This is a genomic window from Xanthomonas sp. BRIP62415 (assembly GCF_003993515.1).
Classification (GTDB): Bacteria; Pseudomonadota; Gammaproteobacteria; order Xanthomonadales; family Xanthomonadaceae; genus Xanthomonas; species Xanthomonas euroxanthea.
Map to the genome: position 1 here is coordinate 230,108 of NZ_QEZH01000037.1, position 115,343 is coordinate 345,450.

Annotated in this window: 94 protein-coding genes, 1 other RNA gene and 1 pseudogene (2 of these 96 running past the window's edge); 61 read left to right on the plus strand and 35 right to left on the minus strand. The window is 65.8% G+C overall.

Translation table 11 applies throughout. The features are described 5' to 3' along the window. The 10 genes from EO141_RS20345 to EO141_RS20400 all read right to left on the minus strand — a co-directional run. Positions 1-408 carry the beginning of a DUF4175 domain-containing protein gene (locus EO141_RS20345; protein ID WP_164739345.1) on the minus strand. It extends 1,869 nt beyond the left edge of the window, so only the first 408 of its 2,277 coding nucleotides appear in the window; it begins with the start codon at positions 406-408; its stop codon lies off the left edge, out of view. Further along, complete coding sequence (locus tag EO141_RS20350; RefSeq protein ID WP_127170102.1) at positions 405-1,592, minus strand: BatA domain-containing protein; 1,188 nt, start codon at positions 1,590-1,592, stop codon at positions 405-407. Before EO141_RS20350 ends, EO141_RS20345 begins: the two co-directional genes overlap by 4 nt. A 43-nt stretch (positions 1,593-1,635) precedes the next feature. Beyond that, a complete protein-coding gene (locus EO141_RS20355; protein WP_127170103.1) occupies positions 1,636-2,532 on the minus strand; it encodes a DUF58 domain-containing protein in 897 nt (298 codons plus the stop codon). A gap of 13 nt (positions 2,533-2,545) precedes the next feature. Then, positions 2,546-3,538, minus strand: coding sequence for a MoxR family ATPase (locus tag EO141_RS20360; RefSeq protein ID WP_104650120.1), 993 nt, complete (start codon positions 3,536-3,538; stop codon positions 2,546-2,548). Between the two features lie 250 nt (positions 3,539-3,788). Further along, a complete protein-coding gene (locus tag EO141_RS20365) occupies positions 3,789-4,610 on the minus strand; it encodes a DUF4159 domain-containing protein (protein WP_127170104.1) in 822 nt (273 codons plus the stop codon). After that, positions 4,607-5,941, minus strand: a complete 1,335-nt coding sequence (locus EO141_RS20370) for a TldD/PmbA family protein (RefSeq protein ID WP_119127218.1) — start codon at positions 5,939-5,941, stop codon at positions 4,607-4,609. Before EO141_RS20370 ends, EO141_RS20365 begins: the two co-directional genes overlap by 4 nt. Positions 5,942-5,955: 14 nt before the next feature. Next, positions 5,956-7,590 carry a TldD/PmbA family protein gene (locus tag EO141_RS20375; RefSeq protein WP_164739346.1) on the minus strand — a complete coding sequence of 545 codons (1,635 nt, stop codon included), beginning with the start codon at positions 7,588-7,590 and terminating at the stop codon, positions 5,956-5,958. Between the two features lie 772 nt (positions 7,591-8,362). Continuing rightward, positions 8,363-9,991, minus strand: coding sequence for a TldD/PmbA family protein (locus tag EO141_RS20390; RefSeq protein WP_164739347.1), 1,629 nt, complete (start codon positions 9,989-9,991; stop codon positions 8,363-8,365). Positions 9,992-10,186: 195 nt separating this feature from the next. Further along, the gene (locus EO141_RS20395) at positions 10,187-11,341 is read right to left on the minus strand and encodes an epoxide hydrolase family protein (RefSeq protein ID WP_127170105.1); all 1,155 of its coding nucleotides are present in this window, start codon (positions 11,339-11,341) and stop codon (positions 10,187-10,189) included. Between the two features lies 1 nt (position 11,342). Next, complete coding sequence (locus EO141_RS20400) at positions 11,343-12,257, minus strand: NmrA family NAD(P)-binding protein (protein ID WP_127170106.1); 915 nt, start codon at positions 12,255-12,257, stop codon at positions 11,343-11,345. A 177-nt stretch (positions 12,258-12,434) separates the two neighbouring features. Between EO141_RS20400 and EO141_RS20405 the strand changes: the two genes are divergently transcribed. Then, positions 12,435-13,076 carry a TetR/AcrR family transcriptional regulator gene (locus EO141_RS20405; protein WP_127170107.1) on the plus strand — a complete coding sequence of 214 codons (642 nt, stop codon included), beginning with the start codon at positions 12,435-12,437 and terminating at the stop codon, positions 13,074-13,076. A 148-nt stretch (positions 13,077-13,224) separates the two neighbouring features. Here the strand turns inward: EO141_RS20405 and EO141_RS20410 are convergent, their stop codons facing one another. The 4 genes from EO141_RS20410 to EO141_RS20425 form a co-directional block, all read right to left on the minus strand. Further along, the gene (locus EO141_RS20410) at positions 13,225-13,479 is read right to left on the minus strand and encodes a DUF2164 domain-containing protein (RefSeq protein WP_127170108.1); all 255 of its coding nucleotides are present in this window, start codon (positions 13,477-13,479) and stop codon (positions 13,225-13,227) included. Between the two features lie 222 nt (positions 13,480-13,701). Further along, positions 13,702-14,169 (minus strand): LuxR family transcriptional regulator, encoded by a 468-nt coding sequence (locus EO141_RS20415; RefSeq protein WP_127170188.1) that lies wholly within the window; start codon positions 14,167-14,169, stop codon positions 13,702-13,704. Between the two features lie 312 nt (positions 14,170-14,481). After that, complete coding sequence (locus tag EO141_RS20420) at positions 14,482-15,498, minus strand: class 1 fructose-bisphosphatase (protein WP_104584495.1); 1,017 nt, start codon at positions 15,496-15,498, stop codon at positions 14,482-14,484. A gap of 290 nt (positions 15,499-15,788) precedes the next feature. Next, positions 15,789-16,991 carry an amino acid aminotransferase gene (locus EO141_RS20425; protein ID WP_127170109.1) on the minus strand — a complete coding sequence of 401 codons (1,203 nt, stop codon included), beginning with the start codon at positions 16,989-16,991 and terminating at the stop codon, positions 15,789-15,791. 156 nt (positions 16,992-17,147) lie between these two features. Between EO141_RS20425 and EO141_RS20430 the strand changes: the two genes are divergently transcribed. The 4 genes from EO141_RS20430 to EO141_RS20445 all read left to right on the plus strand — a co-directional run bounded on the left by EO141_RS20430 (position 17,148) and on the right by EO141_RS20445 (position 21,074). Beyond that, a complete protein-coding gene (locus EO141_RS20430; protein WP_164739348.1) occupies positions 17,148-19,286 on the plus strand; it encodes a TonB-dependent receptor in 2,139 nt (712 codons plus the stop codon). A gap of 299 nt (positions 19,287-19,585) precedes the next feature. Then, the gene (locus EO141_RS20435; protein ID WP_127170111.1) at positions 19,586-19,885 is read left to right on the plus strand and encodes a hypothetical protein; all 300 of its coding nucleotides are present in this window, start codon (positions 19,586-19,588) and stop codon (positions 19,883-19,885) included. A 126-nt stretch (positions 19,886-20,011) separates the two neighbouring features. Continuing rightward, positions 20,012-20,392 (plus strand): cupin domain-containing protein, encoded by a 381-nt coding sequence (locus EO141_RS20440; RefSeq protein ID WP_127170112.1) that lies wholly within the window; start codon positions 20,012-20,014, stop codon positions 20,390-20,392. 190 nt (positions 20,393-20,582) lie between these two features. Then, on the plus strand, positions 20,583-21,074 hold the full coding sequence (locus tag EO141_RS20445; protein WP_206514836.1) for a hypothetical protein: 492 nt from the start codon (positions 20,583-20,585) through the stop codon (positions 21,072-21,074). 361 nt (positions 21,075-21,435) lie between these two features. Here the strand turns inward: EO141_RS20445 and EO141_RS20450 are convergent, their stop codons facing one another. Further along, positions 21,436-23,313 carry a sigma-54-dependent Fis family transcriptional regulator gene (locus EO141_RS20450; RefSeq protein ID WP_127170113.1) on the minus strand — a complete coding sequence of 626 codons (1,878 nt, stop codon included), beginning with the start codon at positions 23,311-23,313 and terminating at the stop codon, positions 21,436-21,438. Positions 23,314-23,552: 239 nt separating this feature from the next. On the opposite strand from EO141_RS20450, the gene adh reads away from it, so the two are divergent. From adh to EO141_RS20465, 3 genes are all read left to right on the plus strand, one after another. Then, positions 23,553-25,082 (plus strand): aldehyde dehydrogenase, encoded by a 1,530-nt coding sequence (gene adh / locus EO141_RS20455; protein WP_127170114.1) that lies wholly within the window; start codon positions 23,553-23,555, stop codon positions 25,080-25,082. A gap of 135 nt (positions 25,083-25,217) precedes the next feature. Beyond that, positions 25,218-26,246 carry an alcohol dehydrogenase AdhP gene (adhP, locus tag EO141_RS20460; protein WP_104650499.1) on the plus strand — a complete coding sequence of 343 codons (1,029 nt, stop codon included), beginning with the start codon at positions 25,218-25,220 and terminating at the stop codon, positions 26,244-26,246. Positions 26,247-26,267: 21 nt separating this feature from the next. Then, positions 26,268-26,663 carry a DUF779 domain-containing protein gene (locus EO141_RS20465; RefSeq protein ID WP_115046113.1) on the plus strand — a complete coding sequence of 132 codons (396 nt, stop codon included), beginning with the start codon at positions 26,268-26,270 and terminating at the stop codon, positions 26,661-26,663. 51 nt (positions 26,664-26,714) lie between these two features. Here the strand turns inward: EO141_RS20465 and EO141_RS20470 are convergent, their stop codons facing one another. Then, the gene (locus EO141_RS20470; RefSeq protein ID WP_127170115.1) at positions 26,715-26,894 is read right to left on the minus strand and encodes a hypothetical protein; all 180 of its coding nucleotides are present in this window, start codon (positions 26,892-26,894) and stop codon (positions 26,715-26,717) included. A gap of 154 nt (positions 26,895-27,048) precedes the next feature. Between EO141_RS20470 and EO141_RS20475 the strand changes: the two genes are divergently transcribed. Further along, positions 27,049-28,008: a Ku protein gene (locus EO141_RS20475; protein WP_127170116.1), complete on the plus strand. Its 960-nt coding sequence runs from the start codon at positions 27,049-27,051 to the stop codon at positions 28,006-28,008. 9 nt (positions 28,009-28,017) lie between these two features. After that, on the plus strand, positions 28,018-30,792 hold the full coding sequence (gene ligD, locus EO141_RS20480; protein WP_127170117.1) for a non-homologous end-joining DNA ligase: 2,775 nt from the start codon (positions 28,018-28,020) through the stop codon (positions 30,790-30,792). A 373-nt stretch (positions 30,793-31,165) separates the two neighbouring features. Here ligD and lldD read toward each other — a convergent pair whose 3' ends face one another. Continuing rightward, positions 31,166-32,326, minus strand: coding sequence for an FMN-dependent L-lactate dehydrogenase LldD (lldD, locus tag EO141_RS20485; protein WP_127170118.1), 1,161 nt, complete (start codon positions 32,324-32,326; stop codon positions 31,166-31,168). A gap of 126 nt (positions 32,327-32,452) precedes the next feature. On the opposite strand from lldD, the gene EO141_RS20490 reads away from it, so the two are divergent. The 3 genes from EO141_RS20490 (at position 32,453) to EO141_RS20500 (ending at position 35,045) form a co-directional block, all read left to right on the plus strand. Beyond that, complete coding sequence (locus EO141_RS20490) at positions 32,453-33,673, plus strand: sensor histidine kinase (RefSeq protein ID WP_127170190.1); 1,221 nt, start codon at positions 32,453-32,455, stop codon at positions 33,671-33,673. Beyond that, positions 33,670-34,302: a response regulator transcription factor gene (locus EO141_RS20495; protein WP_104584465.1), complete on the plus strand. Its 633-nt coding sequence runs from the start codon at positions 33,670-33,672 to the stop codon at positions 34,300-34,302. Before EO141_RS20490 ends, EO141_RS20495 begins: the two co-directional genes overlap by 4 nt. Positions 34,303-34,595: 293 nt before the next feature. Further along, positions 34,596-35,045, plus strand: a complete 450-nt coding sequence (locus tag EO141_RS20500; protein ID WP_241236706.1) for a hypothetical protein — start codon at positions 34,596-34,598, stop codon at positions 35,043-35,045. A gap of 300 nt (positions 35,046-35,345) precedes the next feature. Here EO141_RS20500 and EO141_RS20505 read toward each other — a convergent pair whose 3' ends face one another. Next, on the minus strand, positions 35,346-35,747 hold the full coding sequence (locus EO141_RS20505; protein WP_127170119.1) for a hypothetical protein: 402 nt from the start codon (positions 35,745-35,747) through the stop codon (positions 35,346-35,348). After that, the gene (locus tag EO141_RS20510) at positions 35,744-39,094 is read right to left on the minus strand and encodes a winged helix-turn-helix domain-containing protein (protein WP_127170120.1); all 3,351 of its coding nucleotides are present in this window, start codon (positions 39,092-39,094) and stop codon (positions 35,744-35,746) included. The genes EO141_RS20505 and EO141_RS20510 overlap by 4 nt, the downstream gene beginning before the upstream one ends. Positions 39,095-39,492: 398 nt before the next feature. On the opposite strand from EO141_RS20510, the gene fabV reads away from it, so the two are divergent. Then, positions 39,493-40,716, plus strand: coding sequence for an enoyl-ACP reductase FabV (gene fabV, locus EO141_RS20515; protein WP_127170121.1), 1,224 nt, complete (start codon positions 39,493-39,495; stop codon positions 40,714-40,716). Positions 40,717-40,992: 276 nt separating this feature from the next. Here the strand turns inward: fabV and EO141_RS20520 are convergent, their stop codons facing one another. Next, entirely contained in the window at positions 40,993-42,015 is a 1,023-nt protein-coding gene (locus tag EO141_RS20520) for a sugar kinase (protein WP_104584457.1), read from the minus strand. A 285-nt stretch (positions 42,016-42,300) separates the two neighbouring features. Here EO141_RS20520 and EO141_RS20525 point away from each other — a divergent pair, with 285 nt between their 5' ends. From EO141_RS20525 to EO141_RS21795, 18 genes and pseudogenes are all read left to right on the plus strand, one after another. Then, positions 42,301-45,069 carry a TonB-dependent receptor gene (locus EO141_RS20525; protein WP_115675567.1) on the plus strand — a complete coding sequence of 923 codons (2,769 nt, stop codon included), beginning with the start codon at positions 42,301-42,303 and terminating at the stop codon, positions 45,067-45,069. Between the two features lie 230 nt (positions 45,070-45,299). Continuing rightward, a complete protein-coding gene (locus tag EO141_RS20530; protein ID WP_127170122.1) occupies positions 45,300-48,497 on the plus strand; it encodes a TonB-dependent receptor in 3,198 nt (1,065 codons plus the stop codon). Between the two features lie 12 nt (positions 48,498-48,509). After that, positions 48,510-49,487 (plus strand): pectinesterase family protein, encoded by a 978-nt coding sequence (locus EO141_RS20535; RefSeq protein ID WP_127170123.1) that lies wholly within the window; start codon positions 48,510-48,512, stop codon positions 49,485-49,487. Further along, positions 49,487-50,530 (plus strand): pectate lyase, encoded by a 1,044-nt coding sequence (gene pelA, locus EO141_RS20540; protein ID WP_127170124.1) that lies wholly within the window; start codon positions 49,487-49,489, stop codon positions 50,528-50,530. The genes EO141_RS20535 and pelA overlap by 1 nt, the downstream gene beginning before the upstream one ends. Before the next feature lie 234 nt (positions 50,531-50,764). Continuing rightward, positions 50,765-54,592 carry a LamG-like jellyroll fold domain-containing protein gene (locus EO141_RS20545; RefSeq protein ID WP_206514844.1) on the plus strand — a complete coding sequence of 1,276 codons (3,828 nt, stop codon included), beginning with the start codon at positions 50,765-50,767 and terminating at the stop codon, positions 54,590-54,592. Positions 54,593-54,794: 202 nt separating this feature from the next. After that, positions 54,795-55,067, plus strand: coding sequence for a hypothetical protein (locus EO141_RS20550; protein WP_127170126.1), 273 nt, complete (start codon positions 54,795-54,797; stop codon positions 55,065-55,067). 70 nt (positions 55,068-55,137) lie between these two features. Next, a complete protein-coding gene (locus EO141_RS20555; RefSeq protein ID WP_127170127.1) occupies positions 55,138-55,662 on the plus strand; it encodes a hypothetical protein in 525 nt (174 codons plus the stop codon). A gap of 971 nt (positions 55,663-56,633) precedes the next feature. Beyond that, positions 56,634-57,161, plus strand: a complete 528-nt coding sequence (locus EO141_RS20565; RefSeq protein WP_127170128.1) for a hypothetical protein — start codon at positions 56,634-56,636, stop codon at positions 57,159-57,161. Positions 57,162-57,165: 4 nt separating this feature from the next. Then, positions 57,166-57,651 (plus strand): hypothetical protein, encoded by a 486-nt coding sequence (locus EO141_RS20570; RefSeq protein ID WP_127170129.1) that lies wholly within the window; start codon positions 57,166-57,168, stop codon positions 57,649-57,651. 332 nt (positions 57,652-57,983) lie between these two features. Beyond that, entirely contained in the window at positions 57,984-58,169 is a 186-nt protein-coding gene (locus tag EO141_RS20575) for a DUF2158 domain-containing protein (protein WP_127170130.1), read from the plus strand. Between the two features lie 11 nt (positions 58,170-58,180). Then, positions 58,181-58,441, plus strand: coding sequence for a hypothetical protein (locus EO141_RS20580; RefSeq protein ID WP_127170131.1), 261 nt, complete (start codon positions 58,181-58,183; stop codon positions 58,439-58,441). 90 nt (positions 58,442-58,531) lie between these two features. Then, positions 58,532-59,341, plus strand: coding sequence for a hypothetical protein (locus EO141_RS20585; protein WP_127170132.1), 810 nt, complete (start codon positions 58,532-58,534; stop codon positions 59,339-59,341). Between the two features lie 303 nt (positions 59,342-59,644). Further along, the gene (locus tag EO141_RS20590; RefSeq protein ID WP_164739349.1) at positions 59,645-60,358 is read left to right on the plus strand and encodes a Cthe_2314 family HEPN domain-containing protein; all 714 of its coding nucleotides are present in this window, start codon (positions 59,645-59,647) and stop codon (positions 60,356-60,358) included. Between the two features lie 133 nt (positions 60,359-60,491). Beyond that, positions 60,492-60,773, plus strand: a complete 282-nt coding sequence (locus EO141_RS20595) for a hypothetical protein (protein WP_127170134.1) — start codon at positions 60,492-60,494, stop codon at positions 60,771-60,773. 349 nt (positions 60,774-61,122) lie between these two features. After that, the gene (locus EO141_RS20600; RefSeq protein ID WP_127170135.1) at positions 61,123-61,506 is read left to right on the plus strand and encodes a SymE family type I addiction module toxin; all 384 of its coding nucleotides are present in this window, start codon (positions 61,123-61,125) and stop codon (positions 61,504-61,506) included. 169 nt (positions 61,507-61,675) lie between these two features. Then, complete coding sequence (locus EO141_RS20605) at positions 61,676-62,185, plus strand: hypothetical protein (protein WP_206514838.1); 510 nt, start codon at positions 61,676-61,678, stop codon at positions 62,183-62,185. A gap of 63 nt (positions 62,186-62,248) precedes the next feature. Beyond that, the gene (locus EO141_RS20610; protein WP_127170136.1) at positions 62,249-62,659 is read left to right on the plus strand and encodes a DUF4279 domain-containing protein; all 411 of its coding nucleotides are present in this window, start codon (positions 62,249-62,251) and stop codon (positions 62,657-62,659) included. Positions 62,660-62,763: 104 nt separating this feature from the next. After that, positions 62,764-62,937: pseudogene (locus EO141_RS21795) on the plus strand (SymE family type I addiction module toxin); the annotation flags it as partial. Between the two features lie 63 nt (positions 62,938-63,000). Here the strand turns inward: EO141_RS21795 and EO141_RS21470 are convergent. Beyond that, on the minus strand, positions 63,001-63,141 hold the full coding sequence (locus EO141_RS21470; RefSeq protein ID WP_164739350.1) for a hypothetical protein: 141 nt from the start codon (positions 63,139-63,141) through the stop codon (positions 63,001-63,003). A gap of 594 nt (positions 63,142-63,735) precedes the next feature. Here EO141_RS21470 and EO141_RS20625 point away from each other — a divergent pair. The 3 genes from EO141_RS20625 (at position 63,736) to EO141_RS20640 (ending at position 65,733) form a co-directional block, all read left to right on the plus strand. Beyond that, positions 63,736-64,245 carry a hypothetical protein gene (locus EO141_RS20625; RefSeq protein WP_127170138.1) on the plus strand — a complete coding sequence of 170 codons (510 nt, stop codon included), beginning with the start codon at positions 63,736-63,738 and terminating at the stop codon, positions 64,243-64,245. Between the two features lie 71 nt (positions 64,246-64,316). Continuing rightward, positions 64,317-64,910: a tetratricopeptide repeat protein gene (locus EO141_RS20630; protein ID WP_127170139.1), complete on the plus strand. Its 594-nt coding sequence runs from the start codon at positions 64,317-64,319 to the stop codon at positions 64,908-64,910. Between the two features lie 433 nt (positions 64,911-65,343). After that, on the plus strand, positions 65,344-65,733 hold the full coding sequence (locus EO141_RS20640) for a DUF6869 domain-containing protein (RefSeq protein WP_127170140.1): 390 nt from the start codon (positions 65,344-65,346) through the stop codon (positions 65,731-65,733). A gap of 245 nt (positions 65,734-65,978) precedes the next feature. Here the strand turns inward: EO141_RS20640 and EO141_RS20645 are convergent, their stop codons facing one another. The 3 genes from EO141_RS20645 to EO141_RS20655 form a co-directional block, all read right to left on the minus strand. Next, on the minus strand, positions 65,979-66,710 hold the full coding sequence (locus tag EO141_RS20645) for a carbon-nitrogen hydrolase family protein (protein WP_206514839.1): 732 nt from the start codon (positions 66,708-66,710) through the stop codon (positions 65,979-65,981). Between the two features lie 234 nt (positions 66,711-66,944). Beyond that, the gene (locus EO141_RS21800) at positions 66,945-68,201 is read right to left on the minus strand and encodes a hypothetical protein (RefSeq protein WP_241236707.1); all 1,257 of its coding nucleotides are present in this window, start codon (positions 68,199-68,201) and stop codon (positions 66,945-66,947) included. Between the two features lie 332 nt (positions 68,202-68,533). Then, entirely contained in the window at positions 68,534-69,202 is a 669-nt protein-coding gene (locus EO141_RS20655) for a hypothetical protein (RefSeq protein ID WP_127170142.1), read from the minus strand. Positions 69,203-69,483: 281 nt separating this feature from the next. Between EO141_RS20655 and EO141_RS20660 the strand changes: the two genes are divergently transcribed. Continuing rightward, positions 69,484-70,104, plus strand: coding sequence for a DUF4142 domain-containing protein (locus EO141_RS20660; RefSeq protein ID WP_119130092.1), 621 nt, complete (start codon positions 69,484-69,486; stop codon positions 70,102-70,104). A gap of 79 nt (positions 70,105-70,183) precedes the next feature. Here EO141_RS20660 and EO141_RS20665 read toward each other — a convergent pair whose 3' ends face one another. Beyond that, positions 70,184-70,483 (minus strand): hypothetical protein, encoded by a 300-nt coding sequence (locus EO141_RS20665; RefSeq protein ID WP_127170143.1) that lies wholly within the window; start codon positions 70,481-70,483, stop codon positions 70,184-70,186. A gap of 337 nt (positions 70,484-70,820) precedes the next feature. Beyond that, positions 70,821-71,711: a hypothetical protein gene (locus EO141_RS20670; RefSeq protein ID WP_127170144.1), complete on the minus strand. Its 891-nt coding sequence runs from the start codon at positions 71,709-71,711 to the stop codon at positions 70,821-70,823. A 350-nt stretch (positions 71,712-72,061) separates the two neighbouring features. Here EO141_RS20670 and EO141_RS20675 point away from each other — a divergent pair, with 350 nt between their 5' ends. From EO141_RS20675 to EO141_RS20715, 9 genes are all read left to right on the plus strand, one after another. Beyond that, entirely contained in the window at positions 72,062-75,178 is a 3,117-nt protein-coding gene (locus EO141_RS20675) for a maltotransferase domain-containing protein (protein ID WP_127170145.1), read from the plus strand. Next, a complete protein-coding gene (gene treS / locus EO141_RS20680) occupies positions 75,175-78,525 on the plus strand; it encodes a maltose alpha-D-glucosyltransferase (RefSeq protein ID WP_127170146.1) in 3,351 nt (1,116 codons plus the stop codon). The genes EO141_RS20675 and treS overlap by 4 nt, the downstream gene beginning before the upstream one ends. Before the next feature lie 11 nt (positions 78,526-78,536). After that, positions 78,537-80,720 carry a 1,4-alpha-glucan branching protein GlgB gene (gene glgB, locus EO141_RS20685; protein WP_119130097.1) on the plus strand — a complete coding sequence of 728 codons (2,184 nt, stop codon included), beginning with the start codon at positions 78,537-78,539 and terminating at the stop codon, positions 80,718-80,720. A 388-nt stretch (positions 80,721-81,108) separates the two neighbouring features. Continuing rightward, entirely contained in the window at positions 81,109-81,408 is a 300-nt protein-coding gene (locus tag EO141_RS20690; protein ID WP_127170147.1) for a hypothetical protein, read from the plus strand. Further along, positions 81,398-81,670, plus strand: coding sequence for a hypothetical protein (locus EO141_RS20695; RefSeq protein WP_127170148.1), 273 nt, complete (start codon positions 81,398-81,400; stop codon positions 81,668-81,670). Before EO141_RS20690 ends, EO141_RS20695 begins: the two co-directional genes overlap by 11 nt. After that, positions 81,667-83,220: a PepSY-associated TM helix domain-containing protein gene (locus EO141_RS20700; RefSeq protein WP_127170149.1), complete on the plus strand. Its 1,554-nt coding sequence runs from the start codon at positions 81,667-81,669 to the stop codon at positions 83,218-83,220. Before EO141_RS20695 ends, EO141_RS20700 begins: the two co-directional genes overlap by 4 nt. A 169-nt stretch (positions 83,221-83,389) precedes the next feature. Then, a complete protein-coding gene (locus EO141_RS20705) occupies positions 83,390-83,857 on the plus strand; it encodes a metallophosphoesterase family protein (protein ID WP_126941647.1) in 468 nt (155 codons plus the stop codon). A gap of 103 nt (positions 83,858-83,960) precedes the next feature. Next, a non-coding RNA gene (locus EO141_RS20710) (sX9 sRNA) lies at positions 83,961-84,037 on the plus strand. Positions 84,038-84,290: 253 nt separating this feature from the next. Continuing rightward, positions 84,291-85,439: an aldo/keto reductase gene (locus EO141_RS20715; protein WP_127170150.1), complete on the plus strand. Its 1,149-nt coding sequence runs from the start codon at positions 84,291-84,293 to the stop codon at positions 85,437-85,439. 619 nt (positions 85,440-86,058) lie between these two features. Here the strand turns inward: EO141_RS20715 and EO141_RS20725 are convergent. From EO141_RS20725 to EO141_RS20735, 3 genes are all read right to left on the minus strand, one after another. Beyond that, positions 86,059-86,883, minus strand: coding sequence for a rhamnogalacturonan acetylesterase (locus tag EO141_RS20725; RefSeq protein WP_241236708.1), 825 nt, complete (start codon positions 86,881-86,883; stop codon positions 86,059-86,061). Between the two features lie 333 nt (positions 86,884-87,216). Then, positions 87,217-88,836, minus strand: a complete 1,620-nt coding sequence (locus EO141_RS20730; RefSeq protein ID WP_164739351.1) for a carboxylesterase/lipase family protein — start codon at positions 88,834-88,836, stop codon at positions 87,217-87,219. Continuing rightward, on the minus strand, positions 88,833-89,858 hold the full coding sequence (locus tag EO141_RS20735; RefSeq protein ID WP_127170195.1) for an alpha/beta hydrolase: 1,026 nt from the start codon (positions 89,856-89,858) through the stop codon (positions 88,833-88,835). The genes EO141_RS20730 and EO141_RS20735 overlap by 4 nt, the downstream gene beginning before the upstream one ends. 199 nt (positions 89,859-90,057) lie before the next feature. On the opposite strand from EO141_RS20735, the gene EO141_RS20740 reads away from it, so the two are divergent. The 10 genes from EO141_RS20740 (at position 90,058) to EO141_RS20785 (ending at position 101,268) form a co-directional block, all read left to right on the plus strand. Next, on the plus strand, positions 90,058-90,879 hold the full coding sequence (locus EO141_RS20740) for a 2-keto-4-pentenoate hydratase (protein WP_127170153.1): 822 nt from the start codon (positions 90,058-90,060) through the stop codon (positions 90,877-90,879). Positions 90,880-90,916: 37 nt separating this feature from the next. Continuing rightward, a complete protein-coding gene (locus EO141_RS20745; protein WP_104586361.1) occupies positions 90,917-91,915 on the plus strand; it encodes a TRAP transporter substrate-binding protein in 999 nt (332 codons plus the stop codon). A 10-nt stretch (positions 91,916-91,925) separates the two neighbouring features. Further along, entirely contained in the window at positions 91,926-92,447 is a 522-nt protein-coding gene (locus EO141_RS20750; RefSeq protein WP_164739353.1) for a TRAP transporter small permease, read from the plus strand. Further along, positions 92,447-93,730 carry a TRAP transporter large permease gene (locus tag EO141_RS20755; protein WP_104586363.1) on the plus strand — a complete coding sequence of 428 codons (1,284 nt, stop codon included), beginning with the start codon at positions 92,447-92,449 and terminating at the stop codon, positions 93,728-93,730. Before EO141_RS20750 ends, EO141_RS20755 begins: the two co-directional genes overlap by 1 nt. A gap of 216 nt (positions 93,731-93,946) precedes the next feature. After that, positions 93,947-95,530, plus strand: coding sequence for a family 43 glycosylhydrolase (locus EO141_RS20760; RefSeq protein WP_104650413.1), 1,584 nt, complete (start codon positions 93,947-93,949; stop codon positions 95,528-95,530). Positions 95,531-95,670: 140 nt separating this feature from the next. Then, positions 95,671-96,729: a LacI family DNA-binding transcriptional regulator gene (locus EO141_RS20765; protein WP_024939515.1), complete on the plus strand. Its 1,059-nt coding sequence runs from the start codon at positions 95,671-95,673 to the stop codon at positions 96,727-96,729. A 621-nt stretch (positions 96,730-97,350) separates the two neighbouring features. Further along, the gene (gene kduI / locus EO141_RS20770) at positions 97,351-98,205 is read left to right on the plus strand and encodes a 5-dehydro-4-deoxy-D-glucuronate isomerase (protein ID WP_104585805.1); all 855 of its coding nucleotides are present in this window, start codon (positions 97,351-97,353) and stop codon (positions 98,203-98,205) included. A gap of 181 nt (positions 98,206-98,386) precedes the next feature. Further along, a complete protein-coding gene (gene kduD / locus EO141_RS20775; protein ID WP_127170154.1) occupies positions 98,387-99,142 on the plus strand; it encodes a 2-dehydro-3-deoxy-D-gluconate 5-dehydrogenase KduD in 756 nt (251 codons plus the stop codon). Positions 99,143-99,265: 123 nt separating this feature from the next. Continuing rightward, positions 99,266-99,928 (plus strand): RpiB/LacA/LacB family sugar-phosphate isomerase, encoded by a 663-nt coding sequence (locus tag EO141_RS20780; RefSeq protein ID WP_127170155.1) that lies wholly within the window; start codon positions 99,266-99,268, stop codon positions 99,926-99,928. Positions 99,929-100,149: 221 nt separating this feature from the next. Then, positions 100,150-101,268: a GDSL-type esterase/lipase family protein gene (locus EO141_RS20785; RefSeq protein ID WP_164739354.1), complete on the plus strand. Its 1,119-nt coding sequence runs from the start codon at positions 100,150-100,152 to the stop codon at positions 101,266-101,268. 205 nt (positions 101,269-101,473) lie between these two features. Here the strand turns inward: EO141_RS20785 and EO141_RS20790 are convergent, their stop codons facing one another. Together EO141_RS20790 and phhA are read right to left on the minus strand one after the other, a co-directional pair. After that, positions 101,474-102,118 carry a DUF4375 domain-containing protein gene (locus tag EO141_RS20790; RefSeq protein WP_104650416.1) on the minus strand — a complete coding sequence of 215 codons (645 nt, stop codon included), beginning with the start codon at positions 102,116-102,118 and terminating at the stop codon, positions 101,474-101,476. 68 nt (positions 102,119-102,186) lie between these two features. Then, positions 102,187-103,077, minus strand: a complete 891-nt coding sequence (gene phhA / locus EO141_RS20795; RefSeq protein ID WP_126947692.1) for a phenylalanine 4-monooxygenase — start codon at positions 103,075-103,077, stop codon at positions 102,187-102,189. 127 nt (positions 103,078-103,204) lie between these two features. Between phhA and EO141_RS20800 the strand changes: the two genes are divergently transcribed. After that, positions 103,205-103,687: an Lrp/AsnC family transcriptional regulator gene (locus EO141_RS20800; RefSeq protein ID WP_126941707.1), complete on the plus strand. Its 483-nt coding sequence runs from the start codon at positions 103,205-103,207 to the stop codon at positions 103,685-103,687. A 224-nt stretch (positions 103,688-103,911) separates the two neighbouring features. Beyond that, positions 103,912-106,110 (plus strand): TonB-dependent siderophore receptor, encoded by a 2,199-nt coding sequence (locus EO141_RS20805; RefSeq protein ID WP_127170156.1) that lies wholly within the window; start codon positions 103,912-103,914, stop codon positions 106,108-106,110. A 538-nt stretch (positions 106,111-106,648) separates the two neighbouring features. Here EO141_RS20805 and EO141_RS20810 read toward each other — a convergent pair. From EO141_RS20810 to EO141_RS20820, 3 genes are all read right to left on the minus strand, one after another. After that, complete coding sequence (locus EO141_RS20810; protein ID WP_104585789.1) at positions 106,649-107,686, minus strand: patatin-like phospholipase family protein; 1,038 nt, start codon at positions 107,684-107,686, stop codon at positions 106,649-106,651. Positions 107,687-108,097: 411 nt separating this feature from the next. After that, complete coding sequence (locus EO141_RS20815) at positions 108,098-109,108, minus strand: TIGR00266 family protein (RefSeq protein WP_104585787.1); 1,011 nt, start codon at positions 109,106-109,108, stop codon at positions 108,098-108,100. Between the two features lie 249 nt (positions 109,109-109,357). Next, positions 109,358-110,203: an ATP-binding cassette domain-containing protein gene (locus EO141_RS20820; protein ID WP_164739355.1), complete on the minus strand. Its 846-nt coding sequence runs from the start codon at positions 110,201-110,203 to the stop codon at positions 109,358-109,360. 153 nt (positions 110,204-110,356) lie between these two features. On the opposite strand from EO141_RS20820, the gene EO141_RS20825 reads away from it, so the two are divergent. From EO141_RS20825 to EO141_RS20840, 4 genes are read left to right on the plus strand one after another with little or no spacing between them, the layout of a single operon-like run. Continuing rightward, complete coding sequence (locus tag EO141_RS20825; RefSeq protein WP_104650437.1) at positions 110,357-111,562, plus strand: fatty acid desaturase; 1,206 nt, start codon at positions 110,357-110,359, stop codon at positions 111,560-111,562. 52 nt (positions 111,563-111,614) lie between these two features. After that, positions 111,615-111,947, plus strand: a complete 333-nt coding sequence (locus EO141_RS20830) for a calcium-dependent protein kinase 21 (protein WP_127170158.1) — start codon at positions 111,615-111,617, stop codon at positions 111,945-111,947. Between the two features lie 48 nt (positions 111,948-111,995). Continuing rightward, positions 111,996-112,733, plus strand: coding sequence for an ATP-binding cassette domain-containing protein (locus EO141_RS20835; RefSeq protein ID WP_127170159.1), 738 nt, complete (start codon positions 111,996-111,998; stop codon positions 112,731-112,733). Next, positions 112,730-114,202, plus strand: a complete 1,473-nt coding sequence (locus EO141_RS20840) for a glycine betaine ABC transporter substrate-binding protein (RefSeq protein WP_127170160.1) — start codon at positions 112,730-112,732, stop codon at positions 114,200-114,202. Before EO141_RS20835 ends, EO141_RS20840 begins: the two co-directional genes overlap by 4 nt. A gap of 120 nt (positions 114,203-114,322) precedes the next feature. On the opposite strand, the gene EO141_RS20845 is transcribed toward EO141_RS20840, so the two are convergent. Beyond that, on the minus strand, positions 114,323-115,343 hold the 3' portion of the coding sequence (locus EO141_RS20845) for an aminotransferase class V-fold PLP-dependent enzyme (RefSeq protein ID WP_127170161.1). 161 nt of this gene lie beyond the right edge of the window; the window shows 1,021 of its 1,182 coding nt (coding positions 162-1,182); its start codon lies off the right edge, out of view; its stop codon occupies positions 114,323-114,325.

Here is a 115,343-nt window from a genome sequence, read left to right on the forward strand (position 1 = left end):
GCCGAGCAGGCTCCACGGCCAGCCGCGCCGCCAGGGCCAGGCCGGGCGCAGGTCGCGCGGCGTGCTGCGCAGGCGCTGTTCCAGGCGCTGGCGTTGCAGGGCCTGCAATGGGCCGAGCTGCCCGGGCGGGGCGAACAGCAGGTCGCTGCTGTCTTCCAGATCCGCATCGCGATCCAGCCGGCGGACCAGCCAGGCCTGGTCGAGCCGGCGTGCCGCCAGCACTGCCACGCCGAGCAGCACCAGCAGGCCCAGCAGGCCCAGCAACATCGGCAGGAGCGCCGGCTGCGCACCGGCGCGCCAGGCCAGCAGCGCCGGCAGCACGGCCAGCGGCAGCCCGCACAGCAGCACGCCTGCGGCCTGCCGCCGTCGCGCGGCCTGCCATGCGCGGTGCAGGGCAGGCGTGCTCATGCCGCGGTGCCCCGGCGCGGCGCGGTGGCCAGCCAGCGTTCGACCGCAAACAGCAGTAGCACCAGGCCGATCAGCCACGGCGCCAGCGGCCGGGGGGCATTGGCCAGGCGGATGGCGGGGCCGCGTTGCGGCTGCTGGGTCTGCGCCAGCGCGCGCTGTGGTGCGGGTACCGACTGCAGGGCGTCGTGCAGGCGGGTGGGGAAATCGGCCTCCAGCAGCGCCGGCAGCTGCTGCGGCTGCAGTGGCGCGGCCCAGCGCAGCAGGCGGCCGCGGCCGACGGCGCTGGCGTCGATCAGCGGGGCGCCGTGTGCATCCTGCAGCAGCGGTTGCAGCGGGTTGGCGAGTGCGGGCGGGGCCGGCGTCTGCGCCGCGAGCAGCAGTTGCCCGCCGGCGGCGACCCAGGCGATGACCGGTGCCGGCGGTGGCCGCTGCGACAGCCAGGCCACCACCGTGCCGGCCGGCCAGCGTGCCGGCGCTGCGTCCGCGGGCCTGCCCACCGGCAGTGCGCCGGGCAGTGCCCAGGCGGCATGGACGGCGCGCAGATAACGCAGGGCCGGGTCGGCGGGAGCGTCGGCGATGGCCTGCAGCCGCAACGGTGGAACGGCCGCCACGGCGGCCGCCGGCGACTGGCCGGGCAACACCTGCCACTGCACGTTGCGCGACAGCTGCAGGCGTTGCGCATCCAGCGGCCCCCACTGGCTGGGCACGATCACGCTGAGCGCGGTCTCCGGCGGCAGGCTGGCATCGAGTTCGCGCAGCAGGCTGCCGACCGGCGGCGCGGTGCCGGCGGGCGTGGCGGGTGGGCGTGCCGCATCGGCAGCGATCGGCGGGAAGCCTGGCGCCAGCCAGACCCACTGCGCGTTGGCCGCGTGGGTGAGTGCCCGGGCGGCGGCCAGATCCACGCCGGGGCTGACCGCGATGCGCGGGCGCGCCTGCCGGTGCTCGCGCAACGCCGGCTCGGCCAGCAGCAGGGCCATGGCGGCCAGCAACAGCAGGCGCACCAGCAACAGTGGCCATTCGTCGAACCGCACGCGGTGCCGGGGGCGCGGCAGCGCGCGCAGCCAGCGCAGTGCGGCAAAGTCGGTGGGGCGGTGTTCGCTGCGTCGGGCCAGATGGATCAGCATCGGCAGCAGCAACGCGGCCAACGCGGCCAGGCCGGCGGGGAACAGCAGAAGCAGGTTCACCGCTGCGCCCCCTCAGCTGCGGCGGTCGCGCCGGTGCGCCGGCTCATCGCCGCGCACCGTGCGCAAACAACGCGCGCAATGCCGCATCCGGTGGCGCATCCAGATAATGCACCGCGTGCGCAATGCCGGCGGCCTGCCAGCGCGCCTGCAGCGCGCGCTGGGCCGCGCCGAAGCGTTGCAGATACGCCGCGCGCATCGCGGCGCCATCGCCAAGCAGTTCTTCGCCGGTTTCCGGGTCGCGGAAGCGATGCCCGCCGTTGAAAGGGAAATCGCGTTCGTCGCAGGTCAGCACCTGCAGCTGCATCACCTCGCGGCGTGCGGCGGCGAGTTTTTCCAGGGCGCCGAGCAGTTCTTCGTCGAAGCCGTCGCCAATCGACAGCACCAGGGTGTGTGCGGCAATGCGTTCCCATAGCGGACGCACTGCGTCCATGCCCGGCCAGCGCCCACCGGCGCGCAGCCCGTGCAGGGCCAGCCACAGCCGGTCGCGCTGGCGCGGCCCGCCAGCGGCTGGCACGGCGACCAGGCCGCCGCCATGCACGGCGAACAGGCCGACCTGGTCGCCCTGGCGCAGCGCGACGTCGGCAGCGCACGCGGCCAGGGTCGCCATCGCCTGCAGGCGCGTGACCTGCGGGCGCGCCTGATCGGCCTGGCCGGCGGAGGCGGTGGCATCGAGCAACACCCACAGCGTCAGCGGACTCTCGCGCTCTGCTTCGCGCACGAAGAAGCGGTCCGAGCGGGCGTAGAGCTTCCAGTCGATCTGGCGCAGTGCATCGCCGGGTTCGTACGCGCGGTATTGCGAGAATTCCAGCCCGGCGCCGCGGCTGCGGCTGGCGTGCTGGCCGATGCCCTGCGCGCCCTGCGCATGCCGCGCGCGCAGCTGCAGGCCACGCAAGCGGCTGCGCAGCTCGGCAGGAAGCAGTGCCGGCACGTCCTCGCTCACGTTGCCGCGCGCCTCACGCCGGGAACGGCACGGCGCGCAGCAGCGCGGCGACCACATCGTCGGCGCTGCGTTGTTCGGCCTCGGCCGCGAACGACAGCAACAGGCGATGGCGCATCACCGGCGCGGCCAGCGCGGTGACGTCCTCGCGGGTGGCGGCAAGGCGGCCGTGCAACAACGCACGCGCCTTGGCCGCCAGCACCAGCGATTGCCCGGCGCGCGGGCCTGCGCCCCATTTGATCCACTGGCGCACCTCCTCGCTGGCCTGCGGGCCGGGGCGGCTGGCCCGCACCAGGCGATTGATCCAGGTCAGCAGGTCCGCGCCCACATGCACGTGCCGCACCTGTTGCTGCAGCGCCAGCACGCTGTCGGCATCCATCACCCTGGGCACCTGCGCACTGGTGGTGCCGGTGGTCTGGGTGAGGATGTCGCGCTCTTCCTGCTCGCTGGGGTAATCCACCCGCACATGCAGCAGGAAGCGGTCCAGCTGCGCTTCCGGCAATGGATAGGTGCCGGCCTGTTCGATCGGGTTCTGCGTGGCCAGCACGAAGAACGGCGCCGGCAACGCATAGGTGGTGCCGGCATAACTCACCGTGCGCTCGCTCATCGCCTCCAGCAGCGCGGCCTGGGTCTTGGGCGGGGTGCGATTGAGCTCGTCGGCCAGCAGCAGGTTGGTGAAGATCGGGCCCTGCTGGAACCGGAACTGCCGATGCCCGGTGCCGTGATCCTCTTCCAGCAACTCGGTGCCGAGGATGTCGCTGGGCATCAGGTCGGGGGTGAACTGCACGCGGCGGAACTGCAGCTCCAGCGCCTGCCCCAGCGAGCGCACCAGCAGCGTCTTGCCCAGGCCGGGCGCGCCTTCCAGCAGGCAGTGGCCGCCGGCCAGCAGGCCGATCAGCAATTGCTCCACCACCGCGTCCTGGCCCACCACCGCCTGGGCCAGGGCCGCACGCAGCGCGCCGAGTTGGGAGAGCTGTGCGGTGAGGATGTCGTCGCTGGGGGAAGTCATGGGGGATGTCTCGTTGTCTGGCTGCTGGCGTAGGAGCGCGCCTGCGCGCGATGCGTTACCGGTCAGTCTTCATCGCGCGCAAGCGCGCTCCTAAAAAGGCGTGCGCGGCTTGGGTATGCGACGGCGGGCGGTTGGCGGTGGTGTCGTGCCTGGGAAAATCTCGCGTGATTCCTGTAGGAGCGCGCCTGCGCGCGATGTGGCGTTACCGATAAAGCCTCATCGCGCGCAAGCGCGCTCCTGCGGATCGATTTCAGTTGGTCAATGCATACATCACGATGTTCACTGCGAACTTGGTGTTGTCTTCGGCCAGAAACCGCTTGTTGCGCCAGTCGTAATCCCATTCGCAGCCGTAGTCCTTGTTGCTGTACAACACGCCGAGCCGGCCATCGATGCTGATGCCCCTGAGATAATCGTGCACCAGATCGTCGCCCCAGCCATTGAGCTCGAAACTGGTGGCCGGCGGGCCGTCGGGGAACTTGAAGAATGCGCTGTACAGACGGTGGCTTTTGGGCAGCTTCTGCAATGCGCTCTTGCCGAAGATCGTTGCCATCTGCGCCTCGAACGAGGTGGCGAACAGGCCGTCGATATCGTGGTTGCAATCGTCCACGAACACGAACCCGCCATTGCGCACATAGCGTTCGAAGTTGCGCCGCTCGGCCGGATTGAACTCCACCAGCTTGTGCCCGGACAGGTAGCAGAACGGTGCCTGCAGCATGCGCGGATCGGCCAGGTCCAGCACGTGCTCCTGCGGGTCCACGCGCAGCTGGGTGTAGTCGATCAGCGAGGTGATCAGGTTGGACGGCATGCGCGCATCCACATCCCAATCGCCCGAATCGTAACGCAGCCGCGTAAACCAGAAATCGTAGTTGCCCGCCGCCCGCGCCTGCAGCGGCAGTGCCAGCGTTGCGGCACTACCGAGCAGCAGACCGAGGAAATGGCGTCGCGAAAGGGGAGCCGTGAGACCGTGAACGGGAGCCGCAAGCGCGAGCGCCTGCAAAGTATCAGTCTGCAAAGAGCGGCTTCTGCTTTCCGATTCCCGAATCCCCACTCCCGATTCCCGGCTCCGACTCACACCGCATCCGACAACGAGGTAAACGTAAAGTCGCGCAGCCGCATCGGCGGAATCATCATCACGTAGCTGGATTCATCGCCGGCCACGCGCACCGGCCTGCCCAGCTCGTCGATGTTGTTGAGCATGATGATCGGCGATTCGTTGAAGCGGAAATTCTTCACCGGGTACTTGATCTGCCCGTTCTCGATGTAGAAGGTGCCGTCGCGGGTCAGCCCGGTCAGCAGCACGGTCTGCGGGTCGACCATGCGGATGTACCAGGTGCGCGTGACCAGGATGCCCTTCTCGGTGCCGCGCACCAGTTCGGCGATGTTCTTGTCGCCACCGGCCATCAGCAGGTTGCCCGGCTCGCCGACGGCGCGCTTGCCGTTCTTCTGCGCCCAGAACCGCGAATACTGCAGATTGGCGATCTTGCCGTTTTCCACGATGGCCATCTTCTCGCGCGGCAGGCCTTCCTCGTCCCACGGCAGCACGGCGGCACGCGCATCCCACGGGTCGGCGGTGATGTTCACCCGCGGGTCGTAGACCTGCTCGCCCAGCTTGTTGCCGCCGCCCTTCTTGGACAGGAAGCTGCGGCCTTCGTCGGCCATGCGCGCATCGAAGTAGCGCATCATGAAGGAGATCAATCCTGCTGCCGCTGCCGGCTCCAGGATCACCGTGTACTTGCCCGGCTCCAGCGCCTTGGCTTCGGACGAATCGCTGGCCTTGCGCATGGCGATGCGGATGTCCTGCTCGGCCTTGAAGTCGGCGGCATCCTTCAGGTTGCGCCCCACCCAGCCCGAGCCGCGGCCGTCTTCGGTGCGCACGGTGCAGGTGTAGTCGAAACGCGCGCCGCGCTGGTAGCCGAAGTTGCCCTTGCTGTTGGCGAACGCGGTAAAGCTCTGGCCATCTTCCAGGAAACCGGCCGCGATCAGGCCCTTGCCCTTGCACGGCGCGATCGAATCGGCAGCCACCTGCGCGCGAAACGCCGGGTCGATGGCGGCGGTGGAGTCGCTGAAGGTGGGGCTGGGCCGGTAGGTCTGCTTGTCCACCGCCGGCATGAATTCCGGGTTTTCCGGCGCCAGTCGTGCCAGGTCTTCGGCGCGCCGCACCACGCGCTCCAGCGCGGCGTCGTCGAACTCGTTGATGGTGGCGACGCCCACGCGCTTGCCGAACGCCACCTGCACCTGCAGGTCGGTGTTGTCGACGATGCCGCTGGTGGACACGTTATTCAGTGCGAAACGGATGTTGCCGTCGATCGAGCCGCTGAGCGTGGCGGTGCACTCGTCGGCCTTGGACAGCTTGATGACCTTGTCCAGGATGGCCTTGGCCTGCGCTTCGGTAAGGATGCTCATATGGGTTTCTCCTGTCAGCCGAGCGAGCGGGCGGTATTGATGACGTTGATGCCGTCGAAACGGGCGGTGGACGAGCCATGCGAGACTGCCGAGGACTGGCTCGGCTGGCCCTTGCCGTCGAAGAACGAGCCGCCCAGGCGGTAGTCGCGTTGATCGGCCACGGCGCTGCAGGCATTCCAGAATTCCGGCGTGCGGATCTGGTAGGCCACGTCCTCGAGCATGCGGGTGATGGCGCCGTTCTTGATCTCGTAGAACAGCTGGCCGCCGAACTGCGCGTTGTAGCGCTGCTGGTCGATGGAGAACGAGCCGTCGCCGATGATGTAGATGCCGTTTTCCACGTCCTTGATCAACTCGCTCACGCTCAGCGGTGTCTTGCCGGCGGCCAGCGACACATTGGCCATGCGCTGGAACTGCACGCTGGACCACGAGTCGGCATAGCAGCAGCCGTCGGAGGCGGTCTTGCCGAGGATATGCGCCTGGTCGCGGATGGCTTGATAGTCCACCAGCTTGCCGTCGCGGATCAGGTCCCACTGCTTGGTCTTGACGCCCTCATCGTCGTAGCCCACCGCGCCCAGGCTGCCGGGCTGGAGCTTGTCGGCCAGGATATGCACCTTGTCGCTGCCGTACTGGAAGCCGGCCTTGAGCTTGTCCAGCGTGGCGAAGCTGGTGCCGGCGTAGTTGGCCTCGTAGCCGAGCACGCGGTCCAGCTCCAGCGGATGGCCGACCGACTCGTGGATGGTCAGCCAGGTGTGCGAGGGGTCCAGCACCAGGTCGTACTTGCCCGGCTTGACCGAGGGCGCCTTGAGCTTTTCCTGCGCCTGTTTGGCCGCGGCAATCGCGTCTTCCTTCATGTCGTAGGACAGGCCGTAATTGACCACGCCGTTGGGCGAGACGAACTTGCCCGAGGCGGCGCCATCCAGATACTCGTAGCCCAGCCCCATCGGCGCGGACAAGCCGTCGCGGGTGCGGAACTTGCCGCTGGCCTTGTCGATGGCGGTCACGCTCAGCGGCGCCCAGATGCGGTGCACGTCCTGGTCGATGTACGAGCCATCGGTGCTGGCAAAGTACTTCTGTTCGTTGACCACGAACAGCATCGAGTTGACGAAGCTGGCGCCGGCCGCGGTGGCGGCAGCGTTGACGCCCAGCAGCAGGTCCACCTTGTCCTTGATCGGCACTTCCATCGCGTTCTTGCTGATCGGCGTCTTCCAGCTGACCTCGCCCACGCCCGGCGTCGGCGCCAGCTGCACCGGCGTGCCCTGCACCTTGGCATTGGCCTTGGCGATCGCGGCGGCTTGCGACGCGGCCTTGGCCACGCCCTGCTCGGTGAGCACGTTGGTGGCGGCAAAGCCCCAGGCGCCGGCCACCAGAACGCGCACGCCGGCACCGATGGATTCGGTGTTGACCACGTTCTGCACCTTGTCCTCGCGGGTGATGACGAACTGGCGCAGATAGCGGCCGATGCGCACATCGCAATAGCTCGCACCGGCCTGGCGCGCGGCGTTGAGGCCGGCATCGGCCAGGCGCTTCTTGCGGCCCACATCCAGTTGCGTCACCAACTGCTCGGCGGCGATCGCCTTGCCGAAGTAGGCCGGCACCACCAGCCCGCCCATGGTCAGCCCGGTCAGGGCCAGGAAATCACGTCGCTGCACGGCAACTCCCCAATGATCCCGCGCGGCGCGCAGGTAGTGTGGTGACGCACAGATCGCTATCTGCACGGTATCGCCGATTCTTGCCGGGCGATGAACGCTGCGTCAAATGACTTTCGGCAGGGGTAGGTCTGCAAACGCAACACGTGCCTGAACCCGGTGGCGCAGCAGGCCTGCACATGTGGCGAGCGCGGCTGGCTGCGTGTGGTGCTGCCTCATCGCGTTGCCCTCGGTGCGATCGATACCACGCGTGCCTTTCTCGCTGGCGATCGTGGCATGCACGCGCGCATGCCATCACGCGCAGTCGCTGTTCACATGGGCCACGGCGGCTGAAAACGAAACGATGGTCTGCGGGGTTGCTGCTGGGCCCTTGCCCGCCCACCATCGCAGGACACGCCGCAAGTACGTCCGTGTAGGCTCTTACGCGGCATCCATGCCGCGTAAGGTCCCGCGACGGTGAGCGGGCAAGGACCAGTCGAGAGGGTCGGTACGCATAGTGAGAGCAAAGCATGACGTGCGTTGTTGAATAACGCCGCGGATCATCTTCGCAACGCGAGGCGATCAACCTGAGGCTTCAAAAAAAGCAACCGAATCACTCTCTGGTGCGGTGTCCTTGCCGATTGCGGGACCGTGTGGCGGCATGGATGCCGCCACCGAGCCTACATGGACGTACTTGCGGCGTGTCCCGCGAGCGGCGAGGGCACCGCGCACTCGACTAACCAAGCTTTTGATCGCACCCAACAACGCTAAGAATCGACATCACTATTAGCCGCTCTCAACCCAACGCACGCGCGGTGTTGATCACGTTGATGCCATCGAAGCGCGCCGTGGACGACCCGTGCGAGACCGCTGATACCTGGCTGGGTTGGCCCTTGCCATCGAAGAACGAGCCGCCCAGGCGGAAGTCGCGTTGGTCGCAGACCGCGCTGCAGGCGTTCCAGAACTCCGGCGTGCGGATCTGGTAGGCGCCGTCTTCCACCAGCCGCGTGACCTGGCCGTTTTCGATTTCGTAGAACAACTGCCCGCCGAACTGCGCGTTGTAGCGCTGCTGATCGATCGAATACGAGCCACGCCCGTGGATGTACAACCCGCGCTCGACGCTCTTGATCATGTCGGCAACCGCCAGCGGCGTCTTGCCTGCCGCCAGCGAGACGTTGGGCATGCGCTGGAACTGCACGCTGGACCACGAGTCGGCATAGCTGCAGCCATCGGAGGCGGTCTTGCCGAGCAGATGCGCCTGATCGCGCGTGCACTGGTAGTCGACCAGGATGCCGTCCTTCACCAGCTCCCATTGCTTGCTCTTGACGCCCTCGTCGTCGTACCCCACCGCGCCCAGGCTGCCGGGCTGGGTGCGGTCGGCGACGAAGGTCACCGCATCGCTGCCCCAGCGATAGCCGGCATCGCGCTTGTCCAGCGTGGCGAAGCTGGTACCGGCGTAGTTGGCCTCGTAGCCGAGCACGCGATCGAGCTCTAGCGGGTGGCCCACCGACTCGTGGATGGTGAGGAACAGGTTGCTCGGGTCGATCACCAGATCGTACTTGCCGGCCTTCACCGATGGTGCGGTGAGTTTGGCGCGCGCCTGCTTGGCGGCGGCGATCGCATCCTCGCGCGCATCGTAGCTGTGGCCGTAGCCGATCAGCCCGCCTGGCAGCTGGTGCTTCTGGCTGGCATCGCCGTCGAGATATTCGTAGCCCATGCCCATCGGCGCCGACAGCCCGTCGCGGGTGCGGAACTTGCCGCTGGCCTTGTCCACCGCAGTAACGGTGAACGGCAGCCATAACCGGTGCACGTCCTGGTCGATGTAGGAGCCGTCGGTGCTGGCGAAATACTTTTGCTCGTTGATCGCGAACATGCGCGAGGCCACGAAGGTCGCACCGGCATTCAACGCCGCCGCGTTGACGTCCATCAGCAGCGCCACCTTGTCGCCCAGCGGCACTTCCATCGCGTTCTTCTTGATCGGCGTGCGCCATTGCACCTGCCCGGCCGGCGTCACCGGCGCCAGCTGCACCGGCGCACCGCCCAGCCGCGCGTTGGCCTTGGCGATCGCCACCGCCTGGCGCGTGGCGGTGGCCACGCCATCGCTGGTCAGCGTATTGGTGGCCGCAAACCCCCAGGCGCCATCGGCCAGCACGCGCACGCCAACGCCACTGGATTCGGCATTGACCACGTTCTCCACCTGCGCCTCGCGGGTGATCACGAACTGGCGCAGATAACGGCCCACGCGCACATCGCAATAACTGGCACCAGCCGCCTTGGCGGTGCTGAGCGCGGTATCGGACAAGCGACGGCTGCGCGCGGCATCGTTGGGTGTGAGCAACTGCTCGGCCGCGATCAGGCGCGTGTTCGGCAGCAGCAGTCCTGCAGCACCGATGCCTGACAGGGTGAGGAAGGTACGACGGTCCACGGCGGTTCTCCGTTGAAGGCCAGCGGCACGACTCCCCGCCGCGCCAGTCCCCGAGACTGGCCCGTGCAGGCGACGCCGGTCAAGGGGGCAGTGCCGGCATGGCGTCAGGCAGCGCCAACTGCAAAGCGGAGACGCCGGCGCAGCCGGCAGGGCCGTGGCGCGAAGGCAATGCGGGCATGCCAGACTCGGCCGCCGTCACCGCAGCGACCGAAACGTCGTTCGCAGATGATCGACAAACACCGGCGGATTCTCCATCGCCGCAAAATGTCCGCCCCGCTGCGCTTGCCCAAAAAAACGGAGATCCGCAAAGCGGCGCTCTGCCCAGCGCCGGGAAAGGCGCACCTGCTCGCCGGGAAACATGCTGATGCCAGTTGGCGTGGGCATTGGATGCGAAGGCATCTGCGCCCTGGCTTCCTGCGCGGCTTCCCAATACAGACGCACCGAGCTGGGCCCTGCGTTCGGGAGCCAATACAGCATGATGTCATCGATGAGGTGGTCCAACGCGAACACCTTCTCCGGTTCAAAGCCGCTCTGGGAGACGTCCTGGAAGAGTGCATAGATCCATGCAGCCAGGCCCACCGGAGAGTCCGCCAAGCTGAAGCCCACCGATTGCGGCCGGGTGCTTTGCAGCTTCATGTAGCCGGAAAATTCCGTGTAGTAGCGTTGGGCGTCCTCCAGCATCTTCTGCTCGGCCGGTGTGGCTTCGGCGATTTCCTGCGTGCTGGGTTCGAACATCACCATGTTCAGATGGATGCCCACCAGGCCCGGTGGCTGCATGAATCCAAGCGCGGTGGTGATCGCACTGCCCCAATCGCCGCCCTGTGCGGCCCAGCGCTCGCCATACCCCAAGCGGCGCATCAGTTCGACCCATGCCGCAGCCGTGCGCCCGATTCCCCAGCCACGGGCGGTCGGCTTTGCAGAGAACCCAAAGCCAGGCAAGGATGGAATGATGAGATGAAAGGCATCCGACGCCTGCCCGCCATGGGCCACCGGGTCACTCAAGGGGCCGATCACCTCGCGGAATTCGAGCACCGAACCGGGCCACCCGTGCGTCAGCAGTAAAGCAAGCGCATCGGGCTCGGGCGAGCGTACATGCAGGAACTGGATCTCCAGTCCATCGATCGTCGTACGACTGCTGTTCCAGCCGTTCAACAACTGTTCTGTCGCACGCCAGTCGTAACCGGACTGCCAGCGGTCCACCAGGCGCCGGATGCGCTCGCTCTGTGGGCCCTGGCTGTGGTCCGCCACGGTTTCCCTACTCGGCCAACGCGTTTGCCTCAGCCGGTGTGCAAGGTCATCCAGCTCTGCTTGTGCAACCTGGATATGGAACGGTGCAATGCCATCGCGCATCTCAAGACTCCCGTACATAGGTGTTGGCCAGTGTCTGGCGGGCTGTTTGCCAGGAGCGCGCACCGTAGCGATCGTTATCCAGCGGGACCAACTTGCCGCGCCCGCTCATCATGTCGCGCAGATATTGCATGCCCTGCCAGGGAGGGAAGGGATCATCGCTGGCGGGTGTGAGTGCACGCACCGCACGGATGATTGCCGACATGGTCCCGAGCCCGCCGGGCCTGAGCGTGCGATAGCGCTGCCCGATGAGTTCGGTGAGCAGTTGCGCGATGTCGTTGGGCGAAATGCTGTTGCCGGCAATGCGCAGGTCCCGCGGGGCCGTGGCATCCTGTGCGGCCGCGGCCGTGTAGCTGGCGACGTCATCTTTGGCGGTGAAATCGAGCTGCTGGTGCGCGTCGCCAAAATGCATGACGCGACGGCCCGGGACCACCAGGCGCGCACTGCCCTCAAGCAGCTCCAGAAAGCCGCCGCACAACACCGAGGTGGCCGCGATCGGCGCGGCATCCAGCCGGTCTCTGAACCGGCGCCGCAGATCCAGGTTTCGATTGTCGCCCGGCCGTGTCTTCGTATAGTCCAGCGAGAAATCAGACGGGATGAAGCGAGGCACGCCGGCGCTGACCGCTGCATGCAACAGCTTTCCCTGCTGATCCAGCATGACGTCTTCCAAACCGTTGAGCGCGGACACGACACAGGCCGCATTCCCGACCGCCTCACGCAACGATTTGGCGTCTTCCATCTCGACGTAGCGGACCTCGATGTTCCTGCGTTGCAGGGCCGCAACACGGTCCTTCCCGGCACCTTGGCGAACAAGGGCAACGACAGCGGCTCCCTGGTCCTTCAGCGCAAAGGCGATCCGGCCACCCAGGTCGCCGGTGGCGCCTGCAACAACGATTCGGGATGTCGCATCTGTCTCCACAATTGCCTCGTGCCTGGGTCTTTTTGCGCCAACAATGGCAATGAGAACTGCAACAGCGCAGCAAGCTCTGCGTCACTCAGCAGCTCCGCCATTCGCCGGCCTGGAAGACCATGCAGCGAACAACTGAACGATATCGTTCAGTTGATGGGAATGCAAGCGACGTGTAACTTTTCGTCGATGAAAGCAGTCAAGCAAAAGTCAAAAGGCGGAAGGCCGCCACTCGATAAAGCGGGCGATGTGGAACGGCGCTTACTCGATGCGGCACTGCACCTCTTCCTGGAGCGCGGATTCGAGGACACCTCGTGTGAGGACATCGCGCGGCTGGCCGGTGCAGGCAAGGCAAGCTTTTACGCGCGCTATGCCAATAAGGACACCATTTTTGAAGCGGTGGTCCGTCGCGATGTCGACACCCAGCCCCTGCCTGCCGCAGCCAGCGTCCCCATGGATCTGGAGGGGCGCCTGAGACACGCAGGGCAAGGGATGCTTGCGCATGCATTACAGCCCCAGACGGTGGCCATGATGCGCCTGGTCGTCGGCACCTCCATTCGCGCGCCAGCGCTTGCCGCTGAAGTCAACCGCATCGGCTGGGAAGGCGGGCTGCGGCGCGTGCAGGCGGCGATCCAGGACGGCCCGGATCAACCGGCCAATCCGGCTGCGTTGGCAAGCCACTTCGTCGACCTGGTCTTCGCGCCGCATCAACTGCGCGCCCTGCTGGGCGAGGATCCAGGCAGCCTGGTCGCCACCGCATCGGACCGTGTGGAGTGGGCGCTTGCACTTCTCAAGGATGCTGGCCAGCTGAAGACTGGAATGGCGCAGTGACGCCCTTGCGTTGCAGGGATCACTGAACAACGTGACGGAACGACGCGACTTGATGGCGTATTCGGCGGTGTTCTCGGGCACGCGCATGTTGCCCTGCTTGCAGCAGAGAAATGGAACTTCTCAATGCTGCGGCATGTGAGGTGGCTGATTACGTCTTGAAGTCGGTAGGACGTTCCAGCTGATAGATCGCCTCACCCAGGTCATCGAGCTTGCTGGCAACGATGGCCTGCGCATCGTAGACGCCCCGATTGTAGAAATAGGCTCCCACCTCGTCGGCGAAGAAATCCAGCAGAAACTCCGCATCGAAGCGTCCGATCTGTTGTTTCAGCTCCTCGGTGAAATACAGCTGGATCTTGCGGGTGATCGCCGCCCGCTCGCCTTCGGTGAATTTGATTTCGGTCATGGATGCTCTGGTCGGCTCATACGGTATCGGGGCGATGTGCGTTGCGACACAGGCAGCTTGGGGCGATTTTTTTCCGAGAACTACGCGACCGACCTGCTGCGCCGTAATGTGGCTGCAAGATCGATCGATGAAAGATGTCGCATACAGGCTCCCTGCCTTCAAGCTGCCGCTGCTCCTCAAATAAACGAGCCGCGCCGCGATGCGGCGTCGGCTCGCCAGGGTTCACCTGGGCTGAGTTGCCGCGCGTTTGAAATACGCCGTGCGCATCACCGGGTTGCCGTCCTTGAAGTACGCTTCAATCTCGGTCATGACCTTGCCGTCGGCACTGACCGTATAGGTGCGTGTGGATGCCGGGACACCTTGATACATCAACTGCATCACCAGCACGCCGGGCTCGGGCATTTTGACTGCGGCGCGATCGACCAGGTAGGTGCCCGAGGCCTTGCCCGGCGTGCCGTCCAGCAACAGCGTGGATTGCGCCTGCAGCGTCTTGTTGTCGTGTTCGATGATCTCGGCGCTGGTGGCCCACTTGTTGCCTGGAACCTGTTTGAACTCCAGGACGACACGTTTGGGTCGTACCGCTGCCGGCATCGGGAGGCTGCTGGTGTCCAGCAGCCAGGTTCCGACCAGTGGCGATGGCGCGGTTGGCGCGGAGAAGGCGGGTGTGGCCTGCAACATGACGGCAGCCACCAGTGCAACACATGCGGTCTTCATGTGAACTCCCTGATCGTTATGTGATCCCTGCGGGCAGTCAGGCGACTGCTTGCAAGGCATTGCGCGTAGAGATCGACTTCCCGTAGACCGCCCCACTCCGGCCCGAGGGCGATACTCACCGCTGCCCGGTGGTGAGTCAACCGACGGCAGGATGTGGCTGCTGGCGCAGTTCTCGTCGCTCTGCAGACCATCATTGACTGCGTCATCAGCCGTCGTCACACACAAAGACACCCGCACGGGGCGGGTGTCTGGCAGGCGTCAGCGCGGCGTGTGGCTTGCGCCGAAAGTTCAGCCCTGCGCCTTGTCGAACTCCACGTGATAGCGCGTGGCCTCATTCACTTCGTTCTTCGAACCCAGGAACACCGGCACGCGCTGATGCAGCTGCGTCGGCTGGAGGTCCAGGATGCGCTCGCGCCCGGTGGTGGCCGCGCCGCCGGCCTGTTCCACCAGCATGCTCATCGGGTTGGCTTCGTACATCAGGCGCAGCTTGCCGGGCTTGGAGGCGTCCTTCTTGTCCCAGGGGTAGATGAAGATGCCGCCGCGGGTGAGGATGCGGTGCACGTCGGCGACCATGCTGGCGATCCAGCGCATGTTGAAGTCCTTGCCGCGGCTGCCGTCCTTGCCGGCCAGCAGGTCGCTGACATAGGACTGCATGGCCGGCTCCCAGTGGCGCTGGTTGGACATGTTGATGGCGTATTCGGCGGTGTCGTCGGGTACGCGCATGTTGGCCTGGGTCAGCAGGAAGCTGCCTTCCTCGCGCTCCAGGGTGAAGGCGTGGGTGCCATGGCCGAGCGTGAGCACCAGCATCGTGCTGGGGCCGTAGATGCAGTAGCCGGCGGCGACCTGCTGGGTGCCCGGCTGCAGGAAGTGCTCATCGCCGGGCTTTTCGGTGCCCTTGGGCGCGCGCAGCACCGAGAAGATGGTGCCGACCGAGACGTTGACGTCGATGTTGGAGCTGCCGTCCAGCGGATCGAACAGCAGCAGGAAATCGCCGCTGGGGTACTGGTCGGGCACCGGCTGGCTGTGATCCATTTCTTCCGACGCGCACGCGGCCAGGTGGCCGCCCCAGGCGTTGGCTTCGAGCAGGATGTCGTTGCTGAGCACGTCGAGCTTCTTCTGCGCCTCGCCCTGCACGTTGCCGGTGCCGGCATCGCCGAGCACGCCGCCCAGGGCGCCCTTGCTCACGGCGATGGAAATGCGCTTGCAGGCGCGCGAGACGATGGTGATCAGCTGGCGCAATTCCGGGTCGATACGGCCGGCGTGTTGCTCTTCGATCAGGAAGCGGGTCAGCGAGGGACGCGACATGGGGGCGGGCAGCCTGTGTAGGAAGTGGTCCGCCATTGTCGCCATTGCGCCGTTAGATTTCGATCACTGCATGCGCGTTTTGCCGCGTTGTTGATCGAACATGCGCGAATGGGGGAGCGATGGTCGCGCTGCGCTTGCCCCCGTCCGCCCTTCGGGCACCTTCGCCCGCCGGCGGGGAAGGACGCGGCGAGGGCTGGGAAGGGGGCGTTTGCGGGCATAAAAAAACCGGGAGGCTGGCGCGCTCCCGGTTTGCAGGCGTCGGCCGCGGTGGCCGATCGCGATGCGCTCGCTTACATCCGGCTGACGGTGGCCACGGCCTGTGCCACGTAGTCCAGGTTGCGCTGGCTCAGCGCGGCCACGCAGATACGGCCAGTGCCGACGGCGTAGATCGCGAATTCCTCGCGCAGGCGGTCCACCTGGGTCCTGGTCAGGCCCGAGTACGAGAACATGCCGGCCTGGCGCTGGATGAACGCAAACTCCGGCGCGCCCAATGTGTCCAGCTTGGCCACCAGGCCCGCGCGCAGGGCGTGGATGCGCTCGCGCATCTCGGTCAGCTCCTGCTCCCACAGATCGCGCAGCTCCGGGCTGGTCAGCACGCCGGCCACCAATGCGGCGCCATGCGTGGACGGGCTGGAGTAGATCGTGCGGATGATGCGCTTGACCTGCGACTGCACCGCCTTGGCTTCGGCCGCTGTGGCCGAGACCACCGACAGCGCGCCCACGCGCTCGCCATACAGCGAGAACGACTTAGAGTACGAGCTGGCGACCACGTAGCTGTCGATGCCTTCGGCAGCGAGCAGGCGCACCGCGTAGGCATCGGCCTCGATGCCCTTGTCGAAGCCCTGGTAGGCGATGTCGACGAACGGGAACAGCTTGCGTTCCTTCAACAGCCCGGCGACCTGCTTCCATTGCTCCTTGCTCAGGTCCGCGCCGGTCGGGTTGTGGCAGCAGGCGTGCAGCAGCACCACCGTGCCCGGCTCCAGCTTTGCCAGGTCGGCGAGCATGCCGTCGAAGTTCAGCCCATGGCTGGCAGCATCGAAATAGGTGTAGTCCACGACCTCGAAGCCGGCCGCGCCGAACACCGCGCGATGGTTTTCCCAGCTCGGGTTGCTGATGGCGATGGTGGCCGTGGGCAGCAGCTTCTTGAGCAGGTCCGCGCCCACGCGCAGGGCGCCGCTGCCGCCGACGGTCTGCGAGGTCGCCACGCGGCCGGAGGCCAGCAGCGCCGACTCGGTGCCGAACAGCAGCTCCTGGGTGGCCTTGTCGTAGGCGGCCAGGCCGTCGATGGGCAGGTAGCCGCGCGGTTTGGCATCCAGAGCAAGCTGCTGCTCGATCTTGTGCACGGCGCGCAACAGCGGGATGCGCCCGTTCTCGTCGTAATAGATGCCCACGCCCAGGTTGACCTTGTTGGGGCGGCTGTCGGCGTTGTAGGCCTCGGTCAGGCCCAGGATGGGGTCGCCTGGAACCTGTTCCACGTTTGCAAAGAAGGACACGGCATGACTCGCTGAAGGACGAAAGAGTGAGGGACTTCCGGATGCTCGGCCGCGGCTGGGCCAAACCACTTCATCGTAGCAGCCCATGGCCGGCGTAGCATGCTTCGTTCCGTACGCAACGATGCGCCCACAGTACGGATGAGGGACACTACGCCCATGCCCAGACTGACCTTGTTGGCCGCCGCCTGCGGCCTGTTCGCCACGGGCGCCGCGTCGCCCGTCCTGGCCGCCGATCCGGCGCTGCCCGCCTCCCCACCGATCCAGAGCTTGCCCACCGTGCAGGTGGACGCCGCGCGCGTGCACGGCGTGGACGACTTCGACCTGCCGGCCTCGTTCACCGTGGTGGCAGCCGATGCCGACAACCGCCGCGGCGCGCAGGTGTCCGAGCTGCTGGACGGCATCCCCGGGCTGGTGGCGCGCGATCGGCAGAACTACGCGCAGGACACCCAGCTGTCGATCCGCGGCTTCGGTGCGCGCTCCACCTTCGGTGTACGCGGCGTACGCCTGCTGGTCGACGGCATCCCGGCCAGCATGCCCGACGGCCAGGGCCAGCTGTCGCACTTCAACGTGCTGGGCGCGCAGCGGGTGGAAGTGCTGCGCGGGCCGTTCTCGGCGCTGTACGGCAACTCCTCCGGCGGCGTGCTGCAGCTGTGGAGCGCCGACGGCGCCCCAAATGACCCGTGGCGGCTGCGCGCCACCTACGGCAGCAATGCCACCGTCAACGTGGGTGCGCAGTTGCTCGGCCAACAGGGCGCGGTGCACTACAACCTGGCCGCCAATCATTTCGAAACCGACGGCTTCCGCGCCCATAGCCGCGCCAGGCGCGAGTCGGTCAACGCCAAGCTCGGTTTCGATCTGGCCGAGGGCCGCCGGCTGGACCTGGTGCTCAACTACCTGGACGCACCCGACGCGCAGGACCCGCTCGGCCTGACCCGCGCGCAGTTCAGGGCCGACCCGGCGCAGGCCACGGCGGTGGCCACCCAGTTCAACACCCGCAAATCGGTGCGGCAGTCGCAGGCCGGGGCCATCTTCACCCAGCAGCTGGACAGCCAGACGCTGCGGCTGATGGCCTACGGCGGGCAGCGCAGCGTGGAGCAGTTCCTGGCGATCCCGGTGGCGGTGCAGCGCAATCCGCTGCACTCGGGCGGGGTGATCGATCTGGACAGCAATTACGAAGGTGCCGACGCACGTTGGGCCTGGCAGGGGCAGGCTCTGGGCCGGCCCTTGCAGCTGACCGTGGGCGCAAACGTGGATCGTCAACGCCAGCACCGCACCGGTTACGAGAATTTCGTCGGCGACACGCTGGGCGTGCAGGGCGCGCTGCGCCGCAACCAGCGCGACCAGGTCGAGAACGTGGACCAGTTTGCGCAGGCGTGGTGGCAGTGGAGCGACCGCTGGTCGGCCTTGCTGGGCGTGCGGCATAGCCAGGTGCGCTTCGACTCGGACGACCACTACATTCTCGGGCGCAATCCCGACGACAGCGGCCAGCGCGATTATTCGGCAACCACGCCGGTGGCCGGCATCGTGTTCCGCGCCGCCGAGGATCTGCGTTTCTACGCCTCGGTCGGGCGCGGGTTCGAAACGCCCACCTTCAACGAGCTGGGCTATCGCAGCGACGGCGGCGCCGGGCTGGCGCTGGATCTGGGCGCGGCGACCAGCCGCAATTATGAAATCGGCAGCAAGTGGCGCGCGCAGAGCGGCGCAGCGGTGGAAGTGGCGCTGTTCCGCGCCGACACCGACGACGAACTGGCCGTGGCCAGCAACACCAACGGCCGCAGCACCTACCGCAACATCGGTGCCACCCGCCGCCAGGGTGCGGAGCTGAGCTGGAATCAACCGGTGGGCACCACCCAGCAGCTGCAGCTGGCCTACACCTTTGTCGATGCCACCGTGCGCGATGGCTACCTCACCTGCGCCAGCAGCGGCTGCGCCACGCCCACTGCGCCGGTGGCCAGCGGCGCGCGCCTGCCGGGCGTGCCGCGCCAGCAACTGTTCGCGCGCTGGCAGTGGCAGCCGTTGCAATGGCAGTTCGCCGCCGAAACGGTGGCCTCCGACGCCACCGTGGTCAACGACCTGGCGACCGAGCGCGCGCCCGGCTACGCGCTGGTCAACCTGGAAGCCTCCCGGCGCTGGACCACCACGCTGGGCGGGCTGCGCACCTTCGCCCGCATCGACAATGCGCTGGACCGGCACTACGTCGGCTCGGTCATCGTCAACGACGGCAACGGGCGCTATTACGAACCAGGCCCGGACCGCACCTACACGGTCGGCCTGCAATGGGATTTCGGCGGCTGAGCTACTGCAGGCGGCGCGCGCTCAACAACGCGCCCGCCACCCGTAGGAGCGCACCCGGGCGCGACAAAGCCGTCCCGCCAATGCACGTGCCGCCACGCGGCGGCACAACAGCATGCGGATGTCTCTCCAACAACCGGTCGGCCTGCAATGAGCGTTGGGCAGCCAATCCGGCCGCAGGCGGCGCGCGCTCAACAACACGCCCGTCACCGTAGGAGCGCACCCGGGCGCGACGAGCCGTCCCGCTGACCCACGGTGTGCCATCGACACTCCACACCTGTGCTCACCACCCAAGGCCCGCCATGGTCGTCATCGATCACGCCCCCGCAGACTGGTTTCTCCTGCGCGAGGACAACCGCGACTGGCTGGACATCAACTGCGCGATCTCGGCCACCGGCTTTTCGCTGCTGCTGGCGTTGGACGCAACCGAGCAGGCCGACGTGCTGGCAGACGGGCATGCCGCCTGCGCACGGCTGGCTGCGCAGGTGCAATGGCGGCCGCACGCCTTTGCCGCGCGCGATGTCAGCGCCAGCCACGGGGCGCAGGTGAGCGCAGCCGTGCAAGCGTGGCGTGCGGCAGACACCCGCACCGCTGGTACCTAAGCGCGCACTGCGTTCGGCAAGCCGCTCGCATTGCTTGCCGGGCGTCACGGCAGGGCGTCGCGTTTCTGCAGCAGTGACTGCGTGCAATGCGATGCACTAAGCTTGCACGCGCATTCCGCCACAAGGATGTCTCCGTTGAACACGCGCTACGCCCCGATCGATTTCAGCGACAAGCTCGCCCTGCTGTCGCAGCACTGGTCCCCGCGTGTCGTGGCGGAAATGAACGACTACCAGTTCAAACTGGTCAAGCTGCAAGGTGCGTTCGTGTGGCACCAGCATGCGGACACGGACGAGGTGTTCATCGTGCTGGACGGCAGCATGACCATCGAATTTCGCGATGGCGTGGTGGCGCTGTCGGCCGGGCAGATGCACGTGGTGCCCAAGGGTGTCGAACACCGGCCGGCGGCGGAGCACGAATGCAGCGTGCTGCTGGTCGAGCCGCGCGGCGTGGTCAATACCGGCGATGCGGGCGGCGCCTACACCGCAGACAACGACGTCTGGATCTGATCGCTGCGCTCGGTGCGCGGGTGCCGGCGGCATCGGTTTGCATCCACGCAGCCACCCCTGCGTGGCAGGTTATTTCAGTCGCTGAAATGGCGCACCTGGTCCTGCACGGCATCGCTGCAGCCCCTGCGGCCAGCCGGTCGTGGGGTGCGTGCTAGGCTCGGTGTTCCGCACACAGCGCATGGAGCATGGGATGACATTCCTGCAAGTGGTGTCGGTTGCGGCGCTCGGCGCGACCAGTCTGTTGAGCGGCACCATCGCCAGTGCCGCTGCACCCTCGGAACCAGGCACGCTGCAGGTAACGCGGACCTATCCGGCCGATAGCCCAGCCGTGGCGCAGGTGCATCGCTGGTTGCTGGCGCAGCCGTCCAGGCAACAGCGGCCGGCAAGCGCCGCCGAGCTAGGCCAGCTACGCACCAGTTACCGCACGCACGCGCCAGCTGCCGGCGGGCGTGCAGACCTGACCAGTCCCGAGGTGGCCTTCCCGAAGCATGGTCAGCCTGGGGATGCGGTCGCCATCGACGCATGTGGCGCGGGGATGCGCTACCACTGGACGTATCGGTGGACTGCGGCATCGGCCACAGCGGGTTGGCAGTTGCAGTCCTATCACCTGAGGAAGGTGCAGGATTGCGCTGCTGCCATGGCCGATCCCGACGTCTTCAAGCCGACTGCAGCGCGCGGCTGAGGTGCGTGCGCACGGTGTGCGAGTCACCCGTGGCGATCCACGGCGGCACTGCGGTCGCCGTCTGCAGCGATCGCGATGCGGGCGGAAGTCCAGGCACGTTGAGAGGCATGGTGGAGTAAGGTTTCGTACCCGCAGACTCCCCCTTGATGCGCAACGTGAGAGGGCGTTGGTCAGCGGCGATAATGCGCCGAGCTGGCTCGCGTCGGCGTTTCCCGTTGCCCGCACGCCGCCGTTTGCGTCGAGGAATACAGCATGACGCATGCCGGCATTGATGGCGGCGGCGGGGGGTTCTTGGCGGTGGGCATGTGCATCCGCGCGCTCCCGGGCCGCATCGGTGGGCGATGCGCTTGCGCGCCCGGTGTCAGGCCCGTTGCGGGCCGAGCCGGCGATACAGCGTGCTGCGGCTGATGCCGAGCCGGCGTGCCGCCTGCGCGACATTGCCGCCGCAGGCGTCCAGCGCCTGCCGCATCGCCGCCTGTGCCAGCTGCTCCAGGCTATCGGCCGGTGCCGGTGCCGCAGCGGCGACCGCCGACCCTGCGGTCCGGGCGGCGAGGTAGCCCGGCAGCGCGTCGCGGTCGATGCGCTCGCCGGGTTCGCTCAGCGCCACCAGCGTGCGCAGGCAGGCCGAGAGCTGGCGCAGGTTGCCCGGCCAGTCGTAGTCGGCCAGGACCTGCAGCGCGTCGCTGCTGAGCCGGCGGCCCTGGCCCAGGCGCTGCCACAGCTCTTGCACCAGCAGCGGGCGGTCGGCGTGCGCGCGCAGCGCCGGCAGCGCCACGACATGATGGGCGATGCGGTAGTACAGGTCGGCGCGGAAGCGGCCGTCGGCAATTGCCGCTTGCAGGTCCTGGTGGGTGGCGCAGACCAGCGCGAAATCCAGCCGCACCGGCTTGCCGCCACCCAGCGGCGACAGTTCGCGCTCCTGCAGCACGCGCAGCAGCCGCGGTTGCAGCGCCAGCGGCATGTCGCCGATCTCGTCGAGAAACAGCACCCCGCCCTCGGCCTGGCGCAGCAGCCCCGGGCTGCCGTGCTTGCGCGCTCCGGTGAAGGCGCCGTCCTCGTAGCCGAACAGCTCGGCCTCGATCAGACCCTCGGGCAGCGCGGCGCAGTTCACCGCGACGAACGGGCGGGCGGCGCGCGTGCAGCGGCGGTGCAGCTCGCGCGCGAACACCTCCTTGCCGGTGCCGGTCTCGCCCTGCACCAGCACTGGGAGCTCGGCATCCAGCACCCGGCAGGCGCGCCCGAGCAGGCGCTCGATCTCGGCCTCGAACAGCGGTGCGTCGCGGTCACCGTCCTGGCGGGCGGCCGAGACCGTGATCGGTGGCTGCGTGGCGCGCCGGCGCGGCCGCGCGTCGCCGCGCTCGTCCACGCGCCCGTACAGGGCGCGGCCCTGGCGATCGAACAGGGCGCCGTCGTGGCGCAGCCGGGTCAGCGGCTCCTCGAACAGCGCGTCGTAGCGCGCGCGCCCCAGTTCGTGGCGCTCCAGCCCGAACAGCTGCAGGCCGGCGCGGTTGGCTGCCACCAGGCGCCCGCCGCGGAATGCCAGCAGGCCCTCGTGCGCGGTGCCGAGCAGGGCCGGGTCGTGGTGTACGCGCAGCAGTTCGCAATCGGCGATGCCGTCGTCGAAGTAGCGGTGCTCGATGCTGGCGACCGCGCGCCGTGCCAGTCCCAGCGCGTGGATGTGCTGCAGACGCGCGTCGCCGGAGATGTCGAGCACGCCCACCAACTGCCCGTAAGGGTCGAAGATCGGCGCCGCGGCACAGCTGAGGATGCCGTGCGGGGCGAGGTAGTGCTCGCCGCCGCGGACCTCGATCGAGCGGCTCTCCACGATCGCGGTGCCGATGGCATTGGTGCCGAGCACGCTCTCGCTCCAACAGGCGCCGGGCATCAGCGCCACCCGCCCGGCGCGCTCAAGGAAGCCGGTGCTGCCCTCGGCATCGAGTATCCAGCCAGCCTCGTCGGTGAGCAGCACGACGCTGCCGGTGGCCGCTGCGTCGGCCGACAGCCCTTCCAGCTCGGCGCGCGCGCGCCGCCACAGGGTCTCGTGGCGTTCGCGCATCTCGCGCAGGCGTGCGGCGCTGACCGGTTCGATCGCCGGTGTCGCCTCGGCGGCCAGGCCCTGGCGCTGGCAGCGTCGCCACGACTGCAGGATCGCGTCCGGTACCTGCCCGGCCGGCATCGCGCCGTGCTCGAAGAACGAGCGCCGCGCGCGGCCCAGCTGCTGCTCCGTCGACATCGCCATCCGCCACCTCGTGTCGCAATTTGCGACAGTCCAGAAGATCACTGTCGCGATAAACACCATGTTTGCGGACACAGCGCAAGCGCTGCGCGTGATGCGCCGCAGCGAAGACCTCCACTATCGGCCGCACCCGCGGCGCGATCGGGCGTGACGCAATGCAGCAGGAAAAACCTGGCATCACCCTTGCGTGACAGCGGGGACGCCCGTCACGGGCTTCTTCCCATGTACCGCAGGAGACACCGATGAACGCCGTCACATCCGCCAAGCCGCTGAACACCGACCCGCAGTCCATCTTCAAGCCGCGCTACGACAACTTCATCGGCGGCAAGTGGGTGGCGCCGCACAGTGGCCAGTACTTCGACAACACCACGCCGATCAACGGCAAGGTGTTCACCTCGATCGCGCGCTCCAACGCGCAGGACATCGAAGCGGCGCTGGATGCGGCGCATGCGGCCAAGGACGCCTGGGGCAAGACCTCCACCACCGACCGCGCCAACGTGCTGCTCAGGATCGCCGACCGCATCGAGCAGAATCTGGAACTGCTCGCCCATGCCGAGACCTGGGACAACGGCAAGCCGGTGCGCGAGACGCTCAATGCCGACGTGCCGCTGTGCGTGGACCACTTCCGCTATTTTGCCGGCGCCATCCGCGCGCAGGAAGGCGGCATCTCCGAGATCGACAGCGACACCATTGCCTATCACTTCCACGAACCGCTCGGCGTGGTCGGGCAGATCATCCCGTGGAATTTTCCGCTGCTGATGGCGTGCTGGAAACTCGCACCGGCGCTGGCCGCCGGCAACTGCGTGGTGATGAAGCCGGCCGAGCAGACCCCGGCCTCGATCCTGGTGCTGATGGACGTCATCGGCGACCTGCTGCCGCCGGGCGTGCTCAACGTGGTCAACGGCTTTGGCCTGGAGGCGGGCAAGCCGCTGGCCAGCAACCCGCGCATCGCCAAGATCGCCTTCACCGGCGAAACCACCACCGGCCGGCTGATCATGCAGTACGCCAGCCAGAACCTGATCCCGGTGACGCTGGAGCTGGGCGGCAAATCGCCGAACATCTTCTTTGCCGATGTCATGGCCGAAGACGACGACTTCCTCGACAAGGCGGTGGAAGGCTTCGTGCTGTTCGCCTTCAACCAGGGCGAGGTGTGCACCTGCCCCTCGCGCGCGCTGATCCAGGAATCGATCTACGACAAATTCATGGAGAAGGCGCTGGCGCGCGTGGCCGCGATCAAGCAGGGCAACCCGCTGGATCCCAACACCATGGTCGGCGCGCAGGCCTCCAGCGAGCAGCTGGAAAAGATCCTGTCCTACATCGACATCGGCAAGCAGGAGGGTGCGCAGGTGCTGATCGGTGGCGAGCGCAACACGCTCGACGGCGAGCTGGCCGGGGGCTTCTACGTCAAGCCGACGGTGTTCAAGGGCCACAACAAGATGCGCGTGTTCCAGGAGGAGATCTTCGGGCCGGTGGTGTCGGTGACCACCTTCAAGGACGAGGCCGAGGCCCTGGCGATCGCCAACGACACGCTGTACGGCCTGGGTGCCGGCGTGTGGAGCCGCGATGCCTCCCGGCTGTACCGCATGGGCCGCGCGATCCAGGCCGGGCGCGTGTGGACCAACTGCTACCACGCCTATCCGGCGCATGCTGCGTTCGGCGGTTACAAGCAGTCCGGCATCGGCCGCGAGAATCACAAGATGATGCTCGACCATTACCAGCAGACCAAGAACCTGCTGGTGAGCTATTCGCCCAAGGCGCTGGGCTTCTTCTGACACCCATGCCGGTCGCGCGCGTGCGCGGCGACGATCGGCTGGCGCCGCGCGTCCGCACCGCGGCGTTGACCTCGATCAAGGCCCCGGTTGCGGCCCGGGGCTAAGGTTCCTCAACGACAGCGACAGGAGTGCAATGTGGACAAGACGATGAAAGCTGCAGTGGTACGCGAGTTCGGCAAGCCTCTGGTGATCGAGGAGGTGCAGGTGCCGCGTCCGGCCGCCGGCGACATCCTGGTCAAGATCGAAGCCTGTGGCGTCTGCCACACCGACCTGCACGCCGCCGAAGGCGACTGGCCGGTCAAGCCGAACCCGCCCTTCATTCCCGGCCACGAAGGTGTTGGCAACGTGGTGGCGGTCGGCGAAGGCGTCAAGCACATCAAGGAAGGCGACCGTGTCGGCATCCCGTGGCTGTACTCGGCTTGCGGGCATTGCGAGCACTGCCTGGGTGGCTGGGAAACCCTGTGCGAGGCGCAGCAGAACAGCGGCTACTCGGTCAACGGCGGCTTCGCGCAGTACGCGCTGGCCAATGCCGACTACGTCGGCCTCCTGCCCAAGGGCATCGGCTTCGTCGAGGTCGCGCCGATCCTTTGCGCGGGCGTCACCGTCTACAAGGGCCTGAAGGTCACCGAGACCAAGCCGGGTCAGTGGGTCGTGATTTCCGGCATCGGCGGGCTCGGCCACATGGCAGTGCAATATGCCAAGGCGATGGGAATGAACGTGGCCGCAGTGGATGTGGACGACACCAAGCTGGCACTGGCCAGGCGCCTGGGCGCAACGGTGACGGTCAATGCGCGCACCACCGATCCGGTGGCGTACCTCAAGAAGGAAATCGGCGGCGCACACGGCGCGTTGGTCACCGCGGTATCGCCCAAGGCGTTCGAGCAGGCGATCGGCATGGTGCGGCGTGGCGGCACGGTGTCGCTCAACGGCCTGCCACCGGGCCAGTTCCCGCTGGACATCTTCGGCATGGTGCTCAATGGCGTGACCGTGCGCGGCTCGATCGTCGGAACCCGGCTGGACCTGCAGGAGTCGCTTGCCTTTGCCGAGCAGGGCAAGGTTGCGGCGACCGTGGCCACCGACACCCTGGACAACATCAACGACGTGTTCGCGCGCATGCACGCCGGAACGATCGAGGGGCGTATCGTGCTCGACATGGCGGCCTGACCGCGCCGCAGGAGGCAGACGATGCAGGGCACCACCACGCAGACAGACCCACCGTTGCAGGTGATGGCCACGCTGGCGGCGTTGCAGCTGATCGACACGCTGCGCGCGCGCCACGGCGATGTGCTGTTCCATCAATCCGGCGGCTGCTGCGATGGCTCCTCGCCGATGTGTTTTCCGGTGGGCGATTTCATCGTCGGCGACCGCGACGTGCTGCTGGGCGAGATCGGCGGCGCGCCGTTCTATATCAGCCCCTCGCAGTTCGAATACTGGAAGCACACCCAGCTGATCATCGACGTGGTGCCGGGGCGCGGCGGCATGTTCTCGCTGGAAAACGGCGAGGGCGTGCGCTTTCTGGTGCGCTCGCGCCTGTTTGCCGATGAGGAATTTGCCCGGCTGCAGCAGGCAGGGCGGGCGTGACCCGCACCCGCCCGGCTGCTGTGGCCGGGCGGGTATTTCGGCTGGCGGTCGTCAGCGGTCTGCCACGGTCGACGGCGCGGTGCCCGGCTTCTTGGCCGGGGTGTCGCCATTGGCCGGAATCAGCGTGTCGGGCGCATCGCCGGCACCGCGGTCTTCGTAGTGCTCGGCATCGCGCTTGCCGTGCTGTTCGCCCGGCTGGGCCGGTTGCTCGCGTAGCGGGTCACGGGGCATGCGGTTCTCCTGGAAGTCGAGAGGGATGCGCAGTTCACCGCGTACCGGGTGAAGGGGGCGCAGTGGCAGCGGCAGACACATGGCTCACGCATGGATCACGGTGGCCGCGCTACAGCTATGGGCTACCCCAAACAGCACCCGGAGTCACACGCCGATGGCACGACCGATCTGGACCGGAACCCTGTCGTTCGGCTTGCTCAATGTGCCGGTGTCGTTGATGTCGGGCGAGCGCAAGGTGGACCTGCATTTCCGCATGCTCGATTCGCGCGACAAGAAGCCGATCCGCTTCGAGCGCGTCAACGCCGACACCGGCGATGAAGTGCCGTGGAAGGAGATCGTCAAGGCGTTCGAGTACGACAAGGGCAGCTATGTCATCGTCGAGGAGCAGGACATCCGCTCGGCCTCGCCGGAGAGCCACGAGACGGTGGAGGTGGAAACCTTCGTCGATGCCGCCGACATCGACCCGCGCTATTTCGAAAAGCCCTACATCCTGGTGCCCGGCAAGAAGGCCGAAAAGGGCTACGTGCTGTTGCGCGAGACGCTGCGCGACACCGGCAAGGTGGGCATTGCCAAGGTGGTGATCCGCACGCGCGAATACCTGGCCGCGGTGATGCCGCAGGGCGATGCCTTGATCCTGCTGCTGCTGCGCTACCAGCAGGAAGTGGTGGACCCGCAGGACTTCAAGCTGCCGGCCGGCGCGGTGGGCGAGTACCGCATCACGCCCAAGGAACAGGAGATGGCCAGACAGCTGATCGAGTCGATGTCCGGCACCTGGCAGCCGGAGGACTACCACGACGAATTCCGCGGCAAGCTCGAGCAGATCCTGCGCAAGCGCATCCAGGCCAAGGGTGGCACCACCACCGTGGATGTCGAGCCGCCGCAGCACGAGGACGCCACCACCAACGTGGTCGATTTCATGTCGCTGCTGCAAAAGAGCCTGCATGCCAACACGCGCACGCCGGCCAAGAAGAGCAGCGCGCCGGCAACCGCGCCAGCCAAGAAGACCGCCAAGACCGCCGCCAAGAAAGTGGCCAAGAAGGCCACCAAGAAGACTGCGGGCAAGGCCACCAAGGCCACGGCCAGCAAGGCAGCGCCGCGCCGCAAGGCCGGGTAGGCCCAGTCCATGTCACTGCGCGACTACAACGCCAAACGCCGCTTCGACCAGACCCCGGAGCCGGCCGGCGACACGCCCGCACGCGCCAGCAAGCAGCCGATCTTCGTGGTGCAACTGCATCACGCCAGCTCGCGTCATTACGACTTCCGTCTGGAACTCGACGGCGTGCTCAAGAGCTGGGCCGTGCCCAAGGGACCCTCGTTGCGTGTGGGCGAAAAACGCCTGGCGGTAGAGGTGGAAGACCACCCGCTGTCGTATGCCAGCTTCGCGGGCGATATCCCGCAAGGCCATTACGGCGCCGGGCATGTGGAGGTGTTCGACCACGGGCATTGGCAGTGCGAGGGCGACGCGTTGGCGGCACTGGACGCCGGCAAGCTGGAATTCGAACTGCAGGGCTCATTGCTGCGCGGTGGCTTCGCCTTGGTGCGCACGCAGATGCGTGGCGGCAAACCGCAGTGGCTGTTGTTCAAGCGCAGTGATGCGTCTGCGGCCGACCTGGATGCCGATGCGCTGGTGGCGCAGCAGGCGGCCGGCGCATCGGCAGCGGCCGCCCCAGCGACGCGTGCCAAGACCAGCCGGGCGCGGCGTGCGCCAGCGGCAAAAACGAGCGCCGCGACGTCGCCTGCGGCCAGCAAGCGCGCACGCCCAGCGCGTGCACGTTCCGCGCAATGGCATACCCGCGCCCTGGCGCTGGACGGCGCCCGCGATGCGCCATGCCCCACCGAGCTGCGCGCGCAACTGACCTTGCTGCGCGAGCAGGCACCCGATGGCGAGCGCTGGTTGCACGAGATCAAGTGGGACGGCTACCGCCTGCTGGCCGATCTGGTCGATGGCCAGGTGCAGCTGCGCTCGCGCAACGACCAGGCCTGGACGCAGCGCTTCCCGGAGGTGGTGCGCGCAGTGCAGGCCTTGCCGGTGCGCGATGCGCGCCTGGATGGCGAGCTGGTGGTGCTGGATGCCAAGGGGCGCACCGATTTCTCGGCGCTGCAGCGTGCGCTCGATGGCAGCGCCGTGCAGCCGCTGCGCTACATCGTGTTCGACCTGCTGGGCGTGGCCGGGGTGGACCTGCGCGATACCCCGTTGCTGCAACGCAAGCAGTTGCTGCGCGAATTGCTGGGCGATGCGCCGGGCACACTGGCGTTTAGCGACCATGTGATCGGCCATGGCCCGGAGGTCTTCGCGGCCAGCGCCGGCACCGGCTGGGAAGGCATCGTCAGCAAGCTCGCCGCTGCGCCCTACCGTGCAGGACGCAGCGCCGATTGGGTCAAGACCAAGCACGAGGACAGCGACGAGTTCGTGGTGGTGGGCTACACCGATCCCAAGGGCGCACGCAGCGGCTTTGGCGCCTTGCTGATGGCGCAGCGCGACGGCAAGACGCTGCGTTATGTCGGACGTGTGGGCACCGGATTCGACGATGCCTTGCTCGGCAAGATCACCGCGCTGCTGCAGGCGCTGCACAGCGACACCGCCACGCTGGAATTGCCCACGCACATCCCGGGGCGGCCACGCGATGTGCATTGGGTCCGGCCGGTGCTGATCGCCGAGGTCGCCTTCCGCGGCTGGGCGAAGGAAGGCCTGTTGCGGCAGGCCGCGTTCAAGCGTCTACGCGAGGACAAACCCATGAGCGAGTTGGGCGGCGACCGCGCCACGCCGGGCAAGGCGCGTGCTGCGGGCAAACGTGGTGCGGCAACGGCCGCTGCGCCGGCGCGCACGACGGCGACCACGAAAACATCCAGAACGACAGTCGACGCATCCACCAGCACCACCAGCAAACGCGCGCGTTCGACGGCATCGAAGACGACCGCGACCACGACATCCAAAAAGGCGGCGGCGGCCACGTCCACGGCCTCTAAATCCGCGGCGTCCAAGTCCACAACATCCAAATCCAAATCCACGTCCACGTCCACGTCGACAGACGGCATCACCATCACCCATCCCGAGCGGGTGGTGTTCCCCGCAGCGGGCATCAGCAAGGGCGAGGTGGCCGACTACTACCGGGCAGTGGCGCCGCTGGTGCTGGCGGAGATCGCACGCCGGCCCCTGTCGCTGCTGCGCTGCCCTGATGGCGCCGGTGGCGATTGCTTCTTCCAGAAGCACGAAGGCCGCCACCTGGGCACGCACATCAAGGCGATTCCGCTGCAGCAAAAAAGCGGCACCGAGGATTACATCTACGTCGAAGATGCCGCCGGCCTGCTCGAGCTGGTGCAGATGAACACGTTGGAGCTGCATCCCTGGGGGGCGCAGGTCGACGATCCGGAGCATCCGGATCGGCTGGTGTTCGACCTGGACCCCGGCGAGGCGGTGTCCTGGGCCGACGTGGTGGCTGCCGCGCGCGATATCCGCGCCAAGCTGCGCAGCGCGGGGCTGGAAAGCGCGGTGCGCCTGTCCGGCGGCAAGGGCCTGCACGTGGTGGTGCCGATCGTGCCGGAAGCGGACTGGGAGCAGGCGCGCGATTTCTGCGAGGCATTCGCCCAGGTGCTGGCAACGCATGCGCCTGACCGCTACGTGGCCACCATGAGCAAGGCCAAGCGCCACGGCGTGATCTTCGTCGACTGGCTGCGCAACGGGCGCGGCAACACCAGCGTCTGTTCGTGGTCGCTGCGCGCGCGCGAAAAAGCCACCGTCGCCGTCCCGCTGCGCTGGGAAGAACTCGGCAAGATCAGCGGCCCGGACGCCTTCCCGATGGACAAGGCCCTGCAGCGTGCCAAGCGTCAGCGTGCAGATCCATGGGAATCGGTGCTGGCGTTGCAGCAATCCTTGCCCACCGGCGGCGATGAGAACTAAGCGTGTCTAACAAACCTGCTGCCTAGCCGCGAGGCGGGCGCGGCCTGTGCCCGGAATCGGCATGGACTATTCCAGCCTCAGATTCTGAGTGCGGCGTCCACGCGTACATGACGACCGCTTGCAACGCGTCGTTATTCGACTTATCCAATAGGTGCGCATCACCCCCAGCTTGACCATGCGTACCGACCATCTTGACTGGCCCTTGCCCGCCCACCATCGCGGGACCTTACGCGGCATGGATGCCGCGTAAGAGCCTACAGGGACGTACTTGCGGCGTGTCCCGCGATGGTGGGCGGGCAAGGGCCCTGCAGCCAAGCCGCAGATCATCCGCTCTTCTACCGACGTATCTCGATTCCCCGATTCCCGATTCCCGTCAAGGCGAAACCGCACGCTCCCGCGTCACCCGGCTCAACGCATCGCTGCTGATCTCGGCAATCGAATGGGTGCCGGTCAAGGTCATCGCCACGCGCATTTCCTTTTCGATCAGGCTCAGCAGGTTCTCCACGCCGGCCTGCCCGCCAGCGGCCAGCGCGTAGACGAACGCCCGCCCCAGCAGCACCGCATCGGCGCCCAGCGCCAGCATGCGCACCACGTCCAGCCCGCTGCGGATGCCTGAATCGGCCAGGATCTTCAGCTGCCCCTTCACCGCATCGGCAATGGCCGGCAACGCGCGCGCGCTGGACAGCACGCCATCGAGCTGGCGCCCGCCGTGATTGGACACCACGATGCCGTCGGCGCCGAAGCGCACCGCATCGCGCGCGTCGTCCGGGTCCAGGATGCCCTTGATCACCATCGGCCCGGTCCAGAACTCGCGGATCCATTCCAGGTCCTTCCACGCGATGGACGGGTCGAAATTGGCGCCCAGCCAGCCGATGTAGTCCTGCAGGCCGGTCGGGCTGCCGCGGTAGGTCGAGATGTTGCCCAGATCATGCGGCTTGCCGAGCAGGCCCACGTCCCAGGCCCAGCGCGGATGGGTGACGGCCTGCAGCATGCGCCGCAGCCCCGCATTGGGCCCGCTCATGCCCGAATGCGCATCGCGGTAACGCGCGCCGGGCGTGGGCATGTCCACGGTGAACACCAGCGTGGTCACCCCGGCGGCCTTGGCGCGCTCCAGCGCGTTGCGCATGAAGCCGCGGTCCTTGAGCACGTACAGCTGGAACCACATCGGGCGCGTAATCGCCGGCGCCACTTCCTCGATCGGGCACACCGACACCGTGGACAGCGTGAACGGGATCCCGCGCGCCGCCGCCGCGCGTGCGGCCTGCACTTCGCCACGGCGCGCGTACATGCCGGTCAGCCCGACCGGTGCCAGTGCCACCGGCATCGCCAGCGCCTCGCCGAACAATTCGGTGCCCAGGCTCAGGTCCGACATGTTGCGCAGCACCCGCTGGCGCAGCGCGATATCGGCCAGATCGGTGACGTTGCGCCGCAAGGTGTGCTCGGCGTACGCGCCGCCATCGATGTAGTGGAACAGGAAGGGCGGCAGGCGCGCCTGCGCAGCGGCACGGTAGTCGGAAGCGGCGGAAATGATCATCGAAGACGCACGGCAGCTGCGGGTAGCCGCTGAGTGTAAGACCATCGGTGGGGCGGGGGGGCGGCTGCGCGCCCGGCCGGCTGCAAGCGGGCAGGGCGTGCTTCCGTGGCAATGGGCCGCGTGCCGATGTGCGGACGCGCCGCAGCGACGACAGCGGCGACGGGGCCGCGCGCCCACCTGCCGGAAGTCACTTTCTGCCTCCGTGCCATTGCCGCGCGGCCGCGCGGCCGTCAGCATCGCCGCATGACCTCGTCCCTGTTTCATTGCTTGCAACCGCTGCGTCTGGCCGGCGCGTTCACCATTGCCGCGGTGGCATTGTCGTTCGTGCCCGACGCCTCACCGCAGGGCGCCTGGCGCTGGGGCGTGCTGGCCGGCTTCACCGCCTTGTTTCTGCTGCATACCGTGTTGCCGCCGCTGCATGCGCTGCGCACTGTCGCCACGCTGCTGCAGGCGGCCATGGCCCTGCTGCTGGTCTGGATGGAGCCGCGTGCCGGCACCGCCCCGGTATTGCTGGTCATGCTGGTGGCACAGGCGGGCATGACCTGGCCGCCGGCGCGCGTGCTGCTGCTGGCGCTGGCGTTGAACGCGGGCATGTATGCGCTGCTGGTGCAGGCCGGGTTCGAGCGCCCGTGGTTGATCGTCGGCATCTACGCCGGTTTCCAGGCCTTCGCCGCGCTGACCGCGCATTACGCACGCACTGCCGAGCGCACCCGCGACGCGCTGGCCTACGTCAATGCCGACCTGCTGGCCACCCGCGCGCTGCTGGCCGACAGCGCGCGCGATGCCGAGCGCCTGCGCCTGGCGCGCGAGCTGCACGACGTGGCCGGGCACAAGCTCACCGCCATGCGCATCAATCTGCGCCTGCTCGGCGCCGACCCGGCACTGGCACGGCGCGAGGAGATCGCGGTGGTGGAGCAGTTGTCGGCCGACCTGCTGTCGGACATCCGCAACGTGGTGCAGTCGCTGCGCGACGACCAGGGCCTGGATCTGCAGACCGCCTTGCGCGCGCTGGCCGCACCGTTCCCGCGCCCGGCGCTGCGCCTGCAGATCGACCCGGCGGTGCGCATCACCGATGCCCGCGTGGCCGAGCTGCTGTTGCGGCTGGTGCAGGAGGCGCTGACCAACGCCGTCCGGCATGCCGACGCCAACGAGGTGGCCGTGCATCTGCATTGCGAGGGCGCGCAGCTGCACGTGGACATCCGCGACGATGGCCGCCGCGCCGAGCGCATCCGCGAAGGCAACGGCATCACCGGCATGCGCGAACGCCTGGCCGCCCTGCACGGGCGGCTTGAGCTCGGCCGCACCGCCCAGGGCGGCATGCACCTGATGGCGAGGCTGCCGGCATGAGTCCACGTCGCATCGCGCTGGCCGATGACCAGGTCCTGGTCCGCGCCGGCCTGCGCGCGCTGTTGCAGCAGCAGGGCGTGGAGGTGGCCTGCGAGGCCGACGACGGCCAGGGCCTGCTGGACGCGCTTGCCAGCACCACCGTGGACGTGGTGCTCAGCGACATCCGCATGCCCGGCCTGGACGGCATCCAGGCGCTGCAGCAACTGCGCGCCCGCGGCGACCGCACCCCGGTGCTGCTGCTGACCACCTTCGACGACAGCGACCTGCTGCTGCGTGCCACCGAGGCCGGCGCGCAGGGCTTCCTGCTCAAGGACGCCGCCCCGGAAGACCTGCGCGAGGCGATCGAGCGGGTCGCCAACGGCGAGACCCTGCTGCAGCCGGTCAGCACCGACCCGGTGCGCGCGCGTTACCAGTTCCGCGACCAGCAGCCCCCGCGCGAGACCTTCAGCGAGCGCGAGGTGGCGATCCTGCGCCTGCTCGCCGGCGGCTATTCCAACAAGGAGATCGCCCGCACCCTGTTCCTGGCCGAGGGCACGGTGAAGAACTACGTCTCCACCATCCTGGAAAAGCTCGGCACCCGCGACCGCACGCGCGCGGTGTTGAAGGCGATCACGTTGCGGGTGATTTGAGGGCGGGGAATCGGGAATCGGGAATCGGGAATCGTAAGAGCGGGCTCTGCAGCGCTGCCGCCGCCGCGCGCGGGAACTGGTTCGACGCGCGGGTACATCGCCACCCGCCGCACGACGCTGTCTCGCCAGGTTGCATGGCGTTGTTTTATAGGGAATTTCCGGGTTTCGGCAGGATGGGGCAGCAACCGTAAGGTTGCCGTCAGGTCGCGTGGGCGGCCGGGCAGGAAGGTTGTCCGGCGGCCACCGAGGTCGCCCGGGGACGCGCCGCGCTCCGGTCCGCTGCGGAGTCCGTCATGCGCCTGGTCCGGTACCTGTGGGTGTTGAGCGTCGTGCTGTCCACCAGCGCCTGGGCGGCGCCCACCCAGGCCGACTTGCCGATCGCCTGGGCCCAGGCCGCGCTGCATGTCCAGCCGCCAACCGAGCGCGACCTGCGGGTCAGCGTGGCGGCCTGCGCCGGGGCGGTGCGGGGCGCCGTGGCCCGCACCTGCGACGGCTGGTCCGCCCGCATCGATGCGCACGGGTGCGGCCCGGGGCTGGGCTGTCGGCCATGGGCAGGGCGTGGCGCTGGCGACCTCCGCACCGGCATGCCCGGCGCGTGGTCCACCCGCGGCCAGCTCAAGGTGGCCTTCAGCAACGGAGCCGAGCGGGATGACCGGCAGCAGGCGGTGGCGAGCCACTGCGCCGCGCGCCTGGCGGATGTCCCGGCCGGCACCCAACCGCACCCGCGGGACTGCGTGGGATGAGACGCCCTCGCCAGGCGCTGTTGGCTTCAGCGCGGCAGGCCTGGCTGTCGCCATCCACGGCTGGCCGGAGCACCCGGCAACACGCCCGCCAGCCAGGCGCAGCGAGCGCCATCGGGACCGCACGCAGGGTCCTCCCGTGACAACGGGTGCGTGCGCCGGTCGGCCTCAGGGGCCGGGGCCGTGGTTGTATCCACCACCGGCCCCGGCCCCTGGGCGTGCGCACGCTGTGGCCCTGCCCACGCATTGCGGCAACACACCGCCTGGTGGCGAACCGCCAGGCCGGTGGCCAGGCAGGGCTTACTACAGGGGCGGGGTTTCCTGCGGGTTGATCTGCGGATCGTTGCCAACCTGGGGATCGCAGCTGAACCAGGTCTTCTTGTCCTTGCGGCTTTCGTCTTCGACGATGATGGTCAGGAAGATCAGTGTCGGCACGCTATTGGCATTGCTGACCTGCACGCTGCGGCCGTCGGGGCTGATGCTGGGTTCTCCGATCTGCTTCAAGGCATCGGAACTCAACAGGCTCTTGATCTTGAAATGCCTGGGGACGACGTCTTCATCGAAGTAATACAGCAGGGTCGATGCCTTGTCGTGCTTATCCACGATCAGCAGGTCCGGGGCGAAGCTGTAGAAATATTCGCCGGCACCGGTGTTGCCGCCGAATCCCACCCGTGCCACGGTGAGTTTGATCTTGAAATCCGTCATGAGCTGTCCTGTTCCTTGAAAAGCGGGGCATAGAGGGAGACGAACCCCGGGTGGCGGTAGCCCGCCTGATACAGCCATCCGAGCTGTTGCGTAACGGCACTGCGTTGGCCCAGATGCACCTGCGCGCGAATCCAGGGGTCCAGCAGGGTCTTGTCGCGGCTGTTGCCGATGTCCTTGCCCAGCACGGCCACCGCGCGCTGCCATGCCGCGCGTGCACCGTCGTCGTCGCCGACGGCGGCGCGTTGTTCGCCATGCCACACCAGCGCTTGCGACAAGGCGGAGATGCCAAGCAGATCGTCGGGTCTGGCGCGATGCAGGGCATCCAGCCGCGCAACTATCTGATCAAGGTCGCCTGCGTGTGCGCCTGCGCGTCCGGTCTGTACGCGGTGCAGGCGCAGCGCAATGATGGCATCCAGCCATTGCCATTCGGGCAGCGGCTGGGCCTGTTGCAGCAGGCCAGCCATGGTCTGACGGGCCTGGCCAAGTTGCTGTTCGGCTTGACCGGGACGCCCATCCAACGCGGCCACCCAGCCAGCCTGCGCGTAGGCATGCGCCAGATCGCGTTGCCATGTGTGGTTGTCCGGCTGCAGCGCCACCAGCGGTTGCAACATCCGCACGCTGTCCTGCGCATCGGTCTGCGCCTGTGCCAGGTGACCCCGCGCCACCGCCAGGTTGGAGGTGCGGATCAACGAACCCGCCAGACGCCGTCGCCAGGCATTGGCATCGGGGTCGTTCTCGACCAGCACGCGCAACATCGCGATTTGATCGCGGTAGCCCTGCTCGGCAGGCGCCAGCAGGCCCTGGTTCTCCTGTGCCAAGCTGAGCCATGACAAACTGTCGATCAACTCGTAGCGCAACGACGGGTTGTCCGGAGCACGCGCGATCAGCATGCGCTTGAGCGAGATGTCGCGCGCGAAAAAACCGATCGCCGTCGTGGTATCGCCGCGTGTGGTGGCCAGCGTGCCGAGATTGTTGAGCGCGTACGACAGCTCCAGCTGCCAGCGTTGGTCATCCGGCGCCGTGCGCACCAGCCATTCACTGGCCGCCAGATACTGCGACCAGTAAGTCTGCGCCAACGGGAACTGCTTGCTGCGGTAGGCCATGTTTCCCAGCCAATACGCCGCCTGGCCCATTTCCGCGCGCGCCTCCAAGGTATCTGGCGCTCGCATGCGTGCCTGCTCGGCAGTGGCGGCCGCACGCGTGAATGCCGCCTGCGCCTGGTCCAGCTTGCCCTGGTTCATCAGCACTTCGCCGGTGGTGCGCAGCGCGCGGGCGTGGTTGACCAGATCGCCTGGCTGCATGCTCGTGCTGGGCAGGTCTTCCAGGTAGCGCAGCGCGCGGCTGCCCACGCTGTCGAGCAGTTTCAGATTGCCCACCGTGCGCAATTGCTCGGCCAGGTCGCCCAGCATGTAGCTCACCAGTTGCTGGGCCTGGTCGCGCCGTTCTTCAGCCACCTGCTGCGCTTGGCGCGCCTGCCAGCCCAGCAGCAGCGAGGCGCTTGCCAGCACCACCAGCATGCTTGCCGCCGCCGCATACAGGCCACGGCGGCGGCGCTGCGAGCGCTCGCAGGCATGCAGGAACGCGTGATCCAGCGCGTCCAGGTCCTGCGGCATGCGCCGCGCCGCCTCGCGCGCCTCGCTCAACGGGCGCCCGCTGTTGAGCAGGTGATCGCTGCGCCGGCCTTCGGCGGCCCAGCGTTGCGCGGCCAGTTGCAGCCGCTTGCGCGCCTGCAGCAGGCGGCGGTTTTCATGGATCCACTCGGCTGCACGCGGCCATTGCCGCAGCAAGGCCTCGTGCGCGACCGCAAAGCCGGGCTCGCCCGCCACCAGCTCGCTGACGAACAGGCGCGCATGCACGAAGGCCTCCACCAGCACGCGCGCTGCGCCGTGCGCCGGCAGGGCCGACCACAGCGCCCGCCGCGCGGTCACCGCATCGCTGTCGGGGTGGATCACGCTCAGCACGCTCAGCACCTGGCCCAATGCCGCCTGCGCGGCAGCCGGCAAGGCGCGGAAGGTGTGCTCGGCATGGTGCGCCAAGGCGCCTTCCAGCCCGCCCAATGCGCGGTAGGCGGCGAAGGTCAGCAGCCCGTCGTCGCTGCGTTGCGCATGCAAGGCATGCAACAGGTGCTGCAGCAACGGCAAGGCATCGGGCTGGCGCGCGGTGGCATCGCGCAGCACATCGTCCAGCCGGCTGGCGCTGTCGCGCTCTTCTTCGAAGCGCAGCCCGGCCATCGCCGCCGGCACGCGGATGATCTGGCCGATCTCGCCGTCGCGTGGCGCCAGCAGATCCACGTGTCCGTCGCCGCGCTTGAGCTCCACGATCTGCGGCAAGGCGTCGATCAGGCGCGGGTAGAAATCGCTGCGGGTGAGCATCAGCACCGCCACCTGCGCGCTGTCGCACAGCGCCTGCAAGGCGGCGGCCAGTGCGGCGCGGTCGGCATCGGTGATTCCCGGCGTGGCCACCAGCGCTTCTGCGTGATCGATCACCAGCAGCAGATGGCGCTGGGTCTGTGCGCTGTCGCGCGCTGGCGTGCCTTGACGCATCGCTTCGGCAATGGCCGCATGCAGCGGTGCAGGGCGTTGCAGCCACTCGGGCAACGCCGCCATCTGCGCCGGCGAAAACACCGCGCGCCCACCCGGTGCCCACTCGCCGAGCGCGCGCGCCAGCGTGTCGAGCACATCGCCGCCACGGCATTGGGCCAGGTTGCAGTACGCCACCGCGAGGGCTTGCAGGCCATCCAGCCCGCCGGGCTGCGCCAGCAACGGCACCACGCCGGCGCGCAGCAACGAGGTCTTGCCGCAGCCGCTGGCACCGCTGACCAGCACCAGCCCGCGCTGGCTGTGCAATTGGGCGCGCAGCGCGCCCAGCACCTGCGCAATCGCATGGCTGCGCCCGAAGAAGACCTCCGCATGCGCGGGATCGAAGGCCTGCAGCCCCACATACGGGTTGCCGTGTCCCCACACCTGCGCGCCCAGTACCGCACCGCGATAATCGTCGGGGAACACCACCTTGGGCAGCAGCCGGTAACCGCGCTTGCGGATGGTTTCGATGTAGCGCGGTTGGCGGCTGTCATCGCCCAGCTTGCGGCGCAGTTGGGCGATGGTCTTGTGCACCGGGTTGTCGCCGTAAAAGCTGCCGTGCCACACCTCGATCAGCAGCTGCTCGGCGCTGACCACTTCGCCGGCCCGCTCGGCCAGCGCGATCAGCACTTCCATCATGCGCGGTTCCAGCGCGATGACCTGGCCGTCGTCGATCAGCACCAGCCGTTCCGGCTCGACCAGCAATGGCCCAAGCCGAAATCGCGGGACAGAGCCCAGCTGCGTGACGCGCTCGCTTCGAAGAGACATTCGCTCGGATACCGGTCGCACGGTGGGAGGAGCCTCGACGATCGCCATCAGGCGCGGCCAGGCACGGCACGGCAGGCGCAAACGTAGCACAGGCGCTCGGGCAGGAAATCGAGGGTGATCGGCGTTCGTTCGCGCCCGTGTATGGACGATGCCGGCCGCGGCAACGCGGCGTGCCGTGCGATGACGGGCGTCTTCACGCATGGCGATGCGGCCGCGTGTGGCGCGCCGCGGGCTGTCTCGCCGGCAGGCCGACGATGTGCGCGTGTTCGGTGCCTTGGCCTCACCATGCCGGTGCCACGCAGCACCCGCTCCGCACCGCCGGTGGCAAACGCCGCTCGCCCCAAAGTCCGTCACACGCACTAAAATGCCGCCAGCATCTTGCTGACCAGGAGTCCACGTTGATCATCCATCCCAAAGTGCGCGGCTTCATCTGCACCACCACGCATCCGCTTGGCTGCGAGCGCAATGTGCTCGAGCAGATCGCCGCCACGCGTGCGCGCGGCGTGCGCAATGACGGCCCGAAGAAGGTGCTGGTGATCGGCGCATCCAGCGGTTACGGCCTGGCCTCGCGCATCACCGCTGCGTTCGGCTTCGGCGCCGACACGCTGGGCGTGTTCTTCGAAAAACCCGGCAGCGCCAGCAAGGCCGGCACCGCCGGCTGGTACAACTCCGCTGCGTTCGACAAGCACGCCAAGGCCGCGGGCCTGTACAGCAAGTCGATCAACGGCGATGCGTTTTCCGATGCCGCGCGCGAAAAGGTCATCGAACTGATCAAGACCGAGATGGGCGGCCAGGTCGACCTGGTGGTGTATTCGCTGGCCTCGCCGGTGCGCAAGCTGCCCGGCAGCGGCGAAGTAAAGCGCTCGGCGCTCAAGCCGATCGGCAACACCTACACCGCCACCGCCATCGACACCAACAAGGACACCATCATCCAGGCCTCGATCGAGCCGGCCAGCGCGCAGGAGATCGACGACACCGTCACCGTGATGGGCGGGCAGGACTGGGAGCTGTGGATCGATGCGCTGGACGGCGCCGGCGTGCTTGCCGATGGCGCACGCAGCGTGGCCTTCAGCTATATCGGCACCGAGATCACCTGGCCGATCTACTGGCACGGCGCGCTGGGCAAGGCCAAGGTCGACCTGGACCACACCGCGCAGCGCTTGAACGCGCGCCTGGCCAAGCGCGGCGGCAGCGCCAACGTGGCGGTGCTCAAGTCGGTGGTGACCCAGGCCAGCGCCGCGATCCCGGTGATGCCGCTGTACATCTCCATGGTCTACAAGATCATGAAGGAAAAGGGCCTGCACGAAGGCACCATCGAGCAGCTCGACCGCCTGTTCCGCGAGCGCCTGTTCCGCGAGCGCCTGTACCGCGAGGACGGCCAGCCCGCCGAGGTGGACGACGAAAACCGCCTGCGCCTGGACGACTGGGAATTGCGCGACGACGTGCAGGACGCCTGCAAGGCGCTGTGGCCGCAGGTCACCACCGAGAACCTGTTCCAGCTCACCGACTACGCCGGCTACAAGCACGAGTTCCTCAAGCTGTTCGGCTTCGAGCGTGACGATGTGGATTACGACGCCGATGTGGAGACGGACGTGACCTTCGACTGCATCGAGTTGGGGTGAGGCGCGGGAATCGGGAATCGGGATTGGGGAATCGGAAAAGCCGCAGGTTGCTGCATCGCTGAGATCCTAGGCGCACCCGGATCGATTACGGCAAGGGCAACGGGCACGCGATGCCGGTTGCCCTTGCTGTGACGAATCCCCACTGCAAGCACCAGCCCGCCGGCCCGTGAGCGCGTCAGACCTGACGCGCCGCGCTCGGTGGGCAACCAATCCGGAAAGTAACGCGGGAAGTCAGCGCTCTTGAGCTCCTACGATTCCCGATTCCCCACTCCCGATTCACCGCCTCACATCAAACCGCGCATCCCCCACGCAGGCCTGCACCTCGGCCACCGAGAGCGGATTGAAATCGCCGGGGATCGAGTGCTTCAGGCAGCCTGCTGCCAGGCCGAAGCGCACCGTGTCATCCAGTGACCAGCCTGCGATCAGGCCGTGCAGCACGCCGGCGGCGAACGCATCGCCGCCGCCGATGCGGTCGATGATCGGCGTGAGTTCCTCACTCGGCGCGCGCGCCACCGCACCACTGCGCGGCACCAGCAGCGCGCCCAGGCTGTGGTGGTCCACGTTGTGCGTCACGCGCTGGGTGCAGGCCATCAACTGCAGCTGCGGGAATGCGGCAAACGCCTGCTGCGCCGCCGCTTCCACCCGCGCTTCCAGCGTGTCCTGCGGGAACTCGCCGCCCAGCACCACGCCGATGTCGCGGTAGTCGGCAAACACCACATCCGCACAGGCGAACAGCTGGTGCAGGATGCCGCGCGCATCGCCCTGCCAGCGTTGCCATAGCTTGGGCCGGTAGTTGCCGTCGAACGAGACCTTGACCCCGGCCGCCCGCGCCGCGCGTGCCGCCGCCAGCGTGGCCTGCGCCACGTCCGCGCCCAGCGCCGGGCTGACCCCGGACAGGTGCAGCCACTGCACGCCCTCCAGCAGGGCCGGCCAGTCGTAGGCATCGGCCGGGGCCAGCGCAAACGCCGAATCGGCGCGGTCGTAGACCACCTCGCTGGGGCGGTGGATCGCGCCGGTGGTCAGGAAGTACAGCCCCATGCGGCCGTCCACCCGCCGCACATGCCGCGTGTCCACGTCGTGGCGGCGCAATTCGCCCAGCACCGCCGCCCCCAGCGGGTTGTCCGCCACCGTGCTGACCATGGCCACGTCATGGCCGAAATGCGCCAGCGACACGCCGACATTGGCCTCGGCCCCGCCGCAATGCACGTCCAGCCGCGGCTGCTGCAGCAGCAGCTCGTGACCAGGCGCCCCCAGGCGCAGCAACAACTCTCCAAAGCACAGGATACGGGCACGACTCATGCGGCAATTACCTCGGCTGTGTGGTGCGTCACGGTGTGGGGGAACCGTCGCGCGTCAGGATGACTATCGGTGTCATTCTAGCCGGCGCCAAACGCGCCGGGCGAGGCCCATGATGCGACGCGCAGTGACCGCTTGCACCCCTTTTGGGCAAATTTGGTGACGTTTTCTGCTGCGCTGCAAGATGTTACGGGAGGATTCAGCTGGTAACGTCGTTTTGACCAGCGGTGTCATTGCCGCTCACAACCAGACTTTCATGTTGTTCATGGACCCTTGGGAGGGGAGGACATGCAATTTCGGACCACCAGCCGGAAGACACCGGTTACCTTGCTGGCGTTGTCGATCGGCCTTGCGCTGAGCGGCCACCTGGCAGCACAAGACACCACCCAAGCGCCTGCAGAACCGGCCGTCGACCTGGACACCGTCACGGTGACGGGCTATCGCGCCTCGGTGGAAAAGGCCCTGGACATCAAGCGCGGCGAAGCCGGCGTGGTCGATGCGATTGTCGCCGAGGACATCGGCAAGTTCCCCGACCTCAACCTGGCCGAATCGCTGCAGCGCATCCCCGGCGTGGTGATCACCCGTGAGGCCGGCGAGGGCCGTGCCATCTCGGTGCGTGGCCTGGGCCCGGAGTTCACCCGCGTGCGCATCAACGGCATGGAAGCGCTCACCACCGTGGGTGCCGGCGACCAGAGTGGCGGCACCAACCGCGGCCGCGGCTTCGACTTCAACGTGTTTGCCTCGGACCTGTTCTCGCAGCTGATCGCGCGCAAGACGGCCTCGGCCGATGTGGAAGAAGGCTCGCTCGGCGCCACGGTCGACCTGCGCACCGCGCGTCCGTTCGATTACAACGGCTTCACCTTCGCCGCCAGCGGCCAGGCCGCCTACAACGCCATGGCCGAGAAGGCCAACCCGCGCGTGGCCGCGCTGATCGCCAACACCTGGGCCGACAACACCTTCGGCGCCCTGCTGTCGGTGGCCTACACCGAGCGCGAGGTGCTGGAAGAGGGTTCCAACACCGGCCGCTGGGCCAATGGTCCGAGCAACGGCGGCTTCAGCGCCACCTCGCCGTTCGCCGCGGCGCGCTCGGCCGACGTCTACCACCCGCGCTTCCCGCGCTATACCCAGCAGATCCACGACCAGCAGCGCCTGGGCGTCACCGGCGCGTTGCAGTGGAAGCCGACCGACCGCACCACGCTGTCGCTGGACATGCTGTATTCCAAGATCGACGCCAAGCGCGACGAGCGTTACATCGAAGCGATCTCCTTCAGCCGCGGCGGCAATGCACGCCCGGTGCTGGTCGGCAAGCCGGCCACGGTCGTGCGTAACGGCGAGGTCCGCAACAACGCCCTGGTGTACGGCGAATTCGACAATGTCGATATCCGTACCGAAAACCGCCACGACGAGTGGAACACCGAGTTCAGGCAGGTCAGCCTGGACCTGGAGCATCGTTTCAACGACGACTTCAGCATCAATGCCCGGGTCGGTACCTCGCGCTCGGCGCACGAGAACCCGGTGCAGACCACCATCATCATGGACAAGTACGACGTCGACGGCTACAGCTACGACTACCGTGGCAACAGCCGCGCGCCGGTGCTGAACTACGGCATCAACCCGACCGATCCCACCGGCTGGGAACTGGCCGAAATCCGCCTGCGTCCGCAGACGGTGGACAACGACTTCGACACCGGCCAGATCGACTTCAACTGGAACATCAGCCCCGGCTTCCGCCTCAAGGGCGGCGTGCTGGCCAAGAACTACACCTTCAGCACCGTGGAGCTGCGCCGCGCCAACGAACTGGCCGTGCCCACCTTCGCCAATGGCACGCGCATCGTGCCGGCCGATCTCACCGAACAGGCCGGGCTCAAGGGCATCAACGGCAGCCCCTCCAACTGGGTCGTGCCCAACCTGGATGCGGTGGCCGACCTGTTCGGCATCTACAGCAACAGCGGCAGCTTCGCCGTGGCCCCGCGCGTCAACAACAGCCGCAGCGTCGAGGAAAAGGACCGCGGCGTGTGGTTGATGGGCGAGTTCTCCACCGACCTGGGGTCGATTCCGTTCTCCGGTAACTTCGGCGTGCGCTATGTGGAGACCGAGCAGGAATCCACCGGCTATGCCTTGATCAACAACGCACCGGCGCTGACCACCGTGGGCCGCAAGTACAGCAACACGCTGCCCTCGTTCAACCTGGTCGCCGAGCTGGCGCCTGACCTGCTGCTGCGTCTTGGCGCGGCCAAGGTCATGAGCCGTCCCGGCCTGGGCAGCCTCACCCCCGGCGTGACCGTGGCGGTGGCCGGCGGTGCGCGCACCGTGGCCGGCGGCAACCCGGACCTGGACCCGATCGAGGCCACCAACGTCGACCTCGGCCTGGAGTGGTACTTCAACGAAGGCGCCATGCTCGGTGTCGGCCTGTTCTACAAGGACATCGAGAGCTTCATCCAGACCGCGCGCGAAGTGCGCCCGTATTCCAGCAGCGGCCTGCCGGCTTCCCTGCTGGAAGGCACTGGTGCCACCGTCAACGACGACTTCGCCTTCAGCATCCCGCTCAACACCCCGGGCGGCGAATTGAAGGGCGTGGAAGCCAACTACACCCAGCCCTTCACCTTCCTGCCGGGCAAGTGGGCCAACCTGGGCGTGCAGCTCAACTACACCTGGGTCGATTCGAAGATCCAGTACCTGGCCAGCAGCGGCGCGCCGGTGATGAAGAACGACCTGCTCGGGCTGTCGCGCTCGTCGTGGAACGCCACGCTGTTCTACGAAGGTGAGTCCTTCGCAGGGCGCGTGTCGGCCACCAACCGCGACGACTACCTCACCCAGGCACCGGGTGCGGAAACCGGCTTCAACGTCGACGGCGTGCACGGCATGACCGGCACCACCATCCTCGACGCCTCGCTGCGCTACAAGATCAGCAAGCAGCTGGAGCTGAGCCTGGAAGGCATCAACCTCACCAACGAGGCCTCCGACGAGTGGGTGTCCTCGCCACGCACCGGCCAGCTGCCGCTGCAGTACGCCGAAACCGGCCGCCAGTACCTGCTGGGCCTGCGCTACAAGTTCTGACCCGCTGCCTGCCCGCTGCGCACACGCGCAGCGGGCCCTTATTCCAACGCTTGACCGTCGTGGATGCGGTGCACGGGTGCGCGCATGCAACGCGGTGGGCGTGATGTTCGAAACGTCCAGCAAGAACGCAGCGCGCTTGCGCAGCGGTGTTGCTGGTCGCCCATTGCGACGCCATGGCCTTGGGGGGCTGAGCGCGTCATTGCAGCCAGTGCCATGGAGAGAGCCGCATCATGCATGTCCGTTCGCGTCGTTCCGCCTCCGTGGCGGCCGCTCGCCTGCCCACCGCGCGTCTGTCGGTGGCCATCGTCCTGGCACTGCATGCGGCCGCTGCCGTCGCGCAGACCACACCGGCCACACCGCCCACCGACGCGGTGGACCTGGACCGCGTACAGGTCAAGGCCACCTACCGCGAAAGCCTGCAGCAATCGCTCGATGCCAAGCGCTACAGCGTGGAGCAGGTGGATGCCATCTATGCCGAAGACATCGGCAAGTTTCCCGATCTGAACCTGGCCGAATCGATGCAGCGCATCGCCGGCGTCTCCATCGACCGCGAAGGCGGCGAGGGCAAGCAGATCTCCGTGCGCGGCCTGGGCTCGGACTTCACCCGCGTGCGCATCAACGGGCTGGAAGCGCTGGCCACTGCCGGCAGCGGCAGCGATGGCGTCAACCGCAGCCGCGGTTTCGACTTCAACACCTTCGCTTCCGAGCTGTTCAGCCGCGTCACCATCAGCAAGACCCAGTCGGCGCAGATGGACGAAGGCTCATTGGGCGCCACCGTCGACCTGCGTGGCTCGCGCCCGTTCGACTTCGACGGCTTCGAAGCGGCCGCCTCCACGCAATACGGCTACAACGACCTCTCGCGCGAAAAGGACCCGCGTTTTTCCGGCCTGATCAGCAATATCTGGGCCGATGGCCGCATCGGCGCGCTGATGTCGGTGTCCTACAGCGAGCGCCACCTGCGCGAGGAAGGCTACAACCCGGTGCGCTGGGAGCACGGCAACTACCGCAACTCCAACCAGAGCACCGCCACCAACAACGGCACCTACGGTTTCTGTTCGCCGGTGGGCTACAACCCGCAGACCCCGCGCAACTCGCTGGCCAACGAAACCCCTGCCGGGGTCGGCTCGCAGGCCAACCAGGACCGCAACAACGGCTGGGGCAGCTACGGCATCAGCGCCACCAACTGCGGCACCGGCATCCCGCGCCCGGCCAATACGCCGGAGAACATCCAGGCCTACGAGACCGCCACCAACGCCTGGATTCCGCGCTACCCGCGCTACATCCGCACCGATCACGAGATCAAGCGCCTGGGCGTCACCGGCGCGCTGCAATTCAAGGTCAGCGACGACACCCTGCTGAACTTCGACATGCTGTATTCCAAGCTGGACAAGGACCAGCGCGAAGACTCGGTCGGTGCCAACCTGCACCGCACCGCCAACTTCGGCGGCAAGACCCAGATCGCGGTGCGCGAAGCGCAGGTGGACGACCAGAACCGCCTTACCTACGGCGTGTTCGACAACGTCGACTTCCGCACCGAATCCAGCAACATCGAAGAATCCACCGAGTTCAAGCAGTTCAGCCTGGACCTACAGCACCGCTTCAACGACCAGGTGCGCGTCAACGCATTGGTCGGCCATTCGACCTCGGACTACGAACGCCCCGAGTTCTCGATGGTGAGCTTCGACAACACCAATCTCGATGGCTTTGTGCTCGACCGCCGCAATGGTGGCGATTACCCGAGCATGAGCTTCCCCTTCGATGCGGGTAACCCAAACAACTGGCAGTGGCTGGGCTACGGCGCGGTGCCGGTCAACAGCAACGGCACCGCGCGCGGCACCAACATCAGCGAGGTGCGGCTCAACCCGCAGTCGGTGGGCAACACCTTCGACACCGCTAAGGTGGATCTGGAATTCAACATCAGCCCCACCTTCACCTTCCGCACCGGGCTGGCCTACAAGAACTACGACATGGACACGTCGGAGTCGCGCAACATCTCCTACGGCCGACTGGCGCAGGCATTGCCGGCCGGTGTGGGCGTGGGCGATTTGAGCACCAACCTGGACGGCTTTGGCCGCAGCTTGAGCGGCAGCTTCCCCACCACCTGGGTGATTCCGGATTTTCAGAAAGTCGCCGACCTGCTCAACATCAACTGCGACTGCGACACCGGCGTGCCCGGCGGCGACTACCGGCTGGCCGATGTCGGCCACTTCGGCTCGTCCAACAACAATTTCGCCGTCAACGAAAAGAGCCTGGGCACCTACCTGCAGCTCGATTTCAATACCGACCTGTGGGGCCGCACGCTGCGTGGCAACCTGGGCGTGCGTTATGTGCAGACGCAGATTGCCGCCAGCGGCTATGCGCCGTGCACGGCCACCGCGGCCGGCGCCATCTCGCCCAACTGCCAGTCGTTCTTCGGCGTGGCCAGCGCCACCGCCGCGGCCGGCGAGCGCCTGCTGGTGCCCACCACGGTCAACCACAACTACCGCGACATCCTGCCCTCGTTGAATCTCTCGTGGGATGTCAGCGACGAGGTGGTGCTGCGCTTCGGTGCGGCCAAGACCATGGCGCGCCCCACGCTGGCGTATCTGTCGCCCAGCGTCAGCGGCGGCCCTACGCAGTATTTCGACGACGGGCGCTTCTTCTCGATCAACCTGGGCAACCCCAAGCTGGACCCGTTCCGCTCCACCAACTACGACCTCAGCGCCGAGTGGTATTTCCGCGAGGGTTCGCTGCTGTCGGCGGCGGTGTTCTACAAGGACATCGACAGCTACGTGCAGCGCACCCGCGTGCTCAGCACCTGGGAAGCGATGGGCTACTCGCTGGACCTGCTCCCCGCAGGCTTCACGCCGGACACCATCTTCAACGTGCAGAGCTACTTCAACACGCCCGGCGGGCCGCTCAAGGGCTTCGAGCTGACCTATCAGCAGGCCTTCGACTTCTTGCCCGGCTTCTGGCGCAACTTCGGCATCCAGCTCAACTACACCCAGGTCGATTCCAAGATCAATTACCTGTTCAGTACCGCCGGCAGCAGCAATACCAGCATCACCACCACCGCCACCGAGCGCGACCTGCTCAACCTCTCGCCGCAGTCCTACAACGCCACCGTCTATTACGACGACGGCCGCTTCAGTGCGCGCGTGTCCACCAGCTACCGCGATGGCTACATCAACAACATCCTCGCCCAGGAAGACGTCTACGACCTGGATGGCAAGCGCCTGGTCACGGCCGACGTGACCGGCAAATACAGCGTGGAAAACGTGGATTTCAACATGTCCTACAAGCTCAACGACCAGCTGTCGCTGACGTTTGAGGCCATCAACCTGCTCGACACACCCGACCGCCGCTACGTCGATTCCACGCTGGAACTGCCCGACAAGTACACCGTCACCGGGCGCCAGTACTACATCGGCGCGCGCTACAAGTTCTGACAGGAGCAACGCATGCAACTGCATCGCAGGATCGTGTTACGCACTCTCGCCGCCAGCGCCCTGCTGGCCGGGCTGTCGCTCGGCAGCACCGCCGCCATCGCCGCCGACCCGGTCTACACCGTGGCCAAGCAGGGCAGCGCCGGCTACCGCACCGTGCAGGCCGCCATCGACGCCGCCGTGCAGGGCGGCAAACGCGCGCAGATCAACATCGGCGCCGGCACCTACCAGGAACTGATCGTGGTGCCGTCCAACGCACCGGCGCTCAGGCTCACCGGTGCCGGCGCCACCCAGACCGTCATCACCTACGACAACTACGCCTCACGCATCAATCCGGCCACCGGCACCGAATACGGCACCTCCGGTTCGTCCAGCGTCATCATCGCCGGCAACGACGTCACCGCGGAAAAACTCGCCTTCGGCAATCACGCAGGCCCGGTCGGGCAGGCGGTGGCGGTGCGCGTGGATGGCGACCGCGCCGCGTTCCGCAACGTGCGCTTTCTCGGTTACCAGGACACGCTGTATTTGCGTGGCGCCAAGCTGTCCTACTTTCTCGACTGCTACGTCGAAGGCACCGTCGACTTCGTGTTCGGCGCCGGCACCGCGCTGTTCGAAAACGTGCAGCTGCACTCGCTGGGCGATGGCTATCTCACTGCCGCCTCCACCCCGCAGGAAAGCGCACACGGCTTCGTATTCCGCAATGCACGCGTCACCGCTGCCAGCGGCGTGTCGCGCGTGTTCCTGGGCCGGCCGTGGCGCCCGTACGCCAGCGTGAGCTTCATCAGCAGCCAGCTCGGCGCGCACATCGTGCCCGAGGGCTGGAACAACTGGGGCAACACCGCCAACGAGGCCACCGCCCGCTATAGCGAATACCAGAGCAGCGGCGCCGGCGCCAACCCGTCGCGCCGCGTGAAGTGGTCGCGTCAGCTCAGCGCCGCGCAAGCCGCCGCGCTGGATCGCAAAACCATCCTCGGCACCTGGAGGCCGTTCTGATGATCCGTTCGCACCTGCTCCGTTTCCACACGCTCGCCTTCGCCGGCGCCTTGCTGCTGGCCCCGCTGTCGGCCATGGCCGACAAGATCGCCGACAACATGCTGCTGCTGCAGACCGCCTCCGGCGGCTGGTCCAAGCAGTACAAGGGCGTTGCCGTCGACTACACCCGCACCTTCACCGCTGCGGAAATCGCCGAGCTGCAGCAACCCGGGCGCAAGGACGACGCCACCATCGACAACAAGGCCACCACCTACGAGATCGGCTACCTCTCCACCATTTACAAGACCGAGAAGAACGCCAAGTACGTGGCCGCCGCCAAGCGCGGCGTGGACTATCTGCTCACCGCGCAATACGCCAACGGCGGCTGGCCGCAGTTCTACCCGGACCTGTCGTCCTACCATCACCAGATCACCTACAACGACGACGCCATGGTGCGCGTGCTCAACCTGCTGCAGGACATCAGCGAGGGCAAGGGCGACACCGGCGCGCTGCTGCGTGCCAGCCACGGTGCACGCGCCCGCCAGGCAGTGACCAAGGGGCTGGAATGCGTGCTCGCCACCCAGGTCAAGATCGGCGGCACGCTCACCATCTGGGGCGCGCAGTACGACGAGGTCACGCTCAAGCCGGCCAAGGCGCGTGCGTACGAGCTGGCGTCGCTGGCCTCCAGCGAGTCGGTGAGTATCGTGCGTTTCCTGATGCGCCAGCCCAACCCGTCCGCGCAGATCAAGACCTCGGTCGAGGCCGCTGCGCGCTGGTTCGACACCCACCGCATGCGCGACCTGGCCACCAAGAAGATCGACGAACCCACCCAGGAAACCGGCAAGGACGTGATCCTCGTCGCGCAACCGGGTGCGTCACTATGGGCGCGCTTCTACGACCTGCAGAATCAACGCCCGCTGTATGCCAACCGCGAGGGCAAGGCCTTGACCGAGTACATGCAGGTGCCCAACGAGCGCCGCGTCGGCTATGCCTGGCATGGCACCTGGCCGGACAAGCTGTTGAAGGACGACATTCCCAAATGGCGTACTGCCAACGGTCTGTAGTGGACGCAGCCATCGCACCACCGCACGCGGCGCATGCTGGCGCGCGCAGCACGCAGGCACGGCATGTACGCTCGTACGTGCCGGCCCGCGTGCCCGCCGCCAAGCGTGCGCCGCGTGCCGCGTTGCGGTGGCGCGTTGCAGTGTCTGTCGCCCGTGCGGTGCGGCAGTGGTTTTGAAGCAGTGGTTTTGAAAAGTGGTTTTGAACCAGACGAGGTGCGTGTGCTGAAGGTTTGGATGGGTTTGTTGTGCCTGATCGCGCTGCCGGTAAGCGCGGCCACCACCACCGCGCCGGAACTGCTGTTCCGGGTCTCGGCCGACCGCGACCTGCAGGCCGATGTCGCCCGCGGCGACGGCGTGCCCAACTTCCGCGACAAGATCACGCTGGTGCCCACCGGCAAGCGCGGCAACGCCATCGAATGGGCCGACGACGGCGTGCTGTCGTGGAATGCCCCCGGCAACCTCTACACCCAGCGCGGCACGCTCGGCTTCTTCTGGCGCGCACGCTATGCGGTGGGCGAAGCGCCGTTCGTGATCTTCCGCGTCGGCTACGCCGACCACACCAGCTGGGACATGGCCTGGCTGCGCATCGACTGGAACGGCCACGGCTTCGATGCCTTCGTCACCGACGCCAACCTCGCGCGCACCCGCGTCTCCTTCAAGTTCGACAAGAACCCCACTGCCAGCGACTGGACCCATATCGCCTTCGCCTGGGACGAATCCCGCGGCGTGCGCCTGTATGTGGACGGCAAGGAAGCCGCACGCGTGGACTGCGGTGCGCCCTGCGCCAACGGCGGCGCGCTCGACTTCGACGCCGCGCTGGACCAGTTCGGCCTGGCCGGCCGCGTGATGTCGCCGCACCAGGTGCAGAGCCGCTACAACTTCCTGCGCGGCAGCGACTTCGACGAGATCCGCATCTACGACCGCATGCTCGACGCCAGCGGCGCCGCCGCGCTCGCACGCCTGCAGGAGCCCGCCACCGCCGAGCCGACCACACCGGCATCGCAACACGCCGCCTTCCTGCACCGTTACGGCTGGGACAACGGCCACGCACCGCCGCTGCTGGACGCACCGGTCACCCGCATCCGCAAGGTGGAATTCACCGACGCACGCGACCTCAAGCAATGGATGTGGAAGGCCACCGACGGCATCGCCGAGACCACCTGGCCCGGCGTGTACAACCGCTCGCGCCTGCCCGGCCGCAACGACTACTTCCAGCTGCCGGACTGGAACACCTATGTCGAAGGCGGCAAGGCGCTCGACCTCACCCTGCCGGACGAGCCGGTCAACCGCATCGAGCTGCGCGGCGCCGCCTACGGCCAGGCCAGCTACACCGCCCCCGCTGCCGCCGGTGCCACCACTGCGCAGGCGCAACCGCTGTTCGCACGCAGCCAGGGCGTGGTGCGCAGCGTAGACCAGTTCCCCGAGCGCCGCGGCGGCACCCTGCGCTTTGCCAATACCGCGCAGGAAACCCCCATCCAGGAAATCTGGGCCTACAACGTCCAGCCGGGCGAGGTGCCCAAGGGCAGCGCGCAACTCAGCTACACCGTGCGCAGCGACATCCAGCCCGACTACGACAACCTCGCGCCCTTGCGCGATGTCATCGCCGGCCGCTACCCGCCGGGCGAGCGCCAGACCGTGATCGCCCTGCCCACCAAGGCACCCGCGCGCAAGCGCCCCAGCGACAAGGCCGCGGCAAGCGCGCAGCAACCCATCGTGCACATCCTGGTGCCCTCCAGCCTGGGCAACCCGCCGCCGGACCAGGCGCTGATGCGCAGCTGGTCCTACGGCTGGGAGAACATGCACGACGGCCTGGACGGTATCGCCATCACCCTGCCGGCGCTCAACCTGCCGGCCACCCACACCGGCAGCATCCCGCTCAACATCCGCATCAAGGACCCCATCTGGCCTGCGCGCGACATGATCGATGTCTCGGTCGCGGTTACCCCCGGCCAGGCCCGCACCCTGTGGCTGGACCTGCGCGACAGAATCCTCAGCAACGACAGCCTGATGCTCAGCATCGCCGCCGCCGCGCCCGGCTTCGATGCCAACGCGCTCGACGGCACCCAGCTGCAGCTGGTGTTCAAGCCGCGCGCCGAGGCCATCACCGAGCACGTCGCCGACCGCTTCAACCAGGTCAAGGACAACTGGGGCTTTCTGGTGGAAGAGCACACCACCTCCAAGCGCCAGCTGCTCTACAAGCGCCTGGACGCCGACATCACCGACCTGCTGCGCGTCGACCCGGACCACGCCCTCGGCCGCCAGTACTGGAACGACATCAGCTACGCCAACCAGGGCGCGTTGCCTGTCGAACTGCCCACCGTACCCAAGGGCGTGCCCGCCTGGGCGTTCTGGCAGCTGCAAGACCTCAGCGCTACCCGCCGCTATATCCGCTGGTGGATCGAGCAGCGCCAGGTGGCCTACGGCGATTTCGGCGGCGGCATCTCCGACGACTCGGACCTGGTGCAGCAATGGCCCGGCGTCGCCCTGATGGGCGTGGACCCGGACATGCTCAACGCCTCCATGCTGGCGCTGTCCGATGCCAACTACCGCAACGGCATGTTCACCAACGGCCTGTCCACCATCGAAACCGATGAGCTGCATTCCTATGAGGAGGGCATCAACCTCAACAGCGCCCTGCTGTACCTCAACTGGGGCGACCCGCGCACCGTCGAGCGCCTGATGGAAACCGTCAAGGCCTTCGATAATGTCATCCAGGTCAACCCGCAAGGCCACCTGCTGTTTGCCAGCAACTGGTTCGGCGGCCGCAAGGTTTATCGCGAGCCCAACTGGCAATGGCAAAAGCCGTATTCCTTCCCCATCGTGCACCCGGCCATCCTGCTGGGCGGCTATAACGCCGACCCCAACAGCCGCCGCATCGTCACCGGCCTGGCAGACGGCTATCTCGCCCATGCCTACACCAACGCCAAGGGCAACTGGGCCCTGCCCAACGAGATCAACTGGCAAACCGGCAAAACCCGCGGCGGCGAACTGTTCGAAGGCAGCGGCGGCGCCGACACCTTGCACACCTTCTGGGCCGCCTACCGCTTCACCGGCGAGCAGCGCTATCTCAAGCCCATCGACTACCGCGTCGCCAACAGCGGCCCGAATGGCCTCTCGCTGCTCAATGAAAACTTCCTCGACGTCATGGGCAAGCGCAGCGACTGGAGCGGCAAGCTATTAGATGCCGCCAACAAGGACGACGGCAGCGCCCCGGACTTCCCGCACTTTGTTGCCTGGGAGCAGACCGGCAACCTCGAGTATCTCGCCGCCATTTACCGCAGCGAGGCAAGAGAGAAACTGCAGAACCTCTACATGAACACCGAAGGCCACTGGTGGAGCGACCGCGTGGAATCCCCCACGGTCAACCTGCAACGCGCGCGCTTAGGGGGAGTGGCTCTCAAGCGCAACCAGACCTACCCCGGCCACACCGTGAGCTGGCGCTTCGCCGATCCAGAGGCCGCAACGCAAGTGGCCATCGCCATCCCCGCACCCCGGCAAGACCGCTTCACCATCCTCGCCTACAACACCTCCAGTAAACCTCAGCGCGCCAGCATGACCGGCTGGAACGTCGCCCCGGGCCAATGGCGTATCACCCAGGGCGTGAGCAAAGGCAATGATGGCAAGCTCGACAGCAACACCAAGACGCAAGAGCTCGCTTTCGAAAAAAGTGCATCCATCGATATCGACTTCCCGGCAGGCCGCACCACCATCCTGCAGCTCGAACGCATTGCCGAAGCAAGTCCCGTCGAACTGCGCCCGGACCTGGGCATCGGCCATAGCGATGTGCGTGTGACCGCAGACGCCATCGAAGTGACCGTGCACAGCCTCGGCCACGCCGATGCACCGGCCGGGTTTGTGGTGTTGGAGGATGGGCGTGGGAAGGAGCTGGCGCGGGCGGGGTTTCCTGAGTTGGAGGCTCCGCGGAATTTGGTGCCGAAAACGGCGGTTGTGCGGTTGGCGGTGCCGGGTAGTGGCGCTGGTAAGGGCGCGCGGTTGCGTCTGGTGACGGATGGCGAAGTCGTTGAGGTAACTCAACGCAATAACATATTGGCAGTGCCCTGAAAGTAGGTAGCGAGCTCAAGTAGCAGATTCACCAGACCTCAGCGTTAGGGCGCGAATTAAATCGGTGTAATACGATGAGTCCGTAAGGATGCGGCCCGATGTGCTTCAAACTCGTAGCGATTGACCGCAGGCAGGGAGTCGGCGAGGATCGTGTTATGCCGCGCTTAGGCGGTCCAGTAGTAGTTAGCGCTGAGGATAAGCAATGCTCATTTCAGTACTTTCTGGCGGTTGGCTCATCCTGCTAGTTGGGCTTGGCTTGTTCCATACATGGGAATCTCGTTCTCACGTTATTGCGTTTAGATGGGGCGCCGCAATTGCTGGCGTAAACCTCGCAGCATCGCTAATCGTTCCAGCCCTCGTTCCAAAAGGCACCGATGCGCTCCAGATCAGCTTTGTCACAAATGGCTTCTTGCTGGCCGCAGCGATTGGAGCAAACATGATGGCCGGCGCTGCAACGTTCAACCTAAAGCGCTAAAAATTCATTCAAGCCGACGCCGCTTTGCGGCGCGGATTAATTCAGGCGTTAGGTTGCAGAGGGAAATTTAGTGCCAACCGAAATATTGCTTTACGGGCAAATCGCGTCAATCCTGGTTTTTCTGGGCGCACTCTTCGGAGTCTACAGGTCGCTCGCTGCACAAAAAGATGCGACGATCCAAGTGCTGAAGGAGCAGATTGAACTGCTCAAGCTCCAACTCGACCACGCGCAGTCTCAGACCCCTGACGTTGCAGTTGAGGCGCTATCAAAGCGTGTGAAGTCACTGACCGAGGAGCTGTCGAGGCTTCAGCAGGATGCCAACGCTAGCGCCGACACGGTCTTGAAGAAAGAGCGAGAACTTGAGAGTGCAAAAGACGAGATGAACCAATTGCGAGAGCAGGTCGCTCGAGCAGAAAAGTTGTTCGATGGATTCTCGTGTCCCACGTGCAAAGCGCCGATGGCAACGCGCGACTACCATTCCGAGATCGTCGAGTACAACGGCCGAGACGTTGACATAGACCACGAGTTCGTTACGTATGAGTGTGGTCTTGAGCTATCCGATGGAAAGGAGACACGTCGATGCACAAATCGCTAAGGACTAACAATTCATTCAAGCCGAACTGGCTTCGCCAGTCGGATTAATTCAAGTGTTAAGGGGCACACAAACATCATGGCAAACCGGCTTCCTCTCACCGACTCCATCGTGGTTGCCATTGCCCGACTTGTCGACGATTCGCAGAGCGATAAGCGCGAACCAAGTCACTCGGATATTGAGTTTCAGATCGATAAGGCCAAGCTTACCGAGGTGGACCCCGGGCGACAGGGCAAACCCGTCGGTAAGTACAAACGCGTGCGTGGCTGCCTTAGCTGGGCACTTTCAAACAACGTTGCCGCTGGCGAAAGTCTTGTCGCGGGTCTGATCGCTACAGTCCAGGGTTGCGGCGGCTTTCGGCAGTCGTCTAGCAACTATTGCGGCGCAGAGCCAATTGCAAACCTAGCTGCCGCCCTTTTGAGTCAAGGCTGGGAGCTCGCCACCGACGGCTCGCTACAGCCTCGCCTACTCGATTCGCTCTCTGGAAAGGAACTTACGGTAGCTTTGGCCGCGTACGCGGATCGAGCGCGACGAGGGGCGTTGGATACCCCCCTCGTCGCGGGTACCGCCAAGGACCTCTTGGAGGCTACTGCCGCTCACGTGCTGGTCGAGAAATGGGGCACGTACCACAGCACGTCAAACTTTCCAACGTTGCTGGGCCAAGCATTCACGGCGTTAGGTTTCGCAACGCCGGAGACCCCGCCGGTGTCCGGCGAACCTGCCCAAAGCGCGTTGAACGCTCCGCGTACGAGCTTGGCTGTGCCTTGAACGCTCTCCGCAACAAGCAAGGTACAGGCCATGGAAGGCCATGGCTCAGTAGCGTTACCCCGTCGCAAGTACGCTTTTCCATCGAGTCAATGGGCAACATTGCGTCACTAATGCTAGATGCCCTGCGGCCGTGCAGCTGCCCCTAACAATTCGTCCAAGCCGCCACCGCTTCGCGGCGCGGCTTAACTCAGGTATTAGGTGCCATTTTGAACACTGTCGCAAACGTCAAAAAAAGACACGAGCTTGCAGTCCTTAACGCTGCCTTGGCGGAGCACAATAAGTTGCATGGTTCCGTGCTGGAAATCATCTCTCGCCCTGCCCCCCCTGACGCGGCTTTATCGGACGGGTCTACCACAACATGGATGGAGCACACCGATGAATTCTTTTCGGGTGATTGGGCAAGGGGCCTGACAACCCATGTAGCAGATGTGGTCCATCGCCCTATGGAGCAACGTGGGTACTTTGAGCCAGACGCTCAGCTTGCGGCTGCCTTTTGTAAATGCGTTTTGGACAAGGATGGCAAGGTCACGTACTCAGCCAACATTGTTCAATACCGCCCAGGCGTACCTGTTATCGGCATCGAATCACCTTGGCTTGATGACGACACAATTCGTGAGATCAATGAGGCTTCGACTGAGCTGGGCACTCCTGACATCTCTGGCACATTCGCGCATGTCTATCTCGGGTATCGTGACGCGTCAGGTAACCGGGCAGCGGTCTGGGCAGGTACCTAACTAAATGAGCTGGATCGCAGACCTAATCAAGCACATTACGGCATCAAACAAGCTGATGACCGCTATTCTCATTACGTCGATTGTCGTAGTTCTGGGTCCAGCCTACGTCCCGGCTCTGAAGCCAGTACCAGAGGACTGGCAATGGGTGCCTGTATCAGCTGCCATCTTTAGTTTTACGATGCTTGCGCTGTCTTTGATGACTTTACTTTGGAGCAAAGCGGGTAAGCTCCCGAAGACGCTTGCTTCGGCTATTCTTGCCGCTAACCCACAAGGCCTAGAGCTTTTACTGCTCAAGCATCTCGGGGAGAAATTCGGTGAAGATCCCATGAACCTTGATGGTCTAGACTACTCAAAGGTAAATCGGCTTGATGTACTTGCTGCACGAGACGTGCTGGCCCAGAAAGGCCTCATAACAATCGGCGACTGGAGTCCGAACCTGATCTGGATCACTCGGGAAGGTAGAAGTTTTCTTACTAAGCAGGCCCGATGATAGCGGGGCCGAGAAATGGGTCAGGTTGAGAAAGAACGGGGCCAGGTGCAATTAATAAGTCAAGTTGACCCCTTTTCCCCAATGCCTTGGGAGGCCTTTACTCGGCGACGCTCCATCTCTACCCGGAAGAGGCTGAGCAAGGAAGTTTAGCTCAGCCGCGCCTGTTCGCTACCGGACCCATTCATTACCAAGGCGCCATGTTTCACGGCAATGGTGTTTCACTCTGCTATGCAAACCTTCGTGGCTAAAAATTTGTCCAAGCCGACGCTGCTTAGCGGCACGGTTTAACTCAGGTGTTAGGCTTTGATACACACTTAGATGAGGGCTTTGAGATGTCCAATAAATACAGCGTTGGTGACATAGTTAAGCTTCGATCCGGTGGTCCGGATATGACAGTGCAGGACGTACCCGTAGCGGGCAATCAGTACAAAGATCACTACCGCTGCCAATGGTTCGCAGGCAAAAAGCTTGAGGGCGGCAACTTTCAAGAGGAATCATTGGAGCTCGTGTCGGCGTAGGAGCGTTAGCAATGCAATCTCACATTGACTGGATGCTTGAGAGAATCGACAAAGAAGGCTGCCTTTACCAAGATGATGTTGTCGATTACTTAGTAACGAGCAAGAAAGAAGATCTCTTGAGAGAGAGCGCGGAAGGAAACCTAGTTCTTGGGAGAGCGATTCTAGAGGGCTTTCGCAAGGCTACAGAGAATAATGTTGTCTGGGTCAAGCCAGACTTCTACTGGCGTCGCAGAGTTCCAGAGGACGAGCCTGGCAGAGAGGCTCGTGGCTAGGCAAAGCCTAACAATTCATTCAAGCCGACGCCGCTTCGCGGCGCGGTTTAATTTAGACGTTAGACGTCATCAACATTTCCGGACGCCCTAATGGATGACCTCGCAACTCGAGCAACGAAGATGCTCCGAACAGAGGAACCGTTCCGGCTTGTTGGAACGAACCGCTCGGTCCACTTCCTGAGAGGCGTATTCTCACGTGCCAGCATGTGTATTCCCGCGTTTTACTACTTTTTGGGCTCAGCTTCAGCGCATGGGGCGGCAAAAACAACAAGTGATTACCCATTCAAGATCGCGCAGACCTACTCCGAGTTCTCGGACCTAAACACGCTTACCTTGGCGTGTCGAAAAATGTTCGATCATGCGGCGAAGCCTGATCTCACAGGAGCGAACTTTGGTAAAATTTCGGATCAAGTACTCTCAGAGCACGCGAAACACTGGGAAAAGTACTCCGACAAAAATGCAGATGAGTGCTTGAGTGCATTAGTATTCTTGCGTAAATTTTTCTCTGAGTATTCCAAGAGTGATAGCGTTCTCCTCAAAAAGAGCGGCTGCCTACATAAGCGGATCGGACTGCTCAAGCAGCACGCCGATCGAGCTGCCGCTCACCTTTCGCTTGAGGACTATGCACTCGACATCATCGACCTGGCCCACTTCACTGCATCTGTAACAATTGTGGGTGAAATAGTCCGCAGCTTCGATAACCCAGGAGTAGGAGAAGAATACTTTAATGAAATAGACGAAGGCTCGCACGCAGCCGCAAAAAGGATTTTTCCACAGATTGCAGACTTTCGGCTTTTTAGTCATGTGCAAGTGCATCGGCAAGCCCGCTTTTACTGGAAGTGCCAAGACTATGAGAGTATTGAATCTTATTTTGACAAGTTGCAATGTGCGATCGGTTAATATGATCAGGTAGGCATCTAAAAATTCATTTAATCCGACGTAATTTTGTGGCGCGGCTTCGAAAAAATGAGTTTCGAGAGAGATTTTTCAACTTATCAACGGATGAGTTGCGCTCTAGCAGTGGCCCCTCACCAGAAATTCATATAAATGGGATCAGATTTATTTTTTAAGGAGCCGTGTGCGGTCCACAACACTTAAAAAAGTGTGAAAACTATGCGGCTACAGTGCAAATTCCTAGCTTCAGCCTTAATGGGGAAATGGGTGGTACTCGACGATCTTTATCAGCACGCTATGTTTACTACGGTGACGCAAGACAATGCCGAATTGCAGAGAGCGCTTGGCATAGGGCTTATGGACGACCTTGACGACTCAATCCCCGTCGATGAACTTCAGTTCTATGTGATGCGCGTCGGGTTCACTCTTGCGCATGCGATAGGCTGGGTCGAGCAGCTCTATCAAGCCGTGCACTTTATGACCGATTTTGGATACGGTAAGAAAGCAAGAGATCTAGGAATCAAACGACCCGCCCATCTGCTTTACAACATCGAGAATTATCTCATTAGGTTGCAGTCGGTATACGACCGTTGCCTGCAACTGACAAACGCTGTCTTCCATATTTGCATCTCAGATGAACTGGTTACACATGGCTTGATCGTCAGTAATCTTCATGTCTCCCGCACGCCAGTACCGAAGCTGTTGAAGGCCGTCAAAAAAACAATCGAGAACAACGCGCAAGATCGACACCAGCTGATTCACAGGCACTCGCACATGGATCCTCAGCTTCGAAAGATCGAACTGCTATACATGCATTCTAAAGAAACGTGGAAGGATGATACGAACTTGACCTATGAGCGCCTGATGCTACATCGTGCCGAACGAGTCAGAACTTTCACCACCAAGCGTAAGGTCGAGTTTCTGAAGATCAACTCAGTACTTGTGTCTGCGCTCTGCCCACTCTTTGACGAGCTGTTGCTTCAGTACAAACGGCAAAAGATACGACTGGAAAAGTTTATTTAACGAGTGCGGTTTGAGTGAGGGTTACACCTACAAGTGAAAGAAATGAGCTGGGTTGATTTACAAGGCAGCTAGCTATATCTCAGAGGCAGGTCTCATCTGGCCTGTAGGTTAGTTATCAATAATTGGAGTCAATATGCCGGTTGTAATTCTTGGAACGCAAATGGAACGTGGTCCGGTAAGATGGAGTGTTGTCACATCGGGCCTTGAAGGGGTGGGGCCTGCTGATAAGACACTTGTAATCAAATTCCAAGGCAATCCGGCCGAGCTTTCGGGATTTAATGGTAATGAATTAAATATTGCCGATTTTCGTCAAAATTGTAGCTTGGCGAAGCAAGATTGGATTCCTGAAGAAGGGGTATTTAGCTGTTCATTGAACGTAGGTATGCCTCCTTACATTACAGTCTCTTTTAAGTAAGGATAACGGATCAGAGTCATTTATACCTAATCTGAAACGGCGACGACCTTGTTGGCTTTCGATCAGTGCTTTACCATCCAAAGCAGTTGACATCCCAACCAACCCGCAGCAATCTCTACCACAAGGAGCGTAGAAACTCCTCACAGAGCGGTACCCACCTCCGTCAAACCGGTGGGTTTTTTGTGCCTGCAGCATCTTGCAGGTGCAACCGACGCGATGCCTGCGTCGGGAGGGCGGCTAATACAACACCCTTCGGGGAAATACGCCCGCCGGCTCTGTGCGGTTTCTAACCTCCCGACATCCCGTCGCCACCCGGCGGCGGGGCCTGTTCGTCAAGGAGGGCTTTGCCATGCGTCGATCCACGTCCCGCCCCAAGTCAGCGCGCAAGCGTGCCACGGTGCCGCCGCCCACCGAGGTCGTCTGGCGCTCGCTCGACCCAACGATCACGCCGCGGCCCTACCTTGACCGCCCCGCCATCCCCGAGCCCCGCCCCGATCCCACCAAGCCGCGGCGCCCAGGCCACCCGCGTGCGCCGCAACACTGCACCGTCGGCTACGGCTACTACCCCGACAGCCACCAGAGCATCCCCACCCTGCGCCTACGCGGCCGCTGGCTGGAACGACTCGGCTTCACCATCGGCAGCAAACTCAACATCCGCATGCGCAACGGTGAACTGGTCGTCACCGTGGCGGATGATGGCGAGAAGGCGACAGACAAGGCAGCCAACAATTGACGGTAGGCACTGACTCGACGAGCATCATGCTGACGCCGGCCGCGCACCAGCGCGCGTAGCGCTGTGCTTGAGGTGGTGCTTGGGCTACTGGGTTATCTGACAACTTATCCAAGCCAAAGTTGCTCCGCGACTCGGCTTAACACAGAGGCTAGATCCTACTTTGGCAGCGATGAAACAAGCGAACTTTTATATCGCAGTATTGTTGGCATTTGTCGTCGCGGCGTGCTCTCGTCCAGTCGCTCCGTTCTCACCTGCACACGTTGATCAGTCTGTATCACAGCAGAGTCGCTATCCGTTGGCAGCAGAGCCATCACTTGTCGGAACTTATTCAGGGCGGTCGAAGTCTGGAGGTGGCTACTTCTATGACCACGTCCTTGAGTACAGGGTCTGGCTCCATCCCGAGCAGGGAGCGGCGCCACTGGCTGGAGACGATGACTACTTCGCCGCGTTCGCGCAGTACGAGTCGGCGTTGGCCTTCTCGCAGGCGCACAAGGGTGCCGAGCCGCCCGTGGTCTTGGTGCGGCAGCTTGAATCGATCAATGAACCCAGTCCAGGTGTCTATCAGCACCAAAGCGGCGCACGGATCACTGAGTGGCAGCCTCAATGGCTGCCTGGATCCAAGCGCGAGCCTGATAGCATCACCAAGTTCCTGGCCGCGCACGCGTCAGCGCAGAAGTAGGCCTGGGAGTTCGTCCAAGCCGAGTCGCTTCGCGGTACGGGTTAATTCAGACATTGGAGTCCAATGGGAGCACTAGAGTATTCCGTAGCAACACTCCGATTCTTTGGAGACGATCTGGTGCCCGACGAGATCAGCGCGTTGCTTTCGGGCAGCCCAACGGCCTCCAGGCATAAGGGGCAAGAACTTAAGTTGAAGAACGGCGCATTGCGCATTGCCAAGACTGGCAGCTGGAGACTGACTTCAACGCAACGCGAGCCTGAGGATCTTGAGGCACAAATTTTCGAAATCCTGGACCAGCTCACCCAAGACTTGACTGTGTGGGAACACTTGAGCAATCGCTATGAGCCTGACCTGTTCTGCGGCATCTTCATGGCTGGGAGGAATGACGGTTTAGCACTTTCCGCTAAAGCCCTGTTGGCGCTCGGACAAAGAGGTATTTCCTTAGAATTGGATATCTATGACCCAACCCGCTAGAGATCCAATGCCGCGTCAGAAAATTCATTCAAGGCAAACCTTCCTTGGGGGCGGCTGAACTCCAAACGCCAGATCTGACCCAGGGTGCCCCCACTCACTTATGTGCCCCGTAACACTGCACCGTCGGCCAGAGCTATTACCTCACCAGCCACCAACGCATCCCCGCGCTGCGCCTACGCGGCCGCTCGCTGGAACAACTCGGCTTCACCAACGGCAGTAAACTCCACATCCGCATGTGCAACGGCGAGCTGGTCGTCAGTGTGGCGCCCGCGGACTAACGTGTGGGCTACGCGTACACATCTGTTGGGTCTGGTGTGCCGCCGGTGAGCGGGGCTGCCGCCTCACACCATTCGATGAGGTGGAGTAATCGAAGTTTTCTGTTGCTGTTCCTGCTGTTGCCGGTACATCTGGCCAAGCGCCTGCACCTGGCTCGACTGCTCTACTGGCCGTGCGATGGCGTCGCCTGTTTTCATGTTCGCCATCAGGTTAGCAGAGTTGTCGAGCGCCCCTTGAATAGCAAACGCAAAAACAGGGTCAGGCTCACTTTAGAAACCAAGCTGGCCGCGTTTTCTAGCGGGCTGGCTTAACTTAGGTATTGGAACTCATGGCAAGCATCGGAGTTATCTTGCGAGCAAATGAAGATCTGGATGAGTTACCTGAGAACTGGGCTCCAGAGCCACTTGGTCCAAGGGCAGATGTCCTGGCTGCAATCGGAAGTTGCGTGCCCGCTGAGGTTGCCAGTTTGGCACTAAATTCCGAGTCGAGGAACCTGAGGATAGCGAGGAGCCGCGGACCATATCCGTATCAGGCGCCTGGGGTCAAAGAGAGGCTGCAATGTTGCAGAGGCTGTGCAACTTGCTTGGTGCGCGGTTCTACGATGCTGAGGCTGGGGATTTCATAAATTTAGCGCAGAAAGGGTGAGATTCACTTAGAAGTCAACCTAGCCCTGTTTCCCATTCCACATCTTCGCCCTCTGCATCCAGAGGCGTTGTAGAGTGGAGTCTATCAATCCACTCAAGCTGTACCCGCTTCACGGGAAGGCTTGATCAAACGTTAGGCCTAAGCGGGGCACTCCGATGAAACTTGCAGCACTCCTGGCCATTGCTCTAGCGAGTACCTTGCTTGCGGCTCCGCTAGCGCATGGCGGGAAGCTCAGGGTTAAGACAGATCAAGTCGTAGACCTGACACGATTCCTTGAGGAGAAGCCGCTTGACGAAAGCGCGCCAGCCATTCGCTCGCTCCTTATAGATTGGGAAAAGAAGAGCAAGGATGTGGTCGATTACGTTTGCCCAGGCGTACTTACACCAATTCTAGCGACCGATGTTCCCAACTCCGCAGAGCTATTGGTACAGTTCATTTTTGGAAGCGCCGCGCATCAAATTGGCAACCCAAGCGACAAGGGGAAGGTCGTGCCCGGACAACTCGCTGGGATGCGCAGCATGCTCAAGGCTTATGGAGCATTTCTTGTGGCGGATCCGGCGGCCCGGATCCCGAGACTAGACGAGCTAACTCAGATGAGTGCTGCAGGAACATTGCCCGAGTACCTTGAGCCAATCGTAGTGAAAGAATGCGGCGATGGTTCTTGAGGCTTAGTCCAATCATTCAAGCCGAAGCCGCTCCACGGCGCGGCTCAACTTAGGGCGTTAGGCTCACCAGCATGTCTCGCATCGCTAGATACAGAATTGGTTATTTGCTCGTGCTTGGCGCACTAAGCGCGCTGACGTATACCGTGGTCCGCGCTGCAGGCGGCTCCAGCGCTGCATTACTTACGGTCGGCTTCCTGCTCCTCGTGCCTGGCAGACTTCAGGGCTTGCTGCTGCGGCCCCTGTTTGGAGGACAGCGCGCACTTGCTGAAGGCAAGCCTGAGGAGGCGACCGTCCAGTTCCATCACCAGCTCACTCAGCTCCAAGCACAGCCATGGCGGCGTCTCGCACTCTGGCTAGGCTGGTCTACGTATACTCCAAGCCTCGCTGCCATGGTGACCAACAACCTCGGAGTCGCTTATGCGGCGCTGGGTGAGCTTGAGCAGGCACAAGCTGCCTGGAAACATGCATTGGCGCTAGATCATCTGTACCCGGTTCCGTATGCCAACTTGGCTGCCGCCGCTGCCGCTCGTGGCGCTTCCGATGAGGTGCACTCGCTATTGTGCCAAGCACGGAAGCTGGGCTACAGCGGCGGCCCTTTGGATCAGGCCACGCACCGAATGCAGCAATTACTAGCCGCCGTGGAGTCTCGCGGGACTGCGTTGTGAGGCTCAATAATTCATCCGTGTCGACGCCGCCTTGCGGCGCGGCTCTTCTGTTGTCTCTCCAGCGTGCTTTGCTTGGTGAGATCCATTCACAGCTTAGACAAGCGTCGATTGAGGCTGATCCCGGGACAAGCGTTGTTCGGTTGCGATTTGAGTACGACGGAGAGCCTTCCAAGGCTGCGCTCGACAGCAGCTCATGCGCTGCGACGGAAGTGATTGCTGACTTCCCTGCGCCGTGGAATTTAGATGATCAGCATGTTTCCGTGGCATATCCACACAAGCTCTCGGCGTTGGCCCATATTGCCTACCGTCGTTGGGAGCCTGAGCATGCTACCTAGCGGCTAGTCTGTGTCCCGCAATCCGGCGGCGTACATCAATTCATTCAAGTCGGCGCCATTTCGGTGCACGGCGCACTTCGAATCATGGTGTGGTCAGAATGCATGCATGGTCCAGCATTGAAGAGTGGGCGCAAGCGTACATCCGCGTTCATGAGGCGGAGGCTTCACTGGATGATTCGCACCCGGACTACCTGGCTGCCTATGAGTTCATGGTGGAGCTGGTCGGTGAAAATGCAGAGCAATGTTGGGCCGGCATTCTTGAGGTAGTTCGGCGCCGGCCAACAGAGCGTGTGCTTGGTATGGTCGCCGCCGGGCTGGTCGAAGACTTACTCGATGGCTCCGGTGCGGTATTCATTGAGCGCATCGAGGCTCAGGCAGGCACCGATTCCGTCTTTCGCAAGATGCTCCATGGTGCCTGGGAGAGCGGCACGCCAGAGGTCTGGTCGCGGTTCGTGGCAGCTCGTGGGGAGTTCGCAGATGCTGGCTGACACTTCATCGATGCCGGGCGACCAAGAACGGTGTCAGCTTCACTTATAAGGCTAAGCTGACCTTGTTTCGCAGTGGTGCTGAGTCCGTGTTGACCTGTACCCCCAGGTCGTTGCGTCCTGATAATGCGTTCAAGCCAAACCCGCCGCCGCGGATGTCCTCGCGCAGCTGCTGACGCAGCGGGCAATTGGAATTGCCGAGTGTCACCGCATAGGTAGGGCCGCCTTTCGTTGGTCTTGGCCTGACCTCAAGGCAATCGGATAACGCTCGCTTCTCCATTCCTTGTGTCGTACGCCACCAATGCCTCCTGGAAAGCGTCAGCGCTGCACAGGCATTCACCATCGCTGCTCCATATGGCAGACCGACCCGCTCCTATGAAGGTGTCGGCGGGGCCTACACAGTTCGCCATCAAGACAGTCATGGAATGCGTTTTTGCAATCGTCGGATGATGGCTGTAGGCCGATGTCACGCCTCTCTCGGATTTGGCCACGCTTGCCAGGTACACGCCAGCACCTGACGCTGCAGCTTGTTCCGCATGGCTTGCCTGCAGTGACTCGTAGCAAATGGCAGGCGCCAGCAGCTGATCTGCGTGTCTGAGAACATGCTGCTCGCTACCGGCGGTGAAGAACGGGAACTCGTCGGGGTGTAACTGCTGTTTGGAGTAGCTTGTGCGCTCCAGCCCCGGTTGGAAGCAGAGCATGCTGATTTCGGTGCCCTTTGCCCCCTTCGTGGGCGCGCCAACGGCGATGAGCATGCCGTACCGGTCACTTGCCAGCTGAAATTGATCAAAGCGCTGATCAGCCGGCTGCACCGCCAGGGCCTGCGCCAATCCGGGTTCGTAACCGGTGAGGGACAGCTCGGGAAAGACCAGCACATCGGCACCCTTGCTCGCAGCCAGGCGAATGACATCGAGGTGCTTACTGATGTTCTCTTCGATTTGGCCAGGCGTCGAAAGGATCTGCGCGGCTGTTAGCTTCATTGCCTGTCTCGTGTCCACGTATTGGGATTGAGCGTAGCGGATTCCAACAGACTGGTAACCAGCATGCTCTCGAATTACGCATATGCTGCTCGCACGCTCGTGCCCTCAAAAGCGGAGCGTCTTGGCCCGTGCTTGTCTTCATCAACGGCACAGGGCAGATGTATAGCGTGGGTTTTTACCAATCTTCTCCTACTTGCTTCTTTGGAAAAAAAGGCACGCCGCTGAGGGATGTACTCATTTATTGAGCACCTCGGTTGTCCATACCTGGTCGTAATCCGCGTTGTGCGCCTTGGTAAAACCGTGGGCATCGCTGAATCCATCATCGACCTTCTGGCCATCCTTGTAGATCACGTAATGGCGCCCGCCGGCAGCCTGGTCGCCGTGATAATGCAGCTGCATCCGGTACACCAGCCTGCTCTCTTCTACTGCTGGCGTCGCGTGCTGCTGTCCACCGCTGCTGGTGAGTTGCTGTATGTGCAACAGCGGTGTGGTCTGCTGCGGATGGGCCACAACCCAGCTTCTGAACTTGGCTTGGTCCTGCGCTGACGTCTGCCCGGACGCTGGCCAGATGTAGAGAAACGTTGCCGGCGTATCGGGTGCCGTACTGGCGGCCGGAAGGTGCCACTCGTAGACCTGGTGCTTGCCATCGGCTGTCGTCATCTCGAGCAGGCGTGCACTGGCTTGCGATGGGTTGCCGGCGGCGACCGGCAGTTCACTGATCGGCGCGAGGCTGGAGTCCGGGATGGCGCCCGCCAGTGCCAGCAGCAGATCGCGCTGGTTTGTCACTTCCTGCGCGTTCAACGACAGCGAGCGCAGGTAGCGCGAACGCAGACTGAAACGGTAGCGCGTTCCCTGCAGGGTGAATTCTCCCTCGACCCTGGAGGCTTCGTGCCAGTCGTGCCCATGTGCCAGATTGACAGCGCCGTGCATGACGCAAAACCCCTGCCGGGATTGCGCCGCTGGCGGGAAGGGCGATGCGCTGCTGGTGATCGAGGCCAGGATGTCCTTGGTGCGCCGTTCGGTGATGTCCTGCAGGCGGCTGATGGCCGTTTTCTGGAAACGAAAGGTCGTGCCATCGCGATGGGCGAAGCCAGTGACCTCTACGACATTCGGGTCGAGCGGCAGCGCGTCTTCCGCGTGTGCGACGATGACCCTGCCATCGTCCTGCGCCAGCGTTTCCACGGGCTTGATCAGTTGGCGCACCCGGCCATTGCTGGCCGGTGCTTGCGCGGCCAGCAGGCGCTGCGCATAGCTGGTTGCGTCTTCGCGGTAGCTGTCGATGTCGCCCCAGTAAAACTGCGCGGAACTTCCCAGAAAGTGCAGGGGCACATTGGACGTCACGGCAAGCCGCCCGATGCAGTAATTTGCGTTGGCGGTAGTGTCCACCGATGGCGGCGGCGTGTTGGTGGTGGTGTTCGTGCTGCAAGCGGCAAGCAACGCCACGGAAAGAAACAGAAGTGCGCGCAGCGGGCGTGGGGCGGGACGTCTCAACGCAATTCCTTCAGAACAGCAATCGGCAATGATAGATGACGCCGGTCCACGTGGTGCGCCACCGCTGGCCAGGTGATCTGGTGCTTCCTGCTGCTTCCGTGCATTGGCCGATTGCGGGGTCGAGCGAGCCGCATCCGTTCTGGCCGGTGCAGGCCAACGGAAACCGCACTGCGCCACCTCGCATCGGCTTTTATGCCGTAGTGATGGCGTGCCTGCTTCCGTTGAGCGGGGGCGCTTGGGCCTGCGTTGGGGATGGGCCAGTGGTTGGAGGTCGCGCAACCAGGTGTGCGCCTTCCTCTGCGGGAGTGCGGCGCACAGGGTGCCTGCGCTTGCTATGGCTTCTTTCGATACACCCCACCGAAGGACACGTTCATTCCGCCGCATTCCAGGTTGTCGTCGGCCAGCAGCATGTCGCCCAGCAATTGCAGGCGCACCTTGCACGTGTTCTCGTTGACCTCGACGCGGTTGCCTTCTGGATAGCCGCGCGCGGTGACCGAACCGGTGTGCGGACCGCCCGGCGTCTGTTCCGGATCGGGATAGGCGCTGGGCCAGTACGCATCGCCGTTGACGGTGATGCTGCCGTCTGCGTTAGTGGTCAATTGCAGCGCGTTGTCGCCATAGTGCCAGTGTCCGTTCCACGCCTGCGGTGTGGGCGTGGCCGCGCTTGGTTGCATCTGCAGGCTGGACTGTGCGACCCAACCGGCGGTGCCGCCGCCCTTGTTGGGATAGAGCACGCAGACATAGGCATTGCGGCGCTGCGCCGTCAGGACGATATCGTTCTTGACCACGTAGGCGCGCTCCTGGCATGCGGCCCCGCCCGTATCCGGGCAGCCATCGGTGTCTTTGAGCAGGTACAGGCGCGGCGGGATGACCTTGCCGAGGGAGAACGCCACCGGCGCGCTGGTGAACAACCCGTTGCGGCAGGTGGCATCGTCGCCGGCAGGTGCGGCGTGGACCAACGGCGAAACGCCCAACAGGGCAAGCATCCAGGCCTTATGCATGGCAATCACTCCAAATGTGGCGCGGTAGTGTGCGGCAAACCGCGCCGTCTTTCAGCAGGGAAAGTGTCACCACACGCTACGCATGCCCAGCCGCGCTGGCCCACGTGCAGTTCCACGCCCGCGCGCAGGCGCGTGCCGCCGCGTGCGGTGCGGTAAATGGTGCGGCGTTATGTCTTCGCCCTGCAGCCCACGCTTGTGTCTGATTACCCCAGTGGACGTGTATGAGCCCTCTTCACCTGGGGAGGGCGATGCTGCTGTCTTCAATCGAAAGGGAGTGGAGCATGAAACAATCACTGTTGGTCCTGTCCATGGTCGCGGCGCTGGCGCTCGCTGGCTGCAAGCCTGATGCCGACAAGGAGGCCGCAGCGCCTGCCGCGTCCACCGAGCCGACGCCGACCGGTGGCGCGGCGACCCCGACCACGCCGCCTGTCGGCGAAGCCAGCCCGGCGCCGGAAGGCGCGGCGCGGGCGAGCTCCGGCGATGACATCGCCCTGGGCCTGCTCGGGGCGGTGAACAACCACGAGATCGCCGCAGCGAAGCAGGCGCAGGACAAGAAGGTCACCGGCGCGGTGCTCGAGTACGCGAAGATGATGGAGAAAGAACACACCGAGAACCTGGAAAAGACCAAGGCGCTGGGGACGCTGGCCGAAACCCCGGACGTCAAGAAGCTGGAGAGCAAGGGCGAGCAGGACCTGTCCACGCTGGGGCAGAAGTCCGGCAAGGACTACGCGGCGGCCTACATCGATGCAATGATCGCCGGGCACAAGGACGCGCTGCAGCTGATCCAGACGCAGATGATGACGGTGGCGTCGACCGAGCCGGTCAAGCAGCACCTGACCGAGACCAAGACGCACGTCGAGCAGCACCTGGCGAAGGCGGAAGCCATCAAGAAGGCGATGTAAGCGTGGGCGTGGCAGGCCGCTGGTCTGCCACGCTCGGTCTGCAAGCGGCGAGTGAGCGCGACGTCGCCGTTTCCGAGCTTCAGGGACCCGAAAAGGGAATCAGGGAAACAGCGATTCCTCCCACAACTGCCAACAGCGCCAGCACGCTAAGAATTATCGAATACAGACGCCTGGAAAAATTGGGGCGGCGCCGGATGGCCCGAAGAATGGCGATCGGAATTAATGCATAGACCGCACAAAGGGCAATGAAGTACCAGTTGATCTGATAGGAGGAGCCCTTGCCCAGCGTGTTTCCGACTTGAAACAAGACCACTCCACCAACAAGCGACAGGAAAGAGCGGAGCGCGAATGCATTGGTGGTTCTTGTTTGAATGCTCATATCTTCACATCTCTACAATCTGGAATGTTGCCACAGCTGGGTGCCTTATCAATGTGATCTCCTCTTACGCATCCATTGAACGTGATTGCTTCAGGACCAGTGTCATCGCAACGTTGCGATGACGTCAACGCGCTGCGGTGCCACCACCCAGCAAAATCAGCGCTAGCCACTAACCAGCGCTTTCCCGCACTGTTTACATCATCGGACCCGCCATAATCGCCGAAGAGCGGCTCGGGTTCACTTGATACGCGTGCCCGGACGTTGATCGAACGTTCTCTGGCGATGCGTTCGAGCCGACGTTGCGTTGCCGTAAACGCGATGGCAACCGGCTTTCCGCTCAGCGGCACCGATCAAAGGTTCTGACGCGCGTTTGCTCTGCAATGATCAGGCGATCTTCCATCTCGCTCAGGATGAAGACTGCAGGAACGTCCTTCTTCGGCGCGTTGGCAGACGCGGTGATGATGCGCCATGTCCATGGTGTGCGTGCCAGCAGGGTGACCGCGTTGGGCCAGAGGTCTTCGCCCTTGCCGGTCATGTCATCCCAGCCGAACTGGATGAGGTGTTTGGGGTCCGCTGTCTCGGCGTCGCGGCAGGCGATCCCTGCGGTGACCCAGGCGCCTCTTAGCGGCTCAGGGAAATGGGCCTTGGGGACATGTGGTTCGTAGCTGCCAGCGCCGGTAATGCGCGCCAGGGCGCCTGGCTTCCAGGTATAAGCCCAGCTGTAGCTGCCGGGGGCGGGACAGCGCTGCGATCCGTCCGGATTGGGTTGTTCCCGTTTGCAGATCGGGGAGCTTTCCTGCACGAGGAACACGACCTCGATGCGATTGCCTTGGACTGCAAGGCGCATCACTTCGCCAGGAATCTGCTCGCTGGCGTCTGGCGTATAACCGGTCCTGCGTGCCCTGATTTCCCATGCGTCGATTGGAGCGCTGACGTTGGGTGACTTCCCGGGTGAGTACTTGCGCAATACATCGATGCTGTTGGGGCAGTCGGAAGTGGAACCCGAGCAGTACGAAGAACTCAGATAGACGATCTCATCGACTCCATCCTTGTCCAGGTCGACAACCTGCACGAAGCCGGCGTAGTCCTCCTTGACGATGTCGTCGTTGACGCTGACATCTTGCCAGAGCCCGACGATCTCTCCGGCGCGGCTCGGGCTCAGCCTCTGATCCTTTGCCGTTGCAACCGTGGCGATGGCCAATAGTGCCGCCATGACGTAGCTCCGCATCCTTGCGCTCCTTGCAGGTTGAGGCCCTAGCCTACAACGCCTGGGCGTTGGCCAGTGCTGCCTGAGCCCTCACCACAGCCGCGCTTGTTTGATTTTCGTCAATTCCACCGACACATGAAATTCGCAGCCGGGGTGCTTGACTGCATCGGTCAAGAATCGTTGCGGAGTTGCGCATGAGTGCAGTCACGGTGGGAAGGGTCGACCAGGGATCGGGTGGAGATGGGTCGATCCGGACGGGAGTTGGACTGGTGCGTCGTGAACGAGCGCCGGCGGATGTGCGGGGCGCGTCGGCCCGCATCGCTTTCTTCATCACGGCGCGCGTATGCGCCGTGGTCGGCTGAGGGGGCGCCATGCGGATCTGTGTTCTCAACGAGGCAACCGGGGACCACGCCGGGCTGGAGCAGCGCTGCAGGTCGGCGCGCGAGGCGGGCTTTGATCATGTGGTGCTCGCCCCGCCGTTTGCGCGCGACGCCCAGGGCCGGCTGAGTGAGGTGGCCGGTGCCAGCGAGGCCGACGCGCAGCGCCTGCGCGAGGTGGTGCAGGCCGCGCACCGCGCCGGCGTGAAGCTGCTGCTCGACGTGCGCCTGGACGAAGTGGGTGGCGACAGTGCGGTGGTACGCGACAACCCGCAGTGGTTCCGGGCGCGCAGCACGGCGGTGCCGGACCCGCGCCAGCCGCGCGCCACGCCCGAAGTGGCCGAGGCACGCTTCACCTATGCGCAGGAAGGTGCGGCGCTGGTGGAGTGGTGGAGCGCGCGCCTGCTGGAGTGGGCATCGCAAGGCGTGGCCGGCTTCCGGCTGTTGCAGCCGCAGCAGGTGCCGGCGCAGCGCTGGCGCGAGCTGATCACACGCGTGCATGCGCAGGCGCCGGAGGTGGTGTTTGCAGCCTGGACGCCGGGCCTGGGCATCGAGACCTTGCAGCAGCTGGCCGGTGCCGGCTTCGATGCGGCGTTCTCCTCGCTTGCCTGGTGGGACAGCCGCGGTAGCTGGTTCTTCGACGAAGACACCGCATTGCGCGCATTGGCGTCGCAGGTGGTCGCGGTGGTGGGCGCGCCCGAGGGCAAACCTGCGGCCGCTGCCGGGCAGCACTGGCAGCTGGCCCAGGCCCTGGGCGGGGCTTGGTTGCTGGACGAGGCGCAGCTGGAGACGTTGCCGTTGTCGATCAGGGCGCGCGATGGCGTGCCGCCCAGCAATGCCGGCCTGCGCTTGCGCCCGCTGCTGCGCGAGGGCACCGGCCTGACGGCGGTGGCCATCGAGTCGTTGGGTGGCTTGCCGTCGCTGCTGCTGATCAATGGCGATGCCGATCATGTGGTGCCGGTCCCGGCGCCGGACCTGTTGCGCCTGCTTGGCGATGCCGAAGCGCTGGTAGGCGAAGACGGCAGCACGCTCTCCGGTGCGACGCTGGAAGCACTGGAGCCGGGCGAGGTGCGGGTGTACCGCAGCGTGCCGGCGCGGCATGTGCTGGCGGTGCCGCGCATGCGTCCGCGCGCGCAGACCGCGGCCGCCTGGCCGCGTGTGTGCATCGAGTCGGTGACGCCGTCGGTCGATAACGGCCGTTTCCCGGTCAAGCGCACCGTGGGCGACCGCATCTGCGTGGAAGCCGATGCGTTCTGCGACGGGCACGACCGTATCGCGGTGGCGGTGCTGTGGCGTCCGGCCGATGCCAAGACCTGGGCCAGTGCGCCGATGCGTGCGCTGGGCAACGATCGCTGGCGCGCGGAGTTCCCGCTCGAGCGCATCGGCACCTATGAATTCCGCGTCGAAGGCTGGCGCGATGTGTTCGCCACCTTGCATGCGGATCTGGAAAAGAAGCGTGCCGCCAACACGGTGCTGCCGGTGGACGTGCAGGAAGCGGTGGCCGTGGTGCAGGCTGCGCACGCACGCAGCACCGGTGCGTTGGCCGAGCGCCTGCAGGCCATCCTGACCCGCATCGGTGCGCAGAGCGAGCCGCTGCAGCAGCTGGCGATCGTGCTGGAGCCGGATACCGCGCAGGCGATGGCAGCGGCCGACGACAAGCCGTTCCGCTCCGAAACCCCGATGACCTTCCGGGTGGAGTCGGAGCGGCGCGCGGCGCATTTTGCCAGCTGGTACGAATTGTTCCCGCGCTCGCAAAGCGGCGATCCGCAGCGGCACGGCACCTTCGACGATGTGATCAAGCGGCTGGCGCATATCCGCGCGATGAACTTCGACGTGCTGTACATGCCGCCGATCCACCCGATCGGCTTGAACAACCGCAAGGGCCGCAACAACTCGGTCACTGCGGTCGATGGCGAGCCGGGCAGCCCGTATGCGATCGGCGCCAGCGATGGCGGGCACACCGAGGTGCATGCCGAGCTCGGCGGGCTGGATGGTTTCCGCCGCCTGATCCAGGCCGCGCGTGCGCATGGGCTGGAGGTGGCGCTGGATTTCGCCATCCAGTGCGCGCCGGATCACCCGTGGTTGAAGGAGCACAAGGACTGGTTCACCTGGCGCGCGGATGGCTCGATTCCGTACGCGGAAAACCCGCCGAAGAAATACCAGGACATCGTCAACGTCGATTTCTACGCCAGCGGTGCGGTGCCGGACCTGTGGAACACGCTGCGCGATGCGGTGCTGTTCTGGGTCAACGAGGGGGTGACGCTTTTCCGCGTCGACAACCCGCATACCAAGCCGTTCCCGTTCTGGGAATGGCTGATTGCCGACATCCGCGGGCGCCGGCCGGACGTGGTGTTCCTGTCGGAGGCCTTCACCCGGCCGAAGATGATGTACCGGCTGGCCAAGTGCGGCTTCTCGCAGTCCTATACCTACTTCACCTGGCGCAACCACAAGCACGAGCTGCAGGAGTACGTGGAAGAGTTGAACCAGGGCGTGCCACGCGAATGCTTCCGCCCGCATTTCTTCGTCAACACGCCGGACATCAATCCGCTGTTCCTGCAGACCAGCGGGCGCAACGGCCACCTGATCCGCGCCGCGCTGGCAACCACGCTGTCGGGGCTGTGGGGCATGTACCAGGGCTTCGAGCTGTGCGAGGCCACGCCGCTGGCGCCGGGCAAGGAAGAGTATCTGGACTCGGAAAAGTTCCAGCTGCGTGCCTGGCCCGAGCGTGCGCCCGGCGACATCGTCGATGAGATCACCCGCTTCAATCAGCTGCGCCGCATGCATCCGGAACTGCAGTCGCACCTGGGCACGCGCTTCTACCAGGCGCACAACGATCAGGTGCTGTACTTCGGCAAGTTCCTGGATGCCGGCTACCTGTCGCGCAGCCGCAGCATGGTGCTGGTGGCGATCAACCTGGACCCGCAGGCGGGCCAGGACGCGGACATCGAAATTCCACTGTGGGAGTTGGGCCTGCCCGATCACGCCAGCGTGGCGGTGGACGACCTGTGGGACGGCCATCGCTTCACATGGCAAGGCAAGTATCAACACATCCGTTTAGAGGCGACGCGGCCGTTCGCGTTATGGCGCATCCGCGCAGGAGAGGTCGCATGAATGCAGTCCCATCGTTACAAGCCGACGCGGAACAGTCCGCGGTGGTGGCAGATCAGCTTTGGTACAAAGACGCGATCATTTACCAGGTGCACGTCAAGTCGTTCTTCGACTCCAATGACGATGGCATCGGCGATTTCCCGGGGCTGATTTCCAAGCTGGATTACATCGCCGAACTCGGCGTGGACACGATCTGGCTGCTGCCGTTCTACCCCAGCCCGCGCCGCGACGACGGCTACGACATCGCCGAATACATGGCGGTGCATCCGGACTACGGCAGCATCGAGGATTTCGAGCAGCTGGTGGCGCAGGCGCATGCACGCGGCATCCGCATCGTCACCGAGCTGGTGATCAACCACACCTCCGACCAGCACCCGTGGTTCCAGCGCGCACGCACTGCGCCGGCCGGCTCGCCGGAGCGCGACTTCTACGTGTGGTCGGACACCGACCAGGAGTACGAAGGCACGCGGATCATCTTCTGTGATACCGAAAAGTCCAACTGGACCTGGGACCCGGTGGCCGGGCAGTACTTCTGGCACCGGTTCTATTCGCACCAGCCGGACCTGAACTTCGACAACCCCGCGGTGCTGGAGGCGGTGCTGGAGGTGATGCGCTTCTGGCTGGATCGCGGCGTGGACGGCCTGCGCCTGGATGCGGTGCCGTACCTGATCGAGCGCTCGGGCACCTCCAACGAGAACCTGCCAGAAACCCACGCGATCCTGCGCAAGATCCGCGCCACGCTGGATGCCGAATACCCGGACCGTATGCTGCTGGCCGAGGCCAACATGTGGCCGGAAGACACCCAACAATACTTCGGCCAGAACGCCGACGAATGCCATATGGCGTTCCACTTCCCGCTGATGCCGCGTATGTACATGGCGATCGCGCGCGAAGACCGCTTCCCGATCACCGACATCATGCGCCAGACCCCGGAAATTCCGGAGAGCTGCCAGTGGGCGATCTTCCTGCGCAACCACGATGAGCTGACGCTGGAAATGGTTACCGATTCGGAGCGCGATTACCTGTGGCAGACCTATGCCGCCGACCGCCGCGCGCGTATCAACCTGGGCATCCGGCGCCGGCTGGCGCCGCTGCTGGAGCGCGACCGCCGCCGCATCGAATTGATGACCTCCCTGTTGCTGACCATGCCCGGCACGCCGGTGCTGTACTACGGCGACGAGATCGGCATGGGCGACAACATCCATCTGGGCGACCGCGATGGCGTGCGTACGCCGATGCAGTGGTCGATCGATCGCAATGGCGGCTTCTCGCGCGCCGACCCGGCGCAGCTGGTGCTGCCGCCGGTGATGGACCCGCTGTACGGCTTCCAGGCCGTCAATGTGGAAGCGCAGATCCGCGACCAGCATTCGCTGCTGACCTGGACCCGCCGCGTGCTCAGCGTGCGCAAGCGCTACCAGGCCTTCGGTCGCGGCACCCTGCGCTTCCTGTACCCGGGCAACCGCCGCATGCTTGCCTACCTGCGGTGCTACCAGGACGAGACGGTGCTGTGCGTGGCCAACCTGTCGCACACGCTGCAGGCGGTGGAGCTGGACCTGTCCGAGTTCGAGGGCCGCGTGCCGGTGGACATCATCGGCGGCGGCAGCTTCCCGCCGGTCGGCCGGCTGACCTATCTGCTCACGGTGCCGCCGTTCGGCTTCTACGCGTTCCAGCTGGTCAGCGAAGGCACCTTGCCGGATTGGCATGTGCCCAGCCCGGTACCGTTGCCGGATTACCGCACGCTGGTGCTGCGCAGCGATACCGACGAGAGCAACGCATTGCTGCCGCATCTGTCCACGCTGGAAGCGGAAATCCTGCCGGCCTGGTTGTCGGCACGGCGCTGGTTCTCGGCCAAGGACCAGGCACTGAAGCATGTGCGCATCTCGCGCCGTACGCCATTGCCCGGCGATGAGCCGATGAGCCTGCTGGAGCTGGACGTGGAGCTGGAAGACGGCCGCCACGAGAGCTACATGCTGCCGATCGGCATCGTGTGGGAGCGCGACCACCCCAGCACGCTGGCCGAGCAGCTGGCGCTGGCGCGCGTGCGCCAGGGCCGCGAGGTGGGGTATCTCACCGATGCCTTCGCACTCAAGCCGATGGTGCGCGGGGTGATCGACGCCTTGCGCGACAACGCCGCGCTGGACTTCTGCGATGGCGACGATGCCTCGCAGCAGGGCCAGGTGCGCTTCGAGGCGACCCCGGCGCTGGCCACGCTGGACATTCCGCAGGATCCGGAGATCCGCTGGCTGTCGGCCGAGCAGAGCAACAGCTCGCTGGTGGTTGCCGACAAGGCGGTGTTCAAGCTGCTGCGGCACGTGGCCAATGGTGCCAACCCGGAGATCGAGATCGGCCGTCGCCTAACCGAGATGGGCTATGCCAATGCCGCGCCCTTGCTGGGCAGCGTCAGCCGCATCGACACGCAGGGCACCATCACCACGATCGCGCTGCTGCAGGGCTTCATCCGCAACCAGGGCGATGCCTGGCGCTGGACGCTGGACCATCTGGCGCGCAGCTTCGACGAGTACGCCACCGCGCAGACCGACGAATCGCGCGCCGAAGCCATCGCCGGGTACGACGCCTTCGCCGCGGTGGTCGGCAAGCGCCTGGCCGAGCTGCACGAAGCCTTGTCACGCGACACCGACGATGCCGACTTCGCCCCGCAGCGCATCGACCTGCCGGCCGCCAACGATGTGGTGGCCGGCGTCGCCCGCCAGGTCGAGGAGATGTGGGAGACGGTCAATGCGCGTCTGGCCGGCACCGATGACGCCACCGAACGCGAAGCGCTGCAGGCGGTGCTGGCCGAGCGCCCGCAGCTGGATGCCTTGCTCGCCCAGGCGCCGAGTGTGCTGGCCGATTCCCTGCTGACCCGCGTGCACGGCGATTTCCACCTGGGCCAGATCCTGGTGGCCTTCGACGATGTGGTGCTGATCGACTTCGAAGGCGAGCCGGCCAAGCCGCTGTCCGAACGGCGCGCCAAGGCCAGCCCGCTGCGCGATGTGGCCGGCTTCCTGCGCTCGCTCGACTACGCCAGCGAAGTGTCGGCACGTGGCGAGGAAGGCACCGCCGCACGCGCGGGCGTGGGCGTGGACACGCATCTGGACGAGTTCCTGGTGCAGTTCCGCCGCCGCTCCACACAGGCGTTTCTGGATGCGTACCATGCCGTGCTCGATGCCAGCACGCACCCGTGGATCGCACCGGCGGCGTTCAACGCGGCCACCTTGCTGTTCCTGGTGGAGAAGGCCTGTTACGAGGTGCGTTACGAGGCCGCCAACCGCCCTGGCTGGCTGATGGTGCCGATCGAGGGCTTGCGACGCATCCTGCACCGCGCGCGCGCTGGTGCGGGAGACACATGATGAGTGGAGTGATGACAGCAGTGACCAATCGATGGGATCCCGGCGCGACCCGCGCCCTGGCCGAGGCACGCCATGGCGATGCATTCGCCATTCTTGGCGCGCACCCGACCGATAGCGGTCGGGTGCTGCGCACCTATCAACCGGGTGCCGACTACGTCAATGCCGTGCTCGACGATGGCCAGGTCATCGCGCTGGACGCGGGCCCGGAGCCGGGCCTGTTCGCCGGCGCGTTGCCGGCGCAGGGCGGGTATCGCCTGCGCATCGGCTGGCCCGGCGGCGAGCAGGACACCGCCGACCCGTACGCGTTCGGCCCGCAGCTCAGCGACTTCGACCTGCACCTGATCAGCGAAGGCCATCACCTGCAGCTGGCCGATGCACTTGGCGCCAACGTGATCGAGGTCGATGGCGTACGCGGCACGCGCTTTGCGGTGTGGGCGCCCAATGCCACGCGCGTGGCGGTGGTGGGCGACTTCAACAGCTGGGACGCACGCCGGCATCCGATGCGGCTGCGGCACCAATCCGGCGTGTGGGAGCTGTTCGTGCCCGACGTCGGCCCGGGGGCGCACTACAAGTACCAGCTGCGCGGCCCGCATGGGAACGAGTTGCCGGCCAAGGCCGACCCGGTGGCGCGGCGTGCCGAGCTGGCGCCGGGCACCGCCTCGATCGTGGCCGACCCCACCCCGCACCAGTGGAGTGATGACGGCTGGATGGCCACGCGCGCGCGCCGTCAGGCGCACGACGCACCGATGAGCATCTACGAGATCCATGCCGGTTCCTGGTTGCGCCAGGAAGGCGTGGACCTGGACTGGGATGGCCTGGCCGACCGCCTGATTCCGTACGTGGCGGACATGGGCTTCACCCATGTCGAGCTGATGCCGGTGACCGAGCATCCGTTCGGCGGCTCGTGGGGCTACCAGCCGCTGGGCCTGTTCGCGCCGACTGCGCGCTTCGGTTCGCCGGATGGCTTTGCCCGTTTCGTCGATCGCTGCCACCGCGAAGGCATCGGCGTGATCGTCGACTGGGTGCCGGCGCATTTCCCCACCGATGCCCACGGCCTGGCGCATTTCGACGGCACCGCGCTGTACGAACATGCCGACCCGCGCGAAGGCTTCCATCGCGACTGGAATACGCTGATCTACAACCACGGGCGGCGCGAGGTGTCCGGGTTCCTGATCGCCAGTGCGCTGGAGTTCCTGCAGCGCTTCCACGTCGACGGCCTGCGCGTGGATGCGGTGGCCTCGATGCTGTACCGCGACTACAGCCGCAATGCCGGCGAGTGGGTGCCCAACATCCATGGCGGGCGCGAGAACTACGAGACCATCGCCTTCCTGCGCCGGCTCAACGAGGTGGTGCGCGAGCACACCCCGGGCGCGGTGATGATTGCCGAGGAATCCACCGCATTCCCCGGCGTCACTGCCGATGTGGCGCATGGCGGCCTGGGCTTCCACTACAAGTGGAACATGGGCTGGATGCACGACACCCTGCATTACGCCGCGCTGGATCCGATCTACCGCCGTTACCACCATGGCGAGCTGACCTTCAGCATGGTCTATGCGTATTCGGAGCGCTTCGTGCTGCCGATCTCGCACGACGAAGTGGTGCACGGCAAGGGCTCGTTGCTGGGCCGCATGCCGGGCGACGACTGGCAGCGTTTTGCCAACCTGCGAGCCTACCTGGGTTATATGTTCACCCACCCGGGGCGCAAGTTGCTGTTCATGGGCTGCGAGTTCGGCCAGCCCACCGAGTGGAACCACGACGGCGGCATCCCCTGGCATCTGCTGGACGACCCGCGCCATCGCGGCGTGCAGACCCTGGTGCGTGACTTGAACCGGCTGTATGTCGAATACCCCGCGCTGCACGCGCAGGATGACGATCCGGCCGGGTTTGCGTGGGTGGTGGGCGATGACGCGGCCAACAGCGTGGTCGCGTTCCTGCGCAAGGGCAAGCGTGGCGACGCCCCGGTGCTGGTGGTGATCAACTTCACCCCGATCGTGCAGCACGGCTACCGCATCGGCGTGCCGCAGGGCGGCCAGTGGCGCGAGGTGTTCAACAGCGATGCCGGTATCTATGGCGGCGCGAATCTGGGCAATGGCGGTGTGGTGGGCGCCGAGCAGCAGTCCATGCATGGCCATGCGCAATCCCTGCCGCTGCTGTTGCCACCGCTGGGCGTCATCGTGCTGACGCCGCAGGGCTGATGCAGCACCCACGGCGCCGGGCCGCTGGTCCGGCGCCGTGGCACCTGTTAGATTGCGCGCCGTAGAGTGGTCCAGACCGTGTTGCGTGCGCCTGCCGGGCGGCGCAGCTGGGTGTCGACCACTGATATCAGGCGGCCCGGGGAGGGCTGCCGGGCACAGCCGCCGCCATGCCTTCCGTCGATCTCGTTACGGGAGCGTTGTGCGTGGGCGTTTTGAGTGCTGCTACTTCTTCGATGCTTGAGTGGCCTGTTCCTGTCGTGCGCAGGGTCGGGCGCGCAGATGCACCCGTGCGGGCTGCGTATTCGGGGTATGCCGGGGCGCAGGGCGGCGGCACGCGGCCTGTGCTCTCGGGCAGCTTGTCGCCCTCCGCTTCGATGCAGGTGCAGGCATGAGCGGCCTGATGACGGCGTGCTATCTGCTCGCCGCTGCGGTCTCGGTGCTGGCGTTCTACTTGGCAACCAGGCATCAACGCCTGTGGCCGCAGCGCCGGCTGTCGGCGCGTGCGCTACGCCTCGGCGCCAGCGCGTTGCTGCTGCTGTCGCTGGGCTGCGCCATCGCTGCCTTGGGCACCTGGGCCGGCATCTTCGCCGCAGTGACGGCGTTGATGCTGGTGGCGGTGGCGCTGCCGTACCTGGATGCCTGGCAGCAGGCGCGCGTGCAACGCAGGCAGGTACGCCATGTGGGCTAGATGGCTGGCCGCCGTGGTGCTGGGGCTGCCGCTTGCGGTGGGCGTGGTCGGCCTGTGCGCCTTGTTGCTGCCGGGGCCGCAGCGGAGCTACACGCTGGCGTGGTTGCTGCTGATGTTTCCGGCATGGATCGGTGCGATGGCGCTGCCGTTCGTGTTTCGTAGCGCATCGCGTGCCTGGGTCGTACTCGGCGGGTTGACGCTGCTGTGCTATCTCGCGCTTGCAGGCATCAAGGCCACGGGCTGGACGGAGCTGGGCGCATGAAAGCAGCGACCTTGCGTGCGTTTCTGTCGGTCCACAGCTGGATGGGCCTGTTAGCCGGCATGGCCTTGTTCATCGCCTTCTATGCCGGTGCCATCACCGTGTTTACTCACCAATTGAGCGGCTGGCAGACCACCCCGCCTGCCACGCAGCCGGCGCCGGCAGATCCTGTCGCCGCCGCGCAGCGCCTGCTGGATGCGGTGATCGCCCGGCATCCGCAGGTGGCCGACTCCTTCCTGGTGCTGCTGCCCGGCGAGCACGGGCCACTGGCGCGGCTGTACTGGTACGGCCCGCAGGCCGAGGCCAGCGGTGGCATGCGGCAGTACCAACAAGCCGCCGATGGCAGCCTGCTGGAGCTGCCGCAGCGGGTGGGCTTTGCCGACTTTCTCTATGACCTGCACTTCACCGCCGGGCTGCCGCGCGTGTTCGGCACCTATCTGTTCGGGGTGGTGAGCGTGTTGTACGGGCTGGCCCTGGTCAGCGGCGTGGTGCTGTATGCGCCGGTGTTCTTCAAGGACCTGTTCGCGCTGCGCATCGGCGCCAACGTCAAGCGCCTGTGGCAGGACGCGCACAACGTGGTCGGCATGCTGTCGCTGCCGTTCCATGTGATCTTCGCCTGGTCCGGTGCGGTGTTGTGCCTGGGCGTGCTGCTGCTGGCGCCGTTCCAGTTCCTGGTGTTCGACGGCAAGCTGATGCAGATCCTGGAGCCGGACTTCGAGCTCACCCCGCATGTGCAACCGGCCAGGCGTGCGGCGCCGGTGTTGCCGCTGGCGGTGCTGCTGGACAAGGCGCGCGCGGCCAGCCCGGGCTTCGTACCGGAAAGCATCGGGTTTCACGATGCAGGCGATGCCAATGCGCGTGCGGAGGTGTATGGCCATCACGCGCAGCGCCGGCTCAACACCCTCGGTGGCGTGGCGCTGGACGCGGCAACCGGCAAGGTCCTGCGCGTACTCGAACCAAGGACGATGTCACCAGGCACCGCTGCATTGCGCGGGCTGCAAGGGCTGCACTTCGGCAACTTCGGGCAGGCGCCGGTGCAGTGGCTGTATTTCCTGCTCGGGCTGGGGGGCGCGTTCCTGTTCTACAGCGGCAACCTGCTGTGGATCGAGACACGCCGCAAGCGTCGGCTGGTCGATCAACCGCGGCGCACCCACGCGATGGCGCGCCTCACCGTCGGCGTGTGCCTGGGCAGCGTGGCCGGCGTCTCGGCGCTGTTCATCGCCGCGCGCCTGCTGCCGCAAGGACAGGAGCGTCATGTCTATTACGCGGTCTTCGCGACCGTGCTGGTGTGGGCACTGATCCGCCCCACCGCACGTGGGGCGTACGAGGCGCTGCTGGCCTGCGCAGGCCTGACGGCGCTGATTCCGTTGGCCAGCTGCGTTTCCGCGCGCGGCGTGGTGCTGCCATCGCAGGACGCCACGGTACTCGGCGTGGACCTGATCGCGCTGGTGTTGGCATGGGCGTACTGGCAACTGGCGCGTGCAAGCAAACGCCGCGGACTGCAGGGCGATCCCAACAGCGTCTGGGCCTGGAAAGCGCGGACAACACAGTGAGTCGATGCACCGAGTTGATTGATACCCGGCACGCCACGGTGCGCCGGGCAACAGCTGCCGTGGCGAGGTTGGCTGCTGAACATGCTGCCGACGCTAAAAGGCGCCACGTTGACGCGACGGCATCACCCGGCAGTGCATCCTCATCGCCCGCCACCTTCACCCACGCCCGATGACGGCTGCAGCCTTACGCATTGGCCTGATCTCCGACACGCACGGCCTGCTACGGCCCGAGGCCGTGGCTGCATTGCAGGGCTGCGCGGCGATCATCCATGCCGGTGATGTGGGCAAGCCGGAGATCCTCACCGCGCTGGGCGCGCTGGCACCGTTGCATGCAATCGCCGGCAATATCGACAACACGCCGTGGGCAGCGCAACTTCCGCAAACGCTGGACCTGCTGATCGCAAATGTGCGCATCCATGTGCTGCACGATCTGAAAACGCTGGCAGCGGATGTCGCCGCAGATGTGATCATCAGCGGACATTCGCACAAGCCAGCGGTCCAGACACGCGACGGGGTGCTGTACATCAATCCGGGCAGCGCCGGCCCGCGTCGCTTCAGCCTGCCGATCAGCGTGGGCACGCTGTGGCTGGGCGATGGCCCACCGCGGGCACAGGTGCAACTGCTGGAGATCCACTGATGGACGTTGGATCCATGCAATACGGACTTGTGCAGGGATCTGGAGTGGCTGGCAAAACGACTGCACAGCCGTCAGGCAGGCGCGCTCGGTGCTCGGAAGCAACATATGCCACGCGTGCACTGCGGTTCTGAGCGTGCCGTCCGCACACAGTCGACTACCGCTCGCGACGCTGTGTCAGCCGCTCTTAGGCAACGCCACGCGATGAAGTGTAGCGGCCGGGAACACAGGCCACTTCTGCATGTCCCGAGCATGCGGTGCATGCAATGACCACCAGCAGCGACCGCTGACAACCTGTGCTGACGTGCCTGCTTGCCTAAACCTGCACGCGGGCCGTTCGTTGCCTGCATGTGTACGCGCGCGCGCCTTGCGCTGACCTGGTCTGCACGCAGGCGGGACCATGCTTGTGCATCGAGTCGCCGCAAGGATTTCCCCCATGAATACCCGTCGCCAGTTCCTTTCCGCCGCCGCTGCCGGCACCGCCGCATTGGCTGCCGCCCCGTTGTTGGCGCAGACCTCCGCGCCCGGCAGCGTGATGCCCACGCGCGGCAAGGCCGCCGCTTCCGCGTTGCCGACCAATCCCGCAGCCAAGGGCGCGCGCTATCGGCCGTCGAGTCGCCTGGGCTTCGGTGGCGTGGCAATCGGCAACGGGTTTGCGCCCACCAGCGATGCGCAAAGCGAAGCAACCCTGGCGGCAGTGTGGGAATCGGGCGTGCGCTATTTCGATACCTCGCCGTGGTACGGCCTGGGCCTGTCCGAGCGTCGTACCGGCCACCATCTGCACAATCACGCTGCAGGCGACTACGTGCTGTCGACCAAGGTCGGGCGCCTGCTCACTGCCACCGACAAGCCGCCGAAGACGATGTGGCAGCAGCCCTCGCCCTTCGACTACCGCTACGACTACAGCGCCTCTGGCGTGCGTCGCTCGATCGAAGACAGCCTGCAGCGGCTGGGCGTGTCGCAGATCGATATCGCCTACATCCACGACCTGTCCCCGGAGAACGAGAAAGACCTCGGCATGCCGTGGGAACAGCGCTTTGCCGAGGCGGTGAAAGGCGCGATGCCCGAGCTGACCAAGATGCGCAAGGAGGGCCTGATCAAGGCCTGGGGCTTTGGCGTCAATCGCCCCGAGCCGGCCTTGCGTGCAATTGAGGAGGCCGATCCGGATATCTTCCTGCTGGCTTGCCAGTATTCGTTGCTCGACCACGCGCAGGCGCTGCACGACACCTTCCCGAAGATCGCAAAGCACGGCGCGTCGGTGGTGGTCGGTGCGCCGTTGTTGGCGGGCTATCTGGCCGGCCGCGAGCGGTATCTCTACGACGGCACCGTGCCGGAATGGGCACCGGCCAAGCGCCAGAAGGCACTCGCCATCTGCGAGCGCCACGGCGTGGATCTGCGCACGGTGTCGCTGCAATTTGCCGCCGCGCCGAGGGTGGTGTCCGCGGTGATTCCGGGTGCGCGCACGCCCGAGCAGGCGCATGCGAATGCGGCCTCGATGCGCGTGGCGATTTCGGCAGCGGTGTGGGAAGAGCTCAAGCGCGAGCAGGTGATCGAAGCGGATGCGCCAGTGCCTGTCGTGAGCTGATGCAGCTAGGAGCGACCAACAAAACCTGGCGAGCGAGTGCTTGTCAGTGAGTGCAGGGTCGACTGCGCGGTCCCTTCACCGCTCGCGGGACACGCCGTGAACCCATCCCCGGGGGCGCGGTGGCGGCATCCAAGCCGCCACACGGTCCCGCAATTGGTGAGGACACCGCACCAGGAAGTTGGTCGATTGCTTTGCCGAAAACCATACGCACCGACCCTCTCGACTAGTCCTTGCCCGCCCATCGTCGCGGGACCTTGAGCGGCATGGATGCCGCGCCAGAGCCTACATGGATGTACTTGCGGCGTGTCCCGCGATGGTGGGCGGGCAAGGGCCCTGCAGCAAACTCGCAGCGTCGAGATCGCGGTGCCCTCACCGCTCCAGACACTGTGCTGATTGTTTTATTGAAAGCCCTGCGTGCCAATCATCTCGACAGGTCTTGCCTGCCGCTGTCGCGGGACCTTACGCGGCATGGATGCCGCTACAAGGACGTACTTGCGGCGTGTCTCGCGATGGTGGGCGGGCAAGGGCCCTGCAGCCAGGCAGCACATCAGCCGGCCTGCAATTGACTGGCGTCAAGTAGGTTTGTTAGCCGCTCTAGTTGATCAGATGAAATGACGCATCACGGAATCAACAACGGCCGCAACGCGGGCACGTGCTTTGCCAACTCGTCGGCAACAATCGCCGCGAACAGATCCGCGCCGTCCGCACCAAGATGGGTGTAGTCGAACGCGAGTTTGGCCTGGCCCATCGGCTCGGCGTTGGCATTGTCCTGCGCGCTGGCGGAGACGCTGCCCGCTGCCGCAATCTTTGACGGCGGCGGCGCATGCAATGCCTGCACCGGCGTCTTGCCAATCGTGGTGCCCGATTGCGCGGCAAGCACTTGCGCGGGATCGGCAGGCCGCTGCGCCAGCCGCATCGCCAACACCGGACCCATGCCCTGCACCAGCGCACGACTGCGCGCATGCAGATCGATCAACGGCACCTGCAATTCCTGCGCAACCTTGCGCGTGGCCTCCGCCCACGGGCCAAGGTCATCCACTAATTGGCCGCGCGCGAACTGCCGCCGCGTCAATGGCGTGACCAGCACCGGAATCGCACCGGCGGCGCGCGCCTCGGCCACATACCGGCGCAGGTTGGCGGGGAATTCGGTCGTCAGGTCGGTGGAACGCCCCGGTTTGCCGGGTTGGTCGTTGTGACCGAACTGGATCAGCACATAGACCTGTCGATAACCGCCGCTGCGCAGCTCGTGCAGCGCGATCTCCCACGACCCTTCGGCACGGTAGTTGGAGGTGCTGCGGCCGCCGCGCGCCAGATTGAGGCAGCTCAGGAACGAGGTCACATGCTGTGCGCAGAAACTCGGCCCCCAGCCACCTTGCACGGCGGTGGTGGAATCGCCGACCAGCACGATCTTGCTGGCGGCAAGCTGCGTGCCGGTCGCGGGCACGCCAGATGCCGGCACGGGTGCAGGCGGCGCTTCAACGGCGTGTGCAGCAGGTGTAGCGGTTGCTGCCAGCAGGACCAGCGGTACGAGAGACAGGAAGCGCATGAGTCACCAGAGACGAAGAAGCGATCAAGAAACGGATGTCAGTCGGAAGACGAACGGAAGACGAAAGGCAGGCAGACGCCGAAATCGAGTTGGAAGACCAAAGGCAGTCAGAAAGCCCCAAGCACGATCACCGGGGCCACGCCTTGATCGGTGCCACCCTGTAGCGGCAAAAACCCTGCCGCTGCAGACGGCCATCAGCCCGCGCGAGGTGGCGCTCCACCACGCAGGCGCTCAAAACGTGCCGCGTTGAATGAAAGGCGCCTGCTGGTACAGCTTGCGCTCGCCACCGCGCGGGTCGTGTTCCAGCCGGCTCGGTGTATCGAACAGCAGCGTCTCGCGGCGTTGCAGCGAATACGGCGTCCAATGCGGCAGGCTGCGATGATTCGGGTTGCCGCTGCGCGCGAACGCCAGCAGTGCCTGGCTCATCTGCGCGGCCATGCGCTGCGCATCGGCACCGTCGCCGGTGCGCGCGCCGGGCTGCGCAATGGTGTCGAAGACCAGCGGAATATCCAGCGTGTGGAAGGCGCCGAACTTGCCGCCATCCAGCGGCGAGCCCCAGTCCAGCTGATACACCCAGGTCGGTGCGCCCTGGCGCGCACGCGCTTCGGCCTCTTCGACCGCGCCGCGCCACGAGCGGCCGGCGGTGGTCGCCGCAAAGAACACGTCCGAGGGCGAGTACTGCGGATACAGACGGCGATATTCGGCGATCACCACCTGCGGCAGCAGGTCGACGTATTGCTGGCTTTCCAGCCTGGCCGGCAGCTCGTCCCAGCTCAACGCGAAGTTCTTGGCGTCGTTGCCGAGAAACGCGCGCGTCTCGTCGCGGGTATTGCCGATCACCATGGGAATGCGGGCCGATTGCAGTGGCGCAGTCGGCCAGAATGGGTGCACCGGCACATTGCGCGCATCCAGCACCGGGCCGAAATACAACGCGCTGTTTTCCACCCGCGAGGGGTCGCGCAGCTGCGCGGCAGCCAGCAGCTGCGCCACCGGTAGCGTGCGGATCCGCGCAAGCTCGCCTGGCGCAAGTTTCAGCGCATCCAGCAGCAATTGCGCGCGCTGGGTGGCCGCGCGTGGCCCTGCCACGGTGACCTGTTGCCCGCTCATGGTCCAGGCGCGATGGAACAGGCCACGCGCGGCCGGCATCGCCATCAGCGTGGCGATCTTGGCGCCGCCACCGGACTGGCCGAACACGGTGACGTTGCCGGCATCGCCGCCGAATTCGCCCGCGTGCTGGCGCACCCACTGCAGTGCCTGGATCAGGTCCAGCTGACCGGCATTGCCGGAGTCGGCAAAGCCGGCATCGCCCAGCTGCGCCAGCGACAGGTAGCCGAACAGGTTGAGCCGGTGATTGACGGTGACCACCACCACGTCGCCGCGCTTGCACAGGCGCACCCCGTCGTACAGCGGGTCGCTGCCGGAGCCGGTGGTGTAGCCGCCGCCGTGGATATAGAACAGGATCGGCCGCTTGCCGCCATCGCGCAGGCCGGGCGTCCACACGTTGAGAAACAGGCAGTCCTCGCTGGTGGGTTCGCTGGCCTTGAGTTGCGGTGCGGCTGCACCGTAGGCGCCGGCATCGCGCACGTCCTGCCAAGGCGTTTCCAGCACAGGTGCCTGAAAGCGCCGCGCGGCGGTGTCGCCGCCGTACGGGATGCCCTTGAACACGCAGATGCCCTGGTCGCGATAGCCGCGCAGCGCGCCGCCACGCACGCGTGCCAGCGGCGCGCTGTCCTCGCGTGGCGGCGGTGCGGCCGCGCCGGCGACGCCGGGCAGCGCTGCTGCGGCAGTGGCAAGCAACCCGCCACGCAGCAGCGTGCGTCGGCGCGTGTCGGGCATGGACGGCGCTGTCATCGCGCCGCGTCCTGCGCAGGGATCACTGCCGGTGCCGGTGAAGATGCAGATGCAGGCGTCTGCCCCCTGGTGACATGCGCGATCCAGGCCTGCGCCAGCTGCGGCCATGCGGCCACGGTCAGGCCGGTGCCGCTGGCGGTGCCGAAGCCATGGCCGCCCTGCGGGAAGACATGCAGCTCGCTCGCCACGCCGGCGCGCAGCAGCGCCTCGTGCATCAGCAGGCTGTTGCGCACCGGCACCACGGTGTCGTCCTGTGCATGCAGCAGGAAACTGGGCGGCGTGCGGGCATCCACATGCAGTTGCGGCGAATACGCGCGCACCTGCGCCGCGTCTGGACTGCTGCCGAGCAGGCGCTCACGCGAGCCCGGGTGCGCGTTGGCGCTGTCCATGTCGATGACCGGGTAGATCAGCAGTTCAAAATCCGGCCGCGCGCTCAGCGCATCGGCCGCGTCCTGGGCCGGGTACACCTGCGCGGCGTAGCGCGTGCCCAGGCTGGCGGCGACATGGCCGCCGGCCGAAAAGCCCATCACCCCGACCCGCTGCGCATCGATGCCGTAGCGGGCGGCATTGGCGCGGATCAGCCGCAGCGCACGCTGTGCATCGGCCAGCGGCACGTCGGCGCCGTTCGGGTGGCCTTCGCCGGGCAGCCGGTAGCGCAGCACGAACAGGGTGATGCCGGCCTGGTCGACGAAGCTGGGCGCCAGCGCGCTGCCTTCGTTGTCGAGCACGATGCGCTGGTAGCCGCCGCCGGGGGTGACCAGCAGGGCGGTGCCGTTCGGCTGCCTGGGCCGATAGACCACCAGATACGGCGTGCTGATCTGCTGAATATAGCGATCGGGCAGCGCAGGGTCGCTGCTGCGTTGGACGATGCGTTGCGGCTGCTGCAGCGCCTTGTCACCCGGTGCCAGCCCCTTGGGCCACAGCGGGATCCGGCTGGCCTGCTCGGCTGCGGTCTCTGCGCCAGGTGCCTCGGCGGCCAGCACCGGCCCTGCCAGCAGCAAACCCATCACCCCCACGGTCATGCACCGGCGCATGAGGCTCGAAAACGCGGCAAACACGCGCGTCTGGCTTGTCTGTTCCATCCACCCCTCCCAGGGTTGCTTCGTTCCTGCGGCCACTTTGCCGCACTGCACATTGCCAATGACACCGGTTTACCATATACAGCACACCGTGCCACTGTCGATTGGCAGTGCAAAAAAAACACCTATCAGGGAGACACCCTTGAGCAACGACGCCGCCACTCCGCCATCGTCCACATCCTCGCTGTCGCAGATCGCGCAGCGCTTTGTGGAGGCACGCCGTGCAGGGGCATCGCTGCCCGACTTTCCCGGGCAAATCCCTGACGATCTGGTCACTGCCTACCAGGTGCAGGATATCGCCATCAGCCAGTGGGACGACCGGGTGGTCGGCTGGAAGGTGGGCTATATCGCTGCCGAGCGCCGCGACCATTCCGGCGACGAGCGCCTGCTCGGCCCGATCTTCTCGCACAAGCTCTGGAATGCCACCGGTGGAACAACCGAGTTTTCGATCTACGAAGGCGGCTTTGGCGCGGTCGAGGCCGAGTACGTGCTGCGCCTGGACGCGGACGCGCCGGCCGAGCAGACCCACTTCACCCCGGAGGAGGCGGCGCAGCTGCCGGCCACCTTGTTCATCGGCGTGGAGATCGCCAGCAGCCCGCTGGCCACCATCAACAAGCTGGGCCCGCGCGTGGTGATCTCCGACTTCGGCAACAACAACGGCCTGATCCTGGGGCCGGAAGTGACCGACTGGCTGGCGCGCGACGAATCTGCGCTGACCGCTGAAACCCTGATCGACGACCAGCTGGTCGGCACCGGCGGGGCCACCACGTTGCCGGGCGGGCTGCGCGCCGCCTACGCATTTGCGCTCGGCCGTTCGGCCCAGCGCGGGCGTCCGCTCAAGCGCGGTGATCTCATCGCCACGGGCAATGCCACCGGTATCCATGACATCGAAGTGGGACAGCATGCCCTGATTCGCTTCGCCGGCATCGGCGACATTTCCTGTACGGCTGTGTCCGCCAAGTAACGCCGGACCCAGTGACCAGACGCTTGGGAGGGCGCCAATGATCACACGCAGACATTTCCTCGGTGCCGGGCTCGGCGCCGCCGCGGCCGGCCCCTGGCTGGGCGCCGGTGCCACCACGCCGATTCCCGGTGGGCAGCTGCTCACCGCCACCGACGTGCACGTCGGCGACTACCCCACGGTGGAAGCGGTGCGCTGGTTCGGCAAGCAGCTCGAAGCGCGTACCAATGGCCGGCTCAAGCTGCGCCAGTACCACTCAGGCCAGCTCGGGCGCGAGTCGGAGGCGATCGACATGGCGCGCTTTGGTGCCATCGACATCACCCGCGTGTATTCGGGTGCGTTGAACAACACCTTTCCGCTGACCCAGGCGCTGTGCCTGCCGTACGTGTTCGACTCGGTGCCGCATCTGCGCCGCGCCATCGACGGCCATGTCGGCGACAGCGTGCTGCGCAGCTTCGAGCAGCGCGATCTGGTGGGCCTGGCGATCTACGATTCGGGCGCGCGCTGCTTCTACAACACCAAGCATCCGCTGCACCGCCCGGAAGATCTCAAGGGCCTGAAACTGCGCGTGGCCTCGTCGGACATCTTCCTCAAGCTGATGCGCATGCTGGGCGCCAATCCCACGCCGATGTCGCTGGGCGAGACGTTCTCGGCGATGGAAACGCACATGATCGACGGTGCGGAAAACAACATGCGCAGCTTCCAGTCCAGCCGGCATTTCGAAGCCGCGCATTACTGGTCGCAGAGCGAGCATTCCTACGCGCCGGACATCCTGGTGATGTCGCGGCAGAGTTTCCAGTCGCTGAGCCCGGCCGACCGCGGCCTGGTGGTGGAGCTGGCACGCGCCTCGGTCCCGGTGATGCGCAATCTGTGGGATGCCTCCGAGACCATCGCGCGCAAGCAGGTGATCGACTACGGCGTGAAGCTCAACCAGGTCGACATGCCGGCGTTCCGCGCCGCCGCCGCGCCGCTGCTGGCCGAATACCGCAAGCAGCCCGAGATCGAAGCGCTGTACCGCCGCATCCGCGATTTTGCATAGAGGTGACCCGATGACCGAACCCGAGACCGTCGCCGTCCCGGTCGCGCCGTTGCAGCGCGCGCTGGACCGCGTTTCCGATACCGCCGTTGGCGTGGCTTCCATCGCGCTGCTGGGCCTGGTGGTCGTGCAGGGCTGGCAGGTGTTCACCCGCTACGTGCTCAACGACTCGCCCAGCTGGACCGAGCCGGTGACGCTGCTGCTGCTGAGCACCGCGCTGAGCCTGGGCGCGGCCGCCGGCGTGCATACCAACCGCCACTTCGGCTTCTACCTGCTGGGCGAACACGTGCCACCGCTGGTGCGCCGCGTGTTCGACCTGATCCGCCCGCTGATGATCATTGCCATCGGCGCGGTGCTGGCGTGGTGGAGTGCGGCGCTGCTGCTCGATGGCCTGGACATCAAGATGGCCGGCGCGCAGATGCCGCAGAGCATCAACTACCTGCCGCTGTCGATCGGCGGCGCGCTGATGGTGCTCTTTGCCTTGTACAAGCTGTGGCGTGTGCTGCGCCCGATCCAGGCCGGAGGAGTGCGCTGATGGGCATCGCGATGTTGTTGGGAACCTTCGTGGTGCTGCTGCTGATCGGCGTGCCGGTGGCCTACGCCTTGGGCGCGGCCGCACTGGCCACGCTGCTGTATCTGGACCTGCCCACGGTCGTGCTGGTGCAGCAGATTTCCGCCGGCAGCGGCTCGGCGTCGTTGATCGCCATCCCGCTGTTCATCTTCGCCGGCGAGTTGATGTTGCGTGGTGGTATTTCCGAACGCCTGATCGCGCTGGCCTCGTCGCTGGTGGGGCGCGTGCGTGGTGGCCTGGGGCAGGTCAGCGTACTGTCGTCGCTGTTCTTCGGCGGCGTGTCCGGCTCGGCGATTGCCGACGTCTCGGCGGTCGGCGGCACCATGATCCCGCAGATGATCAAGCGCGGGTACGACCGCGATTACGCGGTCAACGTGAGCATGACCGCCGCGCTGGTGGCCTTGCTGGTACCGCCCTCGCACAACCTGATCCTGTTCTCGGCCGCGGCCGGTGGCGGGCTGTCGATCGCCGACCTGTTCGCCGCCGGTATCTTCCCCGCGCTGCTGATGACCGCAGCAATGATGGTCACCGGCTATGCGGTGGCACGCCATCGCGGCTACGGCACCGAGCCGTTCCCGGGCTGGCGCGCGGTGGCGCTGCGCCTGTTCGGCGCGTTGCCGGGCCTGGGCCTGGTCGCGTTGATCTTCATCGGCATCCGCGCCGGCATCTTCACCGCGGTGGAGAGTGCGGCGATCGCGGTGGTGTACGCCTTGATCGTCACCGCGCTGCTGTATCGCCAGCTGCGTTGGGCCGAGTTCTTCGCGGCAGTGACGCATGCGGCGCGCACCACCGGCGTGATCCTGTTCGTGATCGCCACCGCGGCGGTGTTCGGCTGGTTGCTGGCCTACCTGCAGGTGCCGGCGGCGGCGGTGAAGTTCCTGCAGGCGATTGCCGACAGCAAGAACACCGTGCTGCTGATGATCGTGGTGATGCTGTTGCTGCTGGGCATGTTCATGGACCTGGCGCCGAAGATCCTGATCTGCACGCCGATCTTCCTGCCGGTGGTCAAGGCTTACGGCATCGACCCGATCCACTTCGGTCTGGTGATGGTGCTGGCCGGCGGCATCGGGCTGATCACCCCGCCGATCGGCTCGGTGCTGTTCATCGGCACCTCGATCGGGCAGATCACCATCGCCCAGAGCATGCGCACGATCTGGCCGTTCTGGCTGGCGGCCTTGTGCGTGCTGTTGATCGTGGCGTTCTTCCCCGAACTGTCGCTGTGGTTGCCACGCGCATTGCGCGCGTAACGCCATGACGCGCTAAGCGATCGGGTGCCTGGTGGATGGGCGTGATCGATGCGGCAGGTGATGCCGCATCGATGCTCCACCTGCCGGGCGCGTGCGACGCCTTGCCGAGCGTGCAGGACGTTGCTGCCGGCGGGAAGGTTCCGCCTCATCCGGTTAACCGGTGGCATTGCCCACCGGTTGCCGCCAAGCCCCGGGATCCGGGGGACAGGAGAGAGCATGCGTACAGGTATCACTTCATCCCGATGGCGTTGGCTGCTGGCCAGCGGCCTGCTGCTGTGCGCCGGGCTCGGTGCCGCGGCCGACTGGAAGCGCGGCATCGAGCACCAGCGCGTTGCCGATCAAGGCAACGGCACCTTCCTCAACCCGGTGCTGGCAGGCGACCACCCCGACCCGTCGGTGCTCAAGGACGGGCAGGACTACTACCTCACGCTGTCCTCCTTCGATGCCTATCCGGGCCTGCCGATCTGGCATTCGCGCGACCTGGTCAACTGGCAGCCGCTGGGCCACGCCATCACCCAGAACGTCGGTGCGATCTGGGCGCCGGACCTGATCAAGCACGGCAAGCGCTATTACATCTACTTCCCGGCGCGGCGCGGCGACCAGGGCGAGCGCAGCAACTTCGTGGTCTGGGCCGACGACATCAACGGCCCGTGGAGCAAGCCGATCGACATCGGCCTGGGCAAGTACATCGACCCCGGCCATGCGGTGGGCGAAGACGGCAAGCGCTACCTGTTCCTGAGTGGCGGCGATTACGTGCAGCTCTCCGACGACGGCCTGAAGGTGGTCGGCACCCCGAAGCACGTCTACGACGGCTGGAAGTACCCGGAAAGCTGGGACGTGGAAGGCTACGCGCAGGAAGGCCCCAAGATCACCCGCCACAACGGCTGGTACTACATGACCACCGCCGTGGGCGGCACCGCCGGCCCGCCGACCGGGCACATGGTGATCACCGCGCGCTCGCGCTCGATCCACGGCCCCTGGCAGAACGCGCCCAACAACCCGATCACCCGCACCAGGAGTGCCGACGAGCCGTGGTGGTCGCGTGGCCACGCCACCCTGGTGGAAGGCACCGACAAACGCTGGTGGATGCTCTACCACGGCTACGAACACGGCTACTGGACGCTGGGCCGGCAGGCACTGCTCGACCCGATCGAATGGACCCCGGATGGCTGGTTCGTCGCCAAGGGCGGCGACCTGGGCACGCCGTTGAAAAAGCCCAGCGGGCAGGCCCTGCCGCATGGGCTGGCGTTGTCGGACGACTTCCGCGCCAGCACGCTGGGCCCGCAGTGGTCCTTCTTCAACCCGGCCGCCGACGAGGCCAAGCGGCTGCAGGTGGGCAATGGCGTGCTGCGCCTGCAGGGCAAGGGCAGCGCCCCGCGCGATGCCTCGCCGCTGACCGTGATCGCCACCGACCAGGCCTACCAGTTCGAAGTGCAGATGACCGTGGCACCGGGCGGGCAGGGCGGGGCGCTGCTGTTCTACAGCGACAAGCTCTACGCCGGCGTCGGCAGCAATGGCGAGCAGTTCGTCATGCACCGCTACGGCGAGGAGCGCCCGGCCAAGCTGGCGCCCAGCAGCACCGGCGGCAGCGTGTGGCTGCGCGTCACCAACAACCGCCACATCGTCACCATCCACAGCAGCACCGACGGCACCACCTGGACCAAGTACCCGGTGCAGATGGAAGTGTCCGGCTACCACCACAACGTGGCCGGCAAGTTCCTGGCCCTGAAACCGGCGCTGTATGCCGCCGGGCAGGGCCAGGTGGAGTTCCGCAACTTCCGCTACCGCGCCCTGGACTGACCGTTCTGCATTGGCGGGCATGTCGCGGCGCACCGGGCCGCGGCGCGTCCGGTGCTGCGGATGCGGGACATCGGCAAGCCTGCGACGGCTTGCCGACCCGCTGGCCGGTAGAATCCATTCAACTCGAACGGTTGACCGCTATGCCCGCCCGCAAGATGCCCGAAGAGGGAATGCCTGGCCTGCCGAAGGGCAAGGTAGCCACGATCAACGACATCGCCCGGATGTCCGGGGTCTCCAAGAAGACCGTCTCGCGGATCATCAACAACTCGCCGCTGGTGCGGCAGGACACCCGCGAGAAGGTCGAGGCGCTGATGCGCGAGGTCGGCTACGCGCCGGACCCGCTGGCGCGCGGGCTGGCGTTCCGGCGCTCGTTCCTGATCGGCATGGTCTACGACAACCCCACCGCGCAGTACATCGTGGACATGCAGTACGGCGCGCTGGACGCGCTGCGCGGCTCCAGCTTCGAGCTGGTGGTGCACCCCTGCGACAGCCGCAGCCCCGGCTACATCGAAGGCGTGCGCCGCTTCGCCCAGGCGCAGAAGCTGCACGGGGTGATCCTGGTGCCGCGCGCCTCAGAGGACCAGGCGCTGGCCGACATGCTGGCCGAGATCGGCTGCCGCTACACCCGCATCGCCTCGGTGGCGCTGGACACCACCTCGCAGACGGTGATCACCCACGACCGCGACGGTGCCGCCGAGGCGGCCGATTACCTGCTCTCGCTCGGCCACCGCGACATCGCGCTGGTCACCGGCCCCAGCGCCTACCGGTCCTCGATCGAGCGCACCTCCGGCTTTGCCGATGCGCTGACCCGGCGCGGCATCGAATTGCCACCCGAGCGCATCGTCGAAGCCGGCTACACCTTCGAATCGGGCGTGGCCGCGGCCGAAAAGCTGCTGCTGGGCAAGAAACGCCCCACCGCCATTTTCACCGGTAACGACGAAATGGCCGCCGGTATCTACAAGGTGGCGCTGCGCGCCGGCATCAGCATCCCGCGCCAGCTGTCGGTGATCGGCTACGACGACAGCTCGCTGGCCTCCCGGCTGTGGCCGCCGCTGACCTCGGTGCGCCGCCACACCCGCGACACCGGCCGCACTGCGGCGGCGATGCTGATCCAGCCCGACAACGCCCCCCAGCTGCCCACCGCCAGCGTGCGCCCGCACCTGATCGTGCGCGACTCCTGCCAACCGCCGGAAGATTGAGCGCCGCGCCGCGCCGGAAGATTTGAGGGCCGCGCGTCGCGCCCACGCGGTGCTGGCTTCCGCTCCACCTTGCATGACCGTGTGCCCGTCGAGGTGAGAACAGCTGGCGCGTTCGGCCAACGGCTTGCCCCCATCCGCCCTTCGGGCACCTTCCCCCGCAGGCGGGGGAAGGCAGTCCGCCGATCGCTGCCGTGAAGCCCCTCTCCCGCCTGCGGGAGAGGGGTTGGGGTGAGGGCAAGGCGGCAGGCAGCCATCTAAGCGCAACGTAGGCATGCGCCAGAAACGCGCCAAGACACCCCCCGCCGCGCATGCCGCACACCCGACACGCCGCTCCACCCTAGTAGTGCGTTGTGACCATCGGGGTGAGAACAGCTGGCTCGTTCGGCCAATGGCTGCCCCCATCCGCCCTTCGGGCACCTTCCCCCGCAGGCGGGGGAAGGCAGTTCGCCGACCGCTGCCGTGAAGCCCCTCTCCCGCTGGCGGGAGAGGGGTTGGGGTGAGGGAGGGGTCGCCGCACTGTCGAACCCCCATCGTGCACTGCGCAATGACACCGGTTAACCAGTGCCGGTAGAATGGCCCGGTGCCAGCCAATCCCCCCGCGCGTGGCACCGGAGATCGCGCATGTCCCTGTACTGCAAGACCCACTACGCCACCCATCCCGACGCCATCAAGGGCGCCAGCAACGACGACCTGCGCGAGCTCTATCTGCTCGATGGCCTGTTCGTCGACGATGCGGTCACGCTGAAGTACACCCACTACGAGCGCTTCGTGCTCGGTGGCGCGGCGCCACTCGGCACCGCATTGGAACTGCCCAGGCAGACCGAGCCGGCCTCCGCTGCCGGTCATGCCTTCCTGGAGCGCCGCGAGCTGGGCGTGATCAACGTCGGCGCGGGCACCGGCACCGTGACCGTGGACGGCACCGCCTACACGCTTGGCCCCAAGGATGGGCTGTACGTGGCAATGGGCAGTACCGATGTAAGCTTCGCTTCGGACGACGCCGCCAACCCGGCCAAGTTCTATCTGGCCTCGACGCCGGCGCATGCGCGCTTCGAGACCAGGCAACTCTCGATCAAGGATGCCGTGGCCCTGGACCGCGGCGCGCTGGAAACCAGCAACGAGCGCACCATCTACCAATACATCGTGCCGGCCACCTGCCAGTCCTCGCAGCTGCTGCTGGGCCTGACCGTGCTCAAGCCGGGCAGCGTCTGGAACACCATGCCGCCGCATCTGCACGACCGCCGCAGCGAGGTGTATTTCTACTTCGATCTCGGCGCCAACGACCGCGTCTATCACTTCATGGGCGAGCCCGAGGCGCAGCGCCACATCGTGATCCAGAACAACGAAGCGGTGGTGTCGCCGCCGTGGTCCATCCACATGGGCGCCGGCACCAGCAATTACGCCTTCATCTGGGCGATGGGCGGCGAGAACCTGGATTACACCGACATGCACGTGCTGGACATCTGCCAGCTCAAGTAAGCCTGATTCTCGCCATCGTTCGCTTCGGTAAAGCCTGCGATCCAGGCCAGCACCGGCAACGCCAGCGCGCTCCACCTCAGGCGTTCGCGACGCAGCAGTCGAAACGACATCAACGCATTCTGCCGCGCGCCGCGCGGTTCACTCATCACAACGTGGCACATCCAGCAGGAGCGATAAGGTAATGAGTAATCCGTTCAGTCTCGAAGGCAAGGTCGCACTGGTCACCGGTGCCAACACGGGCCTGGGCCAGGGCATCGCGCTGGCACTGGCACAGGCCGGCGCCGACATCGCCGCCGCCGGCATCCAGGCGCCGACCGAGACCGAAGCACTGGTCAAGGGCCTGGGCCGCCGCTTCATCGCCATCCAGGCCAACCTGATCAGCGTCGAGCCGGTCGAGCGCATCCTCAAGGAAACGCTGGACGGCCTGGGTCGCCTGGACATCCTGGTCAACAACGCCGGCCTGATCCGCCGCACCGACGCGGTGGATTTCAGCGAGCAGGATTGGGACGACGTGATGAACGTCAACCTCAAGTCGGCCTTCTTCATGGCGCAGGCCGCCGGCCGCCATTTCATCGCCCAGGGTAGCGGCAAGATCATCAACATCGCCTCGATGCTGTCGTTCCAGGGCGGCATCCGCGTGCCGTCCTACACCGCCAGCAAGTCCGGTATCGCCGGCATCACCCGCCTGCTGGCCAACGAATGGGCCAGCAAGGGCGTGACCACCAATGCCATCGCGCCCGGCTACATGGCCACCGACAACACCGCCCAGCTGCGTGCCGACCAGGAGCGCAACAAGGCCATCCTGGACCGCATCCCGGCCGCGCGCTGGGGCGTGCCGGCCGACCTCGGCGGCACCGCGGTGTTCCTGGCCAGCAGCGCCTCGGACTACGTCAACGGCGCCATCATTCCGGTCGACGGCGGCTGGCTGGCACGCTGAGTCAAACGCGCTTTCCTGCGGGCATTGCGTCATTCCTTCTCCCTCCGGGAGAAGGTGCCCGCAGGGCGGATGAGGGCCATCCACATTCGAAACAACGTCCCCAAACCCAATCGGAGCATTCCCATGAAAATCGCACTCATGAACGAGTTCAGTCAGGCCGGCAAGAACCCGGTGATCCTGCAGCAGCTCAACGACGTCGCCGGCGAGCAGGGCCACACCGTCTTCAACGTCGGCATGGACGGTGACAACGACCATCGCCTGACCTACATCCACCTGGGCATCGTCGCCAGCCTGCTGCTGAACTCCAAGGCCGTGGACTTCGTCGTCGCCGGCTGCGGTACCGGCCAGGGCGCGATGATGTCGCTCAATGCGCATCCGGGCGTGTTCTGCGGCTACTGCATCGAGCCGACCGACGCCTACCTGTTCGCCCAGGTCAACAACGGCAACGCGCTGTCGCTGGCATTTGCCAAGGGCTATGGCTGGGGCGCGGAAATCAACGTGCGCTACATCTTCGAAAAAGCCTTCAGCGGCGAGCGTGGCCTGGGCTACCCGGCCGAGCGTCGCGAATCGCAGGCCGCCAATGCCGGCATCCTGACCCAGGTCAAGCAGGCCACCGCCAAGTCCTACCTCGACGGCCTGCGCGCCATCGACCCGGAGCTGATCAAGCAGGCCGTGGGCGGCGAGCGTTTCCAGCAGTGCTTCTTCGACAACGCGCAGGACGCCGAGATCCGCGCCTTCGTCGCCGGCGTGCTGGGCAAGCCGGAAGCCACTGCAGCAGCTGCGTAATTAGCCACTGCGTTTTAGCCCCTCTCCCGCCGGGAGAGGGGTTGGGGTGAGGGTAAGGCGGCAGACAGCTGCCCTGAACGGGGAGGCTTGAAAGGCTTGAGACGACAGTATGGCCGTCCAACATTTCCTGTGCCGCCGCATCCTCATCCGCCCTTCGGGCACCTTCTCCCGATGGGAGAAGGAAAAGCGTCGCGTACTTAGCATTGTTCCCGGAGCCCACCATGCGTCTGCTGCTGTTCGCATTGCTGCTGCTCTGCGCAAATAATGCCCGTGCCGACCCACACCGCATCTTCATCGCCGGCGATTCCACCGCTGCCGAATACGGTGCCGAGCGTGCGCCGCAGGCCGGCTGGGGCCAGATGCTGCAGGAGTGGTTCGACCCGGCGCAATGGCAGGTGCGCAACCATGCCAAGGGCGGCCGCAGCACCCGTAGTTTCATCGCCGAAGGGCGCCTGGACGCCATCGCCAAGGACCTCCGTGCCGGCGACGTGCTGCTGATCCAGTTCGGCCACAACGACGCCAAACACGAAGATCCAACCCGCTACACCGACCCGCAGGGTGACTATCAGCAGTTCCTGCGCCGCTATATCGCCACCGCGCGCGACAAGGGCGCCACGCCGATCCTGATCACCCCCGCAGCCCGCCTGCTCTACGACTTCGGCGCGCTGCTCGACACCCATGGCCGCTACACCCTGGCCATGCAGCACGTTGCCGCGCAGGAACACGTCGGCCTGATCGATCTCAACGCCAGTTCCAGCGCCTGGATCCGCGCCCTCGGCGAACAGGCGGCCAGACCCTATTTCCTGTTCGTTCCCGAACAGGGCAAGGCCGATGGCACCCATTTCAGCCGCGCCGGCGCCACGGCCGTGGCGTGCCTGGTCGTGCAGGGCTGGGTGCAGCTGCAACCTGGTCTCGCAGCACAGCTGCGCCGCGATGCCGACTGCGGCGCTGCCGCGGACACCGCCGCCCAACGCGCGGCGCAGGCGCATCCCTCGCTGGTGGTACACGAACGCGACCTGGCACGCCCACAACCCGGCCCGCACGGCGGCGCCGGCCCCACCACGGCGTATCCGTTCTTCGCCGATGCGCCCGACCTGAAATTCGTGCTGCGCAAGCGCGTGCTGCACAAAGGCGCCGGCATCGGCCTGCACCTGCACGACAAGGACGAGATCTACTACATCGTCAGCGGCCGTGGGCTGTATGCGCTGGATGGAAAGCAATACGCAGTCAGCGCAGGCGATGCGCTGCTGACACGGCCGGGAAGTACGCACGCCTTGCAGCAGGCCGGCGAGGAACCGCTCGTGCTGCTGTTGGCCTATCTTCCCAAGCCGGCAGGGTGAGCCGTCATCTTGGTGCATCGCAGGTGGCGGCACCGCAGATACGATGCCCAACCGCTACCTGCACCACGGCGCTGTCGCGCGGTCCCGGCCGCAGCCCTGTTCGCAAGCCGACGACCGTCGGCAGCATGTGCCGACAACGCGTGTAGCGTCGATGCGCACCATCGCCACCTGCCGCCCGCACCTGTCCAGCGGCCAGCGTGCGCTGTTACGCCTTGTCGACCCCGTAGTGGGTCAGCCCCAGCCGGGCCAGTTCGCCGCAGCGGCGGTAGTAGACCTCTTCCCAGCCATCCACGCGCTGGCGGTCGGTCTCGCTCATGGCATCGAGGATGTCTTCGATGCTGAGCAGGTTGGGGTCTTCTTCCAGGCGTTCGAATACCGTGCCCAGGCCTTCGATCGCCTGGCGCGCCTGTGCCGCGCCCATCGCGGCCAGCCCCTGCAAGGCATCGCGCCGGGTGGCGGCATCCCAGCGGTCGAAGTAGCGCGCATAGCCGCTCTCGCTCATGTCCGCATCCAGCCGTGCCAAGGCCACCAGCTCGCGCTCGCCCGGCGAGAGGGCATCCATGCGCCCGCGCAGCGCGCTCAGTTTGGTTTGCGCGCGTGCGCTGCGCCGGCGCCACAACAGCTCGGGCATGTTGAGCAACCCGTCTGCCGTGGGGGGCGCCACTGCCGGCCAGTTCACCCCGAAGCCGTCGTCGGTGAGCTGCCACTGCGCGCGCTGCGGCGGCGCTGCCTTGAACAACAACCGATGCGCCTGGATCGGCTCGTCGATGCGGATGCCGTTGGCCAGGGTGAACAGCAGGCGGGTGTCGTCCAGCTCCAAACGCCGGATGCGAAGCTGCGTCAGGTCCATTGAGCGAGGGCGGTGTGGGAAGGGTCGACCATAGTCCGGCTCGGCGGTGGTGTCGAGTCGGTGCAGCCTCAGACGTCGCCGTCTGTGCTCCAGCCGTCGCCGCTGCCGCGCTGCAGGACCCGATCGGTGTCCAGCACCGTGCCGGCCGGCACCTGCGCCTGCTGCGCGAGATCGGCATAGATCGGGGTGAAGTCAGGTGCGGTGGCGTCCATCAACTGCGCAAAGCTGTCGATGACGAAGTAGGTCTTCTGAAAGCTGTCGATGCGGTAGCGCGTGCGCATGATCCGTTGCAGGTCGAAGCCGATCCGGTTGGGCGCGGGCGATTCCAGCGAATGCAGCGATTCGCCCTTGGACGACACGATGCCGGCACCAAAGATGCGCAGCCCCTGCGGCGTGGCGATCAGGCCGAATTCCACCGTGTACCAATACAGGCGGGTGAGGTTCTGCAGTGCGTCCGCACCGATGCCGTGTGCCTTGACTCCGCCACGGCCATAGGCCTGCATGAAGTCGGCAAACAGCGGATTCATCAGCAGTGGCACATGCCCGAACAGGTCGTGGAACAGGTCCGGTTCGGCGATGTAGTCGATCTGCTCGGGGCGGCGGATCCACCAGGTCACCGGGAAGCGCCTGTTGGCCAGATGCTCGAAGAAATCCAACTCCGGCAGCAGGCCTTGCACGCCGACCAGGGTCCAGCCGGTGGCCGCCTGCAGCACCGCATTGAGCGCATCGAACCGCGGAATGTGGGTCTCGCCCATGCCCATTGCATCCTGCGCCTGCAGGAATTCGTCGCAGGCGCGGTCCACCAGCAACGCGCGCTGGCGGCGATACAGGGTGCCCCAGGTGGCGTGGTCGTCGGCGCTGTAGCCCTCCCACGGCTGCTCGATCACGGCGGTGGTGTAGACCGGCACATAGCCCTTGTCGGTGAGCTGGTTTTCAACGCGTTGCGGTGCGGTGTTCATGCGGCAGCGGTTCCCGATGATCAGCGCTCACCTTAGCCCGACGGCCACGCAACGGGATTGCGAATCTTGCGTGCCCAAGCCCTTCAAGCGCAAGATTCGTGCGTTATCCACTGCTGCTGCGCAACATATGGACCAGCCAATCGCCCTGGACCGCACCGATTTGCGGCTGCTCGCGCTGCTGCAGACGCAGGGCCGCAGCAGCAATGCGGAGCTGGCGGTGCAGGTCAATCTGTCGGCCTCGGCCTGCCTGCGCCGCACCCAGCGGCTGGAGGCGGCCGGCATCATCGCCGGCTATGGCGCGCGCCTGGATGCCAAGGCACTGGGGCTGGGGCTGCAGGCCTTCGTGCGGGTGCAGCTGGAGCAGCACGGCCAGGCCGATATCGAACATTTCGCCGCGGGCGTGCGCGGCTGGGACGAGGTGGTGGCCTGCTGGGCGCTCACCGGCGACATGGATTACCTGCTGCAGATCCAGGTGCGCGACCTGGAGCATTTCTCGCGCTTCCTGCTCGACCACCTGCTCAATGCGACCGGCGTGTCCGACGTCAATTCCAGCTTCGTGCTGCGCACGGTGAAAGCGCCGGAAGGCTTGCCGCTCTCGCATCTGGGATGATCCGGCCGGTTGCAGGACAGTCACGCACGCACTGTGACTTGCCTCTCAAACGCAAACGATTTACATTTACGTAACATCCGGCGGCGTCCGGCATGTCTTCTCGTCGATCCGCCAGCCCGGCAGGGCCAGCCAGCTCGTCGCCCGAGTGGGACGCGCCGCGCATGCCTGCGCTTTCCTGCCCCGTGACGCCACGCGTCCCGCACCGATCGATGAGAAACCTTCCAATGCCCGCGATTTCCCCCCCTTTGGCCACGTTGTCCGCTGCCTTGCTGTGCGCGTTGGCGCTGACGCCCTGTGCTGCGCGTGCCGCCGATGCCGCCGATGCAAGCAACGCCAAGACGCTGGACCAGGTCAACGTCAACGGGGCGGTGAGCCGCGCACAGCCGGCCACCACCACGCGCCTGCCGCTGACCCTGCAGGAAACCCCGCAATCGGTGAGCGTGATCGGGCTGCAGCGGCTGGAAGAGCAATCGCTGTTCAGCATCGACGATGTGATGCGCAACGTCACCGGCGTCAACGTGTCGTTCTACGACACCCAGCGCCCGCTGTATTACGCACGCGGCTTCCAGATCACCGACTTCCAGGTCGATGGCCTGCCCACCTACAGCGGCGCGACCAACCAGGAATACGACACGGTCTTCTATGACCGCATCGAGGTGATCCGCGGCGCCAATGGCCTGCTCACCGGCGCCGGCATTCCCTCGGCCACGGTCAACCTGCTGCGCAAGCGCCCGGGCAAGGACTTCGATGCCTCGTTCGCGGTAAGCGCGGGCACCTGGGATTTCCGCCGCATGCAGGCCGATGTCAATGCGCCGCTGACCGACGACGGACGCTGGCGCAGCCGCGTGGTGGCGGCCTGGCAGGACCGCGACTATTACTACGACCGTTACCACGACAACAAGATGTCGGGCATGGCGGTGCTGGAAGGCGACCTGACCGACAGCACCACGCTCACCGTCGGGTATCAGCGCCAGGACAACACCCCCGTCGGCTCGACCTGGGGCACGGTGCCGTTCTTCGCTGCCGATGGGTCGCCGGCCAACCTGCCGCGTTCGACCAACATGGCGCCCACGTGGAGCCGCTGGCAGCGCGAAACCAGCACCGCCTTCGCCAACCTCGAGCAGCGCTTCGGCGAGAACTGGTTGCTGCGCGTCAACTACGCGCACACCAAGGGCGATGTGCAGAGCCTGCGCGCCTATGGCACCGGCTATCCGGCCGCCGATGGCAGCGGCATCTTCCTGCGCACTGCCGCCGGCGAAACCAGCGATGCGCGCGACGGCGTGGACGTGTACCTGTCCGGCGGTTTCTCCTTGTTCGGCCGCCAGCACGATGTGGTGGTCGGCGGCAGCTGGCAGGATCTGCAGTCGACCTCCTACGGCGTCGCGCAGACCTATCCCGATGACTGGGCCACCTGCGATGGCGAACGTTGCTATTTCATCCCCAACATCCGCAACTGGGATGGCGATATCTCCGAAGTGACCTATGCGCGCAACGGCCGCCGCAGCGAAGCACGTACCACCCAGCGCGGCGTGTATGCCTCCACACGCTTCCGCCTGGCCGACCCGCTGTCGCTGATCGCCGGCGCCCGCCTGAGCTCCTGGGAAACCCGCACCCAGGCCTTCAGCACCAGCGGCGCCTACACCGGCACCAGCGGCCGCTACGAGGTGAGCGACGAAGTCACCCCGTACGTGGGGCTGGTCTATGACATCGTGCCGGACGTGTCGCTCTACGCCAGCTATACCGAAATCTTCAATCCGCAGAACTTCCGCGACAAGGACAACAACCTGCTCGCCCCGGTGGAAGGCTCCAACCTGGAGGCCGGCATCAAGGCGCAGGTGTTCGACGGCCATGCGATGGCCACCGCTGCCGTGTTCGAGGCCAAGCAGGACAACTTCGCCGTGCGCGACATGACCCAGCCGGAATCCTCGCTGCCGGACGGCAATTCGGCCTACATCGGCATCAACGGCACCAAGAGCCGTGGCTGGGAAATGGATGTCAACGGCGAGATCCTGCCCGGCTGGACCGTCAATGCCGGCTTTACCCATGTCAAGGTGACGCGCCCGCCCACCGATGCGATCTACGCCAACCTGCCCGAGGATTACCTGCAGCTGTCCACGCAGCTGCGCCTGCCCGGTGCCTGGGAGCGCCTGAGCATCGGCGGCGGCGTCAGCTGGCAGAGCGCGGTACGCGGCTTCAACATCGCGCGTCCCACCGGCGACGTCACCGGCGCCACCACGCCGGTGACGGTGGTGCAGAACGCGTATGCACTGGTGCACTTCAACGCCAACTACCGCATCAGCGATCAATGGACCGCCACGTTGGCGGTACGCAATGCCTTCGACAAGCGCTACTGGGCCAACCTGGATTACCAGAACTACGGCGAGCCGCGCTTTGTCAGCGTGTCGTTGCGTTGGCGCTACTAAGGCGTTGCCGATGATGCGGATGCGTTACCGGTAAGGCATCGCGGCCAGGGCCGCTCCTACAGGAGCGGTGCTGGCCGCGCCGTTGACCACTGCACCCGACGTCACCGTAGGAGCGGCCCCGGCCGCGACCCACCCGCCACACCGTCAGCGCCCCCAAAACGCCGCACCTCGTAGGAGCGGCCCCGGCCGCGACCCACCGGCACGCCGTCAGTCCCCCAAAACGCCGCACCTCGTAGGAGCGGCCCCGGCCGCGACCCACCCGGCACGCCGTCAGTCCCCCAAAACGCCGCGCCCTCGTAGGAGCGGCCCCGGCCGCGACCCACCGGCATGCCGTCAGTCCCCCAAAACGCCGCACCTTCGTAGGAGCGGCCCAGGCCGCGACCACGCCCGGCACATCGACACAGCAGCAATACCGCAGTCGCCCCACGCATCGGCGTTAAAAGCGCGCATCGCAAACAGGCACGCCACACCCGCGTCGCTCCGCATGGCCGCGCGCGGTACCCGCATCACCTCCGCATTTCCTCGCACTGCATCGGCCTCACGGCGCGACGCAGGCCTCGTCCTTGCCGCGCAGTTTCTGCCAGCGCGAGCGCTCTGCCAGACAGCGCCGATACGCGTCCGCCTTGGCGGCGGCTGCCTGCTCGGCGGCAGTACGCGTGGCGCTGCTGCGCTGCGCCTGCAACTGCGCGATCCTGGCGCGGATCTGCGGCATTGCCGCCATCGCGGCCCGTTCGCCTTCCAGGATGGCCGCACCACGCTGGTTGAAGTCGGCCGAGCCGATGTCGCTGACCTTGGGACGGATCACCACGTCGGCACGCTTGAGTTCGGCCTCGCCCAGGCGCTGGCCCATGATCGAGATCGACTGGTTGACGGTGCCGAGCAGGTCGCCGGGATTCTTGCCGCTGGCCTTGCTGGAGATGTCCACCGCCACCACGAATTCGGCACCGAGCTGGCGCGCGGCATCCACCGGTACCGGGCTGACTACGCCGCCGTCCACATAGTGGTATTGGCCGATGGTCACCGGCTCGAACACGCCGGGAATGCTGCTGGACGCGCGCACCGCCTGGCCGGCATTGCCGCGCACGAACACGGTGCGTTCGCCGTCTTCCAGGCGCGTGGCGACCGCCGCGAACGGCTTGCGCAACTTGTCGATCGGCTTGCCGCCCAGTTGCGCATTGACGTAGTCCTGCAGCTTCTGGCCCTGCACCAGGCCGCCGGAAAAGATCCGCACATCGCGGATGCTGGTCTGGTCGAGGGCAACGGCTTTTTCCTGCATCTGGAACGCATCCATGCCGCTGGCATACAGCGCCCCGACGACGCTGCCGGCGCTGGTGCCCGACACCACCACCGGCGCAAAGCCGTTGGCCTCGAGCATCTTGATCACGCCGATATGCGCAAAGCCCTTGGCAGCGCCGCCGCCGAGCGCAATGCCGATCTTCACCGGCTTGGGCGCGCCGGCAGACGGCGCCTGCACGACCGGCGCCGGTGCCGCCGGACGCGGCTCGCCGCCGCAGGCGCAAAGCAGGCCGAGCAAGGACATCAGGGCGAGAAGGCGGGGGCGGCGGAGCGCGGTCATGGCGGAAATGTCGATGGGAAAGGCGAGGGAGAATACACGCGTGCCATCACTGTGGCGCTGATGGTCGGCGTGCGTGGAGATTACTCAGAACGGCATCGTTTGCAGGCGTTGCACTCCTGGTCCCGGCAAGAAGGGCGCGCCGGTTCATTCGTGCGATGACCGCAGCCACCTGCACGCAGCACGGAACCAGAGCCCTCTCCCCGCGGGGCAAGAAGGCACTGCTTGCGCGCCATGGCGCACGTGCCTTGGAGCGCCCGCGCCGCAAGCGCGGGGCGGGGGGGGAGGGTACGGAGCGATGCCACATGGGAATGCGACCGCAGCAGGCTTCGTCCGTTCCCTCATCCGGCGCTACGCGCCACCTTCTCCCGGCGGGAGAAGGGTGGCAGTGCACCCGCCTGCCGCTTCACCCCATCAGAACCGGTTGTCCCCATCCAGCAACCGGCCCAGTCCGCCCAGCACCGAGCCTTCGCCGCGTTGCTGGCCGCCGGCCTGCGGGGCGGCCTGCAGCATGCGCCCGGCCATGCGCGAGAACGGCAGCGATTGCAGCCAGACCTTGCCGGGGCCGGTGAGGGTGGCCAGGAACACGCCTTCGCCGCCAAAGAACATGCTCTTCAGGCCGGCGACGCGGCGCACGTCCATGTCCACGCCGGCGTGATAGGCGACCACGCAGCCGGTATCCACATCGATGCGTTCGCCGGGGCCGAGCTCGCGTTCCACCACGGTGCCGCCGGCATGCACGAAGACCCAGCCATCGCCTTCGAGCTTCTGCATGATGAAGCCCTCGCCGCCGAACAGGCCGGTGAGGATCTTGCGTTGAAACGCGATGCCCAACGACACCCCGCGCGCGCCGGCCAGGAAGCTGTCCTTCTGGCAGATCAGTTGCCCGCCATGCTCGGACAGGCGCAGCGCCAGCACCGTGCCCGGATAGGGCGCGGCGAATGCGACCCTGGCCTTGCCGCTGCCGGCATGGGTGAACACCGTGGTGAACATGCTCTCGCCGGTGACCACGCGCTTGCCCGCCGACAGCAGCTTGCCCATCAGCCCGCCGCCGCCGCTTTGGCCGGCATGCGAGCCGTCGCCGAACACGGTGTCCATCTGCACTGCGGCGTCCTTGTACATCAGCGCGCCGGCCTCGGCGATGGCGCTTTCACCCGGGTCCAGCTCGACCTCGACGAACTGCATGTCGTTGCCGACGATGCGGTAGTCGATCTCGTCGGCACGCCCGGCCGCGCCGGTCAGCGGGGGCGGCAGGCTGCCGCCGCCCTGCAGCTCGGCCAGCTGGCGGGCCGGCGTCCAGCCATCGAGTCCGTCGCGCCAGGCCAGCGCGTCGGGCTGGCGCTGGGCATGCGCGCGGGCGCTGGCGTCGTCGAGTGGGCCGATGCGATCGGCCTGTCCGGGAACATGGAAATACCACTGGGCCATCGGAACGACTCCTGATCTGTGCGTGCGCCGAGTCTAAGCGCAGCCGCCGCGACCGCGTCCCGTGTCCAAGGTCATGCCGGGAGGGCGGTCAGGTGTGGTTGCCACCGGGCAGATATCCCACGCGTGCCGCTCAGGCCTGCATGCCGCCAGGGCGGTCGTGAGCAGGCAATCGCGTCGACGTGGGCCGGAGCGTGGCTGGCGCCTGCCTCCGACAACGCCGTTACGCTGACCGCCGCATTGGCCTCGCGCTTATTCCCCGACCGTCGCCCAGTAGCGCTCGCCGTCGCGCTGCACCCGCACCGGGCCGGCGAACACATCCGACAGGCTGGCATCGGTGAGCAGCGCATCGCGCGGACCGTCGGCCACCACGGTGCCGGCCCGCAACAAGATCACCCGCGCGATCTCCGGCACGATCTCCTCGATGTGATGGGTCACCAGGATCAGCGTGATGCCTTGCCGGGCCAGGTGGCGCATGGTGTCGAGCAGGTGCTGGCGCGCCACCAGGTCCAGGCCGGTGGACGGCTCGTCCAGCAGCAACGCCTGCGGGCGGTTGACCAGTGCGCGCGCGATCAGCACGCGGCGGGTTTCGCCGGCCGACAGTTCGGCAAACTGCCGGTCCAGCAACGGCAGGGCGCGCGCCAGGGCCAATGCCTCACGTGCCCGCGCGCGCATGGCGTCGCTGATCTCGCGATGCGGCGGCACCACATAGCTGGCGAAGAAACCGGACAGCACCGCGCTCTCCACATCCAGCCCCGGCATGTCGGCCAGGTTGACGCTGAGATCGCCGGTGACGATGCCCAGCTGCGAGCGCAGGCGATCCACCTGCCAACGCGTCTGCCCAAGCACCTTCACCGCCGCCTGGCCATCGGCGCGCACCAGCGGATACAGCTCGCGGGTGATCAGCTTGATGAAGGAGGATTTGCCGCAGCCATTGGGGCCGAGGATGGCGGTGTGCTGCCCCAGCGCGATGCGCAGGCTGAGCGCATGCAGCACACGCACCTGGCCGCGCATCACGCTGGCCTGGTCGAGCTCGATTAACGGGGTGGCGTTCGCAACAGCAGCAGGATCGGTGGACATCTGGGCAGTAGCCGTCATACGGGTGACATCAGGCGCAGTGGGGAAAGGAGGCGTGTGAACCGCTTTAGAAATGTAGGGCGCACCCTACGCATCCGAAGGGTGAAGTTTGCCGCCATCGCCCCCATCATGTCTGCATCGACCCAACCCGATGGCGCCGCTGTGGAGATGCCGATGTTGTCCGACCCGATCATCGACGTTCTGACCTCCGGCGTGGCCGGGCTGGGCGTGTGGGGCATGCTGGCGGTGCTGCTGGTGTTCACCCAGCTCACCATCTTCGCGGTGACCCTGTACCTGCATCGCAGCCAGGCTCATCGCGGTGTGGATTTCCATCCGGTGGTGGCGCACTTCTTCCGCTTCTGGACCTGGCTGACTACCTCGATGATCACCCGCGAATGGGTGGCGATCCATCGCAAGCATCACGCCAAGGTCGAGACCGAGGAAGACCCGCACAGCCCGCAGACCAAGGGCATTGGCCAGGTGTTCTGGCGTGGCGTGGAGCTGTACCGCGAAGCGCGCGCGCAGCGTGCCGACATCGAGCAGTACGGCAAGGGCGCGCCCACCGACTGGATCGAGCGGCATCTGTACACCCCGCATGCCAATGCCGGCCCGATCGCGCTGCTGGTGATCAACGCGGTCCTGTTCGGTTTGCCCGGCATCGCGCTGTGGGCGATCCAGATGGCGTGGATTCCGTTCTGGGCCGCCGGCGTGGTCAACGGCCTGGGGCACTGGTGGGGCTATCGCAATTTCGAATCGGCCGACACCTCCACCAACCTCACGCCGTGGGCGCTGTGGATCGGTGGCGAAGAGCTGCACAACAACCATCATGCGTTCCCGAGTTCGGCGCGGTTCTCGATGCGGCGCTGGGAGCTGGATATCGGCTGGGTCGCCATTCGCGGGCTGCAGGCGATCGGCCTGGCCAAGGTGCTGCGCGTGGCGCCGTCGCTGGACATCCGCCCCAACATCGCCGTGCCCGATGCCGACACGCTCAAGGCCCTGCTCTCGCATCGCTTCCAGGCCATGACCGACTACCAGCGCAATGTGTTCACCCCGGCGCTGCGCGAAGAGGCCGCGGCCACCGGCGCCAAGCTGCGGCAGTTGCTGCCGCGGCGCCTGCGCAAGGGCCTGGTCGATGACGGGCGTTGGCTCAAGCCCGATGCGCGTGCGCAATTGCAGCACTGGGTGGCCGAGCGCCCGCGCATGCGCACGCTGGTGGAGTACCGCGCACGCCTGACCGCCGTGCTGGAGGCGCGCAGCCACGATGCGTCCGAACGGCTCAAGCACCTGCAGCAGTGGTGCCACGAAGCCGAAGCCAGCGGCAATGCCGCCTTGCAGGCCTATGCGGCGCGGTTGAAGGGTTATGCGCTGAGTGGGTCGTGAGCATGGCGGCACGCGGGCTGATGTGCGTGCGCGCGGAGCGCATGGTTCGGTCATGCGCGGTCTGGTGATGGCCTGTGGTGTGTGCGGGCCGGCCGTGTTCGCGCAAGCGCAGGTGCAGGACAGCCAGCAGTATCTGCAGCGCATGGATACCGATGGCGATGGCCGCGTCGGCCGCGATGAATACCTGGTGTGGATGAGCTACGCCTTCGATCAGCGCGACCTGGACCACGACGGCGTGTTGCAGGGTGACGAACTGCCTGGCCGACGCGGCAAGCCGATCACCCGCGCCGCGCATCGCGCCACGCTGATCGAGCGTTTTGCGCGGCAGGACGCCAACGGCGACGGCTACCTGAGCGCACGCGAATTGCTGGCGCCGCCGCGCTGATGCGCACCTTCGCGCGCGTCTGACGCTGCGTTCGGCAAGCTCGAGCGCATGTTCACTCTCGACCAGGTCAGCCGTCGCTACGGCCAGGCCATTGCCCTCGACACCGTCTCCCTGCAGTTCGCCAGCGGCATCACCACCGCCTTGATCGGCCCCAGCGGCGCCGGCAAGTCCACCGTGCTGCGGATGCTGGTGGGGCTGGAATGGCCGGACAGCGGCACGGTCGCTTTCGATGGTGCGCCGCTGCAACGCGCCGGCCTGCAGGCGCAGCGCCAGCGCATCGGCTATGTGATCCAGGAAGGCGGGCTGTTTCCGCATCTGGATGCACGCAGCAATGTGGTGTTGCTGGCGCAGACGCTGGGCTGGACGCGGCAGCGCATCGATCAACGCCTGCAGACCTTGTGCGCGCTGTGCCAGTTGCCGCCGGAGCTGTTGGCGCGTTATCCGGCCGAGCTCTCCGGTGGTCAACGCCAGCGCGTGGGATTGATCCGGGCGCTGATGCTGGATCCACCGGCCTTGCTGCTGGACGAGCCGCTGGGCGCGCTCGACCCGATCGTGCGTTACGACCTGCAGGCGCAGATGCGTGCGCTGTTCGCCCAGCTCGGCAAGACCGTGGTGCTGGTGACCCACGATGTGGCCGAAGCGGCCTACCTGGCCGACACCCTGGTACTGATGCGCGCCGGCCAGGTGGTGCAGCAGGGCAGTGCGCGCAGCCTGCTGGAACAGCCGGCTGATCCGTTCGTGCAGCGCTTTCTCACTGCGCAGCGCAGCATCGACGACGCCGCATGAGCGCGCGCGTGCTGCTCGCCATTGTATTGCTGATCGGAAGCGTCGGTGCGCAGGCCGCGCAGGTGACAATCGGCTCGAAGAACTTCACCGAGGCCGTGCTGCTGGGCGAGATCGCCACCGCCGCCGGGCAGCGCGACGGGGTGGACGTGCAACACCGCGCGCAACTCGGTGGCACGCGCATCCTGTGGCGTGCGTTGGAAACCGGGCAGATCGACGCCTACGCCGAATACACCGGCACGCTGGCGCAGGAACTGCTGCAGCTGCCCAAGGCCAGCCAGGCCGAACTGCGCGCCGCACTGGACGCGCGCGGGCTGGCGATGACCGATTCGCTCGGCTTCCAGAACACCTATGCCTTCGGCATGCGCGTCGAACGTGCGCAGGCGCTCGGCATCGCCTCGATGTCGGATCTGGCGCGGCATCCATCGCTCACGATCGGCCTGAGCAACGAATTCATGCAGCGCGCCGACGGCTGGCCGGGCGTACGCGCCGCGTATGCACTGCCGCAGACCGCGACCGGGCTGGATCACGATCTGGCCTATCGCGCGCTGCAGAGCGGGGCGATCGAGGTCACCGATCTGTACAGCACCGACGCGGAAATTCCGTATTACCGGTTGCAGGTGCTGCGCGACGACCGCCACTATTTTCCCGATTACCAGGCGGTGTTCCTGTATCGCAAGGACCTGGCGCAGCGCTCACCGGCGATGCTCACGGCATTGCAGGGGCTGCAGGGGCGCATCGACGAGGCGACCATGCAGCGGCTCAACGCGCAGGTGAAGCTGGAGCGTCAGTCCGAGGCGGCCGTGGCGGCGCAATGGCTGGGCGTGGCGCCCGCATCCGCAGCCGATTCGCGCATCAGCCGCCTGCTGCGACATACGCGCGAGCATCTGGCCCTGGTCGGCATCTCGTTGGGGTTTGCCTTGCTGATCGCGTTGCCGCTGGGCGTGCTGGCGGCGCGGCGGCCACGGCTCGGGCAGGTGGTGCTCTCCCTGACCGGCGTGCTGCAGACGCTGCCGTCGCTGGCGGTGTTCGTGTTCATGATTCCGCTGTTCGGCATCGGCGCCAAACCGGCGATTGCCGCATTGTTTCTCTACAGCCTGCTGCCGATCGTGCGCAACACGCATGCCGGGCTGACCGCGATCCCGCGTGAGTTGCGCCAGACCGCCCGGGCGATCGGGCTGCCGGCGTGGACGCGCCTGTGGCGGGTGGAGCTGCCGCTGGCGCGTCGCACCATCGTGGCCGGCATCCAGACCGCGGCGGTGATCAACGTGGGCACCGCCACGCTGGGCGCCTTGATCGGCGCAGGCGGCTACGGCCAACCGATCCTCACCGGCATCCGCCTGGACGACATCGGCCTGATCCTGGAAGGCGCGATTCCCGCAGCGGTACTCGCGCTGGTCGTGCAGGCAGTGTTCGAAGGCCTGGAGCGCTGGGTCACGCCGCGTGGCTTGCGCCTCAGCCAACGCGCCTGACCACGTAGGAGCGGACCCGGCCGCGACGGGGCCTTACCGAGCGTTGTCAGGCGTTACCGGGATGACGCCATGTTTCGGTAATGCCCCGTCGCGGCCGGGTCCGCTCCTACGGGCGCTGCGTCATGGCTCTGGCAGCGCTGCGATCAGGGCTGAGAGCGCATCACCGGTGACACTCAGGTGCGGTGCGATACGTAGGCGTCCGTGCCGCCGCGTGCAGATCGCCCCGCGTTCGCCGAATGCCGTTGCCACGGCCTCCAGCCGGTGTGCCGGCGGCTGCAGGGCGGTCAGATGCGGCGCGTGCGCGGGTGTGCACCAGCTGCCCAGACCGCGTGCCTGCAGCGCCGCATCCCACTGCGCGGTGAGCGCGCCCAACGCCTGCCCGATGCGCGCCGGGCGCCAGGCCGCGACCTGCTGCAATGCCGCCGTCGCCATCGCAATCCGCAACGGATCGGCAACCCCGCCGGCATCGAAGCGCCGCGCGCCGCCGCGATAGGACGGCGCCTGGGCGACCGGGAATTCCCAACTACTGCCGGCATCGCGGCCGATCCAGTGCTCCTCGATCGGCACGCCCCGCGCACGCCATTGCGGGGCCACCCATAGCCAGGCCAGTCCCATCGGCCCGAGCAGCCATTTGTGGCCGACGCTGACCACAAAATCCGGCCGCCAGCGCGGCAGCTCGGTGGGCAGCACGCCCAGGCTCTGGCTCAGGTCCAGCACCAGCGCCGAACCGCGTGCGTGTACCGCGGCGCTGATGCGGTCCAGATCGAGCTGTCGTCCATCCAGCCAGTACGCCTGCGGCAACGTCACGATGCGCAGCGCCGCGGTGTCGGCAATGGCCTGTAGCACCGCATCGGTCAGGCCATCGCCACCGCCCGTGGACACCGCCACGATATGTGCACCGACCTCGGCACAGCAGCGTTGCCAGATCAGCAGGTTGGAAGGGAACTGGCCGTCCAGCAGCAACACCGCCTCGCCGCGTTGCAACGGCAGATTGCGCGCGGCGGTCGCCAGGCCGTGTGCGGCCGAGGGCAGCATCGCCACGCCGTCGGCATCGTCGTCGAACAGGCCGGCAGCGAGCGCACGCAAACGCTCGATGTCCTGCAGCCAGGCATCGAACGGCAGCCGCCACGGCGTGGCCAGT

What these genes read in the sequence shown, in the direction of transcription:
- EO141_RS20630 (WP_127170139.1), top strand. Translation starts at nt 64,317, where the DNA reads ATGTCTCGCATCGCTAGATACAGAATTGGTTATTTGCTCGTGCTTGGC.
- EO141_RS20780 (WP_127170155.1), top strand. Translation starts at nt 99,266, where the DNA reads ATGAAAATCGCACTCATGAACGAGTTCAGTCAGGCCGGCAAGAACCCG.
- EO141_RS20760 (WP_104650413.1), top strand. Translation starts at nt 93,947, where the DNA reads ATGCGTACAGGTATCACTTCATCCCGATGGCGTTGGCTGCTGGCCAGC.
- pelA (WP_127170124.1), top strand. Translation starts at nt 49,487, where the DNA reads ATGATCCGTTCGCACCTGCTCCGTTTCCACACGCTCGCCTTCGCCGGC.
- EO141_RS20745 (WP_104586361.1), top strand. Translation starts at nt 90,917, where the DNA reads ATGATCACACGCAGACATTTCCTCGGTGCCGGGCTCGGCGCCGCCGCG.
- EO141_RS20550 (WP_127170126.1), top strand. Translation starts at nt 54,795, where the DNA reads ATGCTCATTTCAGTACTTTCTGGCGGTTGGCTCATCCTGCTAGTTGGG.
- EO141_RS20670 (WP_127170144.1), bottom strand. Translation starts at nt 71,711, where the DNA reads ATGCGGAGCTACGTCATGGCGGCACTATTGGCCATCGCCACGGTTGCA.
- EO141_RS20610 (WP_127170136.1), top strand. Translation starts at nt 62,249, where the DNA reads ATGGGAGCACTAGAGTATTCCGTAGCAACACTCCGATTCTTTGGAGAC.
- EO141_RS20520 (WP_104584457.1), bottom strand. Translation starts at nt 42,015, where the DNA reads ATGAGTCGTGCCCGTATCCTGTGCTTTGGAGAGTTGTTGCTGCGCCTG.
- EO141_RS20825 (WP_104650437.1), top strand. Translation starts at nt 110,357, where the DNA reads ATGTTGTCCGACCCGATCATCGACGTTCTGACCTCCGGCGTGGCCGGG.
- EO141_RS20605 (WP_206514838.1), top strand. Translation starts at nt 61,676, where the DNA reads ATGAAACAAGCGAACTTTTATATCGCAGTATTGTTGGCATTTGTCGTC.
- EO141_RS20370 (WP_119127218.1), bottom strand. Translation starts at nt 5,941, where the DNA reads ATGAGCATCCTTACCGAAGCGCAGGCCAAGGCCATCCTGGACAAGGTC.
- EO141_RS20625 (WP_127170138.1), top strand. Translation starts at nt 63,736, where the DNA reads ATGAAACTTGCAGCACTCCTGGCCATTGCTCTAGCGAGTACCTTGCTT.
- EO141_RS20395 (WP_127170105.1), bottom strand. Translation starts at nt 11,341, where the DNA reads ATGCGCGATGGCATTGCACCGTTCCATATCCAGGTTGCACAAGCAGAG.
- EO141_RS20420 (WP_104584495.1), bottom strand. Translation starts at nt 15,498, where the DNA reads ATGTCGCGTCCCTCGCTGACCCGCTTCCTGATCGAAGAGCAACACGCC.
- EO141_RS20805 (WP_127170156.1), top strand. Translation starts at nt 103,912, where the DNA reads ATGCCCGCGATTTCCCCCCCTTTGGCCACGTTGTCCGCTGCCTTGCTG.
- EO141_RS20840 (WP_127170160.1), top strand. Translation starts at nt 112,730, where the DNA reads ATGAGCGCGCGCGTGCTGCTCGCCATTGTATTGCTGATCGGAAGCGTC.
- glgB (WP_119130097.1), top strand. Translation starts at nt 78,537, where the DNA reads ATGACAGCAGTGACCAATCGATGGGATCCCGGCGCGACCCGCGCCCTG.
- EO141_RS20835 (WP_127170159.1), top strand. Translation starts at nt 111,996, where the DNA reads ATGTTCACTCTCGACCAGGTCAGCCGTCGCTACGGCCAGGCCATTGCC.
- EO141_RS20830 (WP_127170158.1), top strand. Translation starts at nt 111,615, where the DNA reads ATGCGCGGTCTGGTGATGGCCTGTGGTGTGTGCGGGCCGGCCGTGTTC.
- EO141_RS20440 (WP_127170112.1), top strand. Translation starts at nt 20,012, where the DNA reads ATGTCTCCGTTGAACACGCGCTACGCCCCGATCGATTTCAGCGACAAG.
- EO141_RS20690 (WP_127170147.1), top strand. Translation starts at nt 81,109, where the DNA reads ATGAGCGGCCTGATGACGGCGTGCTATCTGCTCGCCGCTGCGGTCTCG.
- kduI (WP_104585805.1), top strand. Translation starts at nt 97,351, where the DNA reads ATGTCCCTGTACTGCAAGACCCACTACGCCACCCATCCCGACGCCATC.
- EO141_RS20360 (WP_104650120.1), bottom strand. Translation starts at nt 3,538, where the DNA reads ATGACTTCCCCCAGCGACGACATCCTCACCGCACAGCTCTCCCAACTC.
- EO141_RS20470 (WP_127170115.1), bottom strand. Translation starts at nt 26,894, where the DNA reads ATGCCCCGTGACCCGCTACGCGAGCAACCGGCCCAGCCGGGCGAACAG.
- EO141_RS20640 (WP_127170140.1), top strand. Translation starts at nt 65,344, where the DNA reads ATGCATGCATGGTCCAGCATTGAAGAGTGGGCGCAAGCGTACATCCGC.
- EO141_RS20465 (WP_115046113.1), top strand. Translation starts at nt 26,268, where the DNA reads ATGCAGGGCACCACCACGCAGACAGACCCACCGTTGCAGGTGATGGCC.
- EO141_RS20810 (WP_104585789.1), bottom strand. Translation starts at nt 107,686, where the DNA reads ATGACCGCGCTCCGCCGCCCCCGCCTTCTCGCCCTGATGTCCTTGCTC.
- EO141_RS20570 (WP_127170129.1), top strand. Translation starts at nt 57,166, where the DNA reads ATGAGCTGGATCGCAGACCTAATCAAGCACATTACGGCATCAAACAAG.
- treS (WP_127170146.1), top strand. Translation starts at nt 75,175, where the DNA reads ATGAATGCAGTCCCATCGTTACAAGCCGACGCGGAACAGTCCGCGGTG.
- EO141_RS20475 (WP_127170116.1), top strand. Translation starts at nt 27,049, where the DNA reads ATGGCACGACCGATCTGGACCGGAACCCTGTCGTTCGGCTTGCTCAAT.
- EO141_RS20715 (WP_127170150.1), top strand. Translation starts at nt 84,291, where the DNA reads ATGAATACCCGTCGCCAGTTCCTTTCCGCCGCCGCTGCCGGCACCGCC.
- EO141_RS20755 (WP_104586363.1), top strand. Translation starts at nt 92,447, where the DNA reads ATGGGCATCGCGATGTTGTTGGGAACCTTCGTGGTGCTGCTGCTGATC.
- EO141_RS20700 (WP_127170149.1), top strand. Translation starts at nt 81,667, where the DNA reads ATGAAAGCAGCGACCTTGCGTGCGTTTCTGTCGGTCCACAGCTGGATG.
- kduD (WP_127170154.1), top strand. Translation starts at nt 98,387, where the DNA reads ATGAGTAATCCGTTCAGTCTCGAAGGCAAGGTCGCACTGGTCACCGGT.
- EO141_RS20430 (WP_164739348.1), top strand. Translation starts at nt 17,148, where the DNA reads ATGCCCAGACTGACCTTGTTGGCCGCCGCCTGCGGCCTGTTCGCCACG.
- EO141_RS20800 (WP_126941707.1), top strand. Translation starts at nt 103,205, where the DNA reads ATGGACCAGCCAATCGCCCTGGACCGCACCGATTTGCGGCTGCTCGCG.
- EO141_RS20450 (WP_127170113.1), bottom strand. Translation starts at nt 23,313, where the DNA reads ATGGCGATGTCGACGGAGCAGCAGCTGGGCCGCGCGCGGCGCTCGTTC.
- EO141_RS20410 (WP_127170108.1), bottom strand. Translation starts at nt 13,479, where the DNA reads ATGACCGAAATCAAATTCACCGAAGGCGAGCGGGCGGCGATCACCCGC.
- EO141_RS20495 (WP_104584465.1), top strand. Translation starts at nt 33,670, where the DNA reads ATGAGTCCACGTCGCATCGCGCTGGCCGATGACCAGGTCCTGGTCCGC.
- EO141_RS20545 (WP_206514844.1), top strand. Translation starts at nt 50,765, where the DNA reads ATGGGTTTGTTGTGCCTGATCGCGCTGCCGGTAAGCGCGGCCACCACC.
- EO141_RS20490 (WP_127170190.1), top strand. Translation starts at nt 32,453, where the DNA reads ATGTGCGGACGCGCCGCAGCGACGACAGCGGCGACGGGGCCGCGCGCC.
- EO141_RS20530 (WP_127170122.1), top strand. Translation starts at nt 45,300, where the DNA reads ATGCATGTCCGTTCGCGTCGTTCCGCCTCCGTGGCGGCCGCTCGCCTG.
- EO141_RS20815 (WP_104585787.1), bottom strand. Translation starts at nt 109,108, where the DNA reads ATGGCCCAGTGGTATTTCCATGTTCCCGGACAGGCCGATCGCATCGGC.
- EO141_RS20765 (WP_024939515.1), top strand. Translation starts at nt 95,671, where the DNA reads ATGCCCGCCCGCAAGATGCCCGAAGAGGGAATGCCTGGCCTGCCGAAG.
- EO141_RS20675 (WP_127170145.1), top strand. Translation starts at nt 72,062, where the DNA reads ATGCGGATCTGTGTTCTCAACGAGGCAACCGGGGACCACGCCGGGCTG.
- EO141_RS20445 (WP_206514836.1), top strand. Translation starts at nt 20,583, where the DNA reads ATGACATTCCTGCAAGTGGTGTCGGTTGCGGCGCTCGGCGCGACCAGT.
- EO141_RS20790 (WP_104650416.1), bottom strand. Translation starts at nt 102,118, where the DNA reads ATGGACCTGACGCAGCTTCGCATCCGGCGTTTGGAGCTGGACGACACC.
- EO141_RS20535 (WP_127170123.1), top strand. Translation starts at nt 48,510, where the DNA reads ATGCAACTGCATCGCAGGATCGTGTTACGCACTCTCGCCGCCAGCGCC.
- EO141_RS20735 (WP_127170195.1), bottom strand. Translation starts at nt 89,858, where the DNA reads ATGACCGTGGGGGTGATGGGTTTGCTGCTGGCAGGGCCGGTGCTGGCC.
- EO141_RS20405 (WP_127170107.1), top strand. Translation starts at nt 12,435, where the DNA reads ATGAAAGCAGTCAAGCAAAAGTCAAAAGGCGGAAGGCCGCCACTCGAT.
- EO141_RS21470 (WP_164739350.1), bottom strand. Translation starts at nt 63,141, where the DNA reads ATGGCGAACATGAAAACAGGCGACGCCATCGCACGGCCAGTAGAGCAG.
- EO141_RS20660 (WP_119130092.1), top strand. Translation starts at nt 69,484, where the DNA reads ATGAAACAATCACTGTTGGTCCTGTCCATGGTCGCGGCGCTGGCGCTC.
- EO141_RS20600 (WP_127170135.1), top strand. Translation starts at nt 61,123, where the DNA reads ATGCGTCGATCCACGTCCCGCCCCAAGTCAGCGCGCAAGCGTGCCACG.
- EO141_RS20655 (WP_127170142.1), bottom strand. Translation starts at nt 69,202, where the DNA reads ATGCATAAGGCCTGGATGCTTGCCCTGTTGGGCGTTTCGCCGTTGGTC.
- EO141_RS20505 (WP_127170119.1), bottom strand. Translation starts at nt 35,747, where the DNA reads ATGACGGATTTCAAGATCAAACTCACCGTGGCACGGGTGGGATTCGGC.
- EO141_RS20645 (WP_206514839.1), bottom strand. Translation starts at nt 66,710, where the DNA reads ATGAAGCTAACAGCCGCGCAGATCCTTTCGACGCCTGGCCAAATCGAA.
- EO141_RS20435 (WP_127170111.1), top strand. Translation starts at nt 19,586, where the DNA reads ATGGTCGTCATCGATCACGCCCCCGCAGACTGGTTTCTCCTGCGCGAG.
- EO141_RS20585 (WP_127170132.1), top strand. Translation starts at nt 58,532, where the DNA reads ATGGATGACCTCGCAACTCGAGCAACGAAGATGCTCCGAACAGAGGAA.
- EO141_RS20595 (WP_127170134.1), top strand. Translation starts at nt 60,492, where the DNA reads ATGCCGGTTGTAATTCTTGGAACGCAAATGGAACGTGGTCCGGTAAGA.
- EO141_RS20665 (WP_127170143.1), bottom strand. Translation starts at nt 70,483, where the DNA reads ATGAGCATTCAAACAAGAACCACCAATGCATTCGCGCTCCGCTCTTTC.
- EO141_RS20510 (WP_127170120.1), bottom strand. Translation starts at nt 39,094, where the DNA reads ATGTCTCTTCGAAGCGAGCGCGTCACGCAGCTGGGCTCTGTCCCGCGA.
- lldD (WP_127170118.1), bottom strand. Translation starts at nt 32,326, where the DNA reads ATGATCATTTCCGCCGCTTCCGACTACCGTGCCGCTGCGCAGGCGCGC.
- phhA (WP_126947692.1), bottom strand. Translation starts at nt 103,077, where the DNA reads ATGAACACCGCACCGCAACGCGTTGAAAACCAGCTCACCGACAAGGGC.
- adh (WP_127170114.1), top strand. Translation starts at nt 23,553, where the DNA reads ATGAACGCCGTCACATCCGCCAAGCCGCTGAACACCGACCCGCAGTCC.
- EO141_RS20820 (WP_164739355.1), bottom strand. Translation starts at nt 110,203, where the DNA reads ATGACGGCTACTGCCCAGATGTCCACCGATCCTGCTGCTGTTGCGAAC.
- EO141_RS20785 (WP_164739354.1), top strand. Translation starts at nt 100,150, where the DNA reads ATGCGTCTGCTGCTGTTCGCATTGCTGCTGCTCTGCGCAAATAATGCC.
- EO141_RS20580 (WP_127170131.1), top strand. Translation starts at nt 58,181, where the DNA reads ATGCAATCTCACATTGACTGGATGCTTGAGAGAATCGACAAAGAAGGC.
- EO141_RS20575 (WP_127170130.1), top strand. Translation starts at nt 57,984, where the DNA reads ATGTCCAATAAATACAGCGTTGGTGACATAGTTAAGCTTCGATCCGGT.
- EO141_RS20750 (WP_164739353.1), top strand. Translation starts at nt 91,926, where the DNA reads ATGACCGAACCCGAGACCGTCGCCGTCCCGGTCGCGCCGTTGCAGCGC.
- EO141_RS20695 (WP_127170148.1), top strand. Translation starts at nt 81,398, where the DNA reads ATGTGGGCTAGATGGCTGGCCGCCGTGGTGCTGGGGCTGCCGCTTGCG.
- EO141_RS20730 (WP_164739351.1), bottom strand. Translation starts at nt 88,836, where the DNA reads ATGACAGCGCCGTCCATGCCCGACACGCGCCGACGCACGCTGCTGCGT.
- EO141_RS20500 (WP_241236706.1), top strand. Translation starts at nt 34,596, where the DNA reads ATGCGCCTGGTCCGGTACCTGTGGGTGTTGAGCGTCGTGCTGTCCACC.
- ligD (WP_127170117.1), top strand. Translation starts at nt 28,018, where the DNA reads ATGTCACTGCGCGACTACAACGCCAAACGCCGCTTCGACCAGACCCCG.
- EO141_RS20705 (WP_126941647.1), top strand. Translation starts at nt 83,390, where the DNA reads ATGACGGCTGCAGCCTTACGCATTGGCCTGATCTCCGACACGCACGGC.
- EO141_RS20525 (WP_115675567.1), top strand. Translation starts at nt 42,301, where the DNA reads ATGCAATTTCGGACCACCAGCCGGAAGACACCGGTTACCTTGCTGGCG.